Below are 114370 nucleotides of genomic sequence, written 5' to 3' on the forward strand. Positions count from 1 at the left end.
ATATCGGACTGGATAATTTGTATATGACTTTGAAAAAGCTTTTTCGCCATGATATTGATACTTTCTGACCCAATATTGAAGTATACTTTTGTTCACGCCAATCTGTTTTGCAATTCTAAGCAAGCTCTCACGATCAATGAGGTATCGTTTTACCGCTTTGATTTTATCTTCAATTGTAAATTTAGCCAAAGAAAAGCACCTCCAAATGTTAGACTGTGTCTAATATTTGGGGTGCACTTCAATTTCGGCTTTTTTTTAGAAGAAACGTTTCGCACCGAGATAGGCTTTTTTCCAATATGGGTTACTTAAATTAGAAATACCTACTCCGCTGTCACTTGCATGAAGGAAATCTCCTCCACCAAGGTATAGTCCCATGTGAGAAGGACCCGCTTTGTATGTTGTGAAATAGACAAAGTCTCCAACTTGTGGGGTGCTAACAGGCGTCATCATATTCCAGTAGCCCGCTGTGCTCAATCTCGATACAGATGAAACCTTATTTATGAGATAGTAAACAAAGCCACTACAGTCAAAGCCAGCAGGTGTATTGCCGCCCCATCTATAAGGAACTCCTGTTAGCTTTTTACCTTCTTGAATCATCGTCGTGATTTTTGCATTCATTGGAACATTGGTTTTGTTGTTGTCGGTCGGACTAGTTGCCCCGTTAGACGTAGAACCAGAAGCCGTTCCGTTAATTTTTAACACTTGTCCAATTCTAAGTACATCACTTTTCAGGCTGTTTGCTGTACGAATGGATTGAACCTGCACATTAAACTGATTCGCAATCTTCCATAATGAATCACCTGATTTTACGGTGTAAGAGGTTGTTTTTCCACTTGAGGGCGGGTTGCTTGGATTAGCAGGTGCCTTCGGTTGACTTGGTGTAGATGTAGCTGCCCCTTTGACTTTCAATACTTGATTTGGATAAATCATATCCGATTTTAACTGGTTCAATGTCTTGATTTCACCAATTGACATATTTAACGAATTCGCAATTTTCCAAAGAGAATCGCCTAATTTAACCTTGTATGTACTAGATGCTGATGACGAACTATTTGAGTTCGTTGTCTCATTGTTTGAGCTTGAATTAGATTTTGAATTTGATGACTGACTGCCGCTAGTATTTGTGCTTCCAGACACTTTCAGCTTTTGACCAGGACGAATCAGATCACTGTTTAAGCTGTTTAAGCTTTTCAAGTTTGCGACTGACATTTTGTGATTCTTCGCAATCAGCCATAGTGAATCTCCTAGCTTTACAGTATAGCTAGATGTAGTAGGAGCTTTTGAGCTTTTTGACGAGCTACTTTTTGCCCCAGGAATTTTTAAGCTTTGTCCTGTAAAAATCATCGTCGTTTTTAATTGATTAAGAGATTGAAGCTCCGAGATACTCGTATTGTACTGTCCGGCAATCTTCCAAAGTGAGTCACCGCTTTTCACCTTGATCGTCTGTGCTTCTGCCGGTGCAGCAATAACAGCTGAGCCCGCAATCGCTGAAACTGTGAGGCCGGTTACTACTTTTTTCTTCATAGATGAATCTCCGCCTTTCATAATTTCGTTCAATAAGACTTTTGTGCTAGTTTTGAGTTTAGCATTTAATGGTTCTGCTTCTCTTGCACTATTTTATCTTTATTTCTATTATATTACTCGACATGAAGACGTTAGGCAATAACAAATAGGTTAGAGCAGCAAACTCAAAATGCTAAAACAAAGCCATATAAGTTCTATCGGCCGTTTGCTGTATTTATAAACATTTTTAAGTTGACGTTTAAAAATTTGTCAAAACAAGCACTTTGCTACTTTCATAGTTCTATTCTACATGACAAATTTTTCTGTATCAAATGAATTTTTACTTAATTTCCTTTTTTTCTTGAATGAAAAATCATCCTACCTAATAAAGAATGCCGTCCATTTCCTTCTGTTTAAGCGAATCGACGATTTTCCTTTCATCCATCATGATTTGCATCAAATATTTCTTCGTTTGTGCGATTGATCATCTGACATTTCCTCCTTTTTTGGCTTGTGTCATAAAATAACAAATTATGCACATTCTATTTGTAGGGAGGTGAACTCAATATGACCATTCAGAAAGTCATCCAATATGCTTGCAGCATTTTAGGTGTTGTCAGTCTTTCTTTTATTTATATTCAAATGTTTAGAAAAACGAAGTCGTCAAAAAAAAATAATCCGACGGAGAATTGATTTTTTTACATAGCGTGATATAATTCCTCTCGTTATTTCTGTTCAGAGAGGAACTTAAAATGAGAGAAACGAATAGCATTCTACTAAAGCTGAAACAATTTTTAACCATTTTGATACCGATTTTAATCACACAAGCAGGTCTTTCACTTATTACGTTTTTAGACACAGTCATGTCTGGAAAGGTGAGTGCAGTAGACCTTGCAGGTGTTGCGATCGGCTCTAGTATTTGGACACCTGTTTATACAGGACTTGCGGGTATATTAATGGCCATTACTCCTATTGTGGCACAGCTAATGGGCGAAGGCCGTAAACAAGACGTGCCTCGGGCTGTCTTTCAGGCCATTTATTTATCCTTCCTTTTAAGTGTCGTTGTAATCGTCATTGGAGCGATTAGCATTCCTTTCATATTAGGAGGACTTGGGCTTGAACAATCCGTAGAAGATATTGGCCAGCATTTTCTCAGCTTTCTTGCTTTTGGGATTATCCCGCTTTTTGCTTATTCTGTGATGAGGTCGTTCATTGATGCATTAGGGAAAACACGTGTGACGATGTTCATTACGTTAACAGCACTTCCTATTAACTTTGTTTTAAATTATTTATTTATTTTTGGTCATTTCGGGTTTCCGAAACTAGGAGGTGCGGGAGCTGGCCTTGCATCTGCGATGACGTATTGGGCCATTTTCATCATGAGTATTTGGATTGTCATCAAAGCCGAACCATTTGCTTCATTTCGTTTGTTTCAAAAACTTCCTCGGTTTAACACCTCCCGAATGGGGCACATCCTGAAAATCGGTCTACCTATTGGGTTTGCTATCTTTTTTGAAACAAGCATCTTCGCAGCTGTCACCCTTTTAATGGGACATTTTGATACAATCACGATTGCAAGTCACCAAGCAGCGATGAACTTTGCTTCTATTTTATATATTTTACCTCTTAGTATTTCAATGACTTTAACGATCGTCGTTGGCTTTGAAGCCGGTGCCATGCGGTATAAAGATGCACAAAGCTACAGCTATATCGGAATTGGGACGGCTATTCTATTCTCATTATGTACAGCAGCACTTATTTTGTTATTTAGACCTGAAATCGCAGGGTTATACACTTCTGAATCGTCTGTTTTACAAATGACACAGCACTTTTTGATCTATGCAATCTTTTTCCAACTGTCTGATGCGATCGCAGCTCCTATTCAAGGGGCTCTTCGCGGCTATAAAGATGTGAACTATACCCTGATTGCCGCCTTTGTTTCTTATTGGATCATCGGCCTTCCGGTGGGTTACTTGATTGGTACTTATACTTCTTTTCGAGCGTTTGGGTATTGGATTGGACTCATTGCCGGACTTGCAGTTGGTGCAATCGTCCTCTTTATCCGTCTCAGGTTGATTGAAAACCGTTTACTTCACCTTAAACCGATACAAAAAAGCAACTGACCTAATTCAGCTGCCTTTTATTTAGTCATTCCATTGATACGTCCAGAAAATTTCTTCATCTAACCATTTTTGTACGACTGGTTCTTTGTTTTTCAGCTTTTGCTCAAGTTCTCTCAGCATTCCTTCTGTTTGGGTTCTGTGCGCTCTAAGGGCATTTAATTTAATATCTGCTACATCCGTAATATCAATCACAATATCGGCATTTCCTAGTACTTCTTCTCTATTTTTCGTAATGGCCATGCAGTATGTGACAGGGCGGTCTTCTTTTTTCTTGCGGTAAAGAGCCCGAATGACAGCTTCTCCTGTCGCATCATGATCGGGGTGTACCCCGTGTCCTGGATAAAACGTGACAATGAGTGTTGGTTTGACGTCATCGATAATATTTTCCATCACATGCGCCAAATACTCATCATCTTCAAATTCCAATGTTTTATCCCTGAGGCCAAGCATACGTAAGTCCGTGATATCCATTTCTTTGCATGCGTTGATTAGTTCTTGTTTTCTTAACTCAGGTAGTGTCTCACGGTTAGCATATGTTGGACTACCCATATTTCTGCCCATTTCTCCAAGTGTCCCGCATGCATACGTAACTGGAATTCCGCGCTTTCTGCTTTGTGCAATGAGACCTGCGGCCCCAAAGGATTCATCGTCGGGGTGAGGCAGCATCACAAGTACATGTTCGTTCATCTCTCGTCACCCTTTCTCCTACACCTGAAATGGTCTTTCACTAATTTGAAATGAGATCGCTAGTTTCCCGTCTGACAGGTGCCCAGCTAATAGCAGGCGGTCTTTTTCATCAAACACATAGTCGGTCAATCCTTCTGCGTAAATCCAGCCATCTTCTGTTTTCATCCCAACACGGTACGGCCCTTGTCCTTTTATTTTCACCTGTGAATAGATAACTTTCGCATTGCGGATATACGCCACGATCGTCATATTTTGTTCATTCACATGAGCTGAATAAGAACCAGTTGTCGTTTCAAGATGAACGAAGACTGGACGATTTAAAAACGATTCAAGATGTGCTGTGACATCTTTCGTTTGAATTGGTTTCATGAGTGGTTCCTTCCTCCATTTTGAATTAATTCTCGCAGCTTTTTCGTATGTAAGCTGATAAGCTGTAGTTAATAATCATGCTTAACAGCCTAGTCATTGGCTGATGACATGTGATTACCTCTACAGATTGGTAACAACTTATTATGACATGAACCGCCTTCAAAAAAAAGCAAACTGCTGATTCCCTTAATGAGAATTGGCTGGTTTTTTTATTCGTAGTTGAGAGGTGGTAAACAATAAAATCGCCAACCAAATACATAGGAACGTCACGATTTTCGCTGCGGATAAGTGTTCATGATACACAAATAATCCTAAGAACAGCGTAATTGTCGGAGCAATGTATTGCAAAATGCCAACCTGATAAAGAGGAATTCTTTTTGCGCCTTCAGAAAATAAAAGAAGCGGCACAGCTGTAAAGACTCCTGCAAAAAATAAGAGACCAAGAGATCCGAAGTTGCTCGGCTGCATCGTGACTACAGGTTCTTTTAAGAAGAATAATAAGAAGATAAGTGCAGCCGGTGCGAGAAGAAGCGTTTCAATGGTTAAACCAATTGCACTCGTGAAGCTCATCCTTTTTTTTATCAATCCATAAATACCAAAGCTAAAGGCCAATAAGAAAGCAACGACAGGAAATGAGCCATACTGAACCGTTGAAATCATCACACCAGTCGCAGCAATAAGAATCGCAATTGTTTGTATTTTATTCAGTCGTTCTTTCAAAAAAATGATGCCTAGTAAAACCGATACAAGCGGATTAATATAATACCCTAAACTTGCTTCAAGCATGAGATGATGGTTGACTGCCCAAATGTACACATACCAGTTGACCGAAATTAAAATAGCAGATAAAAGTAATGAGAAAAGTGCTTTTCCATTCATCATAAGCCCCTTCACAGTCTGTATTGCTGGGCGGACTTGCTTTAGGTATAGGAGGATAAAGCACATAAAAACAAATGACCAAACAATTCTGTGCGCTAAAATTTCGCCTGACGAAATATGCTCCATCAGTTTCCAATATAATGGGAATAGACCCCATAATGTAAAAGATGATGCCGTATACAGAACACCTTTTGATTGCTGTTCATTCAATCTAACCATTCCTTTCTAAACCTATCGTATATTATAGCACGCCTACCGTTGAATGGGCATATACTAATTCAGGGCATTTAGAAAGGATGATTTGCATGTTTGACTGGAACCGATTATTCCCTTTTCAAAAGCAATTTTCAAAGGAAGCCTTAAAGAATTCAGATCCTAAAGACGTTGAGCAATATGTCAACCAAGTGATGGAAAGTGTATTCGGCTCCAATTATTCTGCTCAGTTCCCCTTTCAGGATCCGCTGTCTCCGCATCAAAAAAAAAGAGAGCCAGACGTCAAAAAAGAGAACGAGCCGAATATTGAAGTGTTTGAGACAACTGATCACGTGTTTGTCAAAATAGAGCTTGCTCGACCGAACACAGAAAAAGTGAAAATCAAACATACAGCCAATCTGCTGTTTATTGATCATTTTCCTCAAGAGAATGAACAAAAGAAGATCGTCCTCCCTGCTGCTGTGAAAAGAAAAGGAACGAAGGCTTCGTATCAAGATGGTATTTTGGAGATTATGTTCTTAAAACATGATGATCCGGGGATTTCTGAAATTGATATTCCATTATAAAAAGCCTGCTTTAATATGGAAGCAGGCTTACTCTCTTTTCTTAATAATATGGTGGATATCCGCCGCCATAAGGTGGTGGAGCAGGCGGTGGTGGTGGCGGGTAATATGGACGGGGATAATTAAAAATCGCACTTCCTAGAAATCCGCCAAGCAGTCCGCCGACTAAAGGAGCGCCAAAAAAAAACAAAGGGACTCTAGATTCATACGGCGGAATGCCAGGGACGCCGCCTCGAAAATACGGAGTATGAGGGTACATGCAATTCTCCTCCTTTGTCATGTGCCTAACATCAGCATATTCATCAGGAGTTAAAACGTTTGGGCAAACCTGAAACTAGGCTTGCTCCTTTTTTTCATGAGATCCAGCATACTCCCCTGCCCAGCGCGATACCTCTTCAAACACATCGTTCAATGCATTCCCTTTTTCGGTTAGACAATAGATGACTTTGACAGGTATCTCAGGGAGTACAGTTCGCGCGATAATTCCTTCTTGCTCCAGCTCTTTTAAACGTTCTGCGAGCATTTTTTGACTGATGGAGGGAATAATGTCCGTCAGCTCTTTAAACCGCTTTGGACCATCAAGCAATACATGAATAATGAGACCATTCCACCTTTTGCCAAGAAGTAAAAAAGCTTGCTGAATGTGTGGACATAATTGGAATTCCATATATTTCAGCCTTTCTTTTCATGAATGTTTGACAAACTATCGGTATACAATTTAAAATATCTCTAGTTACAATAAGTAAGTTTCTCACTTTTTTATTTATTGTACCATACTATTTGCAGAAACGGGAGGAAATATCTATATGGCGATCGATCAAAAAACGATTGAAATTTTAAAAGAAAGAGCTTCAGTAAAAGAGTATGATACATCTCAAGAAATGACAAGAGAAGAGTTAACAGAACTTCTCGATGTCACTACAAAAGCACCATCTGCATGGAACCTTCAGCATTGGCATTTTACTGTTTTCCATAGTGCTGAATCAAAAGCAAAGTTATTGCCAATCGCTTATAACCAAAAGCAAGTCTCTCAAGCATCCGCTGTTATTGCTGTACTAGGTGACCTTGAAGCTAATAAAAATGGCGAAAAAATCTACAGCAAGCTAGCAGAACAAGGGGTTATTACAGAAGACATTAAAGAAACACTCATGACTCAAATCAATGGCGCTTACCAAAGTGAGCAGTATGCACGTGAAGCAGCGTATTCAAATGCTTCATTAGCAGCAATGCAATTAATGATCGCTGCTAAAGCAATGGGATATGATACATGCGCAATGGGTGGTTTCAGCAAAGAAGCTTACATCAAAGAATTCAATGTGAGCGGCCGCTACGAACCTGTCATGCTGATTTCTGTCGGTAAACCAGCGAAAAAAGCTCATAAAAGCAATCGTTTTGACATCGAAGAAGTATCTGATTTCCTATAAAAAATCGCCGAGTCCCAGCCTTATGCGGGGGCTTTTTCATTTGCTTTAAATATTATTCCCCCATACTTATTATAAGCATCCTCTTTTTAGTTCTTACTTATCTCTCTTTTTAGAATGAACACGTTATATTAGTATGATATTTGAAAATGATTGTTTTTTCTGAAAATGGTCTTGTGATCTAATCTGACAACTGTTATTATTAAAAATTACAAAATATTCAGGAGGAAATCATGAATAAACATTGATGCAAGCACTACTCATCGGATTCCATTAATTGGACATCTCGCATTGCTTCCCTTTGTGAATCGTATTCATCCATTCGTGATTGGGCTTGCTCTTTTATTCTGTATACTGTTCCTAACTGCACTTGTAACGCTTCAGCTGATCGGTGTTTCAAGAAGTTCAAATCTTCCCAGCGATCGCAATCAGCCTATTGTGGAAAAAATAATCTAGAGAAGCATCCATTGCAGGACTGATCGCCTGAATCATCGTTACCTTTACAGCCAATATCTCACAAGTTACGTTCGGCCTTTATGAAGGCTTTCTCGGTTTACTAGCAAACGTTCTTGTCATCTTGATATTGAATGAAGGTCACATCCAATTCCGTCACAAATGATCTGTTTGAAAAGGACGATGATAAAGCAGCAGCGATCGTAAATGAAGCGTAAGCACAAGAAAAGCAGTCCCCTGATGAGGACTGCTTTTCTATTTCATTTCTTTTTTCAATACTTCGATTGCTTTTTTCATTTGCGTATCATTTTTCTTTAGCTTATCTTGGATGTTTGTCATCAGTACAGTCGTTGTGTCCCCTGTGAGAATACCATCTGTCTTCAGATCGTGATCTGCTTGGAAATTTTTCACGATAGACTGGAATGCTTGATCGTACTCACCATTTGCTTTTGCTTTGTAGCCAATTGCTTGGAACATCTTTTGAGCCGCTTTGACTTCATCTCCATTATCATTCAGCTGGTAGATCTTTTTCGGGCTTAAGTATGGCAGCTTCGCATAACTTGGCAGAGATGCTTTCACCTGTGGTTCAATTCCTTTTTTGTGAATCCAAGAACCATTCGGTGTCAGCCACTTTGCAATGGTTAACTTGACACTAGAGCCATCATTAAAGCTTTGCGCATTTTGAACAGTTCCTTTACCAAACGTCTTTTCACCAACAATTTGAATGCCTGATGATTGGTGCAGAGCCGCCGCCATGATTTCAGCAGCGCTGGCTGAACCGCCGTTTACAAGGACAACTGCCGGCTGATGAACTTTCCGTTCCTTTTCAGCCTTGTACACTTGTTTCTTCCCTTTTTCTTCAACCTGCATGATGACTTTTCCTTTATCGATAAAGTCATTACTCATTTCAATAGCTTCTGTCATAATGCCGCCTGGATTATCTCTCAGGTCAATGACAAATCCTTTCGCCCCTTTTTTCTCGAGTTCACCAATCGCTTTATCTAGCTCTTTAGATGTCGTTTCAGCAAAGGACGTAATCTGGATTTCTCCTATTTTATCTTTTGTTAGTTTTGTATAAACCGTTTCAAGCGGAATGGTGTCTCTTGTGATGTTCACATCCACATTTCCAACACCTTGCCGTCTCAGATGCAGCTTTACATCCGTTCCTTTTTTACCTCTGATCAGTGATACTGCTTTATTGACAGACATTCCTTTTGTGCTTTTTCCATCTACCTCTAAAATACGATCATGAGGTTTCAAACCAGCTTTTTCAGCAGGAGAGCCTTTGATCGGCGCAACAATTAAAATTTGTCCATCCTTTTCTTCTACTTGGGCACCAATTCCTTCAAATGAGGAAGAAATGGTGTTATTAAACCCTTCGGCTTCCTCCTGATCCATATATGTAGAGTATGGGTCATCAAGTGATGCAATCATTCCTTGAATTGCACCATCTACTAGTTTTTGATCATCCGTTTTTTCGTAATACTCATCTTTTACCTTCGTATACGCAGCCATAAGTTTACTAAACTTCTCATCTCCTGAGACGCTGACAGCAGCTTGTTTTGTGATTACAAATGTAATGGCTGAAGAAAGTGCTGCTGTCACCAGAATGGCTATCACGAACTTGAATTGTTTTTTCAAAAAAACACCACCTTTATCTCCTTTCATTATTATCAAGGACGATGCTCCATCCGTCAACCAAGGATCAAACTTCTAATTGAAAAGATAAGCCATTTGACCCTGCATTGCATAATCTTTAGAGAGGAACATGATAAGGAAAGAAGGGATTTTATGAGTGACTATGTAGAAATGCTTGCCTATTTTGGTGTATCAGGTGCACATCCTGGTGGAATTGAGTTAACAAAAACCATGATTGAGCATATAAAATTGGACCGTGACGAGCGAATACTTGATGCCGGGTGCGGTACAGGACAAACCGCTGCGTATTTAGGAAATTTAGGCTTTGAAGTGGAGGCGGTTGATATGCACCCTTTGATGATTGAAAAGGCCAACCTTCGATTTAAACGAGAGGAGCTACCAATCCGCGCCCTGCAAGCATCCGTTGAAAACCTTCCATTTGCAGATGCATCGTTCTCTCTACTGATCAGTGAATCTGTTCTTAGCTTTACTCATTTATCTGTTGCGCTTGCTGAGATAAAACGGGTTCTTGCCCCTGGAAGTAAATTGATCGCAAATGAAGCTGTGCTAAAAGCACCTCTTACACCCGAAGAACAGGCGGTTGTTCGTGGATTTTATGGCTTCCACTCCCTCCTTTCTCTATCAGAATGGAAGGAGCAGTTAACAGCGTCAGGCTTCCGTGACATTCGAATTCTCTCATTCGATGAGCATATGGTACAGGAGGAGCCAACAGAAATGGAATTATCTGATCAAATCCCGCCTTCTCTTTACGATACGCTGCAAACACACTACGATCTCATTCAAGCGCACCGAAAAAGCCTGAGTCACATTTTATTTGAGTGTACAGTATAAAATGAGCGAATCTCCTATATGTTTTGTCCAAACTCTATGATATCTCTCGCATAGGATAAGAGTGAAAAGAGTTTGTCATAAGGAGGAAAAACATGGAGCGCTACTACAAACTTTGTCAGCAGCATATGGGGAAAGTCGCTAGAATCACCGATCATAATGGGAGAGTACATGTCGGCCGTATTGAGCGGGTGACAAACCGCAAAGTCTATATTCGCCCTATTGGAAGGTCCCGACAAGGCTTTGGCTTTGGTTTTTACGGAGGTTATTATGGCTGGGGTTGGGGCTGGGGAGCAGCTTATGGCATTGGCCTCGGTTTTATTACTGGATTCGCTTTAGCAGGATTGTTCTTTTTTTAAAAGGAGAATAAAAGAAGGCCCCCCAAATAGCTGGGAGGCCTTTTATTTGTTTATATTTTCTTCACTTTGTTCACGTACTCTTCAAAAGTTAAGTCGTGATCATGCATCGCTTTTGCTGCTTCTTTCCCAACATAGCGCAGGTGCCACGGCTCATATTCGTATTTCGTAATGTCTTCTTTTCCTTTTGGATAACGGATGATAAAACCGTATTTATAGGCGCTTTTAGCAACCCATTTGCCCTCGGGTGTTTCACCAAATTTTTCAGAGATCTCAAAATCGACACTTTTTGAGGAAATGTCCATAGCGAGACCTGTTTGATGTTCACTTTCGCCTGGTAAAGCTACTGCTTCTTGGGCTTTTTCTTTCCCTTTTAATTTGACCTCACTATCAAAAATGACTTTTTGACGGTCATAGGAGCGATAGCCAGATACTGCAGCCAACTCAAAGTTTTTCTTTTTTGCCTCTTTGAATAACTTCTCAAGTGCTTCGGCTGCTTCTTTACGAATATATCGTTTTTCAATATCATCTAAAAAAGAGAATTCTACTTTTGGTACAACGAGATCAGAAGGTTTATAGGTTCCTGGTAATGCGTATTCTTTGTTGACAAGTGCTAGCACATTTTCAGGGTTTTGAATGGTTTTTTGCCCACTAACAACCTTGATGTCATTGAAATATTCACTCTTTAACGTCAGCTCTTGATTAGATGAATCTGCCGTATCATTTGAGTTTTGCTGGGATGATGAACTTGCTGTGTTTTTTTGTTCGCTTGTTTTGTTAGATTCAGATGTACCGCTTTTTTGGTCTAGCAACTGGCAGCCTGATAATGCGGCCGTCAAACCAAGAATCGATGCAATTGAGAGTATTTTATAGCTGTTCTTCATGACATACCTTCCTTCTTCTCTACTAAAAAAATAAAGATGCGCTACATCGTAGCACACCCTTTATACTATTATAAAACAGAGTCTAGTGCAATTAAGATCATTTCGTCAAAAGTCGTTTGACGCTCTTCAGCAGTTGTTTCTTCTCCTGTTACTACATGATCACTCACTGTGAGAATCGATAACGCTTTTCTACCAAATTTTGCAGCAAGCGTATATAGAGCTGTTGTCTCCATTTCAATGGCTAGAATACCATATTGATCCATGAGATCAAGTGGTTTTTCATTGTAAAATTGGTCTGCTGTAAATACATTTCCGACACGAACGGCTACATTTTTTACTTCTGCTGTGTCATAGGCTTTCTTAAGAAGACCAAAATCAGCGCAAGGTGCGTAATCAATCGGTCCAAATGCCACACGGTTCATTTGAGAATCTGTTGATGATGTTTGGGCTAATATCACATCACGTACATTGACATCCTTTTTGATCGCTCCGCAAGACCCAACTCGGATTAGATTTTGAACATCATAGCTTTGAATGAGTTCATTCACATAAATCGAAATAGACGGTACGCCCATTCCAGTGCCCTGTACAGAAATACGCTTTCCTTTATAGATTCCAGTAAAACCATACATTCCGCGCACTTCATTATAGCACACGACATCCTCCAAATATGTATCTGCAATATATTTCGCACGAAGCGGATCGCCTGGTAGCAATACCGTTTCTGCAATTTGTCCTTTTTCTGCTCCAATATGTACACTCATTTTTTAGCCTCCACTTACGTTTAACATGTGTTTTGTCCTATTTATTATAAACGATTGAGACAAAAAAAGAAAATAGCCAGCTGGCTCATAAGCTGGCACTAGAAATCATCTATTTAACTCATCGTCATTAGTCTGTCACTACGTTTCCATCCTGTCGGAAAGAGCTGATAATAGCACTTCCCCTTTTTCCTGTCATCAATCACAACGATATCACCTGTTGTCATAAACCGCGCATTGTAATCATTAGGGACTGTATCATGTACATTAAATGTCGAGAATGCTTTTTCCAGTACATCATGGTGTGTTCTGCCGCCAATCTTTGTCCGGTACACAGGCTGATGCCCGTTCGTTTCACCATAAGCAGGTGTCTGATAAATGGTTAAGTGATAAGCTGAAGGTTTCTTTTGAAAAAATCTCAACGTCAATTGCATTCAAATCCCTCCCCTTTTATATAAAATTGGCTGGGATCTGTCAATCTCCTTCTTCTATTTTTGTCGAATGACGGACAATTTTTCGTCAATCTTTTTACATATGAGAAATAATGCTAGTCCTATCGCAAAGCCTCCCGCTACATCTGTTAAATAATGAACACCGATATACATTCGGCTAATGCCAATCACAATGACAAATAGTCCCGTAATCAAGTAGACCATTATTTTTCTTTTTTTCAGCCAGGGAATCATCTCAACTAATAGATATGCTATAAACGGGTAGATGGTGGATGCATTCATTGAATGTCCACTCGGAAAGCTGTAATAGGTTTCATTGACAAGCTGATCAAAGGCCGGACGCTCTCTAGCAAACAGCCCCTTCAGTTCGTGATTAACCGTTTTTTCTGTGATATATAATAGAAAAAGTAACATGATAGAGTAGTACCGCTTATACATAATCAGTACCACACTAAAGATGAGCATGCTCGGAACTAGCAGAGCGCTGATGCCAAAGTCCGTTACAGCGAGCATCGCATCGTTTAAAAAAGGGAGTCTGATTTTTTCAAACCATAAAATGATCTGGTTGTCCACTTCTTGAAATACACCAGATATCATAAGCGCAGCGAAGCCGCCAAATAAAATGAAAAGAAACATGACATACACGCTAAAGAATTCCCCCCTCCCTCTCAGAATCTCTTCAAAGTATAATTTCTACCACGCCTCTTCTTCAACTATCATTGCTTTTTTTAGCATATACTCAAACGTAATGTCAGCAAGCTCAAACGTTTCTAGCTCAGTTGGTATGTACCCTCTTTTGACCAGCTCCATGTAGAAGAATTCCGCAATTTCCTCTGTATCAATCACCAAGTCTGCTTCTTTCATTGCTTTCCGCCTCCTTTTTTATGATGTATGAACGCCGCCTTATTTTTATTACAGTTTGTCATAATGGCTCATTTCATACATATAAATGCAGTAAAACAAACAGAAAAGGGGCTTGAAGCCATGAAATGGTTAAGCATATTAGATGGTGATACTTTTGATCAATTGATGGGCCGTATTTTGAGGGGATGGTTTTATGTGATTGCTTTTTTCTGTGTGCCTTATTTTTTATTCGTGTTAGGACAAGTCTTTTTTTAACCAAAATGCTCGTTTAAACTTTCCAATATAAAATCCATCATATCCTTATATTCTGGATCTTTGAAAAATTCGTAGAGAATTTTATAATCATTATAAATATCAAGAAGCTCATCCACTATAGATACAGCGAGAAATTCTAGTGATGCTTCACTTTCTTGTGTCTCTTCTAACTGTAATAGTGCCGTTTGTACCATATCTTCTTCTATTCCTTTTGAGGTCTCTCCGACGTAATGCACAAAAAGAAGCTGATGTACAAACTGGTCCACCTCATATTTCCTCAGTACAAGCGTTAAGTCTTCCTCCTCTGTTTCCAGCCACTCTCCATCTTTTAGCCTCGTGAGTTCGTAAATGACATCTTCCCAGCCATCTTCAAGGTAACGCCAAATTTCAGTCCGATGGCCAATGATTTTAAAGAGCTCTTTTCCATAATCTTTTACATATACAACATCGCCAATGAGGAATTCATATTCAATATCCAGCTTTTCTGTATCCACAATCATCCCATCGTACTCATCATAAAGCTGAAGTGATGTTTCAAAATAAAGCACCTCATTATGATTGACCTCGTACAGATAGTGCTGGTCAATTTGATGGACTTTTGTTATCGTTCCGACTGTGCCGTACATGACAACGACGACAATATCCCCTACATTATATTTTGGTGCTTTCGCCTTCATTCTGTCTCCCCCTTGCCCGACTTTTGGTCTTAACGTATCGTATGCCGGCACAAGGAATTCTGCATGGGCAACCACACCATGCAAAACGTTTTATTTCTTCATCAAAAACCGCCTCTCCCATTCGGAACAAGCGGTTGTGTGTGTTATTTTTTTTTGACTTCTACTTCGTATTGTTCAAACGCTTCGTCAAAAGTGGTCATGGAGCTTAAATAATCTCCATTCAATTCTAAATAGGCACATAGCTCTTGATAATCAGTGGAAGCTTTAGGAAAGCTGTGATCTTCATAAGCAGCATTTGCAAAATGACTGATTTCATCTTGCGGTTTTGGATGTCTGTATTTCATTAAATAATGGTAAAACGACTTCACCTGTTTTTCCCTCCGCGATACTCTATTTTGTTGTTATATTATACAGGAATTTGATCACTTGTATAGGCGGAGGTACAACTTATGAAGAAAAATCAAAGTAATTTCGCTTTAACAACCGCTCCATGCTCATTAATTCTTCAAATGAGATTTTTTCTGGAAGCTGTGTTTGATCCACTAAAATTAATTGATCCTCTATCTCTTTTACCGTCTCATCCTTCTGATACGTCATGCCGCAATGCATGCAGGAGATCGACGGCGTCTCGATAATTTCAATCGATTGTGTGCCAGTGATCAGCTCCCAATAGACCGTTGTCTGCTCTTCGTTTGCTTTATTTTCCTCACACCAATCACATGTCAGCAAGGTTATTTCTCCTCCTTTACAGTTTGTTCTTTTTTGAGCTGCGCTTGATATTTCTTCTCTTTTAATTCATCCCGTTTTTCACGTTTATTTTTGAGGGTATCATGCTCAGGATTTGTCTCATAGGCTTCTCTTCGTTTCATTCGGCTTAAATTTTCAGGCGTAAACGATCTAGCTTCATCCTGAAATAGAGCTGTCACGCCAATTGCAGGTTCTTGTTTCTCTTCGTAGATTTCATTAAAATACGCATCTGCCTGGCCTGCGACGTAATGCTCTGGCTCTGGATAAGAGGTGATGACGCCTTCAAAGTTACGAAGGACAACTTTATCAGGGCTTTGCGATAATAAATAATTTGGCTGTAAAGCGATCTTTCCTCCGCCTCCTGGCGCATCTACAACAAAGCTTGGCACTGCATAGCCGCTCGTATGCCCTCTTAAGCCTTCAATGATTTCAAGTCCTTTTGAGACTGGTGTTCTAAAATGGCCAATCCCCTCAGATAAATCACATTGGTAAATATAATAGGGTCTGACGCGAATCTTCACCAGATCATGCATCAGCTTCTTCATAATCGGCACACTGTCGTTAATACCGGCAAGGATGACGGCCTGATTACCTACAGGGACACCAGCATTGACAAGACGTTCACACGCTTCTTTTGCTTCTTTTGTGATTTCAATGCTTGTATTGAAATGGGTATTCAGCCAAACCGGATGATATTTTTTCAAAATCTCACACAGTTCATCTGTAATTCGTTGCGGAAAGACAACAGGAGCACGGGTTCCAATCCGAATGATCTCAACGTGTGGAATGTCTCGTAAGTTTTTCAAAATGTATTCAAGGACTTGATCATTGATTAATAGCCCATCACCGCCCGAAATTAAAACATCTCGCACCTCAGGTGTTTCTCTAATATACCCAATGGCAGCGTCTAATTGCTTTTTAGGGACGCCCATCCCGATCTGTCCGGAAAAACGTCTTCTCGTACAATAGCGACAGTACATGGAGCACTGATTTGTGACAAGAAACAGCACACGATCTGGATACCGGTGCGTTAAACCTGGGACGGGTGAATCCTCATCTTCATGAAGCGGGTCTTCTAGGTCATATTTTGTTTTATGAAGCTCCTCTGCAATTGGCACAGATTGCATACGTATCGGACATCTTGGATCGTCTGGATTCATCAATGAGGCATAGTAAGGTGTAATGTTGAGCGGAATCGTTTTGGTGGAAATCTTCACCCCTTCTTTTTCCTCTTCTGTTAAGTTCACTACTTTTTCTAAATCTTCAAGCGTTTTAACAGTATGCGTCAGCTGCCAAATCCAGTCGTTCCACTCTTCCTCGGGTACATCCTTCCAAAGCTCAATGTCCTTCCAATGACGCGTTGGTTCATACAATTTTTGATTCATATCCATTCCCCCTATCAGCATTCACTTTATACTATGCAAGTTATGTGCCAACATGGGAAAGTGCCCCTATTGTTTCAAAAAGGAGCATTTTCTTGCATCTTATAATGGAATAAGTGCCTACATTTGGGCATCTACATATTTTTTCAGTTTATACTGCAGCGTTTGTCGAGGGATTTTTAAAGCTGCGGCGGTTTGCTTAATATTCCCATCATGCTTACATAATGCTTCTTGAATCAATCTTTGTTCAAAAAAAGCGACCTGACTTTTTAATGAGGACTGCGGCGGTTCGTTTTTTATCTTCTGCTCACGTAAATGAGCTGGAAGATATGTCGGGCTTATTTCTTCAGCTTCCTTTGGCATCATCAAAACGGCATGTTCTATTGTATGTTTTAATTCTCTTACGTTTCCTGGCCAGTGGTGGGCCATAAACAATTGTATCGTCTCGTCAGAAAGGCGGGTGACATGTTTAGAAAACTGCTGATGATAGATTTTTATGAAATGGTCAGATAACAGGTTGATATCTTGCTTTCTAGCTCGAAGCGGCGGGATATGAAATGATGATACATGCAGTCTATAAAATAAGTCTTCTCTTAAAATTCGTTTTTCTACTGCTTCAAATGGGTCTATATTGAGTGCAGTAATGACTCTGACATCTACTTTAATGGCCTTTGTATCACCGATGCGTCTCACAACACCATCCTCTAAAACACGTAATAGTTTCGTCTGAAGTGTAAGCGGCATCGCTTGCAGCTCATCAAGAAAAAGCGTACCTCCATCAGCTAATTCAAAAAGACCCTTGCGATCAACTGCGCCCGTATAGCTACCTCTGACAGATCCGAACAATAGACTCTCAAGTAATGATTCTGGAAGAGCTGCGCAGTTTTGCGGTATGAACACCTTGTCTTTTCGATCTGATTCATGAACAATGGCTTGCACCAGCACTTCTTTTCCAGTTCCTGTTTCCCCGTAGACAACAACAGACGATGGATAGGCAGCTGTTTTTTTTGCCTTCTCAAGCATTTCCTTTAATAACGGATCATTTGTTAAAAATGAAGAAAAATCGTGCATTTGATCTGTCTCACCTACGCCATTCGCTCGTTTCTTTTGATCTAAACGATTAGAAAGCGACGATAGCTTAGATACATCTTTAGCCACTTCCACTGCTCCTATTAACTTGCTATCTTCAATAATGGGCAATGTGGTGTTGACTGTTTCAATTTTTTCTCCATTTTTATTCAAATACGTTTGTAAAGAATGATAAATGGGCTTCCCCGTTCTGAGCACATGCATTAACGTGCTTGTTTTTTCAGTTAATGATGGATACACATCAAGGATATATTTACCAATCACCTCTTCTTTTTGTATACAGTCAAACTTAGCCGCATTATGATTATAAAAAATTGTGACCCCTCGATTATCTACAACATGAATGGCTTCATCAATGGCTTCTAAAATTAATTCAAACCAATCCGCTCTTTCGACAACCTTCCCCATACTTTCCCCCTCACTATCAGTGCTAAAAAACCGGCATCCACTGCCCAATTTTCAGTAGCTTGATCATTTCATATGGTTTCATTCCCCTGTCCTTTTCACGTTTCGCTTTTTCCTACCGATCTCCTGCTTTTTTCGCCTAATGCTTAAAAAAGTATCCCTCTTATGAGTAGTCCTTCCGTTCTGATGTTTGATAAAGAGACATATCGAATTCTTGCAGCGATTCCAAATACAGCGGCACAATTGGCATCCCTTCTTGGAATAACGTAAATTGAGAAGCGTATATCTTGATTGGCTGATGATCAAACGCAAATAGCTTTACTACCTTAGGAACAATACGGCAAAAGGTATCATGCACAAGTAAATAGACATCTTGTTTCCATTTAAAAACCCTGCGATTTGGCGGTCTCGTTTTGACGCAAATTGTCTTTTTTTCTGATCTTCAATATAAAGGTTTATTTGTAGCTTGTTATAATCACCGATAATTTCATGATCATTATCCTTTTTAATTAGATTAAAAAGCCCCCCAGCTAACAATGTTCATATATGGAGCACATACTCTTAGCTGGTTTGTCGCATTTTTAAAGACAGCTACTGAATCAAACAATTGCACGACAACCACGTTTTGAAGCACATTTCCATCGACTAAGTGAACACGTGGCAACGGAATGCCAAGCTCAAGCCATGGACGCAGCAATTTTTTGATGTCCGAGGCACTTTCTTCCTCACTTTCCTCTAAAAGACGAAGAAGAAGCAAAATTAATATGACTTCAAGTACTCCTTCTACTTCTAGTAATTCTTCGTTCCAATCATTTAATAATTGGTCAAATCCCATTCAAAATCCCTCTCTCTTCTTGTTTCATCTTTACTAGAGTATGAGAATCACTCCATTTAGCCTCAGCATTTAAAAACCTTTTTTAAAATGTGTGAAGTGATTAAATGAAAAAAAGAAACAGGAATGAGCATTCTACTTATACCAAAAAAAGTGAACGGCATATACATAGTGGTGTGTTTGAATTGATGAAGAAAGGATGGGAAAAATGAGCGAAAAGCGTGCGGAATTAAAAAAAGAACTATTGAAAGTGCTTTTCAAACCGCTTAGTCATGCGTTAACAGTCAATCTCAAAGAAGGAGGAGTTCAAGTGGAAGAAAAATTAAACGATTTATTAAGTGAAGTGGCATCTGAGGCATCACCTTCAAATTCTGCTACAACACTTGACATATCTAAACCAGCAAGATGGACTTTTGCAAGACTTGAACCAGGAACAGTCATTAGCATTGTCATGGACTCAGGAGACTTAATGGGCTCCGTTCAATTCGTTGCATTCAATCCTTTAACGGGTGTTGTATTTGTCACACAAGAAAGCTCTGTGACACCTACAAGCTCTGCAACGACTCTATTAGATGTAGATAAAGTTGAAAGTGTTACGTTCACATCATAAAGTGAGAGGGCCATCATGAAGCTTATTTATATCAGCTCTGGCTACGGCGGGATCTATCAAGCTTTTGATCAATGGATAGCAGACAGCTTCATTGATTCCCCTATTTCATGTGTAAAGTTGGAAAGGGACTCAATACCCGCTCACATGCACAAAATCCGGACATTTTCTCCGGATTTTGTTTTGATGATGATCGGTGATCATGTTCCGAAAGAATGGCTTCATCAATTCAAACAAGAAAAGATCCCTATTATTTTGTGGATGACAGAAGATCCTTTTTATACAGATGTGTCAGCTGCTTGTGCATGTAATGCACAGCTGATATTAACCATTGATGAAGGGACTTTGTCTTTTTACAAACAATTGGGAGCTGATCACACGTACTATTTTCCCATTCCGACAAATACACGAGTATTTCAGAAAAAGAAATCGCCATATGAGGCGTGCACCTATGACATTGCACTCGTTGGTTACCCTTACCCAAACCGCATCAAAGCCATCGATACACTCATACATCAGAACAAATGGCGGATTCTCGTTGCAGGTAAGGAATGGCACCGTCATGTAAATAAGTTACGGAAACGATATCGTGATTTAACACTCGTGACCAACTGGCTGATCCCTCAGCAAATGTCGGAAATATATGAACAATCAGCCATTGTCCTTAACCCACACAGGCCAGCTCAATTCGCCTATAATCGAAACAAAGCCATGATTCAAAACATGAGCCTGAACAACAGAGCATTTGACATTGCTGCAAGTGGAAGTTTTCAATTGACGGATATCAATCCGCCAAATGCTTTTTCAAGCTTCGCTTTTTACACAAATGAAGACGATTTGATTGAGCAGGTTGAGTATTATGTATCAAATGTTGAGAAAAGAAAGGAGGTTGCGCTAAACAATTACGAGCAAGTCATTCGCTGGAACACATTTGAGACGCTGCCATATAGGCTTTATGAGATAGTAAAAAGCGCCCTCTAAATCGGGCGCTCACCCTTATTCTGTGTCTTCCGCATCTCGGCGAGCCAATAGGACTTTCTCGGCCATTTTCCTATCTTCTTCACTTTTCACTACTAGCGATTGTGTCTGATCCATCATATATGCCCCAACAGATCCTTCTAAAAAGGAATGGATGCATTCTTTAGCATAATGAGCATGAAAAGCATAGATTGCACCATTTAGACGGCCATACGTATAAGGGTGTTCATGCTTTGGAATGAAAAAATAGTGATTGTCCTTATATAAAGTCGCTTCATTGCTTTCATGCAGTGTCCATGTTTCGTTAGGGTTTTCTAGTGCCTCTGTAAAAGAAGCCGTACAGTCATAGCCTCCCTCTACAAGAAGCTGCAAGCACCTCTCAATATCTGCCGGCTGTCTAAGAGGAGACGATGGATGAAGATACAGGACAATATCAAATGTCTTCCCCTCTCGTTCTAAAAAAGCCAGTGCATGCTTCACAGCAAGTAATGAAGGCGCTTGTTCAGTCACGTGTGTGCTTGGAAGTTCAATAACATTTGCTCCGTAGTGGGACGAAATGATCTGCGTATTCACATCCTCCGACGATACGATGACTTCATCTAACTCAACCATTTGCAATAACGGCTGAATGGTCCAATAGATGAGCGGTTGCTCCGCCAATACACGAATGTGTTCATCATGATGATCTTGCTGGCTGCTAAAAGCTGGTATCATGGCTAAAATACGATTTCCCCTATACATATATTCTCTTCTCCCCTCGCGCACAGCTCAATGTCCGAAAAAGCTTTCTCTTTGTTGAGCTGATCCTAGTACTGAAGTGTTCAGGTCTCTTACTTTTTCTACTTATTCTTTTATCTCTCCATATTCTATTAAGACGTCAAGCAGATGGTTATAATTTGTTCACCTAATTTATGCATGAAGTGGTTCTTTTCCTCAAACGTCTGCCACTCTTTTACATATGATGCAAAGTAGAGAAATGAGAGTTGGGGGATTTGATATGTCCAAACAGATAGAAACGTGTATGAAGACCTTTTTTCGTGATAAAACGATTTTAGTTACTGGCGGTACGGGCTCGATCGGCCGACAAATCGTTAAGAAATTAACAGCCTGCTCTCCAAAAAAGATCATTGTATTCAGCAAAGATGACAGCAAACAATACATGATGAAAAATGAGTATGTAGAGCATCCAGAGGTCGTATTTGCTCTTGGCGATGTGCGAGATGATAGACGCGTGAAACATCTCGTCAAAGGTGTTGATATCATCTTTCATGCAGCTGCCTTAAAACAAGTACCCACTTGTGAAGATAATCCGTTTGAAGCCGTACAAACCAATATCATCGGCGGGCAGCATGTCATTGAAGCAGCCATCGAACATGAAGTCAGTCATGTTGTCAACATTTCAACTGACAAAGCCGTGGCTCCTACAAATGCAATGGGTGCAACAAAATTGATTTCAGAAAAACTATTTTTTCAAGCAAACGAAAGTATTCCTAACCGAAAAACAATGTTTTGCTCTGTGCGCTTTGGTAATGTGCTTGGATCAAGAGGTTCCGTCATTCCGATTATGCTCCAGCAGCTATTAAACGATAAGCCTTTGACCGTGACAGACCCTAATATGACACGTTTTTTTATGTCCATTGAAGAGGCTGTAGACCTCACACTTGAAGCAGCCATCATGATGAAAGGCGGCGAAACCTTCATTCTCAAGATGGAGTCATTACAGCTTGCTGATCTAATAAAAGCGTTTCATGAATATGCCCGTCAAATCAACGCCAAAGTCCCGGATATTCTCGTTGTCGGGAAAAGACCCGGAGAAAAACTTCACGAGGAGCTCACATTCCCACATGAGGCAGATGCACTATTTGAACACGAACAGTTTTATGCAATCTTACCGAGACCACATCAGCACCCTGCTTTTCAAAAAGTCGATTTGACCAATTACACGTCAAATCAAGCCCCGCTCATTACAAAAGCGAAGCTATTTCACATTATTGAACAATTACATCACACGCATCATAAAAAATAAAAAATCGTCACACGGAAACAGATGCTTTCCATGTGACGATTTTTTTAGTTAAATCATTCAAATAGATGTTTCAAATTGCTGTAACCTTCTTTTTCAAGATCATCCTTTGGGATAAAATTCAAAGCGGCTGAGTTAATACAGTACCGAAGACCGTTTGGCCCTGGGCCATCAGGAAAGACATGACCAAGATGAGAATCAGCAGTCTTGCTGCGAACCTCTGTTCGAACCATGCCATGACTCGTATCAACCTTCTCTTCTACTTCCTCGTCTTCGATAGGTTTTGTAAAACTTGGCCAGCCGCAATGGGCATCAAACTTATCTAAAGAAGAAAACAGCGGCTTGCCTGAAATGATATCCACGTAAATGCCTTCTTCATTGTGATCCCAAAATTCATTTTGAAATGGGGGTTCAGTGCCATTATTTTGCGTGACTTCATACTGCATTCGGTTTAAATCTTTGATACGCTGCTCTTTTTCATTTGCCATTATTTATCACTCCAATGGGATTGAATAAAACCCGCTCTACCTGAACCGACATGGTATCGTTCGTAATGCATTTTGTTCTTTTTATAATAATACTGATGATATTCTTCCGCAGGATAAAAAGGGCCCGCCTCTAAAATTTCTGTAACGATTGGCTTTTGGAAGATCCCACTTTGACTCAGCCTTTCTTTCGATGCCTCTGCAAGCTTTCGTTGCTCCTCATGATGAACATAAATACCTGTACGGTAGGACTCTCCTCTATCACCAAATTGCCCACCATCATCTGTTGGATCTATTTGCTGCCAATACAGTTCTAAGAGTTTCTCATATGGGAAGAAGTCAGGATCAAACGTGATTTGAACCGCTTCTCTATGCCCCGTTGTATTTGTACATATTTCCTCATAGGTTGGATTCACTGTATGTCCGCCAGTATACCCTGATTCAACTTTGATAATGCCTGGCTGTTCATCAAAAGGCTTAACCATACACCAAAAACAGCCTCCTGCAAATGTGGCTAATTCTTGTTTTTCAGACATATTAGTGCCCCCCTTCATTTAAAAAATGGTATCATCATATTATAACATGATAAAAAATAATGAAAATGATACGACTTGTGTACCTAACTTGTAAAGGAAGCATTCTGTCGTATAAAATATAATGGGGGTTTAATGATTGGAACAAAGAAAACAAATGATGTATGAAATGGATACTTTACTGAGAACCGTATTTAAGCAGATACGTTATGAAATTAACAGCCTGCTCGAAAACGAATTATCTCGGAATGAATTTCTCATCTTAAATCTACTACGTGAGCAAGGTGCAAAAAAAGTAACGGAATTTGCCTCAATTCTTGGGGTATCAGCAAGCCATATTACAGCTGTGACCGACACACTTGTAGAAAAAGGCTGGATCACCCGTATTCGTTCAAAAGAGGATCGTCGCATCATTAAAATCCACTTAACCGATAAGGGTAAGGAAATTACTCAGCATTTCGAGAAAAAGAAAACAGAATACTTTATGGAGCGATTTGAATCTTTTGATAATGAAGAACTCAAAACGATGATCAAATTATTCAAAAAACTGGATAAAAGTCAAAAGGATTGAGCATAGATTTTAGTGCTTAGGACATGCTACGGATAAAAAGAGGTGGAATGAACCATGACAAGCCCTTATCTTTGTCCAAACTGTAAAACAAACAGAATGCGCTTTAATCTCATCAAGCAGCTTTCAGAACCTGTAAAACTTGATCCTGCAACTGGAGCAGTTGTCGAAACATACGAAGGTGATCAGCTTTCACCTTTTCACATGAGCTATCAAGGTCCTCACATCAAAGTCCAGTGCGGAGTTTGCGGATTAATTGAGGATGAAAAAACGTTCATTAAGTTGGCAGAATATCATCAATATTCTTCTCCTTCTTAACATACCCGCCTGACGGAAAACGTCAGGCTTTTTTCTCTGTTTCTTTAGCCTATACAGATCGTCCCTCTCATGCATACGCTACAAAAAACACCATCGCATGAGAAAGAAGGGATGATGACATGCAGCAGCTCTATGATATGAATGACTTCCCATACCGTCCATCAGCAACCTTCCACCAGCACAGCAACACTTCTCAAAAAGCCGTTATCCGATTATTTCACACTGCACCTGATCTAAGTGAGCTCGCTGTCTTTGTAAATCACCAGCAGGTCGACAAAACGATGTCTTATGGCCAGCTGACATCTTATATGGAATGGGGTGAGGGTGTTTATGAGATTGAAGTGTTCAACCTGGCTTTAAAAGAAAGGGTTCTTTATTCTCGTATGCTGATCAAGGGAAGCGAAACTTACACACTATGTATCACAGGGGCCCGTACAGGCTTCGCATTGCTAACAGAGCGGCAAGACCCTCTCATCAAGCAAGATGATCTGGCGGCACTGACGTTCGTCCAGCTGTCTCCAGACCTCCCTCTCATTGATATATATGAACGGGATCAAGGGATTTTATCAAAGGACCTTGGTTATGTGAGCAGCACTCAGACACATCACTTCTCTCCGAATAAATATCATTTTGAATTAAAAGCCTCTGGCACTCAAAGTACACTGCTTGATATCCCAAAAGTTCACCTTCAAACAAAGCGTGCATACCTCATTTTGCTTCATGGGTTTGCAAATGGAGAACCAGAGCTCATGGCAAAGGTCGCCTTGTCTCGTCAAATGTAAAAAGAGCCTTTCTATATGGAAAAGGCTCCTTACGAGACATCCTCAGCTTTTTCTTGCTTTTGAAAATCAAAAGCAAGAATCATGGTCGCTAAAAATAATGCACAATAGGCAATATTTAAGTAAAACTGATTGATATTTTCTGCTTTTAAATCAGTGGCAGCCGTCATGCCAAAGTACACAGCAAATAAGAGCGACAGCAAACTAAAATATTGATAAACTCGCTTCATGATTTCACTCCTGACTAGCACATTCTATTGTTGTGGATGATAATATGAGAATTCAATTTTATCGTTCTCAAGATCAATTTTGTTCGCTTTGACATACATATCATTCGTCAGTGGCATTTCTGAAAGACGAACCTCCACTGTTTTTTGATCTGGCTTCACATGAACGAATTCTGGTAGTTCATAAAATTGGCCCATATAGCTTAAAACAAAACTAATCGGAATGCTCAATTGTCCAATTGAAAAGTCATCCACTTTCAGCAAAACATCACCATTTTCTTCAACAGTTGGCGTAAAAGAGACGTTTGCATCAATTGTTGAAGAGAAGGCTTTAATGGCACCTGTCACTTTCACATCTTGATCAATCGCCACATGAAAGTCAGGCATATCACTTGATCCTTGATTTTTCAGATAATCATTTACAAAGCTGGTCAGAGATTCTTTCGAACTAGAAATGTTAAAAGAATACTCGCTTTTCACTGCTTTTTTTGAAGCTAGTTGACCGCCCTGCAGCAGCATCAAGATACCACAAGCAAGAACAATCAGTAGATTGATTGTCAGTAAAATAAAAAATAAGCTTTTCCATTTTTTCATATTTTCACCCTATTCCTTCGGCAGTCCTTCTTTTTTTACTTCTGAGAATAAACGATTTGCCATAAGAGAGTACCCCTTTTGATTTGGGTGAAAATCATCATCTGCGAGTAATGTTTCATCAGATTCTTCTTCAAATAAATCTGCCACATTGACCATATCGGCGTTGCCGTCTTTTTTCAGTTCTTTTTTGGCGACTGCATTCCAGTCTTTGACGACTTCATCAATTTCTCTCAGCTCAGACAGACTGAGCTTAAAAGGATTGTACATACTTACATACATGATCTTGGCCTTGTCATTATGCTCTCTCAGTTGAGCAAGAATGGTTTTAAAGCGCTCTTCAAAAGGACCTTTCTCTTTTTGAAAAGGAGCAAAAGTCAAATTGAGCACATTTTGACGGACAACGTGCATTAAGTCATTGCCGCCAATTGTAAAGAAAATATAATCAGCTTCTTTCAGTCCATCTTGCACCTTTTTTTCTTTTAATCTTTTTAATAAATCTTCAGTCCTACTGCCTTTAATGGCATAGTTTTTTAATGTAACAGATTGCACGCCGTCCATCGCTTCTATCTTGTCGCGGGTAATACCTGCATATCCCTTTTTATTCTGATCTCCAATTCCTTCAGTCAAGGAATCGCCAACTGCTACGATGGTAATATGTTTTTTTACGTGGTGTGAGTCTTCTAGTTGATCCTTTATGCCAGCCTCTTGTGCGGAACATGCAGAAAGAACAAAAGCTAAAGACATCACAATGAAAATCAAACGAGCCCTCAAACGATGATGTCCCTCCTTTTTCCGATTAAAAAAGTGTATCATGTTTTCGCTCATTTGAACATCCTTATGCTAGCTCATGTTAAGCGTTTTGATGTCCTTGATGATTTCATCATATGGTGTATTTTCAACGCCATCATAATTTTTCATCACTTTCCCTTCTTGATCCACAAGGAAAAACAGTGATTGATGAATGACTTGATCTTCATCTTCAGGTTTTTTCACGATGGTTTTAAAGCTTTTCATGGCGAATTTTTCAATCGTTGACTGCGAGTAGCCAGTGAGAAAATCCCAATTTTTAAAGGACAATGGATAGGCTTTCGCAAAATCCTTTAGCTTTTTCGGTGAATCCACTTCTGGGTCTACACTAAACGAAATGATATGGGCATCCACTTTTTCTTCTTTTAATCGTTTTTGCAGCTCTGTCATATGAGCCGTCATAGGCGGACAGATTGTTTCACAGCTTGTGAAAATAAAATCTGCCACCCACACTTTCCCCTTTAAATCATCCAGTGAAACCTTTTGACCATCCTGGTTTTGATACTCAAACGGCTCGATTTGATAATTTAACGCATCCTTGATTTGTCCATTTGAACACGAGACTAAAAGAAGCACGCTTATCATTATAAGCGCACGAAACAAGGCTCCCCTTTTTCTATACATGATCATGCCCATCCCCTTTTTCAATCAATCGGTATAAAAAGTAAAGCCTATTGCTCCCTTTCCAGTATGACAGGAAATAATCGGTGTTGTGTAGGCGATGTCAACAAGTGCATCAGGTGTATGATCAAGTAGCGCTGATTTGAGCTTTTCAGCAAGCTCTAATGCATCTGCATGAGCAATCCCAATGGCCTGAACTGTTTTTCCTTTCACAGCCTGCACATACTGTTTTGTCAGATAGCGAACAAGAGCAGAGTAGCTTCTCACATTCGCCTCTGGCGTGTAGATTCCCTCTGTTAAGCTGGCAATTGGTTTAATATGAAGAAGAGACCCAATAAGCGCTTTTCCTCTTCCAATTCTTCCACCTTTCACGAGATTTTCTAATGTATCAATTGTCACATATAGTTTTGTTTTAAGGCGGATTTTTTCTACTTCTTTGATGATGTCTTCACGGCTGGCACCCTTTTTAGCAAGTTCGGCTGCCTTGATGACTTGAAATCCTAGTCCTTGGGAGATAAAAGCAGAATCAATTACCGTGATGTTTCCATCGACCATTTCCGAAGCGCTTTTAGCAGTTTGAACTGTACCACTCATTCCACCGGTTAAATGAATACTCATCACTTCGCTTCCATCCGCCGTCAGCTTTTCATATAATTCGATGAATTGACCGATCGCAGGTTGAGACGTTTTCGGCAGTTCTTCAGCGGCCTCCATTTTCTGAATAAACTCATCAGGCTGTAAATTTACTCTGTCAATATAATCGACGCCTGAAATGGATATATTGAGCGGAATCACATCAATGGAAAGATCATTGATTTTCTCTTGCGGAAGGTCCACAGTTGAATCTGTTACAATTTTAATTTGCTTCACTATCGTCTCATCCTTGCTGTCTTAGTCTTTACTTATGATATTACCTTATTTCCTGCAATCTTGAAAACAGCTGTCAGAACGTTTTTGAAATTGTCACATTTTCCTCTTTTCTTGAAAAAAATCCTTGCCAAATTGAGTCTCCGCCATACCAAAACGGCCGCTCACTCCTTTTGACAAAGATTTCGATTTTACGCATTGTATTTTAGTGTAGGCTGCTGATAGATCTGTTCATATGTGCTCCACTTGACATTGCGTTTCACATCCTCCTTGAAAGAGAATACATCTCTCTTTCCTTTAGATACATAGACTTTTTTCAAAAAAACTTCGAGTCTAAAGGTAAGCATGAAGCCATACGTTTCATCCCCCTTTATAACAGGGACTTCTGTTACCTTAATCTGAGCTCCATCCATCCGTCTAAAACATATTGTTTTGAGCACCACAAACGATCAATCCTCTTTTCCAATTATCTGTTAAGCCTAAATAAATAGGTGGAATAAATCTTGATCTTTATTCACTTCAACATAGTGGAAGCCTTTTTTATTCATCCGTTCAATCAGCGCCGCATAGTCATCTCTTTCTTTCAATTCGATACCAACAAGTGCAGGACCTTTGCTTCTGTTATTTTTTTTCGTATATTCAAATCGTGAAATATCGTCATTTGGCCCTAACACTTCATCTAAGAATTCCCTGAGGGCTCCTGATCTTTGGGGGAAATTGACGATAAAGTAATGTTGAAGCCCTTCGTAGATCATCGACCGTTCTTTGATTTCTTGCATTCTGCCAATGTCATTATTTCCCCCACTGACAATACAGACGACATTTTTGCCTTTAATCTCATCGCGATGTGCATCTAACGCCGCTATCGGCAAAGCGCCAGCTGGCTCAGCTACAATTGCACATTGATTATATAGCTCTAAAATGGTTGTACACACTTTCCCTTCTGGTACAAGACTAATGTTATCGACAACGGACTGAAGGGACGTAAACGTCTTTTCGCCAATCCGCTGAACCGCTGCCCCGTCTACAAACTTATCAATTGAATCAAGGGTCACGACCTCTCCCTTCTCATGGGAAGCATGAAGTGAGGCAGCGCCAAGTGGCTCGACTGCAATGATTTCAGTTTCTGGTGCAATGTTTTTGATATATGTGCCAACGCCAGATAGCAGACCTCCACCTCCGACACTTGCAAATAAAAAGTGAGGCTCTACTTCGATATCGTTTAATATTTCTACAGCAGTGGTTCCTTGTCCTGCCATCACATCCAAATCATCAAACGGATGAATAAACTCGCGCTTCTCTTCATCTCCGCATTTCACTGCTTCATGATAGGAATCATCAAACGTATCTCCGGTTAAGATAATGTCAACATATTCTTTTCCAAATAGCTCGACTTGAGATACTTTTTGCCTTGGCGTCGTTGCTGGCATAAAAATCTTCCCGTGGATGCCTAAATGTTTACAAGAATAGGCAACACCTTGCGCGTGATTTCCAGCACTTGCACAGACAATGCCATTTTCTAGTTTATCTTTTGGCAACTGGCTCATTTTATTAAAAGCGCCTCTTAATTTAAAGGAACGAACTACTTGAAGATCCTCTCTTTTTAAGTAGACATTACATTCATATCGTTCAGAAAGTCGCTCATTTTTTTGAAGGGGTGTATGAATCGCTACATCCTTCAAATTTTGATGGGCTTTTAAGATGTCTTTCACTTGAATTAGCGTGTTTTCTTTGAGCAACGGTTTCATGTACAAGATCCTTTCCCTTTAACCTTATTTAATTTGTCATTATAACATGAATATTCAAAAAATAAACCAATAGATTATGGATCAAACATCAATTTCATGAACTTTTTCTTTTTTCTATACAACAGTTCTATTTGGGTGTTATAATTGAACCAATTAGAACCAAAAAGAAAGGAATCACCCTATGACAACACGTCCGTTTACTTCTATATATGGAGAACACCAAGATATAAAACATGCGATTCATTTGGCAAAACAATTTACAAAAAACAAACGGCCTGTCTTGATAACGGGAGCAATTGGAACAGGCAAAACATTATTTGCGCAAGAAATAGCAAACGCATCTGTTCCTCACGCTGCGCTGACACACATATACTGCCCCACTATGGATGAAGACACCTTACACGAAGCATTCTTCACTCAAAAGACGAATCAAGTCTTTTACTTAGACGAAGTCGGCGCATTAAGTATGCCTATGCAGCATCAGGTCATTCGTTTTTTAGAGACTTCAAATGCAACAAAGATTATTGCTTCTTCGTCTTTATCATTAGATGCACTTAGGGTTTCGTCTTCCTTTTTACCTGAGCTGTTTTATCGTCTCAATGTTCTCCACCTGTCCATTCCGCCTTTAGCAGATCGAAAAACAGATATTCCTGCTTTAGCAACAGCTTTTTTCAAGGAACTGGACGTGCAGCCTGACATTGATACAAGTGTTTGGGACACTTTGCAGCAGTACCCATTTGAAGGAAATGTCCAAGAACTCAAAAATATCGTGCATTATGCTGCAACGATTCTCAAGGGGCAAACCGTTTTTTTACATCACTTGCCGCCTTTTGTGTTGTCACCTCAGCACACGACTGGAAAAGGAAAAAAGGAAGAACACCAGCTCACGCTTATGGAGAAACAAGAATTTATTTTCTTACTTGAAGCCATTAAATCACTGAATGAAAAAGGAGAAGCAGCAAGTAGACGAATCTTGTCTGAATTAAGCAAACAAGGGGACATTCCCCTAACTCCTCAGCAGGTGAGAAGCCGATTAGATGATCTTGAGAAAAAGGAATATGTGACGAAAGGAAAAGGCAGGGCTGGAACAAAAATTACACTTGAAGGTCTCTCATTCCTGAAGTCGCTTGATGGTTATATACCGGTTCAATAAAGGGGGACATCCATTGTTTACTGTAAAAGAAGAAATTGCAAATGCCGTTACACACGGCATTGGGGTTGTTTTATCCATTCCTGCCATTGTCTTTCTCGTTTTATCCGCTGTTCAATATGGCACAATCACAGACATTATTAGCTTTTCGATATTTGGCGCATCCATGCTGCTGCTCTATTTAAGCTCGACCCTGCTTCATAGCATTCAGCACAAAAAAACAAAAGATGTATTTGAGATCCTCGACCATTCTGCTATTTATGTATTGATTGCCGGTACATACACACCTTTTTTACTTGGACCATTAAAAGGTGCGCTGGGCTATACGCTTCTTATGATTGTATGGGCTCTTGCGGCAGGTGGCATTGTCTTTAAAATTTTTTTCGTCAAACGGTTTATCATTGTGTCAACCATCGTTTATTTATTAATGGGCTGGATGATTATCATTGCGATTAAACCTCTATATATGCAATTAACGGCAGCTGGATTCGGTCTATTGCTGTTAGGCGGTATTTTATATTCTATCGGAACCATCTTTTATATTTGGCGTAAAATCCCCTATCATCATGCGATTTGGCACAGTTTTGTTCTCGGCGGAAGTGCTTCGATGTTTTTCTGTATCCTATTCTATTGTGTCAACATTCCAGCTGCATGAAAAAGACCAGCACCCACTTTCGGGTGCTGGTTTTTCTATGCGCGCTTTTGGACATAATCACTGATCATAACTGGTGCTTTAATATGAATATCGATATTGACAGGGCGCAGTCTTTTCACAATCTTTCCTGTTAAAAGATGATCCGTTCCGCTTGTTTCAATCGGAACAAGTGGACAATCGAATTCTTCTGCAACCGCTTCTGAAAGAACACGATATTTTTCTGAAAGCAATACACTCTGTCCAGACATGATTCTTTCTTTTGCCTCTTCTAATAATCTCTCATCTGTCTGATTCTGAGGGATGACGGCCATCTTTTTTAACCATTGTTTTAAAATAGGATAGCGAAAGAGATGCGGTGTCGCCATGAAAGCAAATGGCTTCTCAAGATGTCCAATCAATAATGTCGTCGTCACCGGATTAAGCTCACGGGTCACATAAATGACTGGCCCTTTTGGCAGCTCCTTTTGCTGATAGATGGTCATTACTGATCCTGAGTGATCAATACATTCTCGAGCAAATCTTTTCGCATGCTCATGAATGAGATGCATTCGTTTCGTATAGGAAATGCGGGGATCAGTTAATTCATGATCGTACAAATGCCTCATACTTTTAAAAAAGGATACAACAACATAAATCGTTAAAAACCAATAACGAAACAACCTTACTCCTCCTACTCATTTATCCTTCTTTTCTGTCATATACAACAAATTCATAATTGTAGGGGTTCTTTTCGTTACTATGGCCTTTTTCTCGTGATACAATCGTCCACTCGTCTTCATCGTAATCTGGGAAGTAGCGATCGCCTTCAAAGGCATGATGAATGTGTGTGATGTAAAGGCGATCTGCATATGGCATCATTTCCTCATATAGCTTTGACCCGCCAATGATAAATAATTCTTTCTCATTTTTCCCTATAGTTAAAATGTCAGCAATTGAATGGACAACCTCGCATCCTTCTGCTTGAAAAGAAGGACTTGTGGTTAAGACTAAGTTTCGGCGGTTAGGGAGCGCTCGTCCAATTGATTCAAATGTTTTTCTGCCCATGACAATGGTATGGCCGCCTGTGACTTTTTTAAAATAAGCTAAATCTGCGGGTAAATGCCAAGGCATTTGATTATCTTGACCAATGACTCTGTCTTTTCCTGTCGCCACAATCATGGAAATCATACACTGACTTCTCCTTTAATATGCGGATGCGGATCATAGTTCTCAAGCACAAAATCATCAAACGTAAAGTCAAAAATGCTCTTTACATCTCTTGTGATGCGAAGCTGCGGAAGCGTGCGCTCCTTTCGCTCTAGCTGCATTTTCACCTGCGGAAGATGATTTTGATAAATATGAGCATCCCCAAGTGTATGAATAAACTCTCCCGGCTCAAGATTTGTCACTTTGGCAATCATCATCGTTAGAAGTGCATATGAAGCGATATTAAAAGGCACCCCTAAAAAAATATCTGCCGATCTTTGATAAAGCTGGCAGGATAATTTACCGTTCGATACGTAAAATTGAAACAAACAATGACAAGGAGGTAACGCCATTTGATCAATTTCTCCCGGATTCCAAGCGCTGACGATCAGTCTTCTTGAATTCGGATTGTGCTCAATATCATGGATCAGCTTGCTGATCTGATCCACTGTCTCTCCGTCTCCGCTAGCCCATGATCTCCACTGCGCACCATACACACGCCCGAGCTCTCCATTTTCATCTGCCCATTCGTTCCAAATACGAACGCCATTTTCTTGAAGATATTTAACATTTGTATCACCTTTTAAAAACCACAGTAACTCATGAATGATTGATTTCAGGTGCAATTTCTTTGTTGTTAATAAAGGAAATCCTTCCTGTAAATCAAATCTCATTTGATAACCGAACGTGCTGATTGTGCCTGTTCCCGTTCTGTCACCTTTTTCATCCCCGTGCTGTAATACATGACGGCATAACTCTTTGTATTGTTTCATTTTTTTCATCCTTTATTTATGTTCTTGTTGTAGTTTACCTTATTTCTGCTTTTGTTGAAACCAAAAAACATGTCTGCGTGATGATCAGACATGTTTTTCTTTTTATACTTGATTCACTCGATCCTGCTCTTCGTCCTTAATATCCTGGTGAGAGTGAGCAATGCGGCTTGCTGCTGCTGCGGCAAGAGCAGCGACAAGATCATCAAGGAAGGTATGCACTTCACCTGGACGACCTTCATCTAATTCTCGAATAATCCCAAATTTCTCTTTATCTAAATAACCGAAGTTCGTCAAACCGATTGATCCATATACATTGACAATGGAAAGCGGAATAATCTCGTCAATTCCATATAACGGCTCATCTGTTTCAACTAAGTGCTGTAAAGGTTCTGGCAAAAGCTTTTTTTCTGCCAGCTGATCAAGAGCCAGCCCTGTCAAAACAGCGTGGACAATTTCCCTTTTATTCAGCACTTTTTCAACATTTTCAATGCAGACACTAAGTGGAAGATTGGGCTTATATTTTTCTTGAAGCTTGAGTACAATCTGTGCGATATCTTCAATTTTCACTCCACGTTCGTTTAACATTTGTTTTGTAATGCGAACCATTTCGTTCATTGTATACTTTTTCAATTGGGCTGACATCTCCTTCTAGTGGCTCATCCAGCTCGGCGGGGTGTTTTTGTCCCAGTAAATATTGCCGAGTTCATGATGCGTCTGGAATCCATCTTCTGCTGTATGGTAATGAAAGTTAAACCAATATCCGCTGTGAGGCGGCTGATCTCTTCTCACATGAAAACGAAGCAAATCTCCCCCGGTCTTCTGGTTGTATATGTGGAAGATTTTTTCGCCTTTTCCGCCAGAAGGTTGATCAGTTAAAACCACATCTTGAAATTTTTCGTCATCTTTGAAATTTGTTAAAAAGTCCGTTAACACTTGTTCAATCTTCGGTTGAATCTCTTCTCTGTACTCGTCTTCAATGACAGGTGTGATTTTATCACCAAATTTGAGAAAGGATTGGTTTTCTGCACTTGATAGAACCGCCTGCTTATATTGCTCAAAGGGATCTATCTGCTCTTCTTTGTCCTCTTGTTTCAGTTCCCAGTTGTTCGTTTCATCTGATGTATCATAAACAGCTGTATAAATTGATTTATCAGATGAAGAAAGTTCAGATGGCTTGTCTGTCATCAAAGCCGATGGAGGAGAGATTAAACCAAAAGTTGCGATCGTAAAGAGTGCAACAAGCGTTTTTCTCATCCACATCTTCATGATATCTAATTCCTTCCATAAGTTATCATACTGCTATTCTAGCATATAATGAATTTTCAGTCATTCAATTTGGTCACTGATTTGAGACTTTCTTTTTCATGATAAAACGTTTACAATAACAGTAACGACGACTAAAATTTGGGAGGAATGGGTATGCTTGAAGGTTTTTTCGTCACAGCTTCCTTGCTGACATTATTTTATTTTGTCTATATGGAGATCACAGATTAAAAGCCCTGAATAAGGGCTTATTTCAATTGGTGACAAAAAACTGAAATACTGTTTATTTTCGTCCTTTGTCTTCTTTTATTGTGAGATATCCATAATGGAATTGAGCTGTTTTTCGTTTGATAACTTGAAATTGGTAGGAGTCCGCTGTAAATCGGGTGCTTTTCCAATGATCTTTTAACACAACTCTTTTTCTCGCCACTCTCATCGCTTCTTGCAAGGCCATTTCGTGGTGAAAATGGTGCTCTGCCACATGACGAAGCGGCCTTATACTTGTCGATTCTTGTATCGTTTCCTTGAACATTGGATCGAAATAGACGATATCAAATGAACGATCAGGGAGTTTTTTTAACTGCTGGATACTGTCTCCACTTATGACTGATATCCGTTTCATCGCTTCATCTGCCTCAGCTACACCCGTTTCCCATGTGTTTAGTCCTTCTCGAACAAGTAATGCCGTCATCGGATTCTTTTCGATACCGACCACTTTCCCATTAGGACCTGCTGCACAGCTTGCGGTAATCGCATCAGACCCTAAGCCAAGCGTACAATCTAAAAAGGAATCGCCCAGCTTAAGCTGGGCTGCTTCAATTAATGGATCCTTTTCGCCACGCAGGATTCGCTTCACTCTAAACATCGCTGAGCTTGGATGGAAGAAGAACTTTTCGCCATTTGGCTGATACCATTCAAACCTTTCTTTTCCAACAACAAGTACGTCCCCGCATTTAATCGCAAGCTGCTTCACGGATTGTTTACGCCGCTCTACATACTCACCTTGCAAAGCCTCTGCCAGTGACTTTGCTGTTTCAATCGTTTGTTCATTTGTTCTAAAGCTTGTTGTAATGAGCATGTCGTTCCTCCATCATGATCAAGAAAAAATGTCCTGAGCAGATCACAGGGCATTTTAACATTTGTATTAGCAATGTTTTTCAAATGCAGATAATACATTTTTCATGATATCTTCCATTTCATGACCTTCAATTTCGTCACGGGGGATAAAGTGAACAAGTTCATTTCCTTTTAAAAGTGCCATAGAAGGAGATGATGGCTCTTCACCTGTGAAGTATTCTCTCATTTTTGCTGTTGCTTCCCGATCCTGACCAGCAAATACTGTGACGATTCGATCTGGAGCTTTTTCTGCCTTCATCACAGCTTGAGTGGCAGCTGGGCGTGCTAAGCCTGCAGCACATCCGCATACAGAATTAACCACAACAAATGTTGTTCCTTCTGCTTCTTGCATCGTTTGTTCTACTTCTTCTTCCGTTGTTAGTTCTTGGAATCCTGCACTTGTCAGCTCTTGACGCATAGGCACAACGAGCTGGCGCATATATTCTTCATATGCCATTGACATAAAAAAGCCCCCTCTAAAATCCTTATGTTGTGAATAAAGGATACTATAGAGAGAGCCAATTTTCAAATGTTCGATTTCAGATTAAATTTTCATGATTCCGCCTGTATTGGCTGATGTCACAAGTTTTGAATATCTAGCCAGATAGCCAGTTTTCACTTTTGGCTCAAAGCCTTTCCAGTTCGCTTTTCTTTTTTCCCATTCTTCTTCTGGAATATCTACGCTTAAAATGCGCTGTTCAATATCGACCACGACATGGTCGCCATTTTCAACAAAGGCAAGCGGGCCGCCCTCAGCTGCCTCTGGAGAGACGTGTCCAATGGACAAGCCGCGAGAAGCCCCGGAAAAACGTCCGTCAGTAATTAAAGCAACCTTTGGTCCAAGACCCATTCCGACAATTTGTGAAGTAGGTGCAAGCATTTCTGGCATACCAGGTCCGCCTTTAGGCCCTTCATAGCGAATAATGACAACATGGCCTGCTTCTACCTTTCTATTAATGATGCCTTCAAGAGCTTCTTCTTGTGATTCAAATACGATCGCAGGTCCCTCGTGGCGTGTGATCCCATCTTGTACCCCGCCCGTCTTAATGATGGCTCCATCTGGCGCAAGGTTTCCAAATAAAACGGCTAAGCCGCCCTTTTCAGTAAATGGCTTGTCGATGGGGTAGATGACGTTATAGTCTTTGACCTCATGTCCTGCAATGTTCTCACCAAGCGTTTTCGCTGTGACGGTCATTGTATCTAAATGAAGTGCTCCTTCTTTCTTAGACAGTTCATTTAGCGCAGCTGTGACACCGCCAGCTTCATGTAAATCTTCAATATATACATCTGAAGCTGGAGCAAGTTTTGATAAATGAGGCACACGCTCTGCTACTTCATTGATACGTTCAAGTGAATATTCAACACCTGCTTCATTTGCAATCGCCAGTGTATGAAGAACTGTATTGGTTGAACCACCAAGTGCCATATCTAATGCAAATGCGTTATCAATTGCTTTTTCTGTGACAATATCACGTGGTTTAATATCCTTTTTAATGAGCTCCATCAATTGTTTTGCTGACTTTTTCGCAAATTCTCTTCGCTCTGGTGATGTCGCCAAAATCGTTCCATTTCCAGGAAGAGCGATACCAAGTGCCTCTGCTAAACAGTTCATTGAGTTTGCGGTGAACATTCCTGAACAAGATCCACAGGTTGGACAACCAAACTGCTCTAATTCATTTAATTCTTCTTCATTAATTTTACCTGACTGGTAAGCGCCAACGCCTTCAAATACGGAAGAAAGAGAAATTTTTCTACCATCACTTGTTCTACCTGCTTCCATTGGGCCACCGCTGACAAAGACAGTCGGAATATTGACGCGCATCGCTGCCATCATCATGCCTGGTGTGATTTTATCACAGTTAGGAATACAAACCATTCCATCAAACCAGTGAGCAGACACAACGGTCTCTACTGAGTCAGCAATGATTTCGCGGCTTGGTAAAGAATATCTCATCCCGATATGTCCCATTGCGATTCCGTCATCGACTCCAATCGTATTGAATTCAAAAGGGACCCCGCCAGCTTCCCGAATGGCTTGTTTCACAATTTTTCCGAATTCCTGAAGATGGACATGTCCAGGGACAATATCAATATAGGAATTACATACGGCAATAAACGGCTTGCCGAAATCCTCATCTTTTACCCCCGCTGCTCTAAGTAAGCTTCGGTGAGGTGCTCTGTCAATGCCTTGTTTAATCATATTACTTCGTAGTTCTGCCATCTTATTAAAAGCCTCCTATACTACAAGTCTCGTTCAATGCATGATTTAAAATTGATTTTATTTTAAGAATTTTCTGTTTATTTAGCCACCTATGAATAACTGATGACCAATATAACTACTGAAGCAAGCGCTCAGCAAGGATCGTGTCATAAAATCTGACCTCCAATATTCTATATTGGTATTACTATATAGAGTTTTTTCGCATATTTCAACAATATTCAAAATAATTTTTCTAAAAAAATTTTTCTATCTATAAAAAGCATGATTTTAGAAAACAAGCTGCATTTTACTGGCAGCTTGTTCATTATCCTCATTATTCTGACGCATTTTTTCTGCTTTCTGTCATTTGTTTCCACACAGAACCTTTAGCTTCTTCCCCAAGCTCAATTCGCTCAATCGCCATTTTAACTTGAAGACTGACTTCAAATTCAGGATCCTGCTCCGCTTCTTTCAATGCTTCAAGTGCCGTTTCGTCCCCTTCTTCATAAAGGAACATGGCCGCACGCCAGCGGACGAGCTTACTTGAGTCCTTTAATGCTGCGATCATTGCTCCTATAGCACTAGGGTCGCCAAGATCGGAAATACAGTCTCCGGCTGTTCTGCGGACCGTGACTGTTTTGTCTTCAAGTCCTTTATATAAGATAGGCAGGATCGCAGGGTCTTCAATCATTCCAGCGTTGACAACTGCTTGTCTACGAATAGATGTCTTTGGATCTTCCATCGCTTTTATTAAAACGGGTATATCCTTTGTTTCAGGCTGCATTTGCTCTAAATGGGCAAAACGTTTTTTCCAATCTTCCTCGCGCAGCATCTCTTCTGTGACGTCATATGCTTGACGATTCACCTGTTTATCTACAGCCTCTTGTCCTTCCTTGACCGCCTCTGTTAATCGGGTTAAACGATCGTCATCATAAGCTGCTTGGAGCTCTTCTGTGACCTCTTGGCCGATATGAGCAAATTCTCCAAAACGAACGCCGTGTTCTTTCCACACACGTTCAAATACAACATTGTCAGAACTACTTCTTAACTTTAAGATGGCTGCTTGGAAGCATTCAGGCATTCCAAACCGCTCTTCCCTTTCACCGTCCGTCAGCTTAACCTGCATCGGAATGCCATTAAACATTTGAACAAACACTTTCACTTCTCCAAATGTGTCATCCCCTGACTGCGCTCCTTCCTGAAGTGCTTGTGTGTCTTGACCAAAGGCTTCTCGGACCTGCTGTAAAATGCCCTGCCAGTCGAACTTTGCATTTCGCTCGACAGCTAAAAAATCCGCAACGTGATAGACCCCTTTTATACCTTCAATGTTTAAGATGCGCTTGATCATCTCAGGCGCTTCGTCTTTTTGATCTTTCTTATAGTTGTTGCTTTTCCCACCGGCTAGCGCTTCAGTCAAAATGACTTTCATTGTATTCGGACTTGGCGTCGGTTCTATTGCAGTTATTTTCATCTATACATCCTCCTTACACACATAAAGACCCTACTCATCTATAAGGCCGAATTCTTCTTTCCACATCTTGATAAATAATTTCACATGAATTCATGACGCTCGTTAGCAAGCTGCCTTCCTGCGTTGCGATATTGACCGCAAGCAGGCGCACACGATCGATATGAGCGGCAACGTGTCCAGTCAGTTCACACTTTAGCTTGTTTAAGGAGGCAGCTGTCTCCAATTGTTTAAGTTGCTTCAAAGAATGCATCATCTTATTTGTCCAATAAAGCGATGATCGAGCTTTCTAATTCTTTTGGCGGTGTTTTAGGCGAGAATCGTTCAGTGACTTCTCCGTTTTGGTCGACGATAAATTTTGTGAAATTCCATTTCACTGTTTTCGTGCCAAGCACACCTTTTGCATGATTTGTTAAGTGCTTGAAAAGCGGGTGCGCATGATCGCCATTGACATCTACTTTCGCAAACATCGGGAAGGTCACACCATAATTCAATAAACAGAATTCTTGAATGGCTTCTTCTCCTTCCGGCTCTTGATTCATAAATTGGTTACACGGAAATCCTAAAATTTCAAGGCCCTTCTCATGATATTGATCATACAACTCTTGTAATTGTTTAAATTGAGGGGTAAGTCCACATTTGCTAGCTGTATTCACAATCATCAGCACTTTCCCTTTGTAATCTGCCATTGATTTTTCCTGACCGTTAATGGTCTTGACCTGAATATCATAAATTGACATCTCATCGCCTCCTAGGATTCACTTTTACCTATCGTAACATGCTTCTTTTAGCTTTTTATGCTTCCTAAAAGAGTCCTGTCACGCTACCGTCTTCCAATAAGTCCATCTCCAGTGCGGCAGGTTTTCTAGGCAGTCCAGGCATGGTGAGAATGCTGCCGGTGAAAGCGACGATAAACCCTGCTCCTACAGATGGTTTTAACTCTCGTATCGTAATGGTAAACCCTTTTGGTCTACCAATCAAAGCAGGATTATCCGAAAGAGAGTATTGCGTTTTTGCCATACAAACAGGCAAATCCGCCCAGCCGTTTTGCTCTATTGCTGCCAGCTGGTTTCTTGCTTTTGATGTCAAGGTTACGCCGTCTGCCCCGTAGACCACTTGCGCTATTTTCGATAGCTTTTCTTCAATGGAATCTTTCTCCTCATACAAATAGGAAAAGCTGTTCTTGTTCTTTTCAATGAGTGTCGCTAGTTCCTCTGCAATTGCTGTCCCGCCAGCACCTCCTTCTTCCCACACATTCACCGCTTTGACTGGATGCCCATGCGTTTCGCACCAATCTTCTATCGCTTGAATCTCTTCTTTTGTATCTGTGATAAAACGATTCACTGCGACGATGTATGGAAGACCGAAGGCTTGTACTGTTTCAATATGCTTTTCTAAATTATGTATACCTTGTAATACTGCATGTACATTCTCTTCTTGGAGCTCCGTTTTTTGCATTCCGCCATGCATCTTTAATGCTCTGACAGTTGCCACAATCACAACTGCACCTGGTTTGAAATCTCCTGCTCTTGTTTTAATATGGAGAAATTTTTCCGCACCGAGATCCGCCCCAAATCCAGCTTCTGTCACCACATAATCTGCTAGTTTTGCCGCCATTTTTGTTGCAATTAAACTATTGCATCCATGTGCAATATTGGCAAAAGGGCCGCCGTGTACAAGAGCTGGAGTTCCTTCAATGGTTTGAACAAGGTTCGGTTTAAGTGCGTCTTTTAAAAGTAACGTTAACACACCTTCATAACCAAGCGATCCAACTGTTATCGGCTCCCCTTCTTGATTATAGGCAACAACAATAGAAGCAAGACGTTTTTTTAAATCGTTTAAGTCTTCTGCCAAGCAGAGAATGGCCATCATTTCCGAAGCAACCGTGATATCAAACCCATCTTCTCTAGGGTATCCATTTAATTGACCGCCAAGTCCTACGACAACCTGCCTTAAAGCGCGGTCATTTAAATCAATCACTCGTTTCCACACAATCCGGCGTGCGTCGATGCCAAGTTCATTCCCGTGATGGATATGGTTATCAATGAAAGCAGATAAGGTGTTATGAGCGGATGTAATGGCATGAAAGTCTCCTGTGAAATGGAGATTAATTTCTTCCATTGGTAGTACTTGAGAATATCCTCCTCCCGCTGCCCCACCTTTAATCCCCATTGTGGGGCCTAGTGATGGCTCTCTCATGGCAATAATGGCTTTCTTCCCGATTTTTTCTAAGGCTTGACCTAGCCCGACTGTCACGGTGGATTTTCCTTCACCTGCTGGCGTTGGGTTAATTGAGGTCACAAGAATCACTTTTCCTTCTTTTTGTTCCTTTAAACGATCAAAAATGGTCAAAGAGATTTTCGCTTTTGTGAAACCATAGCATTCTAATTCTTCGTCATGTATTTGCAGCTTTGCTGCAATGTCTTGAATAGGTCTTAGCTTTGCCTTTTGGGCAATTCAATATCTGATAAATGCTTTGTTATCATCAATATATGGCCTCCTTTTTTACAGAAACAAGTGAGTTTTTGCTCTATTTTTCATTGTAACATAATTGAAACATTGAAATATCGCCAGAAAGTTCCTATAATGAAGTGAAATTAGCTTTGGTTCAGGGGGTGGCGAGTTGCCTATTAACATACCAGTTCATCTGCCAGCAAAACAGATACTAGAGAGCGAAAATATTTTCGTCATGGATGAGACAAGGGCATTCAAGCAAGATATCCGTCCTTTGAATATCGTGATCTTAAATTTAATGCCAAAAAAAATACAAACTGAAACACAGCTTCTGAGAATGCTCGGTAATTCTCCTTTACAAGTGTACTTTACGTTTTTGATTCCAAGTTCTCATACACCGAAGAATACATCAAGAGAGCATCTAGATGAATTTTATACAACCTTTGAATCGATTCGGAATAAAAAATTTGATGGAATGATCATCACCGGCGCACCAATTGAGCTTTTATCTTTTGAAGAAGTTTCCTATTGGAAAGAGCTGCAAGACATTTTGGACTGGAGTAAAGCCAATGTGACGTCTACCCTTCATATATGCTGGGGTGCACAGGCAGGCCTATATCACCACTACGGTATTGAAAAAATCAAGCTTCATGAGAAAAAATTCGGCGTGTTTGAACATCTTGTTAAAGAGAAAAAAGAAAGATTAGTTAGAGGTTTCGATGAAGTATACTATGTCCCACATTCTAGGCATACAGATATTAATACAGAACAATTAAAAAACACACCAAATCTAAAGGTATTAAGCACGTCTGAAGAAGCTGGTGTTTGCTTAATTGTTTCAGATGATGATAAACAAGTCTTTTTAACTGGACATCCTGAATACGATACAGACACATTGAAGCAGGAATATGAAAGAGATTTGTTGAAACATGATAAAGTCAAAAAACCCGTCAACTATTTTATAGAAGATGGTGACACATTAGTCCCTGTGAATCGCTGGAAAGCCCATGCAACCTTACTTTTTATGAATTGGCTTAATTATTATGTTTATCAAGAAACACCCTATGTATGGGAATAAATTAGACTCTGGTCTGATGATAAATATTCAAACTGTGTTAAAATACAAATGGTGCTGTCTTCCATTATCAATTTAGCCTGTTTGTTTTTTAAAATTAGTTTAATTCTTTCGTAAAGAAAGACCTGCTCTAGCTGCTTATATGTTATCTTTATTTATATGTAGACCTATGAGATTCATAGTTTTCTTACGAAGTTTTGTTGTTGTTGATTACATTTGAGGTGAATATTCTTGAATACCAATAAAAAAATATTAATCTTGACCGCAAATTATGGAAATGGACATATGCAGGTAGCAAAAACACTATATGATGAATGCAAATCCCAAGGATTTGAACATGTAATGGTTTCTAATTTGTATCAAGAATCGAATCCCATTGTGTCAGAAGTGACGCAATATTTATACTTGAAGAGCTTTTCCATTGGGAAACAATTTTATCGCTTGTTTTATTACGGTGTAGATAAAATTTACAATAAACGCAAATTTAACATTTACTTAAAGATGGGAAATAAGCGTCTTGACGAATTAATTCAGTTACACAACCCTGACATCATTATTATCACATTCCCGATGATTGTTGTACCAGAATACCGAAACAAAACGGGCAAAGTGATTCCGACATTTAATGTCATGACAGATTTCTGTCTTCATAAGATTTGGGTACATGAAAACATTGATCGATACTATGTTGCAACCGATTATGTGAAACAAAAATTAGTGGAAATCGGCACACATCCAAGCGATGTCAAGGTGACAGGCATTCCTATTAGACCACAATTTGAAGCAGACGTGCCAAAATCGATGATTTATAAAAAGTATGGATTATCATCAGACAAAAAAGTCCTTCTCATTATGGCTGGTGCTCACGGGGTACTAAAAAATGTCAAGGAGCTATGTGAAGCGTTACTTCTTGATAGTGAAGTGCAAATTGTTGTTGTATGTGGAAAAAACGCAGCGCTAAAACAATCGCTTAGCGACCTGGAACAAGGTCACCCAGATCAATTGAAGGTGCTTGGATATGTGGAACAAATTGATGAATTGTTCAGAGTAACAGATTGTATGATTACAAAACCAGGCGGTATTACATTAACAGAAGCAACAGCAATCGGTGTCCCAGTCATACTTTACAAACCTGTTCCAGGACAAGAAAAAGAAAATGCTCTTTTTTTTGAAGATAATGGTGCTGCCATTGTCATCTACAAACATGAAGACATTTTAGAATCTGTGACCAATTTGCTACAGGATGAAGAAACATTAGAAGCAATGAAACAAAACATCAAAAAACTGCACTTAAAACAATCTTCTCAAACCATTTTGGAAGATATCGTCGAACAATCATATCTCATCACGAGTAACAAAACGTATGCTCGTGCATTATCATAAAAAGGTGTCCGTCAATGATGGACACCTTTTTCATTTAGCCTTGATTTCCATTTGTTGTATACACTTCTTCATACGGCTGAACGACAACAAAGCCGCTTCCGCTAAATTTCATTTGAATGGACTCTCCGCTCCCTCTGCCAATAAAGGTTTTGAAGGAAACATCCGTCACAAATTCAGTTTTTAAATCTCCTGACCACGCGACCGTTGCATTCGGGTCTGTATAGACGGAGTCACCTGGCTGAACAATAAGTGTGAGCGGTTCGTAGTGACTCGTGATCGCAATGAGGCCTGCTCCTTCAAGTTTGATGTTAAACAATCCACCTGCAAGCATGCCAGAAACCTTTTTCATCAATTTGATATCCCAGAGGACCGTTGGTTCAAATGCGAGCAGATCATTTCCATTGACGAAAATGGACTCACCTTGAGCCAAACGAAGAATGGAGATCTTTTTGCCTTGGTCTGCGACATATAATTTGCCGTCACCTGTTGCCTTCATGAGTGAAGTGCCTTCTCCTGATAACATTTTCTTAAACATCTTTGAAACGCCATGCTCAAAAACACCTTCACGTTCAAACTTGATTTTGCCCCGATATGAAACCATGGAACCTGTTTTTGTCCAAATAGTATCAGTCAAATTTATTTCTAAAAGCCTTGGTGTTTCAAGCTCAAAAACACCTTCTCCTTTTTCTTCTTGCTGGGTATTCTGAACAAATTCTTCAATCGTGTAACGATGCATGATCTCACCTCTTTCTGTATTTTTTATATACGGACAAGATACACGTTAGGTTTCGGGAAATTAGGACGTTTTATATATAATTACCATTCACCAAAAAACAAAAAAATCAAATATTCTGCTCAAAATTTGGCTTGCCTGCTTGACGCTTTACTTTTGATGGTGTATAGTAAAACCATCATTTAACAACTATTTAAGGCGTTAGGTGATGAAAATTTTTTTTAGCATGCTAAAAGGTATGCTACAGTACTAGGAGGAAAAAGCAATATGCAAAACGGTAAAGTAAAATGGTTCAATAATGAAAAAGGTTTCGGCTTCATTGAAGTTGAAGGCGGAGACGATGTATTCGTTCACTTCACAGCTATCGAAGGTGACGGTTACAAGTCTTTAGAAGAAGGACAAGAAGTTTCTTTTGAAATCGTTGAAGGTAATCGTGGACCTCAAGCTGCAAACGTAACAAAACTTTAATCAACTAAATCAATGATGAAACGACAAAATAAAGAGAGGCATTTGCCTCTCTTATTTGATTTTTAGCTGAATTTCAATCGCTAAAATATTTTGCTTTAGTCTTTGTTCAATTTCAGAGATATCTTTTTCGAGAAAAGGTCTTCCCTTCTTTGCTACATTTACTAGTTGTTCTAGATCGCTGTACACCTCTTGAAATGTTCGATATAATACCGTTTCAAAATCCTTATTATCCATGCCGGTCTTCCCCTTTTCCTCTAATATCCGTCACTTAGTCAAAAAGTAACTCAACCAAAACTTTCTATAGTTATATCGGCTCATTTTTCAGAATATGTTCTTTTTTTACACATTCTATCCGTTTTTTTTGATGAGCGTATGTTTGATCAGGGAAAACCGGTGTGCGCCGTTTACTTTTTGAGCAGTGCATTTCCGTATTCTTTGATTTTCTCTCCTACCGTGCATTGCTGAATACAAAAGGAGTGGGCATATTTTTTGCCAAATCCTTTTCGAAAGTGTTTCTTAATAAAACAATCTGAACAATACGTGTCTTGAAGACCCGTCAATTCTTTTACTGCTGTTTTTTTATCCACATTATTCAGCTCCGTCTGCTTCTAATTTCAACTTACTTTCGATTGGGACGCCTGCAAGAATCTGCCTTGCAAGCTGATCCGCTTCTGCATTTTCTTTACGATCGATGACTTCATATGTTGGGGTGAGCTTCAGCTCTTTTATAGCAGCCTCAATTCGGTCTAGCCATTTGTTATGCATATCATCATAGCAAGGCCATTCCCCTTTCAGTTGATTTATGACAACGAGTGAATCCCCTTTAATCGTAACAGAGTTTCTACTGGCACCCAGTTCTTTTAAAGCCTTTACTGCTTCAAATAAAGCCGCATACTCCGCTTCATTATTGGTGGTGCCCTGGAAAAGCTGATTCTTCCTCAATCGATAAGCATCTTCTCCAAGGTGATAATACACGACAATTCCAAGTCCAGAATCACCCATTTCTTTACGAAAACTTGCATCAAAATAGACCTGAAGCTGATCAGGTTCAAGCCTAAGTTCTTCAGTTAGCTTTTCAAGTTCTTTTATAGACCATACCGCACCCTTTTCATCCTCAAATGATAGAAGAGAGTTCGGTTCTTTTTTATCTATATGCTTTGCTAAAAGCAAGGCTTCCTTTAGCTCCATCCAATCTTCTTGAAAAAAAGCAATGGACCCAATCCATTTCACTTTCATTGTATAGTGTGCTCTTAATTTCATTGATCTCATCGCCTTCCCGTTCTTTTAAGGTAAACGTTCGTTATGCTATAATCAAAAAGTTACATTACAATCAGAAAGGAAGTTCATATCACTTGTATAATGAAGGTATTTGGATCTTATTTGCGATCATTAATTTTATCATTGTTCTTCTATTTTATAAAGGATTTGGCAAGATGGGCCTTTTCGTCTGGATTGGTTTTGCAACGGTTGCCGCAAATTTACAAGTGGTCAAAACCGTTGAATTGTTTGGCTTAACTGCGACACTAGGAAATATTTTATATGGGAGTGTGTTCTTTGCAACGGACGTACTAAATGAAAAATATGGACAAAGAGAAGCCAGGAAGGCTGTCTGGATTGGCTTTGCCACTCTTTTAACGTTAACGATTGTCATGCAGGAGGCTTTGCTTTTCCATCCCGCTCCATCTGATATTTCACAAGCATCTTTAGAAACGATTTTTGGCTTTATGCCGAGGGTCGCACTTGGTAGTCTTGCTGCTTATATCATCAGTCAAATGTTAGATGTTTATGTATATTCGTTTATCCGCCGGATACTTCCTTCAGATGGTACGCTTTGGGTGCGCAACGCAGGAAGTACGATGATTAGCCAGCTACTCGATACGCTTATCTTTACGACCATCGCCTTTCTTGGTACGTATCCATTTCATGTATGGGTAGAGATCTTCATCACAACATACGTCATTAAATTTATCGTAGCCGCAATTTTCACACCATACGCATATGCGGCGAAAAAAATGATTCCACTTGATGAAAGGGGAAAATGATTTGCCAGCTGAAATATACATTGACGGAGCTAGTGCAGGAAATCCAGGTCCCTCTGGCATTGGCATTTTTATCAAACATGATGGAAAGGCTGAATCTTTCTCTATCCCTCTTGGGTCAATGAGCAATCACGAAGCAGAATTTTCCGCCCTAATCGAAGGAATGAAAATTTGCGTGGAGAAAGGTTTGCGAATCGTTTCCTTTCGAACAGATTCGCAAGTAGTTGATCGTGCGGCCAATGCAGGATTTGCGAAAAATCCAGCTTTTCAGCACTTTGTTGAAGAAATGATACAGCTTCAAACCCAGTTTGATTTATTTTTTATTAAGTGGATTCCAAGCAAGGAAAATCAGATAGCTGATCAGCTCGCTAGAAAAGCGATTCACCTTTCTAAAGGATGAATCGCTTTTCTTTTGGTTATGCTAATGTATGAGGTGATACTGATTGGATAAAGAGAACAAAGGTCGTGTCACAAACGGGACAACCCCTCAAGGTGATGCACAAACAAAAGATAAACAGCCTCTATCTCGGCTAGAAAATAAGGCAAAAAAAAGCAATACAAAGGGATAGACCATAGAGATCAGCCTTAGCTGATCTCTATTTCACTTATGCGTTTGACCATTGGTTCAATCCCTTTGATTTGATGTAAACGCAGCATGGAAGCTGCCCGCTCTGGATTGATGTTCATTTTTGTTTCATCAATTGGACAGCTAAGTGGTACATCACATTTGATTTCAGCCAGTATACGGGAAATCTTCAAATCCTCTAAGCCTGCTTGCATTTTCTTTTGCTGGGTAGCAGTTAGTTCATGGACATTCTCTAACAAGCGATCAATTGTTTGATACGTTTGGATAAATTTCAGTGCTGTTTTTTCTCCGATTCCTTTTACACCAGGATAATTATCACCTGAATCGCCCATCAATGCTTTCATATCAATCAGCGCCTTTGGAGAGATTCCCATTTCCTCCTCAAATAAGGCTTTTGTATATTGCTTATAATTCCCGATTCCTTTTTGCATCAAAGCCACTGTCACATGCTCATTTAAAATCTGAAGCAAATCTTTATCTCCAGTCAAGACGGTCACACGTGCCTCTTTTTGATAGAGTGCAGCAAGCGTACCTATACAATCATCTGCTTCAAAGCCTTTTAAACCAACGTTCACAATTCCTAGTTCTTCTGTCGCCTCTTTTGCTAAATCGAACTGAGGGATGAGCTCGAATGGCGGATCTCCTCGATTGGCTTTATAAGCTTGAAACAATTCATTTCGGTAAGTTTGACTCCCCATATCCCAGCAGCAAACAATATGAGTTGGCTCAAATGTCTGTACAGCCGTTAATAAATGCTTCATATATCCATTGACTCCATTTGTTGGTACACCACGATCATTTATCATAAAATTGCGATGGACAGCCGTCGCATAAAACGATCGAAAGAGAAGTGCCATTCCATCTACAAGTAGTACGTGTTTTTTCATTCTGATAAACTCCCTTTGAAGTGGCAGCCCGTTTACTTTTGACCGTACTGCATTTTTTTCGTTTCAGCTTCTGCGTAGGATGGCATGTCTTTTTGTTTAGGCATGTGCTCTTTCTGGTTCTTTGCGTTTTGTTTTTTTTCCAACATCATTCCCCTTTCTCGGTTCCTTAGTTAAGATGACCCAAAAAAGAGAAAGTTACTCTTTACTTCTGTTTACGCTCGACATACTCCTTTACCATCTGGATTGTGACATGCTTTCGCAATGGAACAATTCCGCCTCGTGCAAGCTCATTCATTTTCGAAGTAATGGCATTGATTTCGTCTGTTGTAAACGGTTTTTTTTGTTTACACTTTGCTACAGCAGTCTCAATCAATTGTTCCCTTTTCTGTTCAAGAGTCAGAAAGGATTGGATATGAGCATGCTGCTTTTGTGAATGTGCGGAAATTTCTTCGTGTACGCTTGTCATTGTGTATCAACTGCTTTCTTTTTTATCTAGTCTATCATGAATCAAATGGTTTTCAACTGGTTCTTCCATTCATTTGTTTGTTCATATACTTGTTCAATGCGGGCCTGCTCTTTGGCATCTGTCGTCAAGCTCGTGACAAATGTTTGTTTTTGCTCATTCAGTTGTCGGAGTGCGTCTGTTTCATACCTTTCAGTAAAGGTCTCGACCATCTTTTCGTACCTGATCAGTAATTCTCCTTTTTCTTTATCTGCCCACCTTGTCGTCAAATGAAGAAGAATATCTCGAACCGCCTCAATAAACGAAGCCTTCCCATTTTGTTCAAAAAAGGCCTTTGCTGTTTTTTGTTTCTTTAATAGCGGCTCAAATGCGGCAAACTCTGCTTCGACCTCAATTTGTTTCAGCTCAGCGTTTTTCTCATCAGGTGGTGACAGTCTAAGTGAAAAGTAAGAGTCTTCAGCACATGCCGCCTGCATGCCTTTCTCCCATTCCTCATGAAAATACTGATTGATAAACGATTCCATTCGGATATCGAGCGCTTTAAGCTCCTGTACAAATTCAAATTCATAAACCTTTAAAGCCTGCTCAAGCGCCTTTTTCAATTCATTTCCGAAGTTTCCTTGAGATATTCCAGGATAAAAGGCTGGCTTTAACAGATCATTTGCAAATAGTGATAGTCGCTGAACAATGTGGTAAAGCTGTTCTTGCAAGTCCTTTTTCACACTTTCTGTTACTAGCTTAGATCGTTTGATATCCCTCATTTTTTCAAGAATGGCTTGATATGACCTTTCTATATTTTCTTTTTCTAGTTGTTTCTCATCTTCTGATTGGTGCAAGTTTGCATACAGCTTTTCGACCGTTCCACAAAGTGTATTGGCTTCATAATTCAAAAGCTCAATGGCCTCTTTCGTTAATTCTTCATCAATAAAATAGTCCAGTTGTTTTCTTAGCTGTTCATATTGATTAAAAGGAGTTGGCCCTTTCCCTTCGATCTCTTCCTTACTAGACACATGATGCACATTTGGGTTGCGGATTCCTTCTTTTGTAAGTTCATTTCTTACATAGTCAAACACGGTTTCAAGCTCTGCTTGATCGCTTGCTAAATCGGCTGCATTAATAATAAAGAACATTTTATCCATGCTAAATGAATCTTTCACAAGTCCAAGCTTACGTAAAAATGATCGATCGGCCTTTGAGAAAGAATGCTGATAATATGTTAAATAAAGAAGTGCATCTGCATCCTTCATATATTGGAAGGCAATCTCTGTGTGACGTTTATTCATACTGCTGGCGCCCGGTGTATCAACAATCGTCAGCCCTTTATCTGTCAATGGGTTACTTAAATACACCGTCACTTCCTTGACCACACAAGAAACAGTTTCTTCTGCCACATAAGGCTTTAGTTCTTGGAGCGTGACATGTAATGGGGTTTGCTTGTCAATGTAATCGTGAAACCGAGCATGCGCTTGCAGAAAATGTTCAACAATGGTGCGGTGATCCTGTTCAAGCTGTCTCTTTTTCAGCACTCTTTCCAGTTTTACCCTAAACGTATCGCCCTTTTCTTCCGCAAGAGAAAATCCAAGTATCTGATTGAGCTCCTCTAGGATATCCTGATCGGTTTTGAACAACACTTTCACACTTTTATGCGGGTGATCTTCCGTCGGTCGTGTTAACTTGTTGATCGTTGCAGTGGTTGGTGTAGGTGATGATGGTAAAATCTTTCGCCCAACAAGGGCATTGGCAAAGGAAGATTTTCCTGAACTAAAAGCACCGAATAATGCCAGTGTAAACTCTTTTGCCTGCAATCGCTCTGTTCGTTTTTTAAAGGATTCCCTTTGGGATTGGAGGGCGTCTAATGGTAATAACATTTGAGAAAGTTGTTGAAATCGCTCAATCGATTGTGCCGTCGTTAAATAATGCGACTGACGTATTTGATCACGATCTGTTTGTTGATTCTCTTGTCTGCTCTCTTCAGCATCACATAGCGTGCTATGTTGCATCAGCTGCTCATGCTGCATCCATTGCTTTTTCGCATAAAACCAGTCATCTAAAATCAGCTCATCAGTCCCGTTTTGCCATATATCCCATAGGTGCTTGATGTCTTGTCTGATTTGTTCATTTTTTTCGTTGCACTGCTCTAACGCTAGGAGCTCTTGTTTAGCCTGTGCCCATTTTGCTTGTTGTTTTTCCTTTTCATTGACCAGCTGGTCTTTAAGGGCCTTTGTCAATAATTCAATTAGTTGCATCGCTTTCTGTTTTGCCTGTCTTTTCAGGGCTTCACCAGCATCTTTCGCATATTGAAGGACGTATTCATTAGAGAAAGTTGCACCAGGATGAATAACCTTTTCAAGCAGAGACTCTTGAACAAGTGTTTCAAATGCCATCGCTTGATTTAATACCTCTTCACCAAGCTGATGGTGTTGAACTTCTTTTTTGAATAGCTCAGCAATATGCCAGTCAACTTCTGCTTTCATTCTCGCTTTTACATCTGCTAAGAAAGCGTTCGCCCGTTTTTCTTTTTCCTGCTCGGTTTTATTTTTAGCAAAGAAAAGTCCGACTTTAAAACCAGGTGCTTTCGATTCAATATAGTCACTTGCGAGCTCTCTCATCTTAAATGGAGTCAAGTTCGCATTTTTTAAAATGTTCTCTACTTCAGAAGATACTTCGTCTTCTAGCTGTTTTGCGCCATTTTCTATATAACGGCTTTTCGCTTCAAGTTCTTTGATTTCGTTTCTTTTTTCTTGAAGCTGTGTATCAATAGCCTCTTGTTCGAGCTCTTCTTTTAACGACTCAATATGTTCTTTTAATACATGCTCAATTTTTTGCTCTGTGTAAGCTCGAAGTGATGCTTTAGGCAAGGTTTGTAATTCTTGTAGTTTCTCAACTAAGCGAATCATTTCATTTCTTGGGTGCGCCTCATCGGTTACAGATGTAAAATACAGATGATCTTCCTCAATCCCTTCTTTCAGGAGCATCTCAACCACTTGTTTTTTGTACTCTTCAAAAAGTGTCTCATGTTCATTATGTCGATCGACTTGATTGACAATGAAATAAAGATTTGGTACTCGATCTTTGATGGAGCGAATGAAACGAATGTTTTCTTCAGAATGAACATGGTTATAGTGAACGACATAAAAAAGAGCATCTGCTTGATGAAGAATAGACGCAGCAGACAAAAAGTGCGCATGATCCGTTGAATCAATTCCTGGCGTATCGATCAGTGCCACCTTTTCTTCAAGTCCTTTATAATCACCGCTCAATTCGACCATTTCAATCTGTTCTCCATCCTTACAAAAACGCTGCACCGCTTCTTTATCATAAGAACCACTCATTTTTGCAAAACGGCCATCAGAAGTGTGAAGCTGTACTTCGCTTACTCCTTTTCTCACAACGACCAAGTTTGCACTTGTTGGAATTGGGCTCGTTGGCAGAATTTGATCATGAAGCAGATGATTCACAAGTGATGACTTACCAGCAGAATAGTGGCCGGTAAATGCGATATACACTTCGTCTTCTGCTTCCTTTTTCATAATCGATGCTAGTTTGGCTGCGCGCTCATGATCATTCCTTTTGAGCAGGCTTTGATATAAAGAACCAGTAGTTTGAACGAGCGAATCTCGAATAGACAAGTCTTTCATGACGATAAACCCCTTTGTTTTTAGAAAAGTCAGTTATGTATGTGATACCATTTTACACAAAATAAAGAGATTTTTCTTCTGATCTGAGGAAATAAAAAAATCTGCTGCCCGATCAGTCGCAATTGACTGCAATCAGGAAGCAGATTTTTTTGAAACACCTTTTAATACAAAGACAATTAATAGGCTATATACACAGACTGTACCGAGTAAGAAGATCATTGTCATGTGGTCACCGTCCACCCTTCATTATTGAGAAAGTTTGTCAATTAATAAAAGTGTATCACAATTGATAATGATTTTCAATATTAATTTAGTAAATACTCATTCAGCGCTTTTTCTTCCGTCTGTATTCTGACCACCATCATCCAACCATTTAAACACGTAAACAAAATGGCGGTAAGATACGCTTGAAACAATAACGGAATAAAGAAAAGCTCAATCGCGACCACCACATAGTTGGGATGCTTTAACCAGCGATAAGGCCCCTTTTTTATAATCATCGCATGTGGAACCACTAAGATTTTTGTGTTCCAGTACGTGCCAAGGGAGCATAATGCCCAATATCGAACCACCTGTGTAACCAGCAGTAAAACGAGCAGCAAAAGGAAAAAGCGGGATTGCTCACGCTGAAACAGCCATGTCTCTCCAATGAGTGAGAGAAAAAAAGCAGCATGCATGGCGACCATATAAGGGTAATGGCTAGCACCAAATTCAATTGCGCCTATTGCTTTCACTTTCTTCTCATTTCTTTTGGCAACAAGCATTTCAATCAGACGCTGACAAATGAAAAAGCCAATAATCAGCCAAAAGATCATGACGAGACCTCCTCCCATTTCATCAGCAATAACTCTGAGGAAAAGCCTGGACCAAGCGCTCCGCAAAGCCCCACCTCTCCCGCATCAGCTGACAGATGTTCAAGAAAATGCTTAATAACATACAAAACTGTGGCAGAGGACATATTCCCGTGGTGTTTCAGTACTTCTTTTGAAGAAAAAAGCTGATGCTCCTGTAGAGATAGGCTTTCAAGATAAGCATCAATCACTTTTTTTCCGCCAGGGTGGGCAAGAAAAACGGATAGATCATCTGTTGAAAACCCCTGCTGATTTAAAAATTGATCCACCTGCTCTTTTAACCAGCCTGAAATAATGGATGGAATGTCACGTGAGAAAATGACCTGAAAACCATCACTTGTAAATTCCCAGCCCATCACATCCTCAGAATCTTTCATGGTAACTGACTGTGTACCGAGCACTTTAGGCACTGTTTTTAACCGGGTATAATCAAATGTAGCCTCTTCTCCAGCTAACAGTACTGCCGCAGTCCCGTCTCCGAATAAAGAGGTACCGATTAAATTGCTTTTTGATTGATCTTGCGGCTGAAAGGTTAAACTGCAAAGCTCACATGCCACGACTAGAACCTTCGCTTCTGGGTACGCCCTTATGTATTCATAAGCCCGGGACAATCCTGCCGCTCCGCCGCCGCATCCTAACCCCCAAATCGGTACTCGTTTTGTATAAGGCGAAAAAGGGAGAACGTTCATCAGCTTTGCATCAAGACTTGGTGTCGATAATCCGGTGCTCGAGATGAAAAACAAGGCATCGATCTCTTCGTACGGAATAGACTTTCTCAGGAAATTCGTATCATGTAAACAGTGAAAGACGGCTTCTTTTGCATGGGCCAATGCCTTATCTAAATAGATGTTATTTTTCTCTTCAAAGGAGTGGTGTTCTTGATACCATTCAATTGGCTGTACAAACTGTCTGCTCTGAATTTCTCCATTATTAAAAGCCCTTAGCAGCCGGTCAATATCTTTAAACGATCGTTTAAATTGTGACTTTGCAAATTCAGCAGCTGTTTGCTGATTGACATGATGATTTGGAAGACTGGTTCCAACTGAAAGAATATAGGCCAATCGGATTCACCTCTGTTTTTGGTTAATATCCCCTATTAAAAAAAGGATATACATGCCAGTTCGTCACAATTCAGCCAAAATATTTTCCTTCATCTAACTTTTTGTCTTGACGACAATTGATAAATATTGGATAATATAGATGAAAACATGATGTAGTTTTCCTCCTTTACAGGTTCGTTCCAAGCCAAGCGAACCTGCTTTTTTATGAAAAAACAAACCTCTTATCAAGAGGTATTTACATGACAGACTGTTTAGGTTCTTCCACTCATGCTTTGCTTCTTTTTTAAATGGAAGCATGTGATAAATGATAAGAAGGAAGATGGCGGTAAAACACCCAGCCACAATTCCGTTACTCGTCAATAATTTAATGGATTCCGGCAGATTCTCAAACATTGGCGGGACGACTGTTATCCCTAAACCGATGCCAACGGAGCAAGCGATGAGGAAGTATTCCTACTTTGCAAAATCAACGCACTGTCACCATACGGACTTCCACGTTAAGAGAGGAAGCTAGAACTGCTTCACATTTTGGTTGTAAAACATTTGTGTAAAATTGTCTTCGTGTTTTGACCAGTTGGCTGCAGTGTACAGTTTATTTTCATTTTAATTTTGACAAATCTGCGATTTCCATAATTTTTCTATTCCTTCACAGTATAAAAAAGAGGGAATTCTTGAGAAATGCAGTAATTTATATAATGTAAGATATTAACTTTTTAGGGGGATCATTAATGAAAAAGAAAATTGTTGTTGGTACTATCGCTTTAGGTCTCATTCCTTTTGCTGGGACAACCGATGTTTCCGCAAAGTCTTTGCCAAATCATGAAAAAAACTTTAAAACTATGGCATGGGCATGTAATGCTCCATATTTAGTTTGTCAATCTTTTTCTGATGGTACTGGAAAAATTTCTTTCGATTATCAAGGAAGCTCAGGGAAAATAAGAGTTTTTGTAGCAAATAATGGAAGCAAACCTTTCAAATTCACACTTTATTATCCTAACGGAAATATACTTCATTCCACTAAAACACTAGATGCAGGGAAAACTTTTATTCAAGAATTTAATATTGATCAAACAGGGAATTACAGTCTAAAATATGACAGTGGAACAGGTAATAGCGTTGATGGATTCTTTAGAGCCGTAGAGATTTAAGTCTATTAAGAAAGTCGGGTTTTCCGACTTTCTTTTCTTATCCCTTTGTTTAAAGTACTCTCATCCATATGTTATTTAAACTTATTACAGCGAAAGTATCTTACTCTTATGAAAATATTTTGTACCACTTAGATTAAACGACACAGCTAAGGTAACTTTCCTGACAGTATCTTTAGTTATCGCAAAATAAAGCGTTTTGATTTCCCAAATGGTCGTGAGTCGTGCCTTATTGTCAAATGGTATCAATGGGCTCGTCCTCCTCATACTCCATAATATCTATACTCTGATACTTTGTTTTTTCTTGATCTTTTTCATCCACTCATTCAAAGTAGCATAAAACTCTAATAAAGCAATATTTTCTTCAAAATATACCATTCCATTTATTTTAATTTAAACTCTCCCTCTACTCTCATCACTGCCGAAGGGTCTTTTTTCATTTTCTTTGGGATATCTTCTTCTTCAGATGTGAACTTATAAACAAATTCTACTTGATTGGATACGCCGTCCATATCTTACCATCCCAACCGATTACTATCTTTGTCTCTCTTTTGTTCCGATTTTCTTTTTTAATTTGCTGTAATGACAAAGGATAATTTTTTATTATTGTTTAAGGTAAAGGAAATATTCTTAGATTGTAAAGCTTCGGGTGCTATTGGATTTGAATGCGCCTTTACTTTCCTCAGTCTGCCCCCCAAAACAATTGAGCTGTCATCATCATATGCCACTTGGTCTGATGTTGGAACAGCACTCTAGGACTCGTATTGTTTAATTTTTATCTTAACGCCCGACTTGAATGGTTACTTCCAAGGAAATGTCCACATTTCCCTGAACAGCTCTTGAAATCATACATGAGCTTTCGGCTTTATATGCAAGCTTACGAGCCAGCTCAATATCATGTGTGGAAGCGGATTCTTTGAGGATCACGACAGTCTGATGGATAATTTTCTCATATGTAAACACACCATTTGTCACATCTACGACTCCTTCAGAGCTCATCGATAGATCCTCTTTCTTTAATTGACTCCGCTCCATCAATGCTGCAAGAGTAATAATGTAACACGTGGCCGCTGCACCTAAGAGCATCTCATCTGGATTTGTTCCGATGCCTGGACCTTCCATTTCCTTTGGAATTGAAATCTTCGTTTTTAATTGTTCACAAGCGATTGTACCAACATCGTTACGCAGACCAGGCCAATTTGCCTGGAGATGAAAATGATGACACGCCATATCTGTCTCTCCTTTTGTTATCACTTTTTATAGTGTAACAAGAATTCCCCCTGATTGTCTTAAGATGTGCACAATCAATCCTTAAGTAAATTCTTCATCCAGTACCGTCCGGATCGCCCTCACATAACGGTAGAACGTCTCATTTTTTGTACTTGACCGCCGCCGATAATCGAAACTGTCAAATAATGCTTCGCGTTGACTCCTACTAATCTCAAGCTGCACACTTTGCCCTGTTTTTGTAAGATTATTAATATTATGATTGCTCGTTCCGCTTAGGGTTGCATGTGCAACAGCAAGTTTAGCCGAAAATCCGTTCCGCTCTAATGAGTTCACGATTTTCTCAGCACGGTCGTAATCTGTTCCGCCAACAAGTGTATGGTCAATTCCTTCTTCACCTTTGTATCCATGTACTGCTAATACGTAATCATGTGCTTTTGCCTGTGCGACTCCGATTGGTTCATCAAAGTTTGCACTTGTAATATGAAGTTCTGATGCATTCTCTCTAAAACCTTCAAATAAATACGTTGAAAAATCGTTATCAAAAAAATGGACGATCTCACTAACGCCACCTTCAATTCTCCCGCCATGAGGTGACATCACAAGAAGGCTGCTGCCGGGCATAGGGTTGGCTGTAATTTGATAACTGGTTGTTGATTCGTTCTCTTCCAGTTCTTTAAAATTGCGATACAAATCATTTGAACCGCTTTCGTCTTCCTCACGTGATGACACTGGCTCATCATGTTCCTGTGCTTGCATGGTATAATAAACGCCCCATCCGATTGCAAGCAGGAGAAAAAAAGCAAAAAACTTCTTCATTTCCGTTCTCCTTCAACAGATTTCTAAGCCGTTTCTATGATTAATATTGAATCATCAATTATTTACATTTTTTCCACATTAAAATTTGATCATGACACTCTAGATCATAAGATTCCTCAAAAATAAGATAATTGCATTTATATACACAGAAACTCCACTGCTATTTGAAAACAGAGTTAGAATAGTATGACAACCAAATGAAATTATGTTGAAAATGCCCTATTCCTATCAAAGTCTTTTTCTTTAATTCAGCTTTTATATATGTGGATTTGATTTTTTCCGTCTGTGACGAATCAGATTTGTATGAGCAATGACCCTGTCCATAACCCCCTTTTTTTCTGCAAATCCATTGTTTCACTGGTTCTATAAGAAGAACTCTCCCACCTATCATCGGCAGATTCTACATAACTTCCACCTTTTTCTATAAAATGTAAACCTTCTCTTTTCAAAAAATAAGCAAGCCGCCAATATAAAGAAAAGGAGGGACAAGAATCCGAACAAAGCAGCTGTCATTCTCATAACGTAAGAGTGAACGAGAATGGATAGCTAGAATGGAGGACAACACATGTTTGGATTTTCCATGGTGCAAATGGTTAGAACGCATGCTAGTAAACTAGATCAACCTTTAAGAGAGACCGTTCTTCACCTATATAAACCTTTTAAATGGACGCCTTGTTTTCTTCATCGTTTTTTTGAAGGAAAATTAAAGAAGAGAAAGAAGCTTCGCGTAATCATCGAATTTAAGGAAGATGCCGTCGAAGCGGGAATTCAAAGCACAAAACAACTCATAAAAAAAATCCGAAAAACAAACATTAAACAGCATTTCTCACGCATTGACTGCTGTGCAGCTGATCTTACGCCTGCTGCTTTAGAGGAACTGTTAGCGAACGGTGAACATATTCGCAAAATTTATTTAGACCGACAAGTTCATGCACTACTTGATGTGGCATCACAAGCAAGTCATACTGATCAAGTCATCCGAAATGGCACGACATTAACCGGTAAAGGCATTACGGTAGCTGTCATTGACACGGGAATTTATCCACATGAAGATATAGATGGGAGAATTCGCGATTTTGTGGATTTAGTGAAACAAAGAAAGAAACCTTATGACGATAATGGGCACGGTACTCACTGTGCTGGAGATGTGGCTGGAGACGGAGCAGCCTCAGACGGCTTATACAAAGGATCTGCTCCAAAAGCAAATGTTATTGGCGTGAAAGTGCTAAATAAACAAGGAGCTGGATCACTTTCTACTATTATAGAAGGTGTTGAGTGGTGCATACAGTTCAACGAGGACCACCCTGATGATCCAATTCACATAATGAGTATGTCACTAGGCGGAGATGCCCAGCGTTATGATGACGAGCAAGATGATCCAATGGTGAGAGCTGTCAATGCGGCTTGGGATCAAGGCATTGTTGTCTGCGTTGCTGCCGGTAACTCTGGTCCTAACAGTCAAACGATTTCAAGCCCTGCCGTCAGTCAAAAAGTCATTACGGTCGGAGCCTATGATGATCGAAACACACCAGAATCAAGTGATGATGTCGTGGCACCATTTTCGGGCAGGGGGCCGACTGTCTATGGAGAAGCAAAGCCTGATATTCTCGCACCAGGAGTGAATATCGTCTCCCTCAGATCACCAAGATCATTTCTGGATAAACTAGATAAGTCAAGCAGAGTCGATGATGATTATACAACGTTATCTGGCACATCTATGGCAACACCGATTTGCGCTGGTATTTGCGCTCTCTTATTAGAGCATTCACCAGATTTAACGCCTGATGATGTCAAAACCCTATTAACAGAAAATACAAGAAAGTTGTCTGGAGATGATCCGATGATTTACGGAGCAGGTGCGATTGACGCAGAAAAAGCGATCAAAGAATAAATAAAAAAACCCTTTACGTTTTTTCGTAAAGGGTGTTGTGTTACGTTTTTAAGTGTGCAGTCTTTCTTCTACTTGAGCAGCTGACATGTTATGCTTCGTTCTCATACATCTCATCTCCTTTTTGTATGTACGTACGCGCTTCGATCACAATCTCAAAAAAAGTGGAAGATTCCTTGTACATGTCGCGTTCCTTATAATAATTAGCCGCATCAAGTGCTAATTCCTCTAAATCAGCAAACATCTTTTTGCTTCTTAAACCAAAAAGTACTGATCTCAATTGATCACAGCTGTCTTTCTCTATATAAAGCGCCTGCAAAAATTGGAATTTCAACTGATAAATCTCATCTTCCAATAAACAAGCCTGGTTCATTCCTTCGGTTAATGCCTCACTCGCTCTCTCTATATATCCGAGTTTAAAACAAGTAAGGGCAAGTGAAAACAATGACTTGATCATCGTTGACGCTTGATCTTTTTGATAAAGTGAAATGGCCTTTTCAAAAAAGACGGTCGCGGTATGGTACGTTCCCATACTATAATGACAAGTACCTAAGTTATTGAGGGCCATCGCTTTAAAATAAGACGAACACTCTTGTCTTTCCATCGCGTCACAGACTTTTAACGCTTTTTCTAAATAAGGAAGCGCTTTTTGGTGCTGACTCACATCAATCCAGTTACCTGCCATGACAAAATCACATTGAATGCTTCTTTTTCCATAAAGCTGATGTTTCTTATAGATGTCTCTCGCTTTTTTGGCATAATGCATAGAGAAATAGGTTTGTTTCATATGATAGTATACTTCAGCAATTTTATAGTAAAATTCCGCTTTTTCGATCTCATCGGTCACCAAGATCAGTTGATGTTCAGCATGCTTGTAATATGAAATGGCCTCGATATACCGGCGCTGGATAAATGCATACATTCCATGAAAAAAATGGAAGTAATAGCCCAGTAAGCCCGTCATCTCATCTTCTGCATCTTCAATTTCTTTAGGAAAGGACACCGCTTGAAGCATTTCACTCCCTGTATCGACTGACGATAAGTACTGAAGCATCATTTGATGGCGAAAATCCATTAGAGAATAATAAAGTAATAAATCTTGATCCTCCTCCATATCATGAATCTCTTCTTCAACAAGACGCTTCATGTCGTTTGCCTGTTCGACTTCAAATTTGCAAATATGTGTGTACCATTGATTGATTTTTACACCTACTTCGGAAGATGGTATTTTGTGTGCCATCTACTTCAGCCCCATTCTATCATATCAAACTGATAACTATTATTTTACATAATTTATGATTTTAAGGCAAATTGTTATTTATTTCATATTTTATGACAAATTTGCAGATTTCTATCTTTTTTACCAAGTTTAAATAGAGTGTTTTTACCCATGAAAACCTTTTTCTAAGAAGATGGATCGAATTTTCTGAGCACTTCTTTTATAGCACTAATATAGCGTCTAAATGCTTTTTTTACTAATTTCTAGCTGAACACTTTCACCATCGAATTTTGATAATAATGTTTTTTGAATCTGTTCCAAAAAGCCGCGCACTTCTTGAACCATTTCTGCAGAAAAGGCTCGATCCTTACGACAGCTCTTGCCATTTTCTCGTTTGTTCCACCAACAAGCGTATGCCTTTTATCACTTTTATAACCATGGATGGAAATAGAAAAGGGATATGTTTTTGAACCAAAATGGGTTCATCAAACTTTGTACTCGTGATATGCAAGCTCGATTGTTGTTTTGGAATGACTGCATTTCACCATTAAAAGAGCACACAGGATCAGAAATATGAACTCACATATAAGTAGCCTTTTCATCTCACCGCATTATTTTACTATCAGTGGCTAAGAGATTCCAAAGAATGTCCGGCCCAATTGAATGAATCAGGAGAACTAAATCCTATGACCTTATTTCAGTTTTAGTCCAAAAAACCCACAAAAATGGAAATATTACTCTTCTTTAGACAAAAAAAGCTGCAAACAAAAGGTATATGCCCATCTGTTTACAGCAAGTCTCTGTATATCCATCATTAAATTCTTAATTCATTTTCTAAAGCTGACAGCACTTCATCTTGCGACAGTCCTTGCGCAAGTGAAATTTCACTCACTAACATGCCCCGTGCATCTTCAAGCATCTTCTTTTCGCTAGAATTTAATGCTTTCTTCTGATTTCGTCTCATCAGGTCTTTGACAACGGCTGCACCATCTTCAATTGTACCTGTTTTTAGCTTTTTTAGATTTTCATCATATCTTTGCTTCCAAGTAAGCGTGTCGTCGTTTGTTTCTTCTGCAAAATTGTTCATCACAACTTTCAACGTTGCTTGATCAGCTACCGGACGTATACCTAGTTGATTGATTCTGCCTTTTGGGATCATCATCTGCATATTGGGCATTTGAATCAGAAAATATTCCTGCGTCTTACCTAAAATCTCTTTTTCTTCCATTCCTTCAATCACACCGGCTCCATGCATAGGATAAACAATTTTATCACCTATTTGAAACAAATCCGCCACCTCCGAAAGTATTCACATTATGATTATAACACATTTCATCAGAGGATAAAAATTTATATTTTATCATGTTAATTTAGCACTAGTCAATTCTTTTTATTTAAGTTTTTAGAGAATCAGCCTTTTTTTACAAAAGAAGCGCCTTTATCCAGTCCTCATGCATCTTCCTTGCATATACTAGCATTGAGTCACATTTAGGAGGGATAACAATGCGCAGGTGCAAATGCAAGTGCAAACATTCCCACTCAAACTGCTATAAAAAGCATGACGATCATCACCATGTTGATCCATGTAAAGAAAAAAAGTCTTATCATAAAAAAGATGATTGGTTTGAGAACGATTTTTGGGATACTTCTAGAAGCTACGATCCCTATTATTATCCTAAAAGTGTCTGCATAAGATGTAAGAAGCGTCGCAAAAAAAGACATCGCAACTCATTTTAGTGTTTGACGCTTTACCTGCTTTTTCTTTTCCCGGCTGAAAAGCCGGTTTTTTTCATGTGTAATCTCTTTTCTTTCATATGGAAAAGCTCATGAACCTGGTGATCTTCATAGGATATGGTAACCTGACAAAAAGGATGAGATACAAATGAACAATATGAATAATCAGACCAATCATGAGCATCAAGTAAATCCCTATCACACGTTTGAAAATGTGTATACAGCCAATCATGAGCATGTGATTGCACCAAATATGCATGACCCTATGAATATGCCAAATCATTATCATACCGGTAAAAAAGATGCTTATAGCGGACACTATCCGCACCACCATTCAGGATATTCCCCATTTACGAAACAGTATGATTCATTTTCAAATGTTCCAATGAACGATCACCAACATCTAGGCCACTATGGGGGATATGGGGTTACTCCTTATCATCCATATGGGTATCAAGATATGCATATGATGATGCCGCCAAACCATCAAATGACTGGTCACACTTACGGAATGAATCAACCAAATTCGTTTCACCATCGCTATTACTAAACAAAAAGGAAGAAGAAGGGTATAATATACCATTCAACCCCATATAGGAATATGGCAAATTTATAGGTAAATAATGGATGAAATCATCTATTATTTACCTATAATCAACTGTGGGGGGAATCAAGAAATGGAAAAACATGACAATTTTAATGATGGGAATGCTTACACTAGTCATGGCATTATCGGTACCACCTTGCCACATCTGCCGAAGGAACCAAAACGGAGGATTGCAAAGCTTCGACCAATGCAAGACCAGCTGCACTTTATGCAAAAATTACAGGAGCAAGTAAGCAGGAATGGTCTTTTTCTGACATTGAGCTGACATATCGTCCAAATTATATCCTAAGTATCGGTGCAGTTGAGTTCACGTTACCTGCGGGCTTTCAAGCCACAACAAAAGATATCATCAACGGAAAAGCGTTAAAAAACAGCCACATTTTGAACAGCGGAAAAACCGTCCGCATTCCGGCTAGAATCGATTTATTTGGAAGTTCACAAAATACATTACAGCTTTCACATAAAGTACTACCTGCTACAGGTACATATACGTTCCACGCAGAAAATCGTGCGATCAGCATTTGGTTCCACATTTTATGCAGAAGATACGATTGATATTAATAAACGACCAGTTGTCGTCACACCGCCAAATACTTTCGGATGCTAATTAACAAAAGCGCTCTAATATCGCTTTTTCTAATTGGTCACATCACCCGCTTAAACATCTTCTCCATTTCATATGTCGAATGATGAATGATGATCGGCCGGCCGTGAGGACATGTAAATGGGTCTTTTGTTTGCCGGAGTTCATCTAATAAGGCTTTGATTTCATCATGACGCAAATGACGATTTGCTTTAATAGAGCCTTTACAGCTCATCATGATCGCCGCTTCTTCTCTCAGCTTTTTGATATCAACACGCTTCTCATCAAGCACTTGCTGAATGATCTCTTCGATGAGTTCGGCCTCTTCCCCTTTTGGAAACCACTGCGGGTGAGACCGAATGATATAGCTTCCTGATCCGAAGGGCTCTAAGAAGACACCCACTTTTGCTAAAATATCTTTATGCTCTTCAATTATCAGCATGTCGTCTTTAGAGTAGTGAAAAGTTAATGGGACGAGCATTTCTTGCACTTCCTGTTCGATTTCTCCTACCTTCTCACGATAATACTCATATTTGATTCGCTCTTGAGCCGCATGCTGATCGACAATATAAAGCCCTCGTTCATTTTGGGCCAAAATATACGTGCCATGCATTTGGCCAATCGGATACATCACAGGAACACGTTCGCTTTCAGAAGTGTTTTCAGTTTCATCTTCTTTGAGCACAGTCTCCTCATATTCAAGAGAAGCTGCGGCTTCCTCTATTTGAACACTAGCGGACTGCTTTTCTTCATTCGATACTGGTAAAAATGCTCCCTTACTTTCCGGTTCAGGGTTCCCGTATGCTTCGTTCTGACTCGTCTCCTCTACAACCGATTCGAGCGAGACATGCTGATAGGATAGAGGTGTTTCCCTTACGCCTGTATTTGCTTGTTTTGAATCGAAGGTTAAGGATTGCTGCTCATTTTTCACAACTGGTATTAGTGCTTTTTTTGACACCTGAGCATTTGGAATGAGCTGCTGCTTTTGAAATAATTCCTTAATACCTTGTTTGATCAGCTCATGAAGTTCTTGTTCTTTACTAAGTCTCACTTCAAGTTTTGATGGATGTACGTTTACATCTACTAGGATAGGGTCCATGTTCATTTCGATAAATGTAATCGGATGGCGGCCGATCGGAAGCAACGTGTGATACCCTTCATGGATGGCTTTCACGAGTGGGAAATGCTTCACATATCTGCCGTTTACAACAGAAGACATATAATTCCGCGATGCTCTTGTCACTTCTGGTAAGGAAATATACCCTTTCACTTCAAAATCAAGTGACTCTATGTGCAATGGCAGCATTTTTTTCGCCACGGCCGTTCCATAGATGGCCGCAAGCACATGTCGCACATCCCCGTTTCCATTTGTCTGAAGTAAGACTTTCCCTTGATGACGCAAGCGAATCGATACTTCTGGATGAGCAAGCGCAATTCGGTTGACGACATCCGATATATTGCCAAGCTCCGTATGAACGGTTTTCATGTATTTTAAACGGGCTGGCGTATTATAAAATAAGTTGGTGACCACAATTTCTGTGCCGCGCCGGCCAGAGGTTTTTTTCTCTGAAATGATCTTTCCGCCTTGCAGGGCAAGGTGTGTTCCAGCTCCTTCACCGGTACTTGTCTTCATTTCTAGGTGAGAAACAGAGGCAATACTTGGCAGCGCCTCTCCCCTAAAACCGAGCGTTCTAACACGAAACAGATCATTTTCATCTTTTATTTTGCTCGTCGCATGTCGTTGAAAGGCGAGCTTACAATCTTCAGCATCGATCCCAACGCCATTATCAATCATTCTAATAGAAGAAAGACCCGCTTCTTCTACATCAATTTCAATGACTGTACTGGTTGCATCGATCGCATTTTCAACAAGCTCCTTTACAACAGAGGCCGGACGTTCGACTACTTCACCAGCTGCAATTTTGTTTGATAGGTCATCAGATAACTGAATGATCTTGGCCATTTATGCTCACCTCACCGTACATTATAATTTCTTCTGCAATTCATATAGCTTTGTCATGGCTTCAAGCGGTGTCATATCCATTAAGTTGAATGACTTCAATTCTTCAATCACCGCTTGATCTTTATTTTTGAGAACAGCATTGGTTTGCGGTTTTTCTTCCACTTCAAAGAAAGAAAGTTGCTGTTTCTCCTCGGTCTTTTCTGCTTTTGGAGATGCCGATACCTGCGAAATAACTTCATGTGATCCACTCTCAAGTTCCGTTAATATGGTCTGGGCTCTATCGATGATCGCATGAGGCAAATCAGCAAGCTGCGCTACATGAATGCCATAGCTTTTGTCAGCTGCACCTTCTTTGATTTGATGTAAGAAAACGACCGTCCCCTCATGCTCTTCAGCTCGTACATGGACATTCCTCAGCTCGCTTAATTGGGATTCGAGTACAGTGAGCTCATGGTAATGTGTGGAGAAAAGGGTTTTGGCACCAATATGATTGTGAACAAACTCAATGATCGCCTGTGCAAGAGCCATCCCATCATAGGTGCTTGTCCCGCGCCCAATTTCATCAAATAAAATCAAGCTGTTTTTCGTTGCATGCACCATTGCATTTTTTGCTTCGAGCATCTCTACCATAAAAGTACTTTGACCAGAAATCAAATCATCTGCCGCACCAATACGTGTAAAGATTTGATCAAATATCGGAAGGGTCGCCTTTGATGCCGGCACAAAACAGCCAATTTGCGCAAGAATCGAGATAAGTGCCATTTGTCTCATATAAGTGCTTTTCCCTGACATATTCGGTCCAGTAATTAGTAAGGTTTGTCTCCCTTTTCCCATATGGCAGTCATTCGGCACATACTCCTGATGATCCATCACTTTTTCAACGACAGGGTGACGGCCATCAATGACATCTACCGCATCCTCTGAAAATCCTGGACGGACATACCGGCGCTTTTCACTGACAGTGGCAAAGCATTGCATCGCATCTAGCTCACTCATTTGCTTTGCAAGCATTTGTAATCTAGGAATGTATGCTTTCACTTGTTCCCTGAGTGCGGTAAATAGTTCATATTCCAATTCGCTAATATTTGATTCTGCCTCAAGAATAAGGGCTTCTTTTTCTTTCAATTCAGGTGTAATATACCGCTCTGCATTGGCAAGGGTTTGTTTTCTTTCATAACGGCCTTCTTCCAATAGATGCGTATTCGCCCGTGTCACTTCGATATAATAACCAAATACTTTGTTAAACCCGACCTTTAGAGAACGAATGCCTGTATATTCTCTTTCTTGCTGTTCAAGCCGCACAATCCAGTCCTTGCCGTTTCGACTGGCATCACGATATTCATCTAATTTTGCATTGTAGCCATCTTTAATCAAATTGCCTTCTTTTAACGTCATCGGCGGATTCTCATAAAGCGCATCTTCTAATAAATCAAGCAAGTCGCCGCAAGGATCCATATCATTTGCTCTAGACTTCGCCATTTCCTCTGGCAAGGAATGAACGAGCTCTTTAATAGCCGGTACTTGCTTTAGGGATTCCTTCAGTTGAATGAGATCGCGGGCATTCACATTTCCAAATGCCACACGGCCCGCTAGACGCTCAAGATCATATACTTGCTTTAGTCGTTCACGCAGATCCTCTCGATCAAAGAAATGATCCATGAGGATTTGGACCATTTCCTGACGTTCCTTAATTTGCGGAAGGCGAATGAGCGGTCGATCAATCCATTGCTTGAGCAGTCTTCCGCCCATCGCTGTTTTTGTTTCATCTAGCAGCCATAATAAAGAACCCTTCTTGCTTTTTGAACGGATGGTTTCTGTTAATTCAAGATTTCGCTTTGAGTACAGATCAATTTTCATGGTTTGTTCAAGCTCAAACACTTGTACTTGCTGAAGATGATCAAGACTTCTTTTTTGCGTTCTTCTTATGTAAGCATATAGTGTTAAAAATGCTGACCGTAAATTATGATCAAGGTGGGAAACAAGCGACTTTGGTTCATCTATTAATTCTTCGCTATCTTCGTAAGAAATTGTAGCATGACAGCGCTCTTTAAGGATCTTCACTGTTTCTCCATTCAACTCTTTTGAAACCACAATTTCTTTTGCACCGACAGAGTAAATTTCAGACACGACCTCATCTAATCGTTCGATGAAAGCAGCCATGTTTTCCCCTGTTGATAAATCGGACAGCACAAGGCCATACCCATTGTGAAAACTGGAAACAGATGCAATGAAGTTGTTCTCGTTTTCACTAAGCCCTTTGACGTCCATCACCGTACCTGGTGTAATCAGTTGAACGACCTCTCTTTTGACCACACCTTTTGCGGTTTTAGGGTCTTCCACCTGCTCACAAATGGCGACTTTGTAGCCCTTTGAAATCAACTGTTCTATGTATGCAGAAGCAGAATGATAAGGAACGCCGCACATTGGGATCGTCCCGCCATCTCTGCTTGTTAAAGTAATTTCTAGTTCTTGTGCCGCTTTTTTTGCATCATCAAAAAACATCTCATAAAAATCGCCTAATCGAAAAAATAAAAAGGCATCTTGATAATCTGCCTTGATCTTTAAATATTGCTGTATCATGGGCGTATAACTTGCCATATTTCTAATCCCTCACTATATTACTTTTGAATTCATACCAACTTATATTATAGCATAAAAAACAGCCTGTTTTCGCCTAGATCAAGACACAAAAAAACTAGGGGAATATGCGCCCTAGTCATCAATTACTCTTCTGGATCACCTGCTAGGAATTCTGGATGAATATCCTCTAGTTCTTCATCCACTTCCTCTTCCCATTCATGATCATCTTTTTCTTTCCAGCTTGAATTGACCTCTACGACAACTTTTGTTTCTCCTACCACTTCAGCAATAAATTCCCGCTCTGCCTGAACGACAATTTTATTGCCATTTGGAGAAATTGTCACTTCTAAGCAATTGGGCTGCTGCAATACTTTCGCAATCACTTCATGTTCATCATCTAGGAAATTTTTATCTTTATATCTCAGTTTGATGATGTCTACATATTTTACACGTTCTGTGACCACTTCTGTTTTCGTGTTGTCAGCGTAAGAGTACCACACGTTAATATCAAACGTTCCTTCAATCTCAACAGTTTTTCCGACCTTTTCAGCATCATACTTATGATTAATGATCCAACCACCTAAGATACTGGTTGGTTTTTGCGATGGAGAAATGGTGTGTGTGCTTTGGGTGAATTTCCTCCCTTTTGCAACCACCGCTTTTGTAATAATCTCTCTGTATTCAGACATTCCGGCATGCCTCCTTGTTCTTGATCGTTTTATCTTATGCTGGGCATTCGTCTAGTGTGTCACGATTTTAAGCTTCATGTTCAATTAAATTCATTTCTGTTTCAGTGTATGCATGATCGCCCATAAACTTGCCTTGAAAATTGGAAAAGTTGGAGAGTGGTAGAATGAGGGGTGATTGAGTTGAAGATATGGTAATTCGATTTTCAAAAATATATATCATAGGTAACAAAAAACCCCGCATCTGCGGGGTTTTGGGGTTTTCTCATTTAATGGAGCAACTTGGTGATGAGTTTTCCACTTTTGAACCTGTTTCTCCTAATAAGAGGTCACCGCCGGTTGAAAGAATGATTTCATCCGTTACTTGATTAGAAATCGTGTGCGCTACGAGTTGGAGTAATGAGTTAACTTCCATTTGTGATTCTTTGAATTCTTGAATCACCGGGATGTCATCCAGTTCTTCTTGCAGTGCATCGATTTTTTCTTCGACTTGCTTCAAGGCTTCATGTTTGCCGTAATGCTTTAAATTTACAGCTTGCTTTTGAAGTGCCTTAATTTGATTAATGATCGTCGAAATTTTTGTATTTTCATTGATTTGCGCTTCTGCTTTCTTGAAGAAATCAACTTCTTCTGTTTCAGAAATCATTTTAGCGAGCTCTCTTGCACGCTCGACAATCTCTTTTTTTGAATAAAGCGTCATTTTAATTCACCTCGATAGCTTCTCCAACCATTTCTCCGTCAAGAGACCAAGTTTTCGCTTGTGTGATTTTCACTTTGACGATGTTGCCAATCGCTTCTTTTGGTGCTTTAAAATTCACAAGCTTGCTTTTACTTGTATATCCGGCTAGGATCTCAGGGTTGTTTTTACTCTCACCCTCTACTAATACTTCGACAGCCTGCCCTTCATATTCCTTCATTTTCTTCGCAGAAATTTCATTCACGAGTGCGTTGAGGCGCTGCAATCGTTCTTTTTTCACATGCATCGGCACATTATCTTTCATTTTTGCTGCTGGTGTTCCTTCCCTTGGAGAATAAATGAACGTATAAGCCGCATCAAACTCAACCTCACGATAAAGGGAAAGTGTTTCTTCAAACTGCTCATCTGTTTCATTTGGGAACCCAACAATAATGTCCGTTGTCAAGGAAGCATTTGGCATTGCTTTTTTGATTTTGCGCACAAGATTAAGATAACGCTCACGGTCATATTTTCTCGCCATCAGTTTCAGCACAGAAGAACTCCCTGATTGAACTGGCAAGTGAATATGATCGAGCAGGTTGCCGCCCTTGGCAAGGACATCAATTAAGTGGTCATCAAAGTCACGTGGATGACTTGTTGTAAAGCGGATACGCGGAATATCAATTTTACGCAGCTCATCCATAAGATGGCCAAGACCATATTCCATGTCCTCAAAATCTTTACCATACGCATTCACGTTTTGACCAAGAAGCGTAATTTCCTTATATCCCTCTGCCGCTAAACGTCTTACCTCTTGAATAATTTCGTCTGGTCGGCGGCTTCTTTCCTTACCACGCGTGTAAGGAACGATACAATATGTACAGAACTTATCACAGCCGTACATAATGTTCACCCAGCCTTTGATTTTGCCTTGACGGGCTCTTGGAAGGTTTTCAATGACATCCCCTTCCTTCGACCAAACCTCGATGACCATTTCTTTTGAAAGGTAACATTCAGATAAAAGCTCTGGTAGACGATGAATATTGTGCGTACCAAAAATCAGGTCAACAAATGGATGTTTTTTTAAAATACGGTTGACGACGGATTCTTCTTGTGACATACATCCGCAGACACCTAAGATCAAATCTGGCTTTTCGCGCTTTAATGCTTTTAAATGTCCAAGCTCTCCAAACACTTTATTTTCAGCATTCTCACGAATGGCACAAGTGTTTAATAGGATGACATTCGCATCTTCGGTCGAGTTTGTCGGTTCATAACCAAGCGCCATAAAAATACCTGCCATCACTTCTGTATCATGCTCATTCATTTGGCAGCCATATGTGCGGATATAAAACTTGCGGCCGTTCCCTAACCCTTTAAACCGCTCGTCAATTTGAAATTGATTGTATTCTACTTCTTCTTTACCCCTTTTTTTTGCATCTTTTAATGATGGCGGAATGTAAACAGCCTCAAAATATTGACTGTAGTCCTTCTCGGATTTTTTGTCCGATGAACTTACTTGTCCGCTCACTTTTCTCTTCTTTTCATTCATGAATTTGTACTCCTTTCAAACCAAGCTCCACCCTACAGTATAGACTATTTTGTTATAAATTGAAAATAAATTCATATGTGATATCACTTTTCAATCCACCCGAATTCTACATGAATATTGAGTAGGTTTTAGAAGTAGGTTGTCTTTTCCAAAAGGGTTTTGTATTTCTTTAACAATCTTCATATTTTGTGTACCGACACTTTCAACTAAAGAAATCACATACGCTTCTTTTTCCTCTTCTGCTACCATTCTTTCTTGATCGGACAAGAAAAATTGAAAGTCTTGACGAGTGAGTTTAGACCCTTTTACTTCTATTAGCTTTTCTTTTCCATCAGGATAATAAGATTTGATATCAAATCCGTGGCCATCTTCTGTTTAAGCCACCCAATTGACATCTTGCGCCAATTGTTCCTGACCAGCTGCTAATAATCGCTCTACTTCCATGTCATAAACAAATTTCTCTGCTATCCTGCCTGTCTCCTCATTTTGCTTTGCTCTTTCTTCTCTTAATTGTTTATAAATGTCTCTATGAATAATTCTTTTAAATTTTTTCCGATGTTCCTCTTTTGGTGTAAAATCCTGCTCCAAATATACTTCATAAATAAAATCATAAAAAAAATCGTTTAAAGAAATGATATCCTGTATGAAACGATGATGGTCAAATTTAAAAATATTATACTTTTTATAGACTAATGAACTTGCTACATATTTTCTAGGTCTTACTGATTTGCCCAAATAAAAATCACCTATTTGAAAGTCCTTTAATCTTTTATTACCTTTCAATTCTGGCTTCAATCGTGTTCTCCAAATGTCTGCCTCTTCCTTAATTTCAGATAAAGATAAATTTTCAGTTCCAGTTTCAATTGTTAAATAAAAATCTTCGCCGTTCTCAGCAAATAAAATAACAAGATAGATTCCTTTTTGTGTAGATGTTTTTTTGGAAGTAGAATTCGTCGTCAATCGGTTGTCTAAAAATGCAATCCAAAAGCATTCTGCAACCCGTCCATTTCCTGTAGATGCTTTAATATCTATTTTATTTATATTTCTCATATGAAGTTTTTCCAACTCTAGCCGAATTTTATTTGGTAATTCTTTGTTAAATAAGTTGTGAAAAGGGTGACTTTTATCTGTTCTTGTGTTGTTCTTATAATCTAGAAATTGCTCATAAAAATTATCGGTATTGAATAACATTTGTTTCATCACTTACCTCAACATATCTTTTTTAAATATATTATACATAAAAAACAGTAGATTTGATGAATTATGGAAAGAATAGTACAAAAAAAAAAGAGAGCCCTCGCTCTCTCAATCAAGTATGTTCAGGTTTTTCGCTTCTTCTTCGATGATCGTCAGTGCACGGTCTAGTTCTTCTTTTGTATGCTCTGCTGTGATGATGGCTCTTATTCTCGCTTTTCCTTTCGCCACAGTTGGGAAGGCAATGCCCTGAGCAAAGACACCTCGCTCTATTAATGCCTTTGAAAAACGGAAAGTCAGTGCCTCGTCCCCAATCATCATTGGAATAATAGGTGTTTCTGTTGGCGCAACCTGAAATCCAAGACCTGTGACCTTTTCTTTAAAATAGGCAGCGTTTTCCCAAAGTGTATCAATTCGCTCTGGCTCGTCTAACAACACTTCAATGGCTTCTTCACACGCTCTTGTCACAGCCGGTGGATGTGAGGTACTGAATAAAAACGGTCTTGCTTTATGCTTTAAGTAGTCGATTAAAACCGCAGAACCAGCCACGTATCCGCCAAACACACCGACAGCCTTGCTAAGTGTCCCAACCTGAATGTGCACTCTACCGTCAAGTTTAAAATGGTTGACCGTCCCGCGCCCATTTTCGCCAAGTACACCTGACGCATGTGCATCGTCAACCATCACAAATGCATCATATGCTTCTGCTAGCCTTACAATTTCAGGAAGGGGCGCAATATCTCCATCCATCGAGAACACGCCATCTGTCACGATAAGACGCACGCGGTAATTCATGGATTTTTTTAGAATTCTCTCAAGCTCTTCCATATTAGAATGGGCATATACTTTTTTATCTGCCTTTGTTAATCGAATGCCATCGATGATCGAGGCATGATTGAGCTCATCTGAAATGACAATATCATCTTTTGTGAGGATACTTGATAAGACCCCTTGGTTGGTCGTAAAGCCTGATTGGAACACAAGGGCTGCCTCTGTTTTTTTAAATGCAGCGAGCTTTTTTTCAAGCCGTTCATGCATCGTCATGGTTCCAGCGATGGTTCGTACGGATCCCGTCCCAGCCCCGAATTCATCAATCGCCTCTTTTGCCGCTTTCATCAGCCTTGGATGTGAGGTTAGGCCTAAATAGTTATTTGAGGAGAGTTGTATCACGAATTGTTCATTTAACGTGACGGTGGATGATTGTTTTGAGTCGATCTCTTTTAACGTTTGGTGGATACCTTGCTGCTTCATTGATTCTAATTCATCTTGTAAATACGTAAATTCTTTCATCATTTCTTCCCCCTTTGATATGTTGGCATCATAAGTACGACCTTTCCACATGTACCATTTCTCATGAGTTCAAATCCCTTTGTGAAATCTGCAAATGGCAGCGTATGGGTAACAACCGGCTGTACATCAATTGTATTCGTTCTTAAAAGCTCAGATACTTGACGCCACGTTTCAAACATTTTTCTCCCCGTTATCCCTTGAACGGTTAATCCCCTAAAAACAATTTGATTCGTAATGTCAATGGTCACTGGTCGCTCTGGCAAACTTAGTATATTGACTTTCCCTCCATTTGCACAAGCTTCGAGTGATTGATTAATGGCGGCAGGGTGTCCTGACATCTCACACATGACGTCTGCCCCTTCCATTCTCGTGAGCTGTTTAATCATCGCGACAGGATCATCTTTTCCGATATCCACGATATGGTCTGCACCCATTTTCCGGGCAAGCTCAAGCCTGTATTCGTTTTTATCAACAGCAAATACTTGAACAGCCCCGGAGGCTTTCGCGACTGCGATCGCCATTAAACCGATTGGCCCGCAGCCAAAAATCGCCACTGACTTTCCTGAAACAGGTGTGTGCAGAACTGTATGAACAGCATTTCCAAGCGGCTCTTGAATGGATGCAAGCTCTACTGGCATTTGAGCTGGGTTATGCCACACATTTTGTTCAGGTACTTTGACATATTCAGCAAAGCATCCATCAATGTCTACCCCTAAAATTTTCGTTTCACTGCACAAATGCTGCTGCCCTGTTAAACACATATAGCACTGATTACATACAATATGCGTCTCAGCCGATACAAAATCCCCTATTTTTGCACGTGAAACTTGTTTACCAACTTTGACAACTTCCCCTGTAAATTCATGTCCAAAAATGTACGGTGCTTTGACTCTTCCCTTTGCCCAATCATCCCAATTATAAATATGCACATCTGTTCCACATATCGATGTGGCTTTCACCTGAATGAGCACTTCATGATCATCGATTTCTGGAATCGGCATTTCCATCAGTAGCGCTCCGTAAGCGCTTTCTTTTTTTACAATTGCTTTCATCGTTCCACACATGACGTACAACCCCTTTGTAAAAAAACTTCTCCCAATCAGATTTTACCACGTGTCATTTTAACCGTAAATACCTATGTCCACTTGAAAAAGACAAATGAACACTCCAGATAATTTTTTTGAATATTTTTCTAAAAAAAAGCAAATCTCCGAATAGAAGGAGATTTGCTTTGGGTCTCAGCATTTTTTTGAAACGACCACATATAGAGCCGGCACAATAAGAAGTGTCAGAATTGTTGAGAAAAAGACACCCGATACAATACAGATCGCCAGCGGTTTAAAAAGTGGATCATTACTTAATGCAACAGGCATAAGGGCAACCATGGCCGTAAATGCCGTTAACAAGATCGGTCTAATTCTTGCTCTTCCCGCTTCAATCACGGCTGTACGTTGATCGAGTCCTAGCTTGCGCCGCTGCTCAATAAATTCGAACAAGACAACCGCATTACGGACCACGATACCAGCTAATGAGACAATTCCCATGGTTGCCATGAAGCTGAACGGTGTTTGTGTGACAAACAGTCCAATAACGGCACCAGAAATCGCCAAGTAAACGGTTCCTAGTACTAAAAGCGGCAACATCAGTGAATTAAATTGGAAAGCGATGGTCACATATATAAGAAGCAATACAAATCCAAATAAGAGACTAATTTCAATGAAGAATTGTGTCTGGTCTTCATTTTCTCCACCTTGAGAAATGGTCAGATCCTTTGCATCATCACTTTTTATGACTTGACTTACGACCTCTTTCATATCGCCCTTAAACGTATCTGACGAACCAGGATACGCCTTTAACGTGATGGTCGGAATACCGTTTTCATGTGGAATACTCTCGTACTGCTCTGTTTCTTTTTCTTTCACATATCGGCTAAGTGGCTCTAGTGATGGCATACCGCCATCATTTGTATTCACAGGCACTTTGATTTCTTTTAACTTCAATCCATTTTGATGTTTGCTCATATCCTGCTTGACCACTAGGTCGATGTCACCTGTTCCTTGTTTAAAGGTACCTAATGGAATTCCTTCTCTTACAAGACCAAGCTGTCTGCTTACAAACTGAGTACTGAGTCCATCCTCTGCCATCCGATCACGGTTTAATTCGTATGAGATGGTTTTGACTGGCTGGTTGACATCTTCGGTGATCAGACTTGCTCCGTTTTCTTTCATTTCTTTTGTCAGCTTTTCTTTGACATCAACTAGCTTTGAAAATGGTTCTCCCGCAACGGTAACGGTCACAGGGGCTCCAGTTGGCGGCCCTTGAACAATGGTTTTCATAAAGATATCAGCATCTTTGAATTTCTCTCGTAAAGGCTCTGTCATACGATCGATCAGTCCTTTACTTGTCATCTGATCATTGTCCACTCTGACCACAACCTGCCCCGTATGGTCACTTGCGTTTGAGATGCTATCATTAAACAAGTTCGGCACACCACCCCCTGCAAAAATAGCCGTCTCTTCAATTCCTTTTTGCTGTTTAATCTCTTGTTCTATTTTTTCTAGTGTTTCATTTGTTTTGTCTAATGTCGTTTCACTTGGAAATGTGACAGTGACGACAACCTCTTTCTTATTCGCCGCAGGGAAAAATTCAAATGGTGTGACGAAGATGAGTAAAAAGGCAAGTGTTGCAACGAGTAAACCGGTTAGTCCAATCAGAAGCGGACGCCTCACGATTTTTGTCAACACACGATCTGCATAAAAATTTGCTAATCTTTTTAATGGTTTACCTAAAAACCCTGGCTCCTTTTGTATCGTCTTGTTCTTTCTTTTTCGGTTCGCTGTATATTGATAGACTGGGACAAGTGTCAATGAAATGACCATAGACGCAAGCACAGTCGTCACAAGTACTGACGGTAATGCTCGAATAAATGAACCGTTCGCTCCAGATAGGAAAACAAGTGGTAAGAAGGCAAATACAACTGCAAGTGTTGATGTTAAAATGGACCCAGCGACCTCTTTTACCCCTGCCATCGTTCCTTTAAGCGGACTTTCGTATTTTTTCAGTTGCCTTAAAATATTATCGTTGACCACAATGGCATCATCCACAAGTATTCCTAATGCAATAATAAAGCCAATGATCGAAATTTGATTAAGGTCCACTTGTAAAAAGGGCAGCGGGATGGTCCCAATGGTGATCGATAATGGGATCGCTAGTGAAACGATAAACGCGCCGCCAATGGTTAGACCAAGTGTGGTGACGATGATCACAGCAATGACTGCAACGATGGCTTCTTTGATTAAATCGTTAAAAATAGCATCAACATCGCTTTTTTGTGAATAGTAGTCTACCCAATCCACACCATTTGGCAGCAGCTTCTCTTTTTCAATGACATCACTTACTTTGTCATACATTTTAGGAATATCAAGACCTGGTTTAATATTGACAGTAAACGAATAGGCTGGTTTACCGTTATATGAAACAATATCACTTTTCTCTTTTTCTATTTCTTTTAAGCTTCCCAGTTGACTAATTGCCACAGGCTCTCGATTCGTTTTTGAGAAAAGCTCAATCTTTTTCACTTGATCTAAGCGGTCATAGGCATCGATGGACAGTTTGACCTTCTCTCCATCTGCCTGTATGTCTCCTAGTGGAGATGTGTCAAATTCCTGAGTGATGGCGTTCGTGACATCGGTCACATTTAACCCTTCTTCCTCCAGCTTACTTGAATCTAAGTTCAATATCGCTTGTTTGTCATTGAATCCTTTGATGACGACACCATCAACACCTTTGATGTCCTCTACTATTTCTTTTAATGCACGCAGCGATTCCTGACTTTTTGCTAAATCAGATGACTTACTCGACACAATCATGTAGGAACCAACCGGCACGTTACCAAACTCATCCTTTACATCTGGCTCCATCACACTGTCAGGAAAGGAAGATGCGGCGTTTGTGGTTTCATTCTTAATTTGACTTGCAACCTTTTGAAAATCTGCTTGATCATCAATTTCAATCACAATATTTGAAAAACCAATGGCAGAAACAGAGCTCATTTTCTCTACACCATTGATGTCAGAAATGGCCGATTCGAGCTTATTGGTGACATCACTTTCCACCTGTTTTGCATCAGCACCAGGAAAAACGGTGGAAATGGTGACGATATTCGCTTGGAATTCTGGCAGTTCTCGTTTAGGAAGCTGTGTAAATATATAGCTTCCGGCAATGAGAACGATAAAAAATAAAATAAAAACAAGCTTTCCTCTTTTTAAAAAAAATTCGAACATTGTTTCACCTACTTAATTATTCATTATAGATGAATTATTTTCAACTTAATCTTAATTTATCATCATGGTGAAAGAATGCAAGCTCTAATATGTGGTTTTTTATCTAATGTGCGAAGGAAATATGTTATATAAGAAATGTATATCGGTAAACAAAAACAACCTGCTTACATGATGTAAACAGGTTGAAAATAATAAAATTAGAATTATCGTGGCTCAACAATCAGTTTGATTGCCGTTCTTTCTTCTCCATCGATAAGAATGTCAGTAAAGGCTGGAATGCATATCAAATCCACTCCGCTTGGTGCAACAAACCCTCTAGCAATAGCGACAGCCTTGACCGCCTGATTCAGCGCTCCAGCACCTATCGCCTGTATTTCCGCTGCACCGCGTTCACGTAATACGCCGGCTAATGCTCCTGCTACTGAATTCGGATTTGACTTTGCTGAAACTTTTAATATTTCCATTTTTGCTCCCCCTTAAATTTACAATGGATAAGTGAGTGTTCATTAGAACAATCTTTGTTAGATGTTGCTATTTTTTTGAAAATCCATCCCCGAAATGTTTTTCAAAAATAGCAGGCTACCTACCATTTTTACTATATTCACTATAGAGGGTGCATATTCCTTCTTTCTGATTAATATTTTTCTGAAATAAATATGTAAACATTTATTCAAAGAAAATATGGTCATCATTTATCAAAATTCGATCAATTTTGACAGCTTTTTTCGACTGTTCGTCAATTTCTACGATTACTGCACTTAATGTCGTGCGTCCTTCCGCAATTTCAAACCGTACTGGAAGGCTCGTTTTGAATCGTTTAATGATGGTTTCTCGGTCAACACCTAAAATGCCATCATAAGGGCCGGTCATCCCAACATCTGAAATATACGCAGTTCCTTTTGGCAGCACGCGGTTATCTGCTGTTTGAACATGTGTATGCGTTCCAACGACACATGATGCACGACCATCCGTATACCAGCCCATTGCTTGCTTTTCACTTGTGGCTTCACCATGAAAATCAATAAAAATAAAAGGTGTATGTTTTGATGATTCTGCGATTAGTTCATCGACTTTTTGAAATGGGCAGTCAATTGGCGGTAAAAATGTGCGTCCTTGTAAGTTGATGACAGCCAATTCTTTTCCTTGTTTTTTGATAAAGGTGAGTCCTTTTCCTGGAGTACCTTGCGGGAAGTTGGCTGGACGAACAATATTGGCTGCGTCATCAATGAAATCGAAAATATCTCTTTTATCCCATGTATGGTTCCCCATCGTGAGTACGTCAGCTCCTGCTTGCAAAAGCTCGTGATAGATTTTCTGATTGAGCCCTTTCCCGTGAGCAGCATTTTCTCCGTTTACAATTGTAAAGTGTGGCTGATATTTTTTCTTAAGCTTTGGCAAATATTCTTTTAGCGTATCTCTGCCAGGTGAACCGACAATATCTCCAACAAATAATATTTTCATTCGTTTTGAACCCTTTCTCTTATAAATTGATCTTCCTATCAGTGTTGCATATTTACATAAAAAAATAAAGCGGCGCTAAGCGCACCGCTCTATTTTGCATACTCTACTGCGCGAGTTTCTCGAATGACCGTCACCTTAATATGGCCAGGGTAATCGAGCTCGTCCTCAATTCGCTTACGAATATCCCTTGCTAGACGGTGAGCTTCAAGATCATTAATTGAATCTGGCTTCACCATAATACGTACTTCACGTCCAGCCTGTATCGCAAACGATTTTTCAACACCTTCATAAGATTCAGAGATATCTTCTAATTTCTCAAGTCTCCGAATGTAATTTTCAAGCGTCTCACTTCTTGCACCAGGGCGTGCTGCAGATAATGCATCAGCTGCCGCAACAAGAACAGCAATAATAGATGTCGGTTCTTGGTCACCGTGGTGAGATGCAATACTGTTGATGACAACAGGATGCTCTTTATATTTCGTCGCAAGCTCAACGCCAATTTCTACGTGGCTTCCTTCTACTTCGTGATCAATGGCTTTTCCAATGTCATGCAGAAGACCAGCTCGTTTTGCAAGCTTTGCATCTTCTCCAAGCTCTGAAGCCATGAGACCTGCAAGATGCGCAACCTCAATTGAATGCTTCAGGACATTTTGTCCATAACTTGTACGGAATTTTAAGCGACCGAGAATTTTGATGAGATCCGGATGCAGACCATGAACCCCGACTTCAAATGTCGTTTGTTCACCCATCTCTCGGATGTAGTCATCGACTTCACGGCGTGATTTTTCCACCATTTCTTCAATTCGTGCAGGATGAATGCGCCCATCCTGGACTAGCTTATCGAGAGCTATCCTCGCTGTTTCACGTCTAATCGGATCGAAGCCCGATAAAATTACAGCTTCAGGTGTATCATCAATGATCAGGTCAATACCTGTTAACGTTTCTAACGTACGGATATTTCGTCCTTCACGTCCGATAATACGACCTTTCATCTCATCATTTGGAAGATTGACTACAGATACCGTTGTTTCAGCGACATGATCAGCTGCGCAACGCTGTAACGCAAGTGAAAGAATGTTTTTCGCCTTTTTATCAGCCTCTTCTTTCGCTCGGTTTTCAGATTCTTTCGTCATGACTGCAATGTCGTGGGAAAGCTCATTTTCAACTTGATCCAGAATGATTTGTTTCGCTTCATCTCGAGTTAGGCTAGAAATGCGTTCCAACTCGGCTTTCTGCAAACGAATCATATCATCCACTTTGCTTTCCATCTCTTCAATATGTTGTTGTCGTTCATTCAGAGAATGATCTCTCTTCTCCAACACGGACTCCCGTTTATCTAAAGATTCGTCCTTTCGATCAAGATTTTCCTCTTTTTGAAGTAAACGGTTTTCTTGTCTTTGAAGCTCATTACGTCTTTCACGAACTTCTTGCTCCGCCTCTAACCGAAACGAATGAATTTCATCTTTCGCTTCCAAGAGCGCTTCTTTCTTCAATGCTTCCGCATCACGCTTTGCATCCTCAACAATTTGTTCGGCCATGTTTCTTGCACCGGATATTTTTGCTTCTGCAATGGTTTTTCGAACAAAGTAGCCAACAACTAAACAGATTAGGCTCAGCAAAATGGAGATGATCGTAAACATCGTAGGCGACATATTTTCACCTCCTCTTGCTATGAACTTGGTTTTACAAATAAAGTGTCGGCATGTACATTGTTTTGTGTCTCAACATACAGGGCCTTCACAGGGAATGAGATCCTCACTGCCCTTGTCAAGTTTAAATTAGTTATCAATCATGTTAAGAAAAACAAGTGATACATTCCCATTGTAATTGTGTCGGAAATACTTGTCAAGCTAGTCAGACTGAGGCGTAAGTTGTTATTTCAAGCAAAGACAGAACTTTTGACCCACTAGCTGTCATGTAATTGTAAAAAAAAGACGCTTTTAAGCGTCTTTTTAGTCATTAAACTCCAATTCTTCTTGTCCTTCTTCTTCGGTCTGTTTCACTCCGTTTGTATTCAAACCATAGTACTCCCTGATTTGTTCTTGAATCATGAGAAGGATATCCTTGTTTTCCTTTAAGAACTGTTTCGCGTTTTCGCGACCTTGTCCAAGACGTTCCTCCTGGTAAGAATACCAAGCACCACTTTTTTGCACGATGTCTAGTTCGCTTCCAAGGTCGATGATTTCTCCCTCTTTCGAGATCCCTTCACCGTACATGATGTCTACTTCCGCAATACGGAATGGCGGTGCGACTTTGTTTTTCACGACTTTAATTCTCGTTTTATTTCCCATAATGTCATTGCCTTGTTTCAGCTGTTCAGCACGGCGAACTTCTAAGCGAACAGACGAATAGAACTTCAGTGCACGTCCACCAGGCGTTGTTTCAGGGTTACCGAACATGACCCCTACTTTTTCACGAATTTGATTAATAAAGATGGCAATTGTTTTCGATTTGTTGATAGCACCTGATAGTTTACGTAGTGCTTGAGACATCAAACGTGCTTGAAGACCAACGTGTGAATCCCCCATGTCTCCTTCAATCTCTGCTTTTGGTACAAGCGCAGCAACTGAGTCAATGACAACAATATCAACTGCACCACTGCGGACAAGAGCTTCTGCAATTTCAAGTGCTTGTTCTCCTGTATCTGGTTGAGAAAGTAACAACTCATCAATGTTAACACCTAGCTTTTGAGCGTAAACTGGATCTAGCGCATGCTCTGCATCGATAAATGCAGCTTGTCCTCCCTGCTGCTGAACCTCAGCAATTGCATGAAGTGCCACTGTCGTTTTACCAGAACTCTCTGGACCATACACTTCAATAATACGACCGCGAGGATATCCACCTATTCCAAGCGCAGTATCAAGTGCTAACGAACCACTAGGTACTGTTGAAATATGTGTATCTGTTTGCTCTCCTAGTTTCATAATAGAGCCTTTACCAAACTGTTTTTCTATTTGTTTAAGAGCCATATCTAAGGCTGCTTGACGATCACTCATTCTATTGTTTCCTCCTTTATCAATTCCACTATCTATACTATACCTTGTTTCACGTCATTTGCCAAGAAAAAAACGAACACATATTCGATTTTTCTTGGCAAATCATTTTAAAAAAAGAGCTGTTTCTATTAGAAAAAACGCTCTTTTCTAAAGGAGTAAACTTAACAAAAAACAAAATTAACTCTCTTTTAATAATTTGAGCAGGTGATGCAAACCATATTTGACAGCCCGTTTTCGAATGCCTGATCGACTGCCTGTAAACATCCATTCATACACGTCTGTCTGATCTTTTGTGGCTAGCCCAATAAATACTTTTCCGACTAGCTGTTCTTCTTGGGTAGCAGGTCCTGCCACACCAGTAAAGCTAATACCGATATCACTTCCTGTCAGCTTTCGAACGCCTTCAGCGAGCTCTAAAGCGCACTCTTTGCTGACAGCACCATGAGAAGACAACGTTTCCTCGCGGCAGCCTAGCACCTGCTGCTTGACTTGATTTGTGTAACAAACCACACTTCCGTTAAAAATCGACGATGCCCCTTCGAGATCTGTCAACCATTCAGAAAACATTCCGCCAGTCAAGCTTTCAGATGCTGCCACTGTTTTCCCATGTTCGTGCAAGGCCTTGGAAGCTTCACGGACAAGAGAAGTATCACCATATCCGTAGAAGTATTCCCCTACCCGCTCTAGAATTTGTGCTTCTGTTTCTTTTAAAAGACGTTCAGTCTCCTGTTCAACCTCGTGCTTGGCCGTTAGCCTTAGCGATACTTCACCGTCTGCTGCAAGCGGTGCAATTGTCGGATTGGTCTGAGCATCAATTATATCTTCAAGATCTGTTTCAAGCTGTGATTCACCTATCCCGAAGAAACGTAGAACGACAGACACAATTTTTTCCTTCAAGCCAAGTTTCTCAGAAATCAGCGGCTTCAATTCATTTTCAAACATCGGGTGTAGTTCACTTGGCGGACCAGGAAGCAGAATATAAAACGTATCTTCTTCTTGAATAAACATACCTGGTGCCATTCCGAACCGGTTCACCAGCACATCAGATCCCTCTAAAACGAGTGCCTGCTTGCGGTTGTTCGGAGACATGTCACGTCCTGTCTTTTGAAAGTAGTCTTGAATCGATTCAAACGCTTCTTCATTTAGCACAAGCTCTTTGCCAAGCGTATTGGCAATGGTTTCTTTTGTTAAATCATCTTTTGTTGGTCCGAGACCGCCTGAGAATATAATAAAATTAGATCTTTCTTGCGCCACTTGAATAGCCTGCTTTAAACGCTCCGAATTGTCACCAACTGCTGTGTGGTAATAAACATTCACACCAATTTCAGCTAGCTGTTTGCTGATGAATTGTGCATTCGTATTCGTAATTTGCCCTAGCAATAGTTCGGAACCGACTGCAATAATTTCTGCTTTTCTCTCTGACTTCAAAGCGTACACGTCCTTTTTAGTTAGAATTCTTTAAGGCTTCCCAGTTTTTCGCAAAGTAATCCCAGCCTGAGACAACAGTGAAGAACACCGCGACCCACATCGCAAGATCACCGAACGGGAATGATACAAGTTCAAACGGTAGGTTATGCAAAAGAAGTGCTGAAATCGCAATGATTTGCGCCCACGTCTTCACTTTTCCAAGCATATTTGCCGCTACCACTTCACCGCCTCCGGCTAAGACAAGCCTTAGACCTGTTACAGCAAATTCACGGCTAATGATCACAATCGCCATCCATGCCGGTGTGAGGTTGTATTGAACAAGTATAATTAAAGCAGCTGAAACAAGCAATTTATCTGCAAGCGGATCTAAAAATTTACCGAAATTCGTCACTTGGTTGAGCTTACGTGCATAGTAACCATCAATCCAGTCGGTTGTGGAAGCCACAATAAACAAGATCGCTCCGACAAGGTGAGTGACTTCGATGCTGACGTCACCAAAGCGTGCAACACCCCAGTCTAAAGGGGCAAGCATAATAATCATAAACACAGGAATCAAGGCGATCCTAGAAAGAGTAATTTTATTCGGTAAGTTAAACATGAAATCCAATCCTCCAATAAAGCATTTATTTATGTATATAATAGTAGGAACAAAAGAAAAGTCATCTACTTGCTTAAGATGACTTTTCCTTTCCTTTATTCACAATCACAATGTTTTGTGTCATGGTGTTCTTTGGGTCTAATTCGTACTTAAGCGTCTCGTCATTGACCTTGATATCAATTCCAGTGGCATTCCCGAGACGGATATCGACTTGAGAAAGCTCAGACAGGTCTGTTTGAAACGATTCGCCATCTTTTAGTTCACCCATCTTCAGCACTTTTCCAGATTCGTCTCTCACGCGCAGCCACGAAGCTTGTGTTGCAGAAATGGTTAACTCCATATCATCTGCACCTGACACCTCATACATTGTCGTGGACCCTTCTGTATTTGTCGCCTTCAAAGAAACAGCATCATCGTCTTTTGATGAATCGTCCTTTTTAGATGTTTTTTCTTTATCATCTGACGAAGCTTTTTCTTTTTTCTTTTGATCCTTTGCGAGTGATGAATCCTCAGACACTTCGTATTTTGATTCTGACTGCTGAGGAGCCGTCTGATTATTCTGCTGTCCGCTATCATGATTGACCGCTTGAACGATCACATAAATGATTGCGATCACCACAAGAATGCCTCCAATGACTAATATTGTTGGCAATAGCTCCAGCACCTTTGAGGCAGACTTTGGAAGCTCTCTTTGCGGCTTAATATTTGATAATTTATCAGAAACTTCATCATTATACGTGCTTGGTACATCTTTACGAAATTCTTGGAACAATTGTTCAGGATTCAGTCCAACGGCTTCGGCATATTGTTTAATAAACGCTCTGACGTAAAATTTACCTGGAATAATATCATAGTTTCCTTGTTCGATTGCTAGCAAATAGCGCTTTTGGATTTTGGTAGCCGTCTGAAGGTTCTCCAGCGACATCCCTTTTTCCTCTCTGGCCTCAATGAGCCGTTTTCCCAATTCAGTCAAAACAAACACCTACCATTACCATATTAAAAATCGAAGCCAGAAAAACCAGAATGATCAAACACTTGCGGTTCTTCAGCGTGGTCGTATGTAATTTCTTCATCTGAACTATTACGTAGTTCAATGATATAGTCGAAATCATCCATTGTATATTCTGAATTTTGAATAAAGATATCTGGATGCTCTACCACTTTTGTTGCAGGCAATCTCATAATTTCTCTTAAAAGCTGTAAGTGCTTCTCTGAACCTCTTCTTGTCGACACAATCCCATCAATAATAAAAACGTTATCTGGGCTATATTCATCAGCAATTAGCTGACTGCGAATGGTCTGTTTCAAAAGAGTAGATGAAACAAACAGCCATCTCTTACTTGCACATACACTAGAAGCAACAATTGATTCTGTCTTTCCAACACGTGGCATCCCGCGAATCCCAATCAATTTATGTCCTTCTTTTTTAAATAGTTCAGCCATAAAATCAACAAGAAGACCAAGCTCGTCCCTTTCAAAACGGAACGTCTTTTTGTCATCAGCATCTCTCTGTATATATCTTCCATGACGAACAGCTAAACGGTCACGAAGTTTTGGTTTTCTTAATTTTGTTACTTTTATCGTTTCCATTGTATTTAAAATTGATTCAAGTCGCTTAACTTGATCTGTGTGGTCACAACGTAGAAGCATTCCGCGTCTTGATACATCAACACCATTAATTGTCACAATATTAATTGAAAGCATCCCCATTAAAGAAGAAATGTCTCCTAAAAGTCCAGGACGGTTCACCTGTATCTCATATTCAAAATACCATTCGAGCTTGGCCAAATGATATGACCCCCTTCATTGTGGCAAACTTTTACCTTCCTTTATCATAAATCATTTTCACATTTTTAGAAAGCACAATGTTGCGAAACGGTTAAAATAAAAAGAGAGGCACAAACGACCCCTCTTTTTGTTTAGTGCGAGCTATTATTTTCAACTAGCTTGACCATCATATTTGCAATGGCACGCTGCTCATCCTCTGATGCAACGCTCCAAAGGTCAGCAAGTACTCTTTCCTGCTCGTTCTTTGCCGCAACTTCGTTAGCCAGATATCCACCAATTTCATATGCAAGGTTGTTGATTGTATCATCTGATAAACCTTTATCCTGCGCATGATTTAAACGGTCACCTAAAAAGTTTTTCCAATGGTCCCAGCTCTCAAGTACAGACATGTTCATTCCTCCATTCAAAAAGATGAATTACAGCCATAGCTTTTGTCATGGAGAGATGAATTATACACATTTTTAACAGTACCAGCCGCCATTTACGGATAAAATTTGCCCCGTCATATAACTTGACTGTTTTGATGCAAGAAACCAAATGACATCTGCAATCTCCTCTGGCGTTGCAAGACGGCCGAGCGGAATCTCTTCTTCCAGCATCGCCAAGTTTTCTTGTGTGAAGTTTTGCATCATATTAGTATGAACAGCACCAGGTGAGACAGCATTTGCTCTAATTCCACTTGGAGCAAGCTCCTTTGCGAGTCCTTTAATGAAGGCATTTTGCGCACCCTTGACCATGCTGTACAGCACTTCACACGATGCACCAGTTTCTCCCCATATCGAGCTAACCGCAATAATATGACCTGCCTTTTTTTGAATCATCCCAGGCAATATGGATTGGGTTAGCTCATATGGACTTGTGACATGCAGCTGCACCATACTGGCTAGAACTTCTTTTTTTGTATCTGTCACTAACCCGACATGACTCTTTCCACTATTTAAAACAAGAATATCTGGACATAACGGCAGACGGCTGACAAGCTCAGCTGCTCCGCTCGTTTTGGCTAAATCCGCTTGAACGACGTGCGTCTCTATTTCATATGTCTCTTCTAAATAAGTGGAGAGACGAATAGCTGCTTGTTCATTTTGGTGATAATGGAGTATCAGATGGCAGCCTTCTTGGGCAAGCTTTTTGGCTGCCGCCCGCCCAATTCCGCCACTGGCACCAGTAATCAGCGCCCAACGACTCATACATTGTTCCTACTTTCTATATGGAATACCTATTCTTTTCGTATAAATGGGAACCAGTTTGCTGATCCGATCAATTTGACCATAACAGGTACGAACAATGTTAGCACAACGAGCGCATACAGTAAAAGTCATGTCACGACAAGTGTTGCAATCTGTAAGAGCGGCAGCACACCTAAAGGCAGCATCGCTGCAAATGTCCCCGCCAAAATCATGGCACCCATATTCTTCATTGATAAGGTTCAAACTCTTTAGCTTGTCATTCACTTTTTCTTTAAACAGATGCTTTGATTTTGTTGGAGTCATATGTAACTTTTAGGTCCCGTGATGAATAATACTGCCGCTAGTACGATCCAAAGGATGGTGATAAGCCATCTACCCTTTCTGATTACTCTCATTAGAACTTTGTGCATCCTCTTCGATGATCACTTGATAATTCTTTTCATATGTTTGAATAAATGATTCCATTTCCTTTTCTTCTAGCTTTTCAAAATAAGATCGAACAAGATCCTGAAGCTGTTTTTCCACTCGGCTGACCACATCTTTCCCCTCTGGGGTTAAGTACAGGTGAACATTTCTTCTATCGGCTTGATCGTGCTCACGGACAATATAGTTTTTCGTAAAAAGACGGTTCGTCATAGATGTTACAGCACTTTTATTGACATTACATACGCTGCTCCTTTTAGTTTAGATGTTTAACTAGTGCACAAAACAATTGTCAATCAATATTTACACAAATAAAACGCTTTTTTCAATTGGACATCAAAAAGACAAACTCTTTTGATCAAGTTTGTCTTTTTGATTTACTTTGTTTTTGGGATGACCTTGAAAACAGACATCCGTTCTTCGTCAATTTCTTCCTCTAATATCTGCAAAATATCTGTTAATTGGATTTGCTCTAACACTGGTAAGACATCAAATAAGCTCATTTCTAAGAACGCATATCTAGTGAATTGGTTGGCAATGTATTCTGGAGAGTTCATGGCCTTTAAAAAGCTACCGATTTTTTTCTTACGAGCGAGCTCAATTTTTTCTTCTGTGATGAGACTCTTGGCTTGAAGAAGGATTTCTTTTAATTGTTCTGCCAGTTGGTTAGGATCGTTTGTATCTCCGCCAACCGAAGTAAAGCCAAAACCGCCTTCTTCCGTATAATCGTAATTAAACGTCTCATCAATCAAGCCTTTTTCATACATCCGTTCATATTGTAAGGAGCTTTTGCCGAACAATGTCTCTAAAATGAGATTCATTCCAAGCTCATGCTTTAAAAGCTCTTTTCCTTTTTTGTGCGGATTTTTTGTCTTCAAACCGAACATACATTTAGCGCCTTGTACATTCATTTTAAGTTCGTATTCTTTTCGATAAACGCTTTCAGGCTCATTGATCTCTTTCCTTTTGATTTCAGGCTGGTCTGTAAATGGTTTTTTCACCTGATTTGCTCTTACTTGCTCTAATATTTGCTTCGGATCAACAGGACCGACAACAAAAAGGAGCATATTGCTCGGGTGATAGAACGTTTCATAACACTCATACAAGTGGTCTTTTGTAATAGGAGCAATGCTCTCTACTGTTCCAGCAATATCAATTCTAACTGGATGCTTTTGATAGAGGTTTTCTATAAGTCCAAAGAACAAACGCCAGTCGGGATTGTCATCATACATGTTAATTTCTTGACCAATGATGCCTTTTTCTTTTTCTACCGTTTTTTCAGTAAAATAAGGCTCTTGCACAAAATCAATGAGTGTTTCAAGGTTTTGTTCCACTTTTGCGGTACTTGAAAATAAGTAAGCCGTTCTCGTAAACGTTGTAAAAGCGTTTGCAGCTGCCCCTTGCTTACTAAATGTATGAAAAACATCACCATCTTCTTTTTCAAACAGCTTATGCTCTAAGAAATGGGCAATTCCGTCAGGCACTCGGATCATGTCTTCTTTGCCAAGCGGCACAAATTCATTATCGACAGAGCCATACTTTGTTGTGAAGGTCGCATATGTTTTGTTAAACCCTTGCTTGGGCAGCACATAGACGTCTAGTCCGCTTTCCATTTTTTCGTAATACACCGTCTCATGTAGCTGATCGAATTGAATTGTTTTCACCGTCATGAAACACCCTCCGTTCCTTTAAGAAGATAGGTCGTGTCCCACTTGATTTTCTGACCCACTTTGATAATGTCCTCTTTTGTCACTCGGTCTAACGCATCTAAAAAGGAATCAAGAGTCCCTTCTGTTGGCACGACTGCATGTTGGTATAAGTATTCCGCTGTTCCATAAGACGTATCAATCGTTTCCAGCAGCTGATTTTTAACGACAGCCTTTGTTTGCTCAATGGCTTCTTCTGAAAAATCACCTTTTTGCATCGCATCAAATTGTTCTTTAATAATGTCAACTGCCTGCTGATAATTGGCTACTTCAATACCAGACATGACCATCATCAAGCCTTTAAAGCTCTCAAGTCTAGACACAGCGTAATATGCAAGACTTGCTTTCTCCCGAACATTGATGAATAGCTTTGAATGGGAGAAGCCACCGAATATACCATTAAACAAATGCAGTGCCGGATAATCTTCATCTGCAATCCCTGTATGTGTGCGAAAGCCAATATTCAGCTTTCCTTGTTTCACGTCTTCTTCATCAATGACTTCTTTTGGATCGTTTTGTGCATTTAATGATTCAGCATTTTGTTTCACCGGCTCTCTTTCACTTGTTTTGAAATATTGCGAGACCATTCGGTTGATGTCTTGTTCATCAACGTCACCGACAACATAGAGATCAAGCTGGTTTGATTGAAGCGCATGCTCATAAGCTTCAAAGAGCGTGTTTGCTGTGATCGCCTGGAGGTCTTCCATTTCACCATTGACGTGCAGTGCATATGGTTCACCTTTACACATTTCCTGTAGAAGTCTTAAGTTCGAATAACGCATTTTGTCATCATAAACTGCCTGAATTCGCTGTTTTAATGTGCGTTTTTCTTGCTCTACATATAAATGACTAAACACCCCATCTTCAACATGAGGGTGGAATAATAAATCAGATAGTAAGGCAACCCCTTTTTCTAATAAAGGTGTTTGATCCTTTAAATATTTTTCATTCGCCATTTCCAGGCGGAAAGTGATGATGTGATTCTCTCCTTTTTTCGCCATGTCTGCCGAAACTGTTGCACCATAGAGCTCATCAAAATAAGTGCGCAATTCTCCTGTTTTCGGCATGTTTTCTGTTCCTCTTAACAGCACATGCGGGAAAAGAGAACGCATGGTTACGTCATCTTTGGATAGAGGCGCAAGCATTTTAAAAAGGATCGTGACTGTTTTAAATTTTTCTGTTTTGACAATATGAGTATGAAGACCAGATGTATTGAATGTCTTCTCTTGTAAGTACGTCATGAGAAACCTCCTTTATTCGTCATATTTATTATGTATTAGAACATAGCTGATATATACGTAAAAATAGCCATTTAATAGTCATTATATCATCAGAGGAAAGGATAGGAAATAAAACGCCTCTGCTTTTAGCAGAGGCACCAGTTGTTATTTCATTCTAAAAGACCACCAATTCCATTTACCAATATGACCGGTATAAAGAGCGGTAAAACGACAAAAGCGTATAGCACTTGATTAAGCAGGAGGTCAAATGAGCTTATGAATTCAATTGTCCTTTCGTGTTATAAGCACATATACAATAGAAAAAAGATGGCAAAATACCGTCTTTTTTCTTTGCTTAAACTGGTTTCAGTTGTTCACTTTCATCCTTTTCATCTGGCTGAATGAAAAACAGCACCAAAAACAATGAAATGAGACTGCAAATCGTCGAGAGAATAAAAACGATCGAGTCCCCTTTATCCATAAGATATGCGTATATTGGAGGCCCTAAAGCGACACCGATAAACCGCATACTGCTATAAAATGACGTAATGGTTCCGCACTGCTCTTTTTCAATTCCTTCTGTGATCAGTGCATCAAGTGCAGGAAGGACAATACCGATCCCCACTCCGCCAATGCTTAAGCATATAAATAATAAGTAAAAACTGTGATTCCACCATAAAAAAAGATAGGTAATAGATAAAAGTATCATGCCTACGATTAAAAAAATTCTCATTTTCCCTTTCTCTTTTCCAATCGTCTTCCCAGCAATGTATGAACTTATCGACAAAAAAAGGAGCGGGATACTCAGCAGCAACCCTTTTTTGACCCCTTTTATTTGATAAGCTGCCTCAAGATTATCGGATAAATAAAAGAGCACACCAAAAAGAAGAAACATGATAAAACCGCCAATGGCAAAAATGGCATAAAGCCAGCGTCCCTCATGCTTGAAAATAGTCTTTGTCGATTTTAAAAATTCGTTAAATGTAGGCGAGACTTCCTCTTTCTTGGCAGACTCAACCATGAACAACACCATGAAAAAGCTTGTGATTGAAAAGAATGGTATAAACCAAAACGGCACATACCAAAACCAAGAAGCAAGAAGTGCTCCGATAATAGGGCTTAGTACCTTTCCAGCTGTATTAGAGGTTTCAATGGCTCCAAGCCCCGCACTTACCTCTTCATCATCATGATACAAATCACCTATAAACGGCAGGACAACAGGTGCTGCTCCAGCCGAGCCAACCCCTTGAAGGACCCTACCAAACAGAATCCACATGTAGGGTTCTTTCATGATCGTTGAGGCAACAGCTGCTACAGCCCCTCCAAGTCCTGCAATTAAGAGGCACGGCAGGAGCACTTTTTTCCTCCCAATTCTGTCAGATAAATAACCAGCGATTGGAATACATAAAATAGCCACAACGGAATATACCGTAATAATGAGTGAGACTTGAAAGGAAGTGATCGAGAGTTTCTTTTCTATCTCTGGCAATACTGGTATCAACATCGAGTTCCCCAGTGTCATGATTAGAGGCACTGATGATAATGCAATAATATTTTTTTTACTGACTGTTTTCTCGCCCAACATCATTCACCCAATTCTATATACTGTTACGTATTAGTGTGGCAAGTTTAGCGGTTATTATGTATGGGCAAACAAAAAGCAACCGCCTTCAGAAGTGACTGCTTTAAGAACGTTTACGTATGACATGAAAGCTAAATTTATCCGCTCTAAAGTAGTTGAGCGAGTATAAGACCGGCTGATCATCCTGATCATAGTGCATTTGTTTCAGTAATAATAGCGCCGTTTCGGGATCGCATTCTAGTATGGATGAGACGTGATCGTGATAGCCAATCGGTTGGATGTCTGCAACTGCATATTTAATCCCGCTGTGTGGTTCTCTTCCAAACAGCTCAAAAAGTGACTCTTCTTCATGAGTAAAAGAAGCGGGAAGATGCTTAACCGGAATTTTATCTAAACAATAGACGACTGGCTGTCCATCTGCCGTTCGAACCCGTTCCATTGAAAAAATCTCATCAGATTCATCACTCTGAAAACGGATGACATCATTCTCTGTTGGCTCTCCTTCTTGTGAGGACAAAAAGATGGTACCTGGCGTCATATTCACCTGTTCAATCATTTTCGTCACACTTGTCAGCTGCTCAATGCCTGTTGAAAAGAGCGGTCTTGAATTGACGAATGTTCCAACACCATGTCTTCTAATTAAGTACTTCTCTTCTTCTAAAATACGAAGGGCTTCACGCAATGTCGCTCTGCTTACACCTAAAAGCTTTGAGAGCTCAAATTCTGAAGGCAGCTTTTCTTTTTCGGCATATACGCCTGTTTGAATATCTTCTTTAATACGGTCAATCACTTTCAAATATAAATGGCGATTGTCTGTTTTGGTCGACATGTTTTCCCTCCGTCTAATCAATGCAAATGATAAGGTGAGAAATCTCTATTCCGAAATAAGATGAACATAACTATAACATGATTTTGCAAATAAATAAATAGTCTGACATCTTGTTGACATAATAATGATATCGTTCACTTCATTTCAGGAAAGCTCTCTTCTCATTATGAAGAGAGCTCGTCATATTGTTCTTTTGAGAGCAGGACTTCTCTCGGTTTACTTCCTTCATATGGACCTACAACGCCTCGTTCTTCCATTGCGTCAATCAGACGTGCCGCACGTGTATAACCGATGCGGAATCTCCTTTGAAGCATAGAGACAGAAGCCGTCTGCATGCCGATGATCAGTTCAACTGCTTCATTATATAAGTCGTCTTCCACAGCCGCAAGCTGCCCCTGCGATTCTTCACTTGGAATCATTTCTTCTTGATATTGTGCTTTTTGCTGTGTGATGACATGATCAACGACATGCTCCACTTCTTCATCTGATAAAAATGCGCCCTGCACACGGACCGGCTTGTTTGCACCGACAGGTAAAAACAGCATATCTCCTCTGCCTAGCAGTTTTTCTGCGCCTCCCATATCAAGGATCGTCCTTGAATCAGTTTGTGAGGATACACTAAAGGCGATACGGGATGGAATGTTTGCTTTAATGACCCCTGTAATGACATCGACAGAAGGTCTTTGTGTTGCGATAATTATATGAATACCCGCAGCACGTGCCATTTGAGAGAGCCTTGTAATAGAATCTTCTACATCAGAGGAAGCAACCATCATTAAATCTGCAAGCTCGTCCACAATGACGACAATATAAGGAAGCTCTGGCTGTTTCGCCTCTTCTGATTGATTCATTCGTTTAATGTAATCATTGTATCCTTCGATATTTCTTGTACCTGTATGAGAAAACAGTTCATAGCGGCGTTCCATTTCACTGACTACTTTTTTGAGTGCCTGTGAGGCTTTCTTTGGATCCGTTACAACTGGAGCCAAAAGATGCGGGATGCCGTTATAGACATTGAGCTCAACCATTTTAGGGTCAATCATCATCATCTTCACTTCATGAGGCTTTGCTCTCATGAGAATACTTGTGATAATGCCATTGATACATACACTTTTTCCACTTCCAGTCGAACCTGCGACAAGCAAATGCGGCATTTTATTCAATTCTGCAAGCACGGCTTCACCGGAAATATTTCGGCCAAGCCCAATGAGCAGCTTTGCATTTGGACGGTCGTTTTGCTTCGATTCTAAGACCTCTTTTAACGAAACCATGGCGATTTCTGCATTCGGAACTTCAATCCCAATGGCCGATTTACCAGGAATCGGAGCCTCAATTCGGATGTCTTTTGCTGCTAGGGCAAGGGCTAGATCATCACTTAAGTTCACAATCTTACTTACCTTAACGCCGACATCTGGATATACTTCATATTTTGTCACGGCCGGCCCTAAATGAACTTGTGTGACTTTTGCCTTTACGCCGAAGCTTTGAAACGTTTTTTCAAGCTTTCTTGCATTTTCGTAAATATTTTTCTTATCTGTTTGCTGACCTGAATGCTGTGGATCAGCTAAAATATCTAGAGACGGCAATTCGTAATTTTTATTCTCCAGTTCAGTAAACGTCATTGGTGGTGCTTCTTTTGATTCATCAGCCAATTTCGGAGATGAATCATTTTGCACAGTCTCTTGAAGAACCTCAGAATCTTTTATTACCTGCTCTTTACGAACCTGCGGTGTGAGAATATCATCTCTGTCTGCAAAGCTTGAAATAATGGGCTGACTGCTCTCAACAACAGGTGTTTCCTCCTCGATCAAGATATGATCATCTTCGTCATCTTCTTGAACGCGTGAACGTTTTTTCTTTTCGCCTGTTTTCTGGGAGGCGGTGCTCTTTTTTGCCTGCCTGATCCCTTTCATATCTTGTACAAACGCCTTCCACTGCTTCATCATAAATTGTGATATAGGGACTATCACTTTTTTGACCATTTCTTGCAGTGACCGATTTGTGATTAGAACAATCCCAATCAACATTAGAACAATCGCCATAATTTGAGAGCCTGCTTGTGCAAACAAGAAATATGAGGCTGCAAATATTATGGCACCAATCATTCCGCCTCCTAAATCAGGCGAACCGGTCTCACCCTTCATGTCCATCAAGAAAAGCTCAAACGTATTTCTTATCACACTTTGAGAGCCGATGAATCCTGCAGCTGAAAGGTGCTGAAATAGCTTTACATGTGACAAAAGCAAAATACTAGCAATGATGCAGTATAAACCTACTTTTCTTCTTGTTAACATATCAGGGATTTGTTTTTTCCAAAAGATTGTCATACCAAAAAGAAATAACCCGATAAGGCAGAGAATGAACCATTCACCTGCAAAGAATCGGAATAGATGGACAAAGGTTTGTCCAACAATACCTAGCTGTAAAATGGCAATGATCGCTATGGCAATACAGACTAACCCATTTAATTCATATTTCAATTTTAGCTGTTTATTTTGTTTTTTTCTCGTTTTACGTTTTCTCTTTTTAGCCATACTCATCACCTTACTACGAAAGAAAATATAACCTACCGAAAGATCAGAAAGAAAGCAGCCTGGTTTTGGCTGCATCTTGTTGTAAGTTTTCCCTTTATTATAGCATAGAATCATTCATATGAGTCGGTTTGATTCGTGCTTAAATGTAACTTCAATCGCTTGCCTGGTGCAAGCTCTTGATTCAAGAAATCCATTGGATTGGTGCTCATCACTTGAACAATTTCCGCTTCATCTTCTTTCATTTCAACAATGACTGGCACGCCTTGTATTTGGACCTTCTGTAACTTGCGTTCTCCATGCTCCTCAACGTAAATGGCTTCATAAGGCATAGGTGTGTATAAAATCATTGGATCAGCCCCTCGTTTTGAGATACTCGCTCTCCAATCAGTTCGTTCAATTTTTTAATTGCTTGCCCTACGCCGCCTACTTCGTTCATGAGTCCGTACTCTGCTGCCTCATGACCAACGACATTTGTCCCGATATCTCTTGTCAAATTGCCTTTTGAGAACATGAGCTCTTTAAATTTCTCTTCTGTAATATCTGAATGGCTTGTGACAAAATTAATGACTCTTTCTTGCATTTTATCCAAGTATTCAAAGGTTTGTGGGACACCAATGACAAGGCCAGTTAAGCGTACAGGATGAATCGTCATAGTGGCTGTTTCTGCAATATATGAATAGTCACATGATACAGCGATGGGGACACCAATTGAGTGGCCGCCGCCAAGCACAATCGATACAGTCGGTTTAGATAAAGACGCCAGCATTTCCGCAATGGCTAACCCTGCTTCAACATCGCCGCCCACTGTATTTAAAATGATTAAAAGGCCTTCGATTTTTGGATTTTGTTCAACTGCTACGATTTGCGGGATGACATGTTCGTACTTGGTTGTTTTATTTTGTGGCGGAAGCTGCATGTGACCTTCGATTTGTCCAATAATGGTCAGACAATGTATATTTGTATCTTGTGGCAGTTGTGGAACATCTGTTTCACCAAGCTGCTGTATTTTGCTCATAATGCTATCTTTTTCTTCAGGATTTTGCTCAGGCTGCTGTTCATTTTTTTCGTCCATTTGTCTCCATCCTTTCCTAAAACTCTCCTCCTATTATGAACAAGAAGGTCATATTCCATCCGCATTCCTCTTGCCACATAAAAAAAGCCCAAAGAGCATGTATTCCTTGGGCTTTCTCATCATACTTCCATAATAATTGGAATGATCATCGGCTTACGTTTTGTTTTTTCATATAGGAATTGATTTAATACATCGCGCATGGATTGTTTCAGTGTTGACCATTCAACCACCGAGTTTTCCGTTTGTTCTTTGACAATGCCTTTTACAAGGTCTGTCGCTTTGACAATCAGCTCTTCTGATTCTCTCACATAAACGAATCCTCTTGTGATGATTTCAGGTCCAGAAATTAATTGTTTCTTTTGTTTATCGAGCGTAATGACGACAATTAAGATTCCATCTTGAGACAATAGACGTCTATCCCGTAAAACGATGTTCCCGATATCGCCAACGCCAAGACCATCAATCAAAATGTTCCCTTGGTGAACCTTTTCACCGATCTTTACGTTCTGTCCTCTGAATTCAACAACATCTCCTTTATCAATTAAGAAAATGTCACTTCGTTTCATTCCCACTTCCTCAGCAATACGGGAATGTGCTTTTTGCATACGATATTCACCATTCACTGGGATTAAATATTTCGGTTTTAGTAAATTCAGCATCAGTTTTAACTCTTCTTGACAGCCATGACCAGAAACATGCACACGCTTTTGAGCAAAAATCACCTGTGCTCCGCTTCTTGTTAGGAAATCAACCGTTTTTGAATACGTGAGTTCTTGTCCAGGAAGAGGTGTAGACGCTATCACAACAGTATCATCTTGTTCAATATGAAGCTGTTTGTGATTTTGTTTGGCCATTTTGGTTAAAGCAGCTAGCGGTTCCCCGTGGCTTCCAGCAGTTAGGATGACCACATCATTTTTCGCCATTTTCTTCACTTCTTGAACTGGTACAAATAATTCTTCATCTGCTGTCACATAACCAAGTTTGATCGCAAGTTGAAGGGTTGTCATCATATTCTTACCTGCAACTGCAAGCTTACGGCCATTTTGGTTCGTTGCATTAATGATCTGCTGTACACGGTTAATATTTGACGAAGATACAGCCACAATTACACGATTTTCAGCATTATACATTGCATTTGAGATTTCGTCTTGGACGAGCGCCTCAGAAGGTGTATAACCTGGTTTTTCAGCATTCGCACTGTCTGAAAGAAGTGCTAAAACGCCATTATTTCCGATTTTCGCAATCTCTCCGATGTCACAGGCCTGGTTAAGCGCTGGGGTTTGATCAAATTTAAAATCACCTGTGCATACGATTGAACCAAGAGAGGTTTTGAAGCTGATCCCGACTGAATCAGGGATACTGTGATTCGTTCTAAAGAATGATACCTTTGTTGTTTCAAATGTAATAACCGATTTTGCATGCACCTCACGCAAATCAGCTTTTTGATTGAAGCCGTATTGTTTTAACTTTTCTCGAAGTAACGCAAGGGTCAGCTTCGTTCCGTAGACTGGTACAGACAATTTGCTTAAGCAATGGAATACGCCTCCTATTGCCTCATCATGTCCGTGGGTAAGAAAAATTGCTTTCACCCGATCAGCTCGTTCAGTTAAATAAGAGATATCAGGAATGACCACGTCAATGCCTAGCATTTCGTTTTCTGGATGCATGAGTCCTGCATCTACGACATATATGTCGGAATCAATCTCAATGACATATAAGTTTTTCCCTATTTCTCCAACGCCTCCCAGTGCAATAATTCTTACGTTCTCTGTATTTTTCTTTTTCAAAATTCTTATCCTCCTAGTCTCAAGCCCGTCCATCATCGCTTAATGCTATTATAACTGAATCTAATTTTAGAAAACAAGATGAAGTCACATTTTAAGAAAGTGTTTATGTATAAAAAAACGGTCATACTCAGGGACATCTGAGAATGACCGTTTACGAAATTTTTTGTTTATCAGCTATTTAATACGTTGCTTAAATCCAGTCTCTCTTCTTCTGACAAAGGCAAAAGCGGGAGACGAACTGATCCGACATCTAGTCCTTTCAACTGAAGGGCTGTTTTGACAGGCGTTGGATTTGGCGCTGAGAAAAGCTGTTTCATGATTGGAAGCAGCTTTTGATGAATCAATGCTGCATTGGCTGTTTGACCTGAAGCATAGCTTTTTAGCATTTGCTGCATATCAAGTCCGACGATATGCGAGGCCACAGAGACGACTCCTTTTGCTCCAACCGCTACAGCAGGAAGTGTTAAGCTGTCGTCACCTGAGTATACGTCGAAATCCTCTGGCGTCTCTGCAATGATTTTTGTCATGGTATCTAGATCGCCGCTTGCTTCTTTGATCGCGACAATGTTTGGTATTTGCGCAAGCTTGATGGTTGTTTCTGGTAATAATGAAGCAACTGTTCTTCCTGGTACATTGTAAAGCATGACAGGAAGAGATGTAGACTCGGCAATTGCTTTAAAGTGTGCATACATGCCTTCCTGTGATGGCTTGTTGTAGTATGGTACGACAAGCATCACTGCATCAACGCCCGCTTCTTCTGCTTTTTTCGTTAGTTTGATAGACGCATTTGTGTTATTACTGCCTGTTCCTGCAATGATTTTACAACGACCATTTGCTAATTTCACCGTTTGCTGAAAAAGAGCGGCTTTTTCTTCAGTCGATAAAGTTGGTGATTCGCCTGTTGTTCCTGCAACGACTAAAGAGTCACTGCCGTTTTTTAACAAGTAATCAATGAGAATTGATAGCTTTTGGAAATCAATGTTGCCTTTTTTATCAAAAGGTGTAATCATAGCTGTTGCGATATTTCCGAAATTCATTTTTTTCACCTCATCATGATTCAATCACATTTATCTTGAAAGTTCAAACACTTCGTGCAAAGCATTGACAGCCGCTCTCATGTTTTCTTCGTGCACTAACACCCAAATAGTCGTATGACTGTCAGCAGATTGTAAAATCGGGATGTTTTGCTCTGATAGAGCCGATACAATTTTAGATGTGACACCTGGCACACCCATGATACCTGCTCCAACAGCTGATACCTTGGCACAGTTTGTTGTTACAACCGGTGTATAACCAAGGTCTTTTAGGATCGTTGTTGCTTTTTCAGTCATTGCACCTGTCACTGTATAGACAATTTCACTCGGTGTAATGTTAAAGAAATCAACACTAATTTGTGCGTTTGCCATTGCTTTAAAGACCTCTGTTTGAACGCTGTATTGCCCTTCTTTTGCTGGGACTTTGATTTGCGTTACATCATTGACATGTGCAATACCCGTAATGAGACGATCATACACATCATGACTCATTTTATCTGAGTAGTGTGACGTCACGAGTGTGCCCTCATCATTAGAGTATGTTGAGCGAACCCTCATTGGCACTTTTGCTTGCATGGCAATTTCAACAGCCCGTGGGTGGATGACTTTTGCTCCTTGGTAGGCCAGGTTACAAATTTCAGTATACGTCACAACTCGTAGTGGTTTTGCCTTTTCTACAATGCGAGGATCTGCTGTCATGACACCTTCTACATCTGTAAAAATATCGATAAAGTCTGCCTGCAATGCAGCCCCTAAAGCAGCAGCTGACGTATCACTTCCGCCTCGTCCAATCGTTGTCACGTCTCCATTTTTCGCGGCTCCTTGAAACCCGGCAACGACAACTATATCATGTTCAGAAAGTGCTGCTTCAAGACGTTCACATTTCATGTCAATAATTTTCGCATTCGTATGCTCTTGATCCGTCACAAAGCCTGCTTGCGCACCTGTCAATGCTAAAGCCTTTAGACCGTTCTCATTCAGCATACTTGAAAAAACAACAGCTGAAATATTTTCACCGCAAGAAACGAGCAAATCTTTTTCTCGATTTGTCATGTGCTGAGCACTGCCATACAGCAGTCCAAGCAGCGTATCCGTCGCATAATGATCTCCTTTTCGTCCCATTGCAGAAACGACGACGACCGATTTATAGCCTTTTTCTTTTGCAGATAAGATATGTGCAAGTGCCCTTTTTCTACCTTGATCATCTTTGACAGATGTACCGCCAAATTTTTGGACAATTATTTTCACTGTTTTCACTCCAAGTTCATTCTGACGTAACAGAAGAGAGCAGGCGAAAGATGCCTAACTCTCTTCTGTTCGTCCTCATCATCCATTGAATGTTAAACTAATTTTAGTGTTTTTAAGCTTTCTGCAATTTGAACTGAGTTCCATGCAGCGCCTTTCAGCAGGTTATCAGATACAATCCACAAATGGAACCCGTTTGGACGGTCTAAATCTTTCCGAATGCGGCCGACAAATACGTCATTTTTTCCAACTGCACCTGCAGGCATTGGATAAATTTGCTGAGATGGGTCATCTTGTAACGTAATACCTGGTGCATTTTTTAAAATTGACTTGATGTCGTCCACTGTTGCACTTGTTGCATCTAGTTCAACGTAAACAGATTCTGAATGTCCTGTTTCAATTGGAAGTCTCACACATGTAGCCGCTACTTCTAGCTCTGGCAAGTGCATGATTTTTTTCGTTTCATTGATCATTTTCATTTCTTCAAATGTAAACCCATTGTCTTGAAATGTATCAATTTGGGGAATCGCATTAAATGCAATTTGATATGGCATAACTTCTGGTGTAACCTCTTCTTTATTTAAAATGGCTTGCGACTGACTGTACAGTTCGTCAATGGCTTCATGTCCTGCACCTGATACTGCTTGGTAGGTGGACACAATGACTTTTTTCATTCCATACGCCTGACGAAGCGGTTCTAGCGCCACCACCATTTGAATCGTTGAACAGTTAGGATTTGCAATAATCCCTTGATGGTCATGCAAATCTTTTTCGTTTACCTCTGGTACGACAAGAGGGGTATTTTCGTCCATACGAAAAGCACTTGTATTATCTACAACAATTGCACCTCGTTTGACTGCTTCAGGAGCTAGCACTTTGGAAACATTTCCTCCAGCACTGAATAATGCAATGTTGACCCCTTCAAAGCTTTCAGGTGTTGCTTCTTGAACGGTATACTCTTGACCTCTGAATGTCACTTTTGTTCCAGCAGAACGTTTTGAGGATAGTAGAGTAAGTGTATCCATTTCAAATTCTCTGTCAGCTAGTGTTTTTAACATTTGTTGACCGACAGCTCCAGTCGCTCCAACTACAGCTACATGCAATCCTCTTCCCATCAGTAAAACTCCTTCCGACCCATCCATAATTTCGAGTGGTCATCCTATGACTTTTTACATTTTATTTTACCATAGAAAAGCAAGGCTTGAAGTACCTTTTTTGAATCTTTCATGATTTTCTAGTGAATCTATTATTCGTTTGATCAAATTAAAATTGGTTGAATTTGTCTATGCTGGAGCGCCTCTTCTACTGTTTTAGTCAGTAGATCCATATGTGCTACCATGGATGTCGGTTTTTTGAATGGATCATCTTGGCCGAATGGAATAAAGAAAATGTTCTTTGTCGACATGAGCCTCATGAGATTTGTACCATTTAACCCTAATGCATCGTTTGTCGAGATGCCTAAAACGACGGGACGATGATTTCGAATGGTTGCCTTCGCAGCCATTAAAACAGGACTATCTGTCATGGCATTTGCGAATTTTGCCATTGAATTGCCTGTTAAAGGAGCAATGACCATACAATCAAGCGGAAGTTTAGGTCCGAGTGGCTCTGCTTTTACGATGGAGTCAATCGCTTGAAATCCTGTGAGTTCTTCAATCCGCTCGATCCAGTCCGCTCCTTCTCCAAATCTCGTATTCGTGCTTTGGACCGTATAAGACACCACAGGACGCACCTCAGCCCCTTCTTTAACGAGTGCTTCAATTTGCGGAAAAACGACTTCATACGTACAATGGGAACCTGTTAAACCAAAGCCGATTCTTTTTCCTTTTAATGTTGTCATGATTCCATCCCCCTTTTTTCCTCCGCAAGTTCACATAAGAGCCCAGAAAGCACTTTTGCAATGATTTGTCCTGCAGTCTTTGGTGCAACAATCCCCGGAAGACCTGGTGCAAGAAGCGCCTTCACTCCGTGCTTTTGCGCAAAATCAAAGTCGGTTCCGCCTGGGCGCGAGGCGATATCCAAAATGAGTGTCTTTGGTGTCATATTGACGATGACAGATGAATCTAATACTAAACTCGGAATCGTATTGATGATGATATCAACATCTGTCACTTCTTCTTTTAAGCGATCCATCGAAAACGGATCAATTCCCATTTCAAAGGCTCTCGCTAAATGCGCTGTATCAGCAGCACCTACTTTCACGTCCGCTCCTAATGCCCGAAATGTGCGAGCAATTGTGAGCCCGGTTCTTCCAAGCCCGAGAACGACGACATGTGATCCATGAATCGTATAGTCCGTTTGCTGAATGGCCATCATGATAATCCCTTCAACTGTTGGAATTGAGTTATATATGGCAATATCATCTCGCTCAAACAGCTTCACAAGCTTCCGGTTCACCTGCTTTGCCAGATTGTCTAAGTACGTATTCGAAATACCTGAATACAAGGTACAATGTGCAGGGGTTCTTTCTAAATATTTTTTTTCGAGCACGACCTTCTCATTTGAGAAAACCGTGGCAACGACGCCTTCATCTGTTGCGCCTGATACGGGAAGGATCATACTGTCTACCTGTTCAAATGGAAGCTCTGACATTTTCAGTTTTTCAGCACCGATAAACCCATGATCTAGCTGATCAAATCCTACCAAAAACACTTTGGCATGTTGCTGTGACAGCTTGCGTATAATTTCAAGCTGCCTTGCATCTCCTCCGATCACTGCAACCGTTAAACTGCTCAACATTCTGACCGTTCACCTTCTTTATTTTAAAAAAGTCTGTAATATTTTCTGAATCTCCCTTTCAGCATATGAGGAGAGGATTCAGCCTGTGAACAAATCTCGAGGAGAAAAGAAAAAGAGCACCCTCTTTTATGATGGGTGCTCTTTTTCCCCGTGCGGCTGAAGTTCTTCAGGCACATCGAGAATGATCATATCTGATCCTATTTTTTGAATGTGATTCCACGGAACGCGGATGTCATTTCCTTGTTTTCGAAATCCAAACCACTTCACGGAAGGAATAATGAGTGCTGTGATCTGACCGTCTTGTTCATTGATTTCAAGGTCAGTTTGTCCAAGCACGCCAAGCCGCTCCGCTCTTTTGATATCGACTATCTCTTTTCCTGACAGCTCACTTAGCCTCAAAATCGCATCACTTCCCTTCCTTATTATATATGCAGCAGGGAGGTGGGATAGACCGGATCCTCTTTAACATGATGCCAATTGGTATACCAAGTCGGTATAAGTAGGTTAAAACGACCATGGTCTATCAACATTCTATTCACTCGATTCATCATGTCCTTTACATGTGCCGGATCATAGAAAACCCAGACAATAGAAGAAATGCAACTCATTGCTGTGTAGATGGAAAAAAGAAGCCAAAAATCATTTGTGCCCTGCTGAATATGGAAGGCTGCTTTCTCGACTAAATAAAGACAGTTTATAAAAATCATAAAATGGGTCGCCCCGGTTAGATTGATCAAAATCGATCACGCCAGCATACTGATTACCTTGTATAAGGATATTCTCTAAGGAAAGGGGAAGCCGTTTCAGTTCTTCATTTTTCATTAGTGCAGATCCCCTTTCTTCATATAAAATAAACGACAGACCTCATGAGAAGCCTGACGTGTTATGTACATTATGATGGCTGATCACCCGTCGGACTAATAAGCGAGAGCGCATAATCTTCTGTAAAAATTCTTTTAGATAAGTTGTTCACACCGTCTAATGTGACGTGATTGATTTCATCAATAATTTCATCGAGCGTACGATGTTTGCCAAGGAGTAATTCATTTTTACCGTTTCGGCTCATCTTGCTATTTATACTTTCAAGGCTTAGCATGAGGTTGCCTTTCATGTGCTCCTTAGAGTTTTCAAGTTCTTTCTGTGTGATTCCATCACGTTTTAAGACATCTAACGTTTGTAAGATGGTTTCAGATAGAAGATTTAACTGCTTCGCTCCAGTGCCACCATAAATGGTCAGCATACCGTTATCTGCAAATGAACTGTGATAGCTAAATACGGAATAAGCAAGTCCTTTGTCTTCTCTCACATCTTGGAACAAGCGGCTGCTCATGCTTCCCCCAAGAACATTATTTAAGACGATTAAGTCATAGATGCCCTCATCTCCAGCAGGAAGACCATTAAAGCCCATGCATAGGTGCGCCTGTTCAGTTTCCTTTTTGCGTGTGAGCTTGTCATAGTGAAATTGCGGGTCTTCTACAGGTTGCTTTTTCCCTTTACCTTCATATGAGCCAAACAATTTTTCAACCTCGTGAATAAAGGTATCATCTACGTTCCCTGCAACTGAGATGACAACACGATCCGGGGTGTAGAATTCATCCATATATGCTCTAAGTGAGTCGCCGTTAAAGGTAGAGAGTGTTTCCTCTGTTCCTAAAATCGGGTAACCTAATGAATGGTCACCGTAAATAGCTTTGCTTAACAAATCATGAACGATGTCATCAGGTGTATCTTCGTACATTTTAATTTCTTCATAGACGACATTTTTTTCTTTTTTCAGCTCACCTTCATCAAAAGCGGAGTGAAAAAACATGTCACTTAATACATCGAGGGCGTAACCAGCGTGTGAATCAAGCACCTTTGCATAATAGCAAGTATATTCTTTAGATGTAAAAGCATTCACTTGACCACCAATGCGGTCAAAAGATTCTGCGATATCACGCGCAGATCTCGTTTTTGTTCCTTTAAAGAACATATGCTCTAAAAAGTGTGAGATTCCGTTAATCCCTGGTGTTTCATGTCTAGAACCTGTTCCAATCCAGACGCCAATTGCGACAGATCTCACAGTGGGATTGTTTTCGAGTACAATTCTTACTCCATTTTGGCATATATACGTTTTGACCAAGTTTTGCTCCTCCTATTCAACGAACAGATCGCATCACGGATGTCTTTTTTCACTTAGGAGGTCAGAAACCGTTCCTATTTCATATCCTCTTTCCTTGATTTGAGTGATAAGTGCGTCAAGACTTTTCGCCGTTGCATCTGTTGGATGCATTAATACCATCGCCCCATTGTGAATTTTCCCAAGCACCCGCTTTTGTAAAATAGCTGGTGACGGTTTTTTCCAGTCGATGGTGTCTACTGTCCACATAATGGTTTCCATGCCTTCTTGCTTGGCAAGCTTTACTGTTTCTTCTTTAAAGCTGCCGCTAGGAGGCGCAAACCATTTTGGTTTTTTCCCAAGGGATTCTTCAATTTGACGATTTGTTTTGATGATCTGCTCTAATGCTCGTTCTCTTGTCAGTGTGCGCATATCCGGGTGATTGTATGAATGATTTCCAATTTCATGACCATTTTCCACAATTTTTTTAGCAAGGTCTGTGCTATTTTTCACCCATTTTCCTTCTAAGAAAAAGGTCGCCTTGACTTGATGCTTTTCTAGCGTATTCAGCATCTTTATTAAATGCTCATCGCCCCAAGCCACATTGATGAGAAATGCATTCATTTTCTTATCCGGATGTCCCTTATAAATGGGTTCAGCACCAAGTTCATGTAAATGAATGGATGGTATTGTTTCTTTCAATACAAGTAGTTTTTCATCAAATGTTCCAAGTTTCTTCATTTTTTCGTAAGAAGCATCGATATCAACTGTCTGTCCATTTAAGCCAGGCACCTTTTTCCACACTTTATCAATCTTAGCATTTTGCGCCTTCACTTCATAGTCAGAAGACTTCGATTTAATTTCTTGATACAGCGTATCTTTTGAAACAGATGCAACCTCGGCATGCTCTTTCATTGATTCAACATATGTGACAGCAGCCTTCTGCTTCATCGTTTGATATGACACGAGCAGTAAAAATACAAACACAATAATAGGTAACATTTTTTTCATTGGTTGTCCCTCCCTTTTACCACAAATTATGATGAGGAGAAACAAGCTAGAACCATTGTTACCCGCAGGAAAAGAAAGAAGCCTGGCACGGATACCTGGCTTCTAACACATTTTATTTGTTCTCATTAAGACTGCTTTCTTCTTTTTCCTTTTCTTCACGTAAAACAGCTTTGCGAGAAAGGTTCACTCGGCCTTGTTTATCGATTTCAGTGACTTTGACAAGTAATTCATCACCAATCTTCACGACATCTTCTACTTTGCCCACACGCTCAAGCGCAAGCTCAGAAATATGAACAAGTCCATCTTTGCCGCTGAAGATTTCAAGGAAGGCACCGAATTTTTCAATGCGTTTTACTTTACCTAAGTAAAGTTGCCCAACTTCAACTTCTCTGACAAGATCTTCAATGATTTTCTTCGCTTTTTGGTTCATGTCTTCTTCTGTAGAAGAAATAAAGATTGTACCGTCTTGTTCAATATCGATTTTCACACCGGTATCTTCAATGATTTTATTGATTTGTTTACCGCTAGGTCCAATGACATCACGAATTTTATCAGGGTTGATTGTCATTGTTAGAATTTTTGGTGCATAACGTGACAATTCTCCTCTAGAAGCAGGAATCGTTGAAAGCATGCTATCTAAAATTTCCATTCTTCCTTTTTTCGCTTGTTGAAGGGCTTCTTCTAAAATGTCTTTTGATAGACCATCGATTTTAATGTCCATTTGAAGCGCTGTTACACCTTTTGATGTACCTGCTACTTTAAAGTCCATATCTCCAAGTGCATCTTCCATTCCTTGAATGTCTGTCAGCACTGTGTAGTATTCACCAGATTTAACAAGTCCCATTGCAATCCCTGCAACTGGTGCTTTAATTGGAACACCTGCATCCATCATTGCAAGTGTGCTTGCGCAAATACTTGCTTGTGAAGTAGATCCGTTTGATTCTAATACCTCAGACACAAGGCGAACCGTGTAAGGGAAATCTTTTTCAGAAGGGATTACTGGCTCTAATGCACGTTCACCGAGCGCACCATGTCCGATCTCACGGCGGCCTGGGCCTCGCATTGGACCTGTCTCACCAACACTGAATTGCGGGAAGTTATAATGATGCATAAAGCGTTTAGACTCTTCAACACCTAGACCATCAAGAATCTGCACATCGCCAAGTGCACCTAATGTACAAATACTAAGTGCCTGCGTCTGCCCTCTTGTAAATAATCCTGAACCGTGCGTTCTTGGCAGAAGTCCTACTTCTGAAGAAAGTGGGCGGATTTGATCGACACCGCGTCCATCTGGACGTACTTTCTCTTCAGTGATCAGGCGGCGAACTTCATTTTTGACAAGCTTGTTTAAAACATCCTTCGCTTGTTTAATCGTCGCTTCGTCACGCTCTGCTTCTTCAAATTTCTCAATCACAGCTTTTTTCACAGCACTGATCGCATCTTCACGAGCATGCTTCTCATGTACTTGAATCGCTTTCAGCAGGTCAGCTTCAGCAAGTTCTTTTATTTCGTCTGCTAATGTTTGATCGACTTCATATAAAGGAATATCGATTTTTTCTTTACCGACTGCCTTTACAATTTCTTCTTGGAATTCGATTAAGCGTTTAATCTCTTGGTGACCGTACATGATTGCTTCAAGCATCGTTTCTTCTGGTACTTCATCGGCACCAGCCTCTACCATGTTGATTGCATCCTTTGTTCCAGCCACAACAAGGTTGATATCGCTCTGTTCAAGCTGTTCAACATTTGGGTTAATGATCAGCTTTCCATCCACTCGTCCTACTGTAACGCCAGCGATTGGTCCCTCAAATGGAATGTCAGACACACATAATGCTAAAGATGAGCCAAACATTGCAGCCATTTCAGATGAACAATCTTGATCCACACTCATGACAATACTAATGACTTGTACTTCATTTCTAAATCCATCTGCAAATAATGGACGGATCGGTCTGTCAATTAAGCGGCTCGCAAGGATTGCTTTTTCACTTGGGCGACCTTCTCTTTTAATGAAACCACCAGGAATTTTACCTACTGCGTATAATCTTTCTTCGTAATTCACAGTGAGCGGGAAAAAATCAAGTGGTTTTGGTTCTTTAGAAGCTGTTGCTGAGCTAAGCACAGCCGTATCTCCGTAGCGTACGAGAACCGCTCCGTTTGCTTGCTTTGCAAGCTGGCCAGTTTCAACTGTCAGTTGACGTCCAGCCCAGTCTATGGTAAAGACATGTTTCTCTTGTCCCATTCTATGATAAACTCCTCTCTTGTCGGAAAATTTTAGGTTATTTCTTATTATGAACAAAATAGTTTCACATATCAATGTGAAAGCTGTATGTAGAAGGGTTTTTGCCATTCTTTCAACATTTTAACCACAAAATATTAGTGATTATACGATAAAAAAGCGGGAATCCTCCCGCTTTTTACGATTATCGACGTAATCCTAGTTTGTTAATTAACTCACGGTAACGAGTTACGTCTTTATTACGTAGATACGTAAGAAGATTACGACGTCTACCTACCATTTTCAAAAGACCGCGACGTGAGTGGTGATCTTTCTTATGAGTACGTAAATGCTCGTTCAAGTTGTTAATTGATTCTGTTAGGACAGCGATCTGAACTTCTGGAGACCCAGTATCAGATTCGTGTGTTTTGAACTCATTAATTAATTGAGTTTTACGCTCTTGAGTAATAGCCATCCTGTTTCACCTCCAAATCATGTTAGCCCCATCTACCTCGCAACCGTCGGTGAAGTCGGCCTGCCAAGTAAGTGGTTTTAAAGCTACAGGAATTATTATACTAAAAATATGCTCATTTTGCAAATGATAGAGCGGTTTTTCTATGATTTTTTTGTTTCATTGAGATGATCTTGAAAAAACTGAATCGCTTCTTCTTTATCTTGACTAATTTGAGCCGTTAATTCTTGGATTCCGTTAAATTTTTGTTCATTTCGGATGCGTTTGTACCACTGTAATTTAATCGGTTCTCCATAAATTTCTTCGTTAAAATCAAAGAGGTTCACTTCAATGGCAGGCTGATCGGGACGCTTTTCATAAAATGTTGGTTTGTAGCCAACGTTACAAACGCCGTCATACACCTTGCCATTCACTTCGGCTCTTACTGCATATACGCCTGTTGGCGGAATAATGTATTCAGCAGATAAACCGACATTGGCTGTGGGAAAGCCAATCGTCCGTCCTCGTTTGTCTCCATGAATCACAATGCCGCGCAACTGATAAGGTTTCCCAAGCAGTTCACTCACATATTCAACGTCTCCATGTTTTAATGCGGAACGTATGAGAGTGGAGCTGACTTTCCGGTCTTGATTGGACAGCTTAGGTACGATGGTCGCAGCGATACGCCCTTTCCCGTATTCATCGAACGTTTCCATTGTGCCTGCACCAAACCTTCCAAACGTAAAATCGAAACCGGCTACTGCATGCTTCACATTCAGCTTGGCCAAATATTGATCCACAAACTCCTGAGGGGATAACGCTGCAAAGCTTTCACTGAATTGTACAATGTATAAATAGTTAGCATCTAGCTTTTCAATGAAATCAATTTTATCCTCAAGCGGAGTAATTAAGTCTTTTGGTTCACATGCTTTCTGCAAAACATATGAGGGATGCGGGTGAAAGGTCATAACAGCTAAGGCCAATCCTTCTTTTGTCGCTATGCTTTTTGCTGCGTCAATCACTTTTTGATGTCCGAGGTGAACACCGTCAAAGTACCCTAAAGCCATTACAGACGGGACTTGATCCTTTTGATTCAATCTATGTGGGTGTGAAATATGTATAGTCTTCACGAGATGGTCACCTTTTCTTTAAGATTGCTTGCCCTGAGATAAGATCTTCGCCGGCTTCATTAGCTTCTGTTTGGCCGGATGCTTCATGTAAATCCCCATACAACGACCTGAAGGAGCAAAGACCGCGACACGATCCTCCTCTGCCAAATGAGCAAAATCATCAGGCATTGGCAGGACTGCACCGTTTTCCACTTTCCTTGCTAATGTATCATTTATCTCCCATTTCGGCAAATGATTGAGCGCACGCTCGATCGGTACAAGATGCTCATTTACCATTCCTTTCTCACTGATCTCACGCAGCTCGTCAAGGGTGATACATTCATCTAATGTAAAGTCACCTGACCCTGTGCGAATGAGGTGTGACATGTGGGCCGGAAACCCTAGTTTTTTTCCGATATCAACCGCTAAGGTTCTGACATATGTCCCTTTTGAGCACAGAACGGTGAACCTGAATGACACGTTGCCATCTTCAAATGTGACAGGTGTTGTCCGCTCGATGCGGTGAATGGTCATTTTACGGCTAGGGCGCTCGATTTCAATTCCTTCTCTTGCATATTCATACAGCTTTTTCCCGCCAATTTTGACAGCAGAAAACATAGGAGGAATTTGTTCAATGGTTCCTTCAAACTGTTTCAGTGTGGCATCAATTTCATCTTTTGACATCGGTTTTTCCACCTTTTTTTCTTCTACTACCTCACCTGTTTGATCTTCTGTCGTCGTAGAAAAACCAATCGTGATTTCTGCATCATACGTTTTCGATTTATCTGTTAAGTACTCAACAATTTTCGTCGCTCTGCCAATACAAATGGGCAGCACGCCTGACACCTCTGGGTCGAGGGTTCCTGTATGTCCGACTTTTTTCGTGTGTAATATCTTTCTCACTTTGAACACACAGTCATGAGAGGTCATTCCTCTTTCTTTATGTAATAAAAGAACACCGTTTATCATCTGCGTTCTCTCCTTTCATAAACGATGAAAAAGGACAGACGATCATCGCCTATCCTTATTTCAACGTCTTATTCGTGATCTTTTGTGTTTAGTTCTGCAATCAGGCTTTCGATTCTGTTACCATAATCAACTGATTCATCGAATTCAAATTGCAGCTCTGGTGTTTTGCGAAGTCTGATTCGATTGCCAATTTCAGAGCGGATATACCCTTTAGCCTTTGCCAGTCCTTTTAAGGTTTCCTCTCTTTTCTTCTCATCGCCAAGAACGGAAATGTAGACTTTGGCAATTTGCAAATCACCAGACACTTCTACATCGGTAACAGTCAAAAAGCCGATTCTTGGATCTTTTAGCTTTCTGCCAAGAATGTCGCCCAATTCTTTTTTCATTTGCTCACCCACACGGGTTGCTCTCATACTCATGATCTTATCACCTCTAATTAAAACCACTCTGTTTTCGTGATCGTTCGTTCAATTTCAGGAAAAGAATCGATAAAGCTTAAAATGCGCTGTAGTTCTTTTTCCACTTGAACCCGAGATGAGGAAATAACGGCGATTCCAATCGATGTACGCTGCCATGTATCCTGATAGTCCATTTCAGCAATGGTCACATTGAATTTTTGGCGCGTTCTTGTCAGTATACGCTGAAGAACCGCTCGTTTTCCCTTCAGTGAGGATGCATCATAGATCATGCACTCACATTCGGTATAACCGATCATTTTCTTTCAATTTCTTGCATAACAAATGATTCCATGACATCACCTTCACGGATATCATTGTATTTCTTAATGGTAATACCACATTCATAGCCTTGTGAAACTTCCTTCACGTCATCTTTGAATCGTTTTAACACGTCGACTTCGCCTTCAAAAATCACGACGCCATCACGAATTAATCGGATACCACTATCTCTTGTAATCGTTCCTTCAGTGACATAACCACCAGCAATTGTACCGATTTTAGACACTTTGAACGTTTGGCGAACTTCAACTTGACCAATGACTTTTTCTTCATATTCAGGGTCAAGCATCCCTTTCATCGCAGCTTCAATTTCGTCGATGACTTTATAGATAATGCGGTGCAAGCGGATATCTACGTTTTCTGTTTCAGCTGTGCTCTTCGCATTTCCATCAGGGCGTACGTTAAATCCAATCACGATCGCATTTGAAGCACTTGCTAAAATGATATCAGATTCGGTGATTGCTCCAACACCCGTATGGATGATTTTCACTTTTACCCCTTCTACTTCAATCTTTTGAAGAGATGCTGTCAGTGCTTCCGCAGAACCTTGTACGTCTGCTTTCACGATCAAGTTGATATCTTTCACGTCGCCTTGTTTGATTTGCTCAAATAGATCATCTAGAGATAATTTCGCTTTGTCTGAACGCTGTTCATCAATTTGTTTTGAAGCACGCGCCTCACCCACTTGACGAGC

General features: G+C 40.1%; 126 protein-coding genes and 8 pseudogenes (1 of these 134 cut by a window edge). 27 read left to right on the forward strand and 107 right to left on the reverse strand.

Features of this window, described 5'->3' with window-relative positions:
* Positions 1-189 (reverse strand): transposase (locus tag WAX46_RS00005; RefSeq protein ID WP_336493159.1); only part of this gene is annotated, 189 nt, incomplete at its 3' end.
* A 66-nt stretch (positions 190-255) separates the two neighbouring features.
* Positions 256-1524: a C40 family peptidase gene (locus WAX46_RS00010; protein ID WP_226566267.1), complete on the reverse strand. Its 1269-nt coding sequence runs from the start codon at positions 1522-1524 to the stop codon at positions 256-258.
* Between the two features lie 546 nt (positions 1525-2070).
* Between WAX46_RS00010 and WAX46_RS00015 the strand changes: the two genes are divergently transcribed.
* Positions 2071-2196 carry a hypothetical protein gene (locus WAX46_RS00015; RefSeq protein ID WP_264188571.1) on the forward strand — a complete coding sequence of 42 codons (126 nt, stop codon included), beginning with the start codon at positions 2071-2073 and terminating at the stop codon, positions 2194-2196.
* A 59-nt stretch (positions 2197-2255) separates the two neighbouring features.
* Entirely contained in the window at positions 2256-3626 is a 1371-nt protein-coding gene (locus WAX46_RS00020) for an MATE family efflux transporter (protein WP_336493160.1), read from the forward strand.
* Positions 3627-3647: 21 nt separating this feature from the next.
* Here the strand turns inward: WAX46_RS00020 and bshB2 are convergent, their stop codons facing one another.
* The 3 genes from bshB2 to rarD form a co-directional block, all read right to left on the reverse strand.
* Complete coding sequence (bshB2, locus tag WAX46_RS00025) at positions 3648-4313, reverse strand: bacillithiol biosynthesis deacetylase BshB2 (RefSeq protein WP_336493161.1); 666 nt, start codon at positions 4311-4313, stop codon at positions 3648-3650.
* Between the two features lie 18 nt (positions 4314-4331).
* A complete protein-coding gene (locus tag WAX46_RS00030; protein ID WP_226566270.1) occupies positions 4332-4682 on the reverse strand; it encodes a YojF family protein in 351 nt (116 codons plus the stop codon).
* A 186-nt stretch (positions 4683-4868) separates the two neighbouring features.
* Positions 4869-5780, reverse strand: coding sequence for an EamA family transporter RarD (rarD, locus tag WAX46_RS00035; protein ID WP_336493162.1), 912 nt, complete (start codon positions 5778-5780; stop codon positions 4869-4871).
* 86 nt (positions 5781-5866) lie between these two features.
* On the opposite strand from rarD, the gene WAX46_RS00040 reads away from it, so the two are divergent.
* On the forward strand, positions 5867-6340 hold the full coding sequence (locus tag WAX46_RS00040) for an Hsp20/alpha crystallin family protein (RefSeq protein ID WP_226566272.1): 474 nt from the start codon (positions 5867-5869) through the stop codon (positions 6338-6340).
* A 40-nt stretch (positions 6341-6380) separates the two neighbouring features.
* Here the strand turns inward: WAX46_RS00040 and WAX46_RS00045 are convergent, their stop codons facing one another.
* Together WAX46_RS00045 and WAX46_RS00050 are read right to left on the reverse strand one after the other, a co-directional pair.
* A complete protein-coding gene (locus WAX46_RS00045) occupies positions 6381-6596 on the reverse strand; it encodes a hypothetical protein (RefSeq protein WP_226566273.1) in 216 nt (71 codons plus the stop codon).
* A 75-nt stretch (positions 6597-6671) separates the two neighbouring features.
* Complete coding sequence (locus tag WAX46_RS00050; RefSeq protein WP_336493163.1) at positions 6672-7004, reverse strand: winged helix-turn-helix transcriptional regulator; 333 nt, start codon at positions 7002-7004, stop codon at positions 6672-6674.
* Between the two features lie 139 nt (positions 7005-7143).
* On the opposite strand from WAX46_RS00050, the gene WAX46_RS00055 reads away from it, so the two are divergent.
* Positions 7144-7761, forward strand: coding sequence for a nitroreductase family protein (locus tag WAX46_RS00055; RefSeq protein ID WP_226566275.1), 618 nt, complete (start codon positions 7144-7146; stop codon positions 7759-7761).
* A gap of 321 nt (positions 7762-8082) precedes the next feature.
* Positions 8083-8429 (forward strand): annotated as a pseudogene (locus tag WAX46_RS00060) (sodium:solute symporter family protein); the annotation flags it as partial.
* Positions 8430-8466: 37 nt separating this feature from the next.
* Here the strand turns inward: WAX46_RS00060 and WAX46_RS00065 are convergent.
* On the reverse strand, positions 8467-9852 hold the full coding sequence (locus WAX46_RS00065; RefSeq protein ID WP_336493164.1) for a S41 family peptidase: 1386 nt from the start codon (positions 9850-9852) through the stop codon (positions 8467-8469).
* Positions 9853-10002: 150 nt separating this feature from the next.
* On the opposite strand from WAX46_RS00065, the gene WAX46_RS00070 reads away from it, so the two are divergent.
* Positions 10003-10701, forward strand: a complete 699-nt coding sequence (locus tag WAX46_RS00070) for a class I SAM-dependent methyltransferase (protein ID WP_226566278.1) — start codon at positions 10003-10005, stop codon at positions 10699-10701.
* A 92-nt stretch (positions 10702-10793) separates the two neighbouring features.
* Positions 10794-11057 (forward strand): hypothetical protein, encoded by a 264-nt coding sequence (locus WAX46_RS00075; RefSeq protein WP_226566279.1) that lies wholly within the window; start codon positions 10794-10796, stop codon positions 11055-11057.
* Positions 11058-11107: 50 nt separating this feature from the next.
* Here the strand turns inward: WAX46_RS00075 and WAX46_RS00080 are convergent, their stop codons facing one another.
* The 5 genes from WAX46_RS00080 to WAX46_RS00100 all read right to left on the reverse strand — a co-directional run bounded on the left by WAX46_RS00080 (position 11108) and on the right by WAX46_RS00100 (position 14015).
* Positions 11108-11938: a M15 family metallopeptidase gene (locus tag WAX46_RS00080; protein WP_336493165.1), complete on the reverse strand. Its 831-nt coding sequence runs from the start codon at positions 11936-11938 to the stop codon at positions 11108-11110.
* A 68-nt stretch (positions 11939-12006) separates the two neighbouring features.
* Entirely contained in the window at positions 12007-12702 is a 696-nt protein-coding gene (deoD, locus tag WAX46_RS00085; protein WP_336493166.1) for a purine-nucleoside phosphorylase, read from the reverse strand.
* 113 nt (positions 12703-12815) lie between these two features.
* Positions 12816-13133: a YodL domain-containing protein gene (locus WAX46_RS00090; protein ID WP_226566282.1), complete on the reverse strand. Its 318-nt coding sequence runs from the start codon at positions 13131-13133 to the stop codon at positions 12816-12818.
* A 54-nt stretch (positions 13134-13187) separates the two neighbouring features.
* The gene (locus WAX46_RS00095; protein ID WP_442895648.1) at positions 13188-13787 is read right to left on the reverse strand and encodes a phosphatase PAP2 family protein; all 600 of its coding nucleotides are present in this window, start codon (positions 13785-13787) and stop codon (positions 13188-13190) included.
* Between the two features lie 57 nt (positions 13788-13844).
* Positions 13845-14015, reverse strand: a complete 171-nt coding sequence (locus WAX46_RS00100; RefSeq protein WP_099680891.1) for a YozD family protein — start codon at positions 14013-14015, stop codon at positions 13845-13847.
* A gap of 120 nt (positions 14016-14135) precedes the next feature.
* Here WAX46_RS00100 and WAX46_RS00105 point away from each other — a divergent pair, with 120 nt between their 5' ends.
* A complete protein-coding gene (locus WAX46_RS00105; RefSeq protein WP_336493168.1) occupies positions 14136-14270 on the forward strand; it encodes a hypothetical protein in 135 nt (44 codons plus the stop codon).
* On the opposite strand, the gene WAX46_RS00110 is transcribed toward WAX46_RS00105, so the two are convergent.
* The 7 genes from WAX46_RS00110 to cgeC all read right to left on the reverse strand — a co-directional run bounded on the left by WAX46_RS00110 (position 14267) and on the right by cgeC (position 19405).
* Positions 14267-14947, reverse strand: a complete 681-nt coding sequence (locus tag WAX46_RS00110; RefSeq protein WP_226566284.1) for a hypothetical protein — start codon at positions 14945-14947, stop codon at positions 14267-14269. The genes WAX46_RS00105 and WAX46_RS00110 overlap by 4 nt on opposite strands.
* A 143-nt stretch (positions 14948-15090) precedes the next feature.
* On the reverse strand, positions 15091-15315 hold the full coding sequence (locus WAX46_RS00115) for a YozE family protein (RefSeq protein WP_226566285.1): 225 nt from the start codon (positions 15313-15315) through the stop codon (positions 15091-15093).
* A gap of 79 nt (positions 15316-15394) precedes the next feature.
* Positions 15395-15676 (reverse strand): YokU family protein, encoded by a 282-nt coding sequence (locus WAX46_RS00120; protein WP_226566286.1) that lies wholly within the window; start codon positions 15674-15676, stop codon positions 15395-15397.
* 2 nt (positions 15677-15678) lie between these two features.
* Positions 15679-17079: a lysine 2,3-aminomutase gene (gene ablA, locus WAX46_RS00125; protein WP_226566287.1), complete on the reverse strand. Its 1401-nt coding sequence runs from the start codon at positions 17077-17079 to the stop codon at positions 15679-15681.
* A 117-nt stretch (positions 17080-17196) separates the two neighbouring features.
* Positions 17197-18573 (reverse strand): sigma-54 interaction domain-containing protein, encoded by a 1377-nt coding sequence (locus tag WAX46_RS00130; RefSeq protein WP_336493169.1) that lies wholly within the window; start codon positions 18571-18573, stop codon positions 17197-17199.
* A gap of 160 nt (positions 18574-18733) precedes the next feature.
* Positions 18734-18928: a hypothetical protein gene (locus tag WAX46_RS00135; RefSeq protein ID WP_336493170.1), complete on the reverse strand. Its 195-nt coding sequence runs from the start codon at positions 18926-18928 to the stop codon at positions 18734-18736.
* Positions 18929-19084: 156 nt separating this feature from the next.
* Positions 19085-19405, reverse strand: coding sequence for a spore maturation protein CgeC (gene cgeC / locus WAX46_RS00140; protein WP_226566289.1), 321 nt, complete (start codon positions 19403-19405; stop codon positions 19085-19087).
* Between the two features lie 205 nt (positions 19406-19610).
* On the opposite strand from cgeC, the gene WAX46_RS00145 reads away from it, so the two are divergent.
* Both WAX46_RS00145 and WAX46_RS00150 read left to right on the forward strand, forming a co-directional pair.
* Entirely contained in the window at positions 19611-20012 is a 402-nt protein-coding gene (locus WAX46_RS00145; protein WP_336493171.1) for a hypothetical protein, read from the forward strand.
* A gap of 15 nt (positions 20013-20027) precedes the next feature.
* Positions 20028-20990: a CgeB family protein gene (locus tag WAX46_RS00150; RefSeq protein WP_226566291.1), complete on the forward strand. Its 963-nt coding sequence runs from the start codon at positions 20028-20030 to the stop codon at positions 20988-20990.
* Between the two features lie 15 nt (positions 20991-21005).
* Here WAX46_RS00150 and WAX46_RS00155 read toward each other — a convergent pair whose 3' ends face one another.
* Positions 21006-21728: an acylneuraminate cytidylyltransferase family protein gene (locus tag WAX46_RS00155; protein WP_226566292.1), complete on the reverse strand. Its 723-nt coding sequence runs from the start codon at positions 21726-21728 to the stop codon at positions 21006-21008.
* Positions 21729-21984: 256 nt separating this feature from the next.
* Between WAX46_RS00155 and WAX46_RS00160 the strand changes: the two genes are divergently transcribed.
* On the forward strand, positions 21985-23013 hold the full coding sequence (locus WAX46_RS00160) for an SDR family NAD(P)-dependent oxidoreductase (protein ID WP_226566293.1): 1029 nt from the start codon (positions 21985-21987) through the stop codon (positions 23011-23013).
* A 53-nt stretch (positions 23014-23066) separates the two neighbouring features.
* On the opposite strand, the gene msrB is transcribed toward WAX46_RS00160, so the two are convergent.
* The gene (gene msrB, locus WAX46_RS00165) at positions 23067-23498 is read right to left on the reverse strand and encodes a peptide-methionine (R)-S-oxide reductase MsrB (protein ID WP_226566294.1); all 432 of its coding nucleotides are present in this window, start codon (positions 23496-23498) and stop codon (positions 23067-23069) included.
* Positions 23498-24031: a peptide-methionine (S)-S-oxide reductase MsrA gene (gene msrA / locus WAX46_RS00170; protein ID WP_226566295.1), complete on the reverse strand. Its 534-nt coding sequence runs from the start codon at positions 24029-24031 to the stop codon at positions 23498-23500. Before msrA ends, msrB begins: the two co-directional genes overlap by 1 nt.
* Positions 24032-24167: 136 nt before the next feature.
* Between msrA and WAX46_RS00175 the strand changes: the two genes are divergently transcribed.
* The 3 genes from WAX46_RS00175 to WAX46_RS00185 all read left to right on the forward strand — a co-directional run bounded on the left by WAX46_RS00175 (position 24168) and on the right by WAX46_RS00185 (position 25696).
* Positions 24168-24599, forward strand: a complete 432-nt coding sequence (locus tag WAX46_RS00175; RefSeq protein ID WP_226566296.1) for a MarR family transcriptional regulator — start codon at positions 24168-24170, stop codon at positions 24597-24599.
* A gap of 54 nt (positions 24600-24653) precedes the next feature.
* On the forward strand, positions 24654-24914 hold the full coding sequence (locus WAX46_RS00180; protein WP_226566297.1) for a DNA alkylation repair protein: 261 nt from the start codon (positions 24654-24656) through the stop codon (positions 24912-24914).
* Between the two features lie 119 nt (positions 24915-25033).
* A complete protein-coding gene (locus WAX46_RS00185) occupies positions 25034-25696 on the forward strand; it encodes a DUF4397 domain-containing protein (RefSeq protein WP_226566298.1) in 663 nt (220 codons plus the stop codon).
* A 29-nt stretch (positions 25697-25725) separates the two neighbouring features.
* Here the strand turns inward: WAX46_RS00185 and ypmT are convergent, their stop codons facing one another.
* From ypmT to ilvA, 7 genes are all read right to left on the reverse strand, one after another.
* Entirely contained in the window at positions 25726-25923 is a 198-nt protein-coding gene (ypmT, locus tag WAX46_RS00190) for a protein YpmT (protein ID WP_226566299.1), read from the reverse strand.
* A gap of 24 nt (positions 25924-25947) precedes the next feature.
* Positions 25948-26514, reverse strand: coding sequence for a YpmS family protein (locus tag WAX46_RS00195; RefSeq protein ID WP_226566300.1), 567 nt, complete (start codon positions 26512-26514; stop codon positions 25948-25950).
* Between the two features lie 9 nt (positions 26515-26523).
* A complete protein-coding gene (locus WAX46_RS00200) occupies positions 26524-27285 on the reverse strand; it encodes an SGNH/GDSL hydrolase family protein (protein ID WP_226566301.1) in 762 nt (253 codons plus the stop codon).
* 69 nt (positions 27286-27354) lie between these two features.
* Positions 27355-27906 (reverse strand): SCO family protein, encoded by a 552-nt coding sequence (locus tag WAX46_RS00205; RefSeq protein WP_226566434.1) that lies wholly within the window; start codon positions 27904-27906, stop codon positions 27355-27357.
* 63 nt (positions 27907-27969) lie between these two features.
* Positions 27970-28812, reverse strand: a complete 843-nt coding sequence (locus tag WAX46_RS00210) for a DegV family protein (RefSeq protein WP_226566302.1) — start codon at positions 28810-28812, stop codon at positions 27970-27972.
* Between the two features lie 188 nt (positions 28813-29000).
* The gene (locus WAX46_RS00215) at positions 29001-29252 is read right to left on the reverse strand and encodes a DUF2535 family protein (RefSeq protein WP_312887849.1); all 252 of its coding nucleotides are present in this window, start codon (positions 29250-29252) and stop codon (positions 29001-29003) included.
* A gap of 36 nt (positions 29253-29288) precedes the next feature.
* On the reverse strand, positions 29289-30557 hold the full coding sequence (gene ilvA / locus WAX46_RS00220) for a threonine ammonia-lyase IlvA (RefSeq protein ID WP_226566303.1): 1269 nt from the start codon (positions 30555-30557) through the stop codon (positions 29289-29291).
* Between the two features lie 181 nt (positions 30558-30738).
* Here ilvA and WAX46_RS00225 point away from each other — a divergent pair, with 181 nt between their 5' ends.
* Entirely contained in the window at positions 30739-31710 is a 972-nt protein-coding gene (locus WAX46_RS00225; RefSeq protein WP_336493172.1) for a sigma 54-interacting transcriptional regulator, read from the forward strand.
* A 13-nt stretch (positions 31711-31723) separates the two neighbouring features.
* Positions 31724-32362, forward strand: coding sequence for a PAQR family membrane homeostasis protein TrhA (gene trhA, locus WAX46_RS00230; protein WP_336493173.1), 639 nt, complete (start codon positions 31724-31726; stop codon positions 32360-32362).
* Positions 32363-32397: 35 nt separating this feature from the next.
* Here the strand turns inward: trhA and WAX46_RS00235 are convergent, their stop codons facing one another.
* The 12 genes from WAX46_RS00235 to WAX46_RS00290 all read right to left on the reverse strand — a co-directional run bounded on the left by WAX46_RS00235 (position 32398) and on the right by WAX46_RS00290 (position 42824).
* Positions 32398-33021 (reverse strand): lysophospholipid acyltransferase family protein, encoded by a 624-nt coding sequence (locus WAX46_RS00235; protein WP_226566306.1) that lies wholly within the window; start codon positions 33019-33021, stop codon positions 32398-32400.
* A gap of 19 nt (positions 33022-33040) precedes the next feature.
* A complete protein-coding gene (gene folA / locus WAX46_RS00240; protein WP_336493174.1) occupies positions 33041-33529 on the reverse strand; it encodes a type 3 dihydrofolate reductase in 489 nt (162 codons plus the stop codon).
* Positions 33526-34320 carry a thymidylate synthase gene (locus tag WAX46_RS00245; RefSeq protein ID WP_226566308.1) on the reverse strand — a complete coding sequence of 265 codons (795 nt, stop codon included), beginning with the start codon at positions 34318-34320 and terminating at the stop codon, positions 33526-33528. Before WAX46_RS00245 ends, folA begins: the two co-directional genes overlap by 4 nt.
* A gap of 102 nt (positions 34321-34422) precedes the next feature.
* Complete coding sequence (locus WAX46_RS00250; RefSeq protein ID WP_336493175.1) at positions 34423-34950, reverse strand: phosphatidylglycerophosphatase A family protein; 528 nt, start codon at positions 34948-34950, stop codon at positions 34423-34425.
* A gap of 18 nt (positions 34951-34968) precedes the next feature.
* Positions 34969-35586, reverse strand: coding sequence for a YpjP family protein (locus WAX46_RS00255; RefSeq protein WP_336493176.1), 618 nt, complete (start codon positions 35584-35586; stop codon positions 34969-34971).
* 280 nt (positions 35587-35866) lie between these two features.
* Positions 35867-36661, reverse strand: coding sequence for a class I SAM-dependent methyltransferase (locus tag WAX46_RS00260; protein ID WP_226566311.1), 795 nt, complete (start codon positions 36659-36661; stop codon positions 35867-35869).
* A gap of 66 nt (positions 36662-36727) precedes the next feature.
* A complete protein-coding gene (locus tag WAX46_RS00265) occupies positions 36728-37162 on the reverse strand; it encodes a BrxA/BrxB family bacilliredoxin (protein WP_099680918.1) in 435 nt (144 codons plus the stop codon).
* A gap of 81 nt (positions 37163-37243) precedes the next feature.
* A complete protein-coding gene (gene ilvD / locus WAX46_RS00270; RefSeq protein WP_226566312.1) occupies positions 37244-38920 on the reverse strand; it encodes a dihydroxy-acid dehydratase in 1677 nt (558 codons plus the stop codon).
* 313 nt (positions 38921-39233) lie between these two features.
* A complete protein-coding gene (locus WAX46_RS00275) occupies positions 39234-40370 on the reverse strand; it encodes a conserved virulence factor C family protein (RefSeq protein ID WP_226566313.1) in 1137 nt (378 codons plus the stop codon).
* A gap of 34 nt (positions 40371-40404) precedes the next feature.
* A complete protein-coding gene (locus tag WAX46_RS00280; RefSeq protein ID WP_226566314.1) occupies positions 40405-40611 on the reverse strand; it encodes a hypothetical protein in 207 nt (68 codons plus the stop codon).
* 13 nt (positions 40612-40624) lie between these two features.
* Positions 40625-41107: a glutathione peroxidase gene (locus WAX46_RS00285; protein ID WP_226566315.1), complete on the reverse strand. Its 483-nt coding sequence runs from the start codon at positions 41105-41107 to the stop codon at positions 40625-40627.
* A gap of 64 nt (positions 41108-41171) precedes the next feature.
* Positions 41172-42824: a formate--tetrahydrofolate ligase gene (locus WAX46_RS00290; RefSeq protein ID WP_442895649.1), complete on the reverse strand. Its 1653-nt coding sequence runs from the start codon at positions 42822-42824 to the stop codon at positions 41172-41174.
* A 166-nt stretch (positions 42825-42990) separates the two neighbouring features.
* On the opposite strand from WAX46_RS00290, the gene metA reads away from it, so the two are divergent.
* The gene (gene metA / locus WAX46_RS00295; RefSeq protein WP_226566316.1) at positions 42991-43899 is read left to right on the forward strand and encodes a homoserine O-acetyltransferase MetA; all 909 of its coding nucleotides are present in this window, start codon (positions 42991-42993) and stop codon (positions 43897-43899) included.
* Positions 43900-44127: 228 nt separating this feature from the next.
* Positions 44128-45279: a diglucosyl diacylglycerol synthase gene (locus WAX46_RS00300; RefSeq protein ID WP_226566317.1), complete on the forward strand. Its 1152-nt coding sequence runs from the start codon at positions 44128-44130 to the stop codon at positions 45277-45279.
* 34 nt (positions 45280-45313) lie between these two features.
* Here the strand turns inward: WAX46_RS00300 and WAX46_RS00305 are convergent, their stop codons facing one another.
* Positions 45314-46015 carry an AIM24 family protein gene (locus WAX46_RS00305; RefSeq protein ID WP_226566318.1) on the reverse strand — a complete coding sequence of 234 codons (702 nt, stop codon included), beginning with the start codon at positions 46013-46015 and terminating at the stop codon, positions 45314-45316.
* A gap of 264 nt (positions 46016-46279) precedes the next feature.
* Between WAX46_RS00305 and cspD the strand changes: the two genes are divergently transcribed.
* Positions 46280-46480, forward strand: a complete 201-nt coding sequence (cspD, locus tag WAX46_RS00310) for a cold-shock protein CspD (protein ID WP_024422747.1) — start codon at positions 46280-46282, stop codon at positions 46478-46480.
* A 51-nt stretch (positions 46481-46531) separates the two neighbouring features.
* Here the strand turns inward: cspD and WAX46_RS00315 are convergent, their stop codons facing one another.
* The 3 genes from WAX46_RS00315 to WAX46_RS00325 form a co-directional block, all read right to left on the reverse strand.
* Positions 46532-46714, reverse strand: a complete 183-nt coding sequence (locus WAX46_RS00315) for a hypothetical protein (RefSeq protein WP_226566319.1) — start codon at positions 46712-46714, stop codon at positions 46532-46534.
* 170 nt (positions 46715-46884) lie between these two features.
* Complete coding sequence (locus WAX46_RS00320; protein ID WP_226566320.1) at positions 46885-47067, reverse strand: zinc-finger domain-containing protein; 183 nt, start codon at positions 47065-47067, stop codon at positions 46885-46887.
* A 1-nt stretch (position 47068) separates the two neighbouring features.
* The gene (locus tag WAX46_RS00325) at positions 47069-47740 is read right to left on the reverse strand and encodes a reverse transcriptase-like protein (RefSeq protein WP_226566321.1); all 672 of its coding nucleotides are present in this window, start codon (positions 47738-47740) and stop codon (positions 47069-47071) included.
* A 92-nt stretch (positions 47741-47832) separates the two neighbouring features.
* Between WAX46_RS00325 and WAX46_RS00330 the strand changes: the two genes are divergently transcribed.
* From WAX46_RS00330 to WAX46_RS00340, 3 genes are read left to right on the forward strand one after another with little or no spacing between them, the layout of a single operon-like run.
* Positions 47833-48522: a queuosine precursor transporter gene (locus WAX46_RS00330; RefSeq protein ID WP_226566322.1), complete on the forward strand. Its 690-nt coding sequence runs from the start codon at positions 47833-47835 to the stop codon at positions 48520-48522.
* 1 nt (position 48523) lies between these two features.
* Positions 48524-48919 carry a reverse transcriptase-like protein gene (locus WAX46_RS00335; protein WP_226566323.1) on the forward strand — a complete coding sequence of 132 codons (396 nt, stop codon included), beginning with the start codon at positions 48524-48526 and terminating at the stop codon, positions 48917-48919.
* Between the two features lie 43 nt (positions 48920-48962).
* Positions 48963-49088: a small, acid-soluble spore protein L gene (locus tag WAX46_RS00340; RefSeq protein WP_226566324.1), complete on the forward strand. Its 126-nt coding sequence runs from the start codon at positions 48963-48965 to the stop codon at positions 49086-49088.
* 16 nt (positions 49089-49104) lie between these two features.
* Here the strand turns inward: WAX46_RS00340 and WAX46_RS00345 are convergent, their stop codons facing one another.
* The 7 genes and pseudogenes from WAX46_RS00345 to WAX46_RS00375 all read right to left on the reverse strand — a co-directional run.
* Entirely contained in the window at positions 49105-49992 is an 888-nt protein-coding gene (locus tag WAX46_RS00345) for a 5'-3' exonuclease (protein WP_336493177.1), read from the reverse strand.
* 202 nt (positions 49993-50194) lie between these two features.
* The gene (locus WAX46_RS00350) at positions 50195-50458 is read right to left on the reverse strand and encodes a YpbS family protein (protein ID WP_226566326.1); all 264 of its coding nucleotides are present in this window, start codon (positions 50456-50458) and stop codon (positions 50195-50197) included.
* Positions 50459-50499: 41 nt separating this feature from the next.
* Positions 50500-54093 (reverse strand): dynamin family protein, encoded by a 3594-nt coding sequence (locus WAX46_RS00355; RefSeq protein ID WP_226566327.1) that lies wholly within the window; start codon positions 54091-54093, stop codon positions 50500-50502.
* 305 nt (positions 54094-54398) lie between these two features.
* A complete protein-coding gene (locus WAX46_RS00360; RefSeq protein ID WP_264188573.1) occupies positions 54399-54908 on the reverse strand; it encodes an isoprenylcysteine carboxyl methyltransferase family protein in 510 nt (169 codons plus the stop codon).
* The gene (locus tag WAX46_RS00365) at positions 54905-56005 is read right to left on the reverse strand and encodes a type III polyketide synthase (protein WP_226566328.1); all 1101 of its coding nucleotides are present in this window, start codon (positions 56003-56005) and stop codon (positions 54905-54907) included. Before WAX46_RS00365 ends, WAX46_RS00360 begins: the two co-directional genes overlap by 4 nt.
* Before the next feature lie 235 nt (positions 56006-56240).
* A pseudogene (locus WAX46_RS00370) lies at positions 56241-56449 on the reverse strand (purine permease); the annotation flags it as partial.
* Between the two features lie 69 nt (positions 56450-56518).
* Positions 56519-56596: pseudogene (locus tag WAX46_RS00375) on the reverse strand (hypothetical protein); the annotation flags it as partial.
* 137 nt (positions 56597-56733) lie between these two features.
* On the opposite strand from WAX46_RS00375, the gene WAX46_RS00380 reads away from it, so the two are divergent.
* Entirely contained in the window at positions 56734-57153 is a 420-nt protein-coding gene (locus WAX46_RS00380; protein ID WP_226566329.1) for a hypothetical protein, read from the forward strand.
* A 276-nt stretch (positions 57154-57429) separates the two neighbouring features.
* Here the strand turns inward: WAX46_RS00380 and WAX46_RS15690 are convergent, their stop codons facing one another.
* From WAX46_RS15690 to WAX46_RS00390, 3 genes and pseudogenes are all read right to left on the reverse strand, one after another.
* Positions 57430-57528 carry a DUF7878 domain-containing protein gene (locus WAX46_RS15690; protein ID WP_442895644.1) on the reverse strand — a complete coding sequence of 33 codons (99 nt, stop codon included), beginning with the start codon at positions 57526-57528 and terminating at the stop codon, positions 57430-57432.
* A 5-nt stretch (positions 57529-57533) separates the two neighbouring features.
* Positions 57534-57662 carry a hypothetical protein gene (locus WAX46_RS00385; RefSeq protein ID WP_264188574.1) on the reverse strand — a complete coding sequence of 43 codons (129 nt, stop codon included), beginning with the start codon at positions 57660-57662 and terminating at the stop codon, positions 57534-57536.
* Positions 57638-57845: pseudogene (locus tag WAX46_RS00390) on the reverse strand (SAR2788 family putative toxin); the annotation flags it as partial. The pseudogene WAX46_RS00390 and the gene WAX46_RS00385, both read right to left, overlap by 25 nt.
* On the opposite strand from WAX46_RS00390, the gene WAX46_RS00395 reads away from it, so the two are divergent.
* Positions 57838-57906, forward strand: a complete 69-nt coding sequence (locus WAX46_RS00395) for a hypothetical protein (RefSeq protein ID WP_376776388.1) — start codon at positions 57838-57840, stop codon at positions 57904-57906. The pseudogene WAX46_RS00390 and the gene WAX46_RS00395 sit on opposite strands and share 8 nt — an antisense overlap.
* Positions 57907-57930: 24 nt before the next feature.
* Here WAX46_RS00395 and WAX46_RS00400 read toward each other — a convergent pair whose 3' ends face one another.
* Both WAX46_RS00400 and WAX46_RS00405 read right to left on the reverse strand, forming a co-directional pair.
* Positions 57931-58380, reverse strand: coding sequence for an OsmC family protein (locus tag WAX46_RS00400; protein WP_336493178.1), 450 nt, complete (start codon positions 58378-58380; stop codon positions 57931-57933).
* 81 nt (positions 58381-58461) lie between these two features.
* Positions 58462-59196 carry a poly-gamma-glutamate hydrolase family protein gene (locus WAX46_RS00405; protein WP_226566331.1) on the reverse strand — a complete coding sequence of 245 codons (735 nt, stop codon included), beginning with the start codon at positions 59194-59196 and terminating at the stop codon, positions 58462-58464.
* A 565-nt stretch (positions 59197-59761) separates the two neighbouring features.
* Here WAX46_RS00405 and WAX46_RS00410 point away from each other — a divergent pair.
* Positions 59762-61087, forward strand: coding sequence for a S8 family peptidase (locus WAX46_RS00410; protein ID WP_226566332.1), 1326 nt, complete (start codon positions 59762-59764; stop codon positions 61085-61087).
* 88 nt (positions 61088-61175) lie between these two features.
* Here the strand turns inward: WAX46_RS00410 and WAX46_RS00415 are convergent, their stop codons facing one another.
* From WAX46_RS00415 to WAX46_RS00420, 3 genes are all read right to left on the reverse strand, one after another.
* The gene (locus tag WAX46_RS00415) at positions 61176-62324 is read right to left on the reverse strand and encodes a Rap family tetratricopeptide repeat protein (protein WP_226566333.1); all 1149 of its coding nucleotides are present in this window, start codon (positions 62322-62324) and stop codon (positions 61176-61178) included.
* Positions 62325-62566: 242 nt separating this feature from the next.
* Complete coding sequence (locus WAX46_RS15695; protein WP_226566438.1) at positions 62567-62752, reverse strand: poly-gamma-glutamate hydrolase family protein; 186 nt, start codon at positions 62750-62752, stop codon at positions 62567-62569.
* Positions 62753-63117: 365 nt separating this feature from the next.
* Positions 63118-63591, reverse strand: a complete 474-nt coding sequence (locus tag WAX46_RS00420; RefSeq protein WP_226566334.1) for a CarD family transcriptional regulator — start codon at positions 63589-63591, stop codon at positions 63118-63120.
* Between the two features lie 594 nt (positions 63592-64185).
* Between WAX46_RS00420 and WAX46_RS00425 the strand changes: the two genes are divergently transcribed.
* Both WAX46_RS00425 and bslA read left to right on the forward strand, forming a co-directional pair.
* Complete coding sequence (locus tag WAX46_RS00425; protein WP_336493179.1) at positions 64186-64587, forward strand: hypothetical protein; 402 nt, start codon at positions 64186-64188, stop codon at positions 64585-64587.
* Positions 64588-64736: 149 nt separating this feature from the next.
* A pseudogene (bslA, locus tag WAX46_RS00430) lies at positions 64737-65251 on the forward strand (biofilm surface layer hydrophobin BslA).
* Positions 65252-65288: 37 nt separating this feature from the next.
* Here the strand turns inward: bslA and mutL are convergent.
* From mutL to infB, 46 genes and pseudogenes are all read right to left on the reverse strand, one after another.
* Positions 65289-67190 (reverse strand): DNA mismatch repair endonuclease MutL, encoded by a 1902-nt coding sequence (gene mutL, locus WAX46_RS00435; protein WP_226566336.1) that lies wholly within the window; start codon positions 67188-67190, stop codon positions 65289-65291.
* A gap of 21 nt (positions 67191-67211) precedes the next feature.
* Entirely contained in the window at positions 67212-69788 is a 2577-nt protein-coding gene (gene mutS / locus WAX46_RS00440) for a DNA mismatch repair protein MutS (RefSeq protein WP_226566337.1), read from the reverse strand.
* Between the two features lie 125 nt (positions 69789-69913).
* Positions 69914-70459, reverse strand: coding sequence for an outer spore coat protein CotE (cotE, locus tag WAX46_RS00445; RefSeq protein WP_226566338.1), 546 nt, complete (start codon positions 70457-70459; stop codon positions 69914-69916).
* 262 nt (positions 70460-70721) lie between these two features.
* Positions 70722-71156, reverse strand: a complete 435-nt coding sequence (locus WAX46_RS00450) for a RicAFT regulatory complex protein RicA family protein (RefSeq protein ID WP_226566339.1) — start codon at positions 71154-71156, stop codon at positions 70722-70724.
* A 1-nt stretch (position 71157) separates the two neighbouring features.
* Positions 71158-72684, reverse strand: coding sequence for a tRNA (N6-isopentenyl adenosine(37)-C2)-methylthiotransferase MiaB (gene miaB / locus WAX46_RS00455; protein WP_226566340.1), 1527 nt, complete (start codon positions 72682-72684; stop codon positions 71158-71160).
* Positions 72685-72774: 90 nt separating this feature from the next.
* Positions 72775-73044: pseudogene (locus WAX46_RS00460) on the reverse strand (DUF3883 domain-containing protein); the annotation flags it as partial.
* Between the two features lie 15 nt (positions 73045-73059).
* Positions 73060-73884: an MrcB family domain-containing protein gene (locus tag WAX46_RS00465; RefSeq protein ID WP_336493180.1), complete on the reverse strand. Its 825-nt coding sequence runs from the start codon at positions 73882-73884 to the stop codon at positions 73060-73062.
* 105 nt (positions 73885-73989) lie between these two features.
* Positions 73990-75168: a glycine C-acetyltransferase gene (locus tag WAX46_RS00470; protein ID WP_336493181.1), complete on the reverse strand. Its 1179-nt coding sequence runs from the start codon at positions 75166-75168 to the stop codon at positions 73990-73992.
* Positions 75168-76232: an L-threonine 3-dehydrogenase gene (tdh, locus tag WAX46_RS00475; RefSeq protein ID WP_336493182.1), complete on the reverse strand. Its 1065-nt coding sequence runs from the start codon at positions 76230-76232 to the stop codon at positions 75168-75170. Before tdh ends, WAX46_RS00470 begins: the two co-directional genes overlap by 1 nt.
* Before the next feature lie 174 nt (positions 76233-76406).
* Positions 76407-79451 carry an efflux RND transporter permease subunit gene (locus WAX46_RS00480; protein WP_336493183.1) on the reverse strand — a complete coding sequence of 1015 codons (3045 nt, stop codon included), beginning with the start codon at positions 79449-79451 and terminating at the stop codon, positions 76407-76409.
* A 203-nt stretch (positions 79452-79654) separates the two neighbouring features.
* Positions 79655-79915 (reverse strand): stage V sporulation protein SpoVS, encoded by a 261-nt coding sequence (gene spoVS, locus WAX46_RS00485; protein ID WP_003211281.1) that lies wholly within the window; start codon positions 79913-79915, stop codon positions 79655-79657.
* A 202-nt stretch (positions 79916-80117) separates the two neighbouring features.
* Positions 80118-80912, reverse strand: coding sequence for a TIGR00282 family metallophosphoesterase (locus tag WAX46_RS00490; protein WP_336493184.1), 795 nt, complete (start codon positions 80910-80912; stop codon positions 80118-80120).
* A gap of 89 nt (positions 80913-81001) precedes the next feature.
* Positions 81002-82564, reverse strand: a complete 1563-nt coding sequence (gene rny / locus WAX46_RS00495; protein WP_226566345.1) for a ribonuclease Y — start codon at positions 82562-82564, stop codon at positions 81002-81004.
* 300 nt (positions 82565-82864) lie between these two features.
* A complete protein-coding gene (gene recA, locus WAX46_RS00500) occupies positions 82865-83908 on the reverse strand; it encodes a recombinase RecA (protein WP_226566346.1) in 1044 nt (347 codons plus the stop codon).
* Positions 83909-84085: 177 nt separating this feature from the next.
* Positions 84086-85336, reverse strand: coding sequence for a competence/damage-inducible protein A (locus WAX46_RS00505; protein ID WP_226566347.1), 1251 nt, complete (start codon positions 85334-85336; stop codon positions 84086-84088).
* A gap of 16 nt (positions 85337-85352) precedes the next feature.
* A complete protein-coding gene (gene pgsA / locus WAX46_RS00510) occupies positions 85353-85934 on the reverse strand; it encodes a CDP-diacylglycerol--glycerol-3-phosphate 3-phosphatidyltransferase (RefSeq protein WP_226566348.1) in 582 nt (193 codons plus the stop codon).
* Between the two features lie 73 nt (positions 85935-86007).
* Positions 86008-86907, reverse strand: coding sequence for a helix-turn-helix domain-containing protein (locus WAX46_RS00515; protein ID WP_336493185.1), 900 nt, complete (start codon positions 86905-86907; stop codon positions 86008-86010).
* Positions 86908-86930: 23 nt separating this feature from the next.
* The gene (locus tag WAX46_RS00520; RefSeq protein WP_226566350.1) at positions 86931-87722 is read right to left on the reverse strand and encodes a DUF3388 domain-containing protein; all 792 of its coding nucleotides are present in this window, start codon (positions 87720-87722) and stop codon (positions 86931-86933) included.
* 131 nt (positions 87723-87853) lie between these two features.
* A complete protein-coding gene (locus tag WAX46_RS00525) occupies positions 87854-88111 on the reverse strand; it encodes a DUF3243 domain-containing protein (RefSeq protein WP_226566351.1) in 258 nt (85 codons plus the stop codon).
* 72 nt (positions 88112-88183) lie between these two features.
* On the reverse strand, positions 88184-88912 hold the full coding sequence (gene ymfI / locus WAX46_RS00530) for an elongation factor P 5-aminopentanone reductase (protein ID WP_336493186.1): 729 nt from the start codon (positions 88910-88912) through the stop codon (positions 88184-88186).
* 29 nt (positions 88913-88941) lie between these two features.
* Positions 88942-89145 (reverse strand): annotated as a pseudogene (locus WAX46_RS00535) (hypothetical protein); the annotation flags it as partial.
* A 139-nt stretch (positions 89146-89284) separates the two neighbouring features.
* A pseudogene (locus WAX46_RS00540) lies at positions 89285-89569 on the reverse strand (MarR family winged helix-turn-helix transcriptional regulator); the annotation flags it as partial.
* A 143-nt stretch (positions 89570-89712) separates the two neighbouring features.
* A complete protein-coding gene (gene yfmH / locus WAX46_RS00545; protein ID WP_336493187.1) occupies positions 89713-91005 on the reverse strand; it encodes an EF-P 5-aminopentanol modification-associated protein YfmH in 1293 nt (430 codons plus the stop codon).
* Positions 91002-92282 carry an EF-P 5-aminopentanol modification-associated protein YfmF gene (yfmF, locus tag WAX46_RS00550; RefSeq protein WP_226566355.1) on the reverse strand — a complete coding sequence of 427 codons (1281 nt, stop codon included), beginning with the start codon at positions 92280-92282 and terminating at the stop codon, positions 91002-91004. The genes yfmH and yfmF overlap by 4 nt, the downstream gene beginning before the upstream one ends.
* Before the next feature lie 334 nt (positions 92283-92616).
* Complete coding sequence (locus WAX46_RS00555; RefSeq protein WP_226566439.1) at positions 92617-93846, reverse strand: MFS transporter; 1230 nt, start codon at positions 93844-93846, stop codon at positions 92617-92619.
* 100 nt (positions 93847-93946) lie between these two features.
* Positions 93947-94672 (reverse strand): GntR family transcriptional regulator, encoded by a 726-nt coding sequence (locus WAX46_RS00560; protein WP_336493188.1) that lies wholly within the window; start codon positions 94670-94672, stop codon positions 93947-93949.
* 164 nt (positions 94673-94836) lie between these two features.
* Complete coding sequence (locus WAX46_RS00565; protein ID WP_226566357.1) at positions 94837-97206, reverse strand: FtsK/SpoIIIE family DNA translocase; 2370 nt, start codon at positions 97204-97206, stop codon at positions 94837-94839.
* A gap of 110 nt (positions 97207-97316) precedes the next feature.
* The gene (locus WAX46_RS00570) at positions 97317-97553 is read right to left on the reverse strand and encodes a YlzJ-like family protein (RefSeq protein WP_226566358.1); all 237 of its coding nucleotides are present in this window, start codon (positions 97551-97553) and stop codon (positions 97317-97319) included.
* On the reverse strand, positions 97550-98278 hold the full coding sequence (locus WAX46_RS00575; protein ID WP_226566359.1) for a ClpP family protease: 729 nt from the start codon (positions 98276-98278) through the stop codon (positions 97550-97552). Before WAX46_RS00575 ends, WAX46_RS00570 begins: the two co-directional genes overlap by 4 nt.
* Positions 98279-98397: 119 nt before the next feature.
* Positions 98398-100065 carry a ribonuclease J2 gene (rnjB, locus tag WAX46_RS00580; protein WP_226566360.1) on the reverse strand — a complete coding sequence of 556 codons (1668 nt, stop codon included), beginning with the start codon at positions 100063-100065 and terminating at the stop codon, positions 98398-98400.
* A gap of 170 nt (positions 100066-100235) precedes the next feature.
* Complete coding sequence (gene dapA, locus WAX46_RS00585; RefSeq protein WP_336493189.1) at positions 100236-101102, reverse strand: 4-hydroxy-tetrahydrodipicolinate synthase; 867 nt, start codon at positions 101100-101102, stop codon at positions 100236-100238.
* Between the two features lie 30 nt (positions 101103-101132).
* Positions 101133-102347: an aspartate kinase gene (dapG, locus tag WAX46_RS00590; protein WP_226566362.1), complete on the reverse strand. Its 1215-nt coding sequence runs from the start codon at positions 102345-102347 to the stop codon at positions 101133-101135.
* Between the two features lie 92 nt (positions 102348-102439).
* The gene (gene asd / locus WAX46_RS00595; protein WP_336493190.1) at positions 102440-103459 is read right to left on the reverse strand and encodes an aspartate-semialdehyde dehydrogenase; all 1020 of its coding nucleotides are present in this window, start codon (positions 103457-103459) and stop codon (positions 102440-102442) included.
* A 143-nt stretch (positions 103460-103602) separates the two neighbouring features.
* The gene (gene dpaB / locus WAX46_RS00600; RefSeq protein ID WP_336493191.1) at positions 103603-104184 is read right to left on the reverse strand and encodes a dipicolinate synthase subunit B; all 582 of its coding nucleotides are present in this window, start codon (positions 104182-104184) and stop codon (positions 103603-103605) included.
* Positions 104181-105083, reverse strand: a complete 903-nt coding sequence (gene dpaA, locus WAX46_RS00605) for a dipicolinic acid synthetase subunit A (RefSeq protein ID WP_226566365.1) — start codon at positions 105081-105083, stop codon at positions 104181-104183. The genes dpaB and dpaA overlap by 4 nt, the downstream gene beginning before the upstream one ends.
* A 126-nt stretch (positions 105084-105209) precedes the next feature.
* Positions 105210-105482 (reverse strand): YlmC/YmxH family sporulation protein, encoded by a 273-nt coding sequence (locus tag WAX46_RS00610; RefSeq protein WP_008344726.1) that lies wholly within the window; start codon positions 105480-105482, stop codon positions 105210-105212.
* Between the two features lie 240 nt (positions 105483-105722).
* Positions 105723-105905: a phosphotransferase gene (locus WAX46_RS00615; RefSeq protein ID WP_226566366.1), complete on the reverse strand. Its 183-nt coding sequence runs from the start codon at positions 105903-105905 to the stop codon at positions 105723-105725.
* 70 nt (positions 105906-105975) lie between these two features.
* Positions 105976-107205 (reverse strand): M16 family metallopeptidase, encoded by a 1230-nt coding sequence (locus WAX46_RS00620; protein WP_226566367.1) that lies wholly within the window; start codon positions 107203-107205, stop codon positions 105976-105978.
* Between the two features lie 33 nt (positions 107206-107238).
* The gene (locus WAX46_RS00625) at positions 107239-108192 is read right to left on the reverse strand and encodes a polysaccharide deacetylase family protein (RefSeq protein WP_226566368.1); all 954 of its coding nucleotides are present in this window, start codon (positions 108190-108192) and stop codon (positions 107239-107241) included.
* Between the two features lie 112 nt (positions 108193-108304).
* Positions 108305-110434: a polyribonucleotide nucleotidyltransferase gene (pnp, locus tag WAX46_RS00630; protein ID WP_336493192.1), complete on the reverse strand. Its 2130-nt coding sequence runs from the start codon at positions 110432-110434 to the stop codon at positions 108305-108307.
* A 181-nt stretch (positions 110435-110615) separates the two neighbouring features.
* Entirely contained in the window at positions 110616-110885 is a 270-nt protein-coding gene (gene rpsO, locus WAX46_RS00635; protein WP_008354438.1) for a 30S ribosomal protein S15, read from the reverse strand.
* A 140-nt stretch (positions 110886-111025) separates the two neighbouring features.
* Positions 111026-111991: a bifunctional riboflavin kinase/FAD synthetase gene (gene ribF, locus WAX46_RS00640; RefSeq protein ID WP_336493193.1), complete on the reverse strand. Its 966-nt coding sequence runs from the start codon at positions 111989-111991 to the stop codon at positions 111026-111028.
* An 18-nt stretch (positions 111992-112009) separates the two neighbouring features.
* Positions 112010-112939, reverse strand: a complete 930-nt coding sequence (truB, locus tag WAX46_RS00645) for a tRNA pseudouridine(55) synthase TruB (protein ID WP_336493194.1) — start codon at positions 112937-112939, stop codon at positions 112010-112012.
* 68 nt (positions 112940-113007) lie between these two features.
* Positions 113008-113358: a 30S ribosome-binding factor RbfA gene (gene rbfA, locus WAX46_RS00650; RefSeq protein ID WP_226566372.1), complete on the reverse strand. Its 351-nt coding sequence runs from the start codon at positions 113356-113358 to the stop codon at positions 113008-113010.
* 17 nt (positions 113359-113375) lie between these two features.
* Positions 113376-113654 carry a DUF503 domain-containing protein gene (locus WAX46_RS00655; RefSeq protein WP_226566373.1) on the reverse strand — a complete coding sequence of 93 codons (279 nt, stop codon included), beginning with the start codon at positions 113652-113654 and terminating at the stop codon, positions 113376-113378.
* Positions 113651-114370: the final stretch of a translation initiation factor IF-2 gene (gene infB, locus WAX46_RS00660; RefSeq protein ID WP_336493195.1), read on the reverse strand. It continues 1401 nt past the right edge of the window; the window shows 720 of its 2121 coding nt (coding positions 1402-2121); its start codon lies beyond the right edge, outside the window — the gene reads right to left on this strand; its stop codon occupies positions 113651-113653. Before infB ends, WAX46_RS00655 begins: the two co-directional genes overlap by 4 nt.

The organism is Bacillus sp. FJAT-53060, assembly GCF_037104745.1.
GTDB classification, from domain to species: Bacteria; Bacillota; Bacilli; order Bacillales; family Bacillaceae; genus Bacillus; species Bacillus stratosphericus_B.

Excerpts from the sequence above, each read along its gene's own strand:
- WAX46_RS00625 (WP_226566368.1), bottom strand. The coding sequence starts at position 108,192 with ATGAAAAAAATGTTACCTATTATTGTGTTTGTATTTTTACTGCTCGTG.
- WAX46_RS00050 (WP_336493163.1), bottom strand. The coding sequence starts at position 7,004 with ATGGAATTCCAATTATGTCCACACATTCAGCAAGCTTTTTTACTTCTT.
- pnp (WP_336493192.1), bottom strand. The coding sequence starts at position 110,434 with ATGGGACAAGAGAAACATGTCTTTACCATAGACTGGGCTGGACGTCAA.
- WAX46_RS00205 (WP_226566434.1), bottom strand. The coding sequence starts at position 27,906 with ATGATAAGCGTGCTTCTTTTAGTCTCGTGTTCAAATGGACAAATCAAG.
- WAX46_RS00015 (WP_264188571.1), top strand. The coding sequence starts at position 2,071 with ATGACCATTCAGAAAGTCATCCAATATGCTTGCAGCATTTTAGGTGTT.
- WAX46_RS00110 (WP_226566284.1), bottom strand. The coding sequence starts at position 14,947 with ATGAAGGCGAAAGCACCAAAATATAATGTAGGGGATATTGTCGTCGTT.
- bshB2 (WP_336493161.1), bottom strand. The coding sequence starts at position 4,313 with ATGAACGAACATGTACTTGTGATGCTGCCTCACCCCGACGATGAATCC.
- WAX46_RS00425 (WP_336493179.1), top strand. The coding sequence starts at position 64,186 with ATGAACAATATGAATAATCAGACCAATCATGAGCATCAAGTAAATCCC.
- WAX46_RS00080 (WP_336493165.1), bottom strand. The coding sequence starts at position 11,938 with ATGAAGAACAGCTATAAAATACTCTCAATTGCATCGATTCTTGGTTTG.
- WAX46_RS00345 (WP_336493177.1), bottom strand. The coding sequence starts at position 49,992 with ATGAAAAAACACGTACTACTTGTAGATGGAATGGCACTTCTCTTTCGA.
- WAX46_RS00055 (WP_226566275.1), top strand. The coding sequence starts at position 7,144 with ATGGCGATCGATCAAAAAACGATTGAAATTTTAAAAGAAAGAGCTTCA.
- WAX46_RS00470 (WP_336493181.1), bottom strand. The coding sequence starts at position 75,168 with ATGAAAGAATTTACGTATTTACAAGATGAATTAGAATCAATGAAGCAG.
- WAX46_RS00105 (WP_336493168.1), top strand. The coding sequence starts at position 14,136 with ATGAAATGGTTAAGCATATTAGATGGTGATACTTTTGATCAATTGATG.
- WAX46_RS00480 (WP_336493183.1), bottom strand. The coding sequence starts at position 79,451 with ATGTTCGAATTTTTTTTAAAAAGAGGAAAGCTTGTTTTTATTTTATTT.
- dpaA (WP_226566365.1), bottom strand. The coding sequence starts at position 105,083 with ATGTTGAGCAGTTTAACGGTTGCAGTGATCGGAGGAGATGCAAGGCAG.
- WAX46_RS00275 (WP_226566313.1), bottom strand. The coding sequence starts at position 40,370 with ATGAAAATAACTGCAATAGAACCGACGCCAAGTCCGAATACAATGAAA.
- WAX46_RS00160 (WP_226566293.1), top strand. The coding sequence starts at position 21,985 with ATGTCCAAACAGATAGAAACGTGTATGAAGACCTTTTTTCGTGATAAA.
- ypmT (WP_226566299.1), bottom strand. The coding sequence starts at position 25,923 with ATGAAGCGAGTTTATCAATATTTTAGTTTGCTGTCGCTCTTATTTGCT.
- WAX46_RS00145 (WP_336493171.1), top strand. The coding sequence starts at position 19,611 with ATGAGCGAAAAGCGTGCGGAATTAAAAAAAGAACTATTGAAAGTGCTT.
- dpaB (WP_336493191.1), bottom strand. The coding sequence starts at position 104,184 with ATGACAACATTAAAAGGAAAAAGAATCGGCTTTGGTTTAACAGGTTCC.
- mutS (WP_226566337.1), bottom strand. The coding sequence starts at position 69,788 with ATGGCAAGTTATACGCCCATGATACAGCAATATTTAAAGATCAAGGCA.
- miaB (WP_226566340.1), bottom strand. The coding sequence starts at position 72,684 with ATGAATGAAAAGAAGAGAAAAGTGAGCGGACAAGTAAGTTCATCGGAC.
- WAX46_RS00225 (WP_336493172.1), top strand. The coding sequence starts at position 30,739 with ATGACAACACGTCCGTTTACTTCTATATATGGAGAACACCAAGATATA.
- ilvA (WP_226566303.1), bottom strand. The coding sequence starts at position 30,557 with ATGAAACCGTTGCTCAAAGAAAACACGCTAATTCAAGTGAAAGACATC.
- WAX46_RS00355 (WP_226566327.1), bottom strand. The coding sequence starts at position 54,093 with ATGAAAGACTTGTCTATTCGAGATTCGCTCGTTCAAACTACTGGTTCT.
- cgeC (WP_226566289.1), bottom strand. The coding sequence starts at position 19,405 with ATGGGATTTGACCAATTATTAAATGATTGGAACGAAGAATTACTAGAA.
- recA (WP_226566346.1), bottom strand. The coding sequence starts at position 83,908 with ATGAGTGATCGTCAAGCAGCCTTAGATATGGCTCTTAAACAAATAGAA.
- WAX46_RS00180 (WP_226566297.1), top strand. The coding sequence starts at position 24,654 with ATGACAAGCCCTTATCTTTGTCCAAACTGTAAAACAAACAGAATGCGC.
- yfmF (WP_226566355.1), bottom strand. The coding sequence starts at position 92,282 with ATGACGTACTTACAAGAGAAGACATTCAATACATCTGGTCTTCATACT.
- cotE (WP_226566338.1), bottom strand. The coding sequence starts at position 70,459 with ATGTCTGAATACAGAGAGATTATTACAAAAGCGGTGGTTGCAAAAGGG.
- cspD (WP_024422747.1), top strand. The coding sequence starts at position 46,280 with ATGCAAAACGGTAAAGTAAAATGGTTCAATAATGAAAAAGGTTTCGGC.
- rny (WP_226566345.1), bottom strand. The coding sequence starts at position 82,564 with ATGTCGCCTACGATGTTTACGATCATCTCCATTTTGCTGAGCCTAATC.
- WAX46_RS00415 (WP_226566333.1), bottom strand. The coding sequence starts at position 62,324 with ATGGCACACAAAATACCATCTTCCGAAGTAGGTGTAAAAATCAATCAA.
- WAX46_RS00570 (WP_226566358.1), bottom strand. The coding sequence starts at position 97,553 with ATGATTTTATACACACCTATGCCTTATGAAGCCATTTACGTTGAGGAG.
- WAX46_RS00045 (WP_226566273.1), bottom strand. The coding sequence starts at position 6,596 with ATGTACCCTCATACTCCGTATTTTCGAGGCGGCGTCCCTGGCATTCCG.
- WAX46_RS00305 (WP_226566318.1), bottom strand. The coding sequence starts at position 46,015 with ATGCATCGTTACACGATTGAAGAATTTGTTCAGAATACCCAGCAAGAA.
- WAX46_RS00410 (WP_226566332.1), top strand. The coding sequence starts at position 59,762 with ATGTTTGGATTTTCCATGGTGCAAATGGTTAGAACGCATGCTAGTAAA.
- pgsA (WP_226566348.1), bottom strand. The coding sequence starts at position 85,934 with ATGTTTAACTTACCGAATAAAATTACTCTTTCTAGGATCGCCTTGATT.
- yfmH (WP_336493187.1), bottom strand. The coding sequence starts at position 91,005 with ATGACGGTGAAAACAATTCAATTCGATCAGCTACATGAGACGGTGTAT.
- WAX46_RS00155 (WP_226566292.1), bottom strand. The coding sequence starts at position 21,728 with ATGTATAGGGGAAATCGTATTTTAGCCATGATACCAGCTTTTAGCAGC.
- WAX46_RS00315 (WP_226566319.1), bottom strand. The coding sequence starts at position 46,714 with ATGGATAATAAGGATTTTGAAACGGTATTATATCGAACATTTCAAGAG.
- WAX46_RS00130 (WP_336493169.1), bottom strand. The coding sequence starts at position 18,573 with ATGGGGAAGGTTGTCGAAAGAGCGGATTGGTTTGAATTAATTTTAGAA.
- deoD (WP_336493166.1), bottom strand. The coding sequence starts at position 12,702 with ATGAGTGTACATATTGGAGCAGAAAAAGGACAAATTGCAGAAACGGTA.
- WAX46_RS00195 (WP_226566300.1), bottom strand. The coding sequence starts at position 26,514 with ATGAAAAAATGGAAAAGCTTATTTTTTATTTTACTGACAATCAATCTA.
- WAX46_RS00555 (WP_226566439.1), bottom strand. The coding sequence starts at position 93,846 with ATGTTGGGCGAGAAAACAGTCAGTAAAAAAAATATTATTGCATTATCA.
- WAX46_RS00380 (WP_226566329.1), top strand. The coding sequence starts at position 56,734 with ATGAAAAAGAAAATTGTTGTTGGTACTATCGCTTTAGGTCTCATTCCT.
- rbfA (WP_226566372.1), bottom strand. The coding sequence starts at position 113,358 with ATGAGTATGAGAGCAACCCGTGTGGGTGAGCAAATGAAAAAAGAATTG.
- asd (WP_336493190.1), bottom strand. The coding sequence starts at position 103,459 with ATGGGAAGAGGATTGCATGTAGCTGTAGTTGGAGCGACTGGAGCTGTC.
- WAX46_RS00075 (WP_226566279.1), top strand. The coding sequence starts at position 10,794 with ATGGAGCGCTACTACAAACTTTGTCAGCAGCATATGGGGAAAGTCGCT.
- WAX46_RS00245 (WP_226566308.1), bottom strand. The coding sequence starts at position 34,320 with ATGAAACAATACAAAGAGTTATGCCGTCATGTATTACAGCACGGGGAT.
- WAX46_RS00255 (WP_336493176.1), bottom strand. The coding sequence starts at position 35,586 with ATGAAGATGTGGATGAGAAAAACGCTTGTTGCACTCTTTACGATCGCA.
- WAX46_RS00615 (WP_226566366.1), bottom strand. The coding sequence starts at position 105,905 with ATGAAAAATGAAGAACTGAAACGGCTTCCCCTTTCCTTAGAGAATATC.
- dapA (WP_336493189.1), bottom strand. The coding sequence starts at position 101,102 with ATGAATTTCGGAAATATCGCAACAGCTATGATTACACCTTTTGATAAA.
- WAX46_RS00360 (WP_264188573.1), bottom strand. The coding sequence starts at position 54,908 with ATGATCTTTTGGCTGATTATTGGCTTTTTCATTTGTCAGCGTCTGATT.
- tdh (WP_336493182.1), bottom strand. The coding sequence starts at position 76,232 with ATGTGTGGAACGATGAAAGCAATTGTAAAAAAAGAAAGCGCTTACGGA.
- WAX46_RS00655 (WP_226566373.1), bottom strand. The coding sequence starts at position 113,654 with ATGATCGGTTATACCGAATGTGAGTGCATGATCTATGATGCATCCTCA.
- folA (WP_336493174.1), bottom strand. The coding sequence starts at position 33,529 with ATGATTTCCATGATTGTGGCGACAGGAAAAGACAGAGTCATTGGTCAA.
- WAX46_RS00285 (WP_226566315.1), bottom strand. The coding sequence starts at position 41,107 with ATGTCAATTTATGATATTCAGGTCAAGACCATTAACGGTCAGGAAAAA.
- WAX46_RS00185 (WP_226566298.1), top strand. The coding sequence starts at position 25,034 with ATGCAGCAGCTCTATGATATGAATGACTTCCCATACCGTCCATCAGCA.
- WAX46_RS00465 (WP_336493180.1), bottom strand. The coding sequence starts at position 73,884 with ATGAAACAAATGTTATTCAATACCGATAATTTTTATGAGCAATTTCTA.
- WAX46_RS00150 (WP_226566291.1), top strand. The coding sequence starts at position 20,028 with ATGAAGCTTATTTATATCAGCTCTGGCTACGGCGGGATCTATCAAGCT.
- WAX46_RS00450 (WP_226566339.1), bottom strand. The coding sequence starts at position 71,156 with ATGACGCTTTATTCAAAAAAAGAGATTGTCGAGCGTGCAAGAGAGCTC.
- WAX46_RS00560 (WP_336493188.1), bottom strand. The coding sequence starts at position 94,672 with ATGTCGACCAAAACAGACAATCGCCATTTATATTTGAAAGTGATTGAC.
- WAX46_RS00260 (WP_226566311.1), bottom strand. The coding sequence starts at position 36,661 with ATGCTCATTACAACAAGCTTTAGAACAAATGAACAAACGATTGAAACA.
- WAX46_RS00020 (WP_336493160.1), top strand. The coding sequence starts at position 2,256 with ATGAGAGAAACGAATAGCATTCTACTAAAGCTGAAACAATTTTTAACC.
- WAX46_RS15690 (WP_442895644.1), bottom strand. The coding sequence starts at position 57,528 with ATGGTATATTTTGAAGAAAATATTGCTTTATTAGAGTTTTATGCTACT.
- WAX46_RS00350 (WP_226566326.1), bottom strand. The coding sequence starts at position 50,458 with ATGACAAGCGTACACGAAGAAATTTCCGCACATTCACAAAAGCAGCAT.
- msrB (WP_226566294.1), bottom strand. The coding sequence starts at position 23,498 with ATGGCAAATGAAAAAGAGCAGCGTATCAAAGATTTAAACCGAATGCAG.
- ablA (WP_226566287.1), bottom strand. The coding sequence starts at position 17,079 with ATGAATCAAAAATTGTATGAACCAACGCGTCATTGGAAGGACATTGAG.
- WAX46_RS00090 (WP_226566282.1), bottom strand. The coding sequence starts at position 13,133 with ATGCAATTGACGTTGAGATTTTTTCAAAAGAAACCTTCAGCTTATCAC.
- WAX46_RS00565 (WP_226566357.1), bottom strand. The coding sequence starts at position 97,206 with ATGGCTAAAAAGAGAAAACGTAAAACGAGAAAAAAACAAAATAAACAG.
- WAX46_RS00010 (WP_226566267.1), bottom strand. The coding sequence starts at position 1,524 with ATGAAGAAAAAAGTAGTAACCGGCCTCACAGTTTCAGCGATTGCGGGC.
- mutL (WP_226566336.1), bottom strand. The coding sequence starts at position 67,190 with ATGGCCAAGATCATTCAGTTATCTGATGACCTATCAAACAAAATTGCA.
- WAX46_RS00400 (WP_336493178.1), bottom strand. The coding sequence starts at position 58,380 with ATGGCGTGTCATCATTTTCATCTCCAGGCAAATTGGCCTGGTCTGCGT.
- WAX46_RS00385 (WP_264188574.1), bottom strand. The coding sequence starts at position 57,662 with ATGGACGGCGTATCCAATCAAGTAGAATTTGTTTATAAGTTCACATCT.
- truB (WP_336493194.1), bottom strand. The coding sequence starts at position 112,939 with ATGATAAACGGTGTTCTTTTATTACATAAAGAAAGAGGAATGACCTCT.
- ilvD (WP_226566312.1), bottom strand. The coding sequence starts at position 38,920 with ATGGCAGAACTACGAAGTAATATGATTAAACAAGGCATTGACAGAGCA.
- WAX46_RS00070 (WP_226566278.1), top strand. The coding sequence starts at position 10,003 with ATGAGTGACTATGTAGAAATGCTTGCCTATTTTGGTGTATCAGGTGCA.
- rarD (WP_336493162.1), bottom strand. The coding sequence starts at position 5,780 with ATGGTTAGATTGAATGAACAGCAATCAAAAGGTGTTCTGTATACGGCA.
- WAX46_RS00490 (WP_336493184.1), bottom strand. The coding sequence starts at position 80,912 with ATGAAAATATTATTTGTTGGAGATATTGTCGGTTCACCTGGCAGAGAT.
- WAX46_RS00265 (WP_099680918.1), bottom strand. The coding sequence starts at position 37,162 with ATGTCAATGGCATATGAAGAATATATGCGCCAGCTCGTTGTGCCTATG.
- WAX46_RS00405 (WP_226566331.1), bottom strand. The coding sequence starts at position 59,196 with ATGAAGAAGTTTTTTGCTTTTTTTCTCCTGCTTGCAATCGGATGGGGC.
- WAX46_RS00095 (WP_442895648.1), bottom strand. The coding sequence starts at position 13,787 with ATGTTTCTTTTCATTTTATTTGGCGGCTTCGCTGCGCTTATGATATCT.
- WAX46_RS00100 (WP_099680891.1), bottom strand. The coding sequence starts at position 14,015 with ATGAAAGAAGCAGACTTGGTGATTGATACAGAGGAAATTGCGGAATTC.
- WAX46_RS00575 (WP_226566359.1), bottom strand. The coding sequence starts at position 98,278 with ATGGACGAAAAAAATGAACAGCAGCCTGAGCAAAATCCTGAAGAAAAA.
- WAX46_RS00325 (WP_226566321.1), bottom strand. The coding sequence starts at position 47,740 with ATGAAATTAAGAGCACACTATACAATGAAAGTGAAATGGATTGGGTCC.
- WAX46_RS00040 (WP_226566272.1), top strand. The coding sequence starts at position 5,867 with ATGTTTGACTGGAACCGATTATTCCCTTTTCAAAAGCAATTTTCAAAG.
- WAX46_RS00525 (WP_226566351.1), bottom strand. The coding sequence starts at position 88,111 with ATGTCTGTACTTGAGAGCTGGGACCATTGGAAAAACTTTTTAGGTGAC.
- rpsO (WP_008354438.1), bottom strand. The coding sequence starts at position 110,885 with ATGGCTATTACTCAAGAGCGTAAAACTCAATTAATTAATGAGTTCAAA.
- WAX46_RS00030 (WP_226566270.1), bottom strand. The coding sequence starts at position 4,682 with ATGAAACCAATTCAAACGAAAGATGTCACAGCACATCTTGAATCGTTT.
- spoVS (WP_003211281.1), bottom strand. The coding sequence starts at position 79,915 with ATGGAAATATTAAAAGTTTCAGCAAAGTCAAATCCGAATTCAGTAGCA.
- ymfI (WP_336493186.1), bottom strand. The coding sequence starts at position 88,912 with ATGAGTCGTTGGGCGCTGATTACTGGTGCCAGTGGCGGAATTGGGCGG.
- msrA (WP_226566295.1), bottom strand. The coding sequence starts at position 24,031 with ATGTCTGAAAAACAAGAATTAGCCACATTTGCAGGAGGCTGTTTTTGG.